The sequence below is a fragment of the Amycolatopsis sp. NPDC104863 genome (genome assembly GCF_055582965.1).
Window position 1 is genome coordinate 122,906 of the sequence record NZ_JBVJOW010000001.1, and the last position, 110,665, is coordinate 233,570.

The following is a 110,665-nucleotide window of genomic DNA, read 5'->3' on the forward strand; positions in this document are numbered from 1 at the left end:
GCCGCGACCTCGACGTCGTCCCGAAGGGCGAGTCCGGCTACGTCCGCAAGACCTGCTGATGGACCGGCGGAGCTTCCTCCGCGGGGTCGGCGGCCTCACCCTCGGCACGGCGGTGGCCGGGTGCGGCGCGGCCACGACGGGCGACGGCGGTCCGGTGACGGTCGAGGTCTGGCACGGCCAGACCGACACCGGCAAGAAGGTCCTCGACGCGCTCGTCGCGGACTTCCACCGGACGCACCCCGGCATCCGGATCGACCTGGGCGGCGGTGTCCTCGCCGACGCGATGCTCCAGAAGATCACCGCGGCGCTCGCGTCGGGGTCGTTCCCGGACATCGCCTACGTCTTCGGCTCGGACCTCGCCAGCGTGGCGCGCAGCCCGAGCGTCGTCGACGTCACCGGTCTCGTCGACGCGGGCCCCGGCTTCTGGGCGCCGGCCCGGGAAGCGGTCACGGTCAACGGCCGCGCCCGCGCGGTCCCGGCGCTGCTCGACTCGCTGGCCGTGGTGTGCAACAGGACGTTGTTCGACCAGGCCGGGATCCCGCTGCCCGCCGCGGGCTGGACGTGGGCCGACTTCGTCGCCGTGGCCGCGAAGCTCACCGACCCGGGCAGCGGCACCTTCGGCACCGCGTGGCCCGCCACCGGCGACGAGGACACCGTGTGGCGGCTGTGGCCGATGGTGTGGGACCTCGGCGGCGACGTCATCGGCGCCGGCGGGCGTGGCATCGGGTTCGAAGGCCAGGGCGTGCGCGCGCTCGAAGTCGTCCGCGACCTCGCCGCGGCGAAGTCCGTCTACCTCGACCCGAAGACCGGCAGCGAGCAGATGTACCAGGCCTTCGAAGCCGGCCACATCGGCATGGTCCCGACCGGGCCGTGGCAGCTGCCCGACATCACCGACGCCGGGATCGACTACGCGGTCGTGCCGCTGCCCAGCTTCAGCGGCCGCCCGGTGACCATCTCCGGCCCGGACACCTGGACGCTCTTCGACAACGGCGAAGCCCGGGTCGACGCGGCGCGGACTTTCCTGTCCTGGCTGGCGGACCCGGCCCAGGACGTCCGCTGGGACGACGGCGCGGGCAGCCTCCCGCTGAGCCGCCGGACGCAGCAACTGCCCGCGTGGCAGGCGAAAACCGCCGAAACACCGGGCCTGCCGGTGTTCGTCGACGCGCTGGACCACGCCCGCGTCCGCCCGGTGCACCCGGCCTATCCGCAGGTGTCGGCGGCGCTGGGCACCGCGATCGTCGCCGTGCTGCTCGGCCAGGCGTCCCCGGCCGACGCGCTGCGCGACTGCGCCGCGGCCGCGAACGCCGCCCTGATCATTCCGCGATAGGGAGCCGCCATGCCCGGACTGCCGAGGCCCATCACCGTCACCCCCATTCAACGCAGGCGGCGCGAAACCGCCGCCGCCTGGGCTTACGTCTCGCCCGCTGTCCTCATCATCCTGGGCCTCGGTGTGGTGCCCGTGGCCTGGTCGCTGCTGCTGTCGTTCCAGGTCGACGACCTCGTGACGCCCAGCCGGTGGGTCGGCGGGGACAACTACGCCGCGCTCGCCCAGGACCCGCACTTCGCCCAGGCGGTCTGGAACACCGTGCTGTACACGGTGCTCTACGTCCCGCTGAGCATCGTGTTCGGCTTCCTGCTGGCGCAGGCGCTGAACCGGCGCATCCGGCTGATCGGCGTCTACCGGACGCTCGTGTTCGTCCCGTTCGTGCTCTCGGCGACGGCGCAGGGGGTGCTGTTCTCGTTCATCCTCGACCCGCAGTTCGGCGCGGCCAACTCGCTGCTGCACCACCTCGGCGTTTCCCCGCAGGGTTTCCTGACCGATCCGGGGCAGGCGCTGCTGGTGCTGGTCGGCATCACGCTGTGGAGCGGTGCCGGATTCTGCGTCGTGGTCTACCTCGCCGCGCTGCAGGACGTCGAGCCGTCGCTGGTCGAGGCCGCGCGGCTGGACGGCGCGGGCACCTGGCGCGTGCTGCGGCACGTGACGCTGCCCGCGGTCACCCCGGTGACGGCGTTCCTCGTGCTGTGGCAGCTGATCACGTCGCTGCAGGTGTTCGACCTGGTCTACGTGACGACCAAGGGCGGCCCGCTCGGCTCCACCACGGTGATCGTCTACTTCGTCTGGGAGCAGGCGTTCAAGAACTTCACCGCCGGGTACGGCGCGGCGTCGGCCTACGTGCTCGCGCTCGCCCTGCTCGTCGTCGTGGTGGCCGTCCGCCTGCTGCGCCGCCGGCGGGAGGTGCTCCGATGACCACCCGGATCGGCAGTGTGCCCGCCCCGCGCGTCCTGCCCGTGCTGCGGCGGCCGCGGCTGCCCTTCAGCCCGTGGCACCTGCTGCTCGTGCCGCTGGCGCTCGTGTTCGCCGCGCCGCTGGTGTGGCTGCTGCTCAGCTCGGTGATGAGCAACGCCGAGATCAACCGCTTCCCGCCCGCGCTGTGGCCGTCCCGGGTGGACTTCTCGGGCTACCGCTACGTCCTCGACAACGCGCTCTTCGTGCGCTGGTTCACGAACTCGCTGATCGTCTCGGCCGTGACGGTCGCGTCCAACCTGCTGTTCGGCACGCTCGGCGGGTACGCGTTCGCGCGGATGCGCTTCGCCGGGTCGCGGGTGCTGCTCGGGCTGATGGTCGCGACGATGGCGATCCCGTTCCAGCTCACCATGATCCCGACGTTCCTGGTGATGAAGCAGCTCGGCCTGATCGACAGCCTGGGCGCGCTCATCGTGCCGTCCCTGGTCACGCCGTTCGCGGTGTTCCTGCTGCGCCAGTTCTTCCTGTCCCTGCCCAGGGAGCTCGAAGAAGCGGCCTGGATCGACGGCTGCTCGCGGCTGCGGGTGCTGGTCACGATCGTGCTGCCGCTCTCGCGGCCCGCGCTGAGCACGGTGGCCGTGCTGACGTTCCTGAGCACCTGGAACGACCTGACCTGGCCGCTCATCGCGCTCAACCACGACACGACGTACACACTGCAGCTGGGCCTCACCACCTTCCAGGGCCAGCACCACACGAACTGGGCCGCGGTGATGGCGGGCAACGTGATCACCGTGCTGCCGGTGCTGCTCGCCTTCCTCGGCGCGCAGAAGACGTTCATCCAGTCCATCACCACCAGCGGGCTCAAGGGCTGACCATGCACCGTTTCGACCTCCTGGTCGTCGGCGACGCCAACCCCGACGTCATCCTCGGTCCACTTCGGACGGACCTCGCCTTCGGCCAGCGCGAACAGCTCGCCCCCTTCGGCACGCTCACTCTCGGCGGCTCCGGCGCCATCACCGCCGCCGGCGCCGCCCGGCTGGGCCTGAAGGTCGCCCTCGCCGGCCGGGTCGGCGCCGACGAAGGCGGCCGGTTCGTCCGCGCCGCGCTCGAGGAACGCGGTGTCGACACCACGGCGTTGCGCACCGACCCGGACCTGCCGACCCCGCTGACCACCGTCCTCACCCGCGACGGCGACCGGGCGATCGTCACCGCGCCCGGCACCCTCGCCACGACGTCCGCGGCCGACGTCCCGCCGGAGCTGCTGGCCACCAGCAGGCACGTCCACGCGTCGTCGTACTTCCTGCTGCCGAAGCTCGCCGCCGATCTGCCCGCCCTGCTGCGCACCGCCCGGGAGCACGGCGCGACCACGTCCGTCGACACCAACGACGACCCGGCCGGGACCTGGGACGTCGGCGGCCTCCTGGCGGAGACGGACTTCCTGCTGCCCAACGCCGCGGAGGCCGTCCGGCTGGCGGGCGTGCCCGACGCGCGGCGGGCCGCCGCGATGCTGGCCGCCCGCGGCCCCGCCGTGGTGGTCAAGGACGGCGAGGCCGGGGCCTTCTGCTGCCAGGGCGGCGAATTCGCCTTCGCTCCCGGCGCTCCGGCGGCCGCCGTCGACACGGTCGGCGCCGGGGACAGCTTCGACGCCGGGTTCCTCGCCGGCGTCCTGGCCGGGCTGCCGCTCGCGACGGCGCTGCGCTGCGGCGTCGTCTGCGGCGGCTTCTCGGTCCGCGCCCGCGGCGGCACCGCGGGCCAGGCCACGTGGGACGACGTCCTCGTCCACCTCGAACGCACCGGATCGGACCCCGCATGACCCCCAAGATCACCTTCGTCGGCGCCGGCAGCGTCGTGTTCACCCAGGGCCTGCTCGCCGACCTCTTCGCCTACCCCGAGCTGGACGGTGTGCACGTCGCCCTGCACGACATCGACCCGGACCGGCTCGCGACCGCGCTCGCCGCGGCGCGGCGGATCGCCGCCGTCCGCGGGGTCAAGCCGCTGCTCACCGCGCACGCCGACCGCCGGGAAGCGTTGTCGGGCGCGGACTTCGTCGTGGACATGGTCCAGATCGGGATGGGGGCGGCGACCCGCGTCGACTTCGAGGTCCCGGCGCGCTACGGCCTGCGCCAGACCATCGGCGACACGCTCGGCATCGGCGGGATCTTCCGCGCGCTGCGCACGTTCCCGTTCCTGAAGGCGCTCGGCGCGGACATCGCCGACGTCTGCCCGGACGCCTGGCTGCTCAACTACACGAACCCGATGGCGATGAACGTCCAGTACCTGGCCGAGGCGACCGGGCTGACGCGGGTCGTCGGGCTGTGCCATTCGGTGTACTGGACCGTGCACGGGCTCGCACAGCTGGTCGGCGTGCCGTTCGAGGAGGTCACCTACGTCGCGGCCGGGGTCAACCACCAGGCCTGGGTGCTGCGCTTCGAGCACGGGGGCGCCGACCTCTACCCGCGGCTGGCCGAGCTGGCCGCGGCCGACGAGCAGCTGCGGCGGCGCGTCCGGTTCGACATGTTCCGGCGCCTCGGTTTCTACCCGACGGAGACCAGCGAGCACTCCGCCGAGTACGTGCCCTGGTACCTCAAGCACGACAGCGAAGTCGAGCGGCTGCGGCTGCCGATCGGCGCCTACCTCGACATCGTCGCGGAGAACGAGGCCGAGTACGAGCGGACGCGGCGGGCGGTCGCGGCCGACGAGCCGCTGCCCGTCGAAGGCACCGAGGAGTACGCGCCGCAGATCGTCCACAGTGTCCTCACCGGGACCCCGCGCACGGTGTACGGCAACGTGGTCAACCACGGCCTGATCGAGAACCTGCCGGCCGGCGGGGTGGTCGAGGTGCCGTGCCTGGTCGACGGCACCGGCGTCCGGCCGACCCGGATCGGCGCGCTGCCCCCGCAGCTCGCCGCGCTGAACCGGACGTACCTGAGTGTCAACGACCTCGTCGTGCGCGCGGCCGTCGAAGACGACCCGCGGCACATCCGCCACGCCGCGATGACCGATCCCGCGACCGCCGCCGCGCTGCCGGTCGAGCGGATCTTCCAGCTGTGCGACGACCTCGTCCGCGCGCACGGCGACCGCCTCCAGCCCGCCCTGCGTGCCGTCCTCGGCCACTGACCCCAGGAGAACCATGTCCCACACGCTCGACGAGATCACCAGCCAGCCGGAGTGCTGGGCGCGCGTGCTGCGCGAACTGCCGTCCCACGCGCCCGCGCTGCCCGCCGCGGGGGAGCGCGTCGCGGTGGTCGGCTGCGGCACCTCGCTGTTCATGGCCCAGTGTTACGCCCAGCTGCGCGAGGACGCCGGGCTCGGCCTGACCGACGTCTTCCCGGCGTCGGAGGCGAAGCTCGACCGGCCCTACGACCGGCTGCTGGTGATGACCCGCTCCGGCACGACGACGGAGATCCTCACCGCGATCGGCCGGGCCCGCCCGGGAACCCGCGTCACGACGATCACCGCGGTCGCCGGCTCCCCGGCCGCGGAGCTGTCCGACGACGTGGTCGCCCTGCCGTACGCGGACGAGCGGTCGGTGGTCCAGACGCGCTTCCCGACCACGCAGCTGCTGCTCCTGCGCGCGCACCTGGGGCTGCCGGTCGACCGCGCGCTGGCGGACGTCTCCCGGGCCCTGGCCGAGCCGCTCGAGCCGGAACTGCTCGCCGCGGCCCAGATTTCCTTCCTCGGCGCGGACTGGCACGGCGGGCTGGCGAACGAAGCCGCGCTGAAGGTCCGTGAGGCGGCGGCCTGGTGGACGGAGTCGTACTCGGCGATGGAGTACCGCCACGGCCCGATCGCGGTCGCGGCGCCGGGCCGGGCGGTGTGGAGCCTGGCGCCCCTGGACGCGGGCCTGGTGCGGCAGATCGAGGCGACCGGCGCCCACCTCCGTCAGGGCCGGCTGGACCCACTGGCGGAGCTGGTCGCCGTCCAGCGGCTGGCGGTCGAGCTGGCGCTGGCGGCCGGCCGGGACCCGGACCGCCCGGCGCACCTGACCCGGTCGGTGGTCCTGGCCGGCTGAGCGGTCACGCCGGGTCCGTGAGGTAGTGGCGGATGACCGGCGTGACCCAGGCTTCGAGCTCCGCGCGTCCCATGTCCGCCAGCGGTGGCACCTTCAGCACGTAGCGGGACAGGGCCAGGCCGAGGATCTGGGAGCCGAGGAGCGCGGCGCGCTGCGGGGCCCGGTCGGGCACGACCGCGGCCACCGCCGGGGTGACCTGGGCGGTGAACAGCTCCAGCATCTTCTCGGCCGCGGCCGCGCTCGTCGTGGCGGCGCGCAGCAGGGACAGGAAGCCGGCGTTGCCCTCCCAGACACCGAAGAAGCGCGGCATCAGGACCCGCGCGAGGTCGTCCGCCGACACCCCGGTGAGGTCGGGCAGGTCCAGGTCGAACTCGGCGGCCGCGGCGAAGAGCCCTTCCTTCGTGCCGAAGTAGCGGATCACCATCGCCGGGTCGACGCCGACGTCGGCGGCCACGTCGCGCAGCCGGACGCGGTCGAACCCGTGGGCGCCGAAGCGCGTCCGGGCGGCCTCGAGGATCGCGGCACGGGTGGCGGGGGCGGAGCGGCGGCGCGGTGCGGTCACGCCGCCAGCATAAGTCACCGACGGTTGACTTGACTTCGGGGCGCCCGCTACCGTCTAAGTCACCCGCTGTTGACTTAGGAGGTTCCGGTGGAGACCGTGGATGTCGTGGTGGTCGGGGCCGGCCCGGCGGGCTGCCTGCTCGCCGGGGAGCTGGCGCTGGCCGGCCGGTCGGTCGTGGTCGTCGAGAAGCACGTGGAGGCGTCGCCGCTCAGCCGGGCGTTCGGGACCCACGCCCGGACGCTGGAGGTCCTGGACAGCCGTGGCCTCGCCGACGCGCTCGTCGCGACGGGCGCCAAGGCGGGCAGCCTGAGCTTGTGGAAGAGCGCGGGGCTCGACCTCACGCGGTTGCCGTCCCGCTTCCCGTTCCTGCTGGTCACCCCGCAGCGCAACGTCGACAGCCTGCTGGAGGAGCGCGCCCGGGAGCTGGGCGCGCGGATCGTGCGCGGAGCCGAGCTCACGCGGCTGGACCAGCGGGACGACGGGGTTCTGGTGCACCTCGGCTCCGCCGGGAAACCGGCGCTGAAGGCGTCCTACGTCGTCGCGGCCGACGGCGCGCACAGCACCGTCCGGCGGCTGACCGGCACGGCGTTCCCCGGCAAGGTGCTGCTGGACTCGATCATGCTCGCCGACACGCGGCTCGCCGACCCGCCCGGCGACGTCGTCACGGTGGACGCCGTCAAGGACAGCTTCGCGTTTGTCGCGCCGTTCGGCGACGGGTGGTTCCGCGTGATCGCCTGGGACCGGCGCCACGAAGGCGACCCGGCGTTCCGCCCGGAGCCGGCCGTGGTGCGCGACATCCTGCGGCGGACCATGGGCACCGACTTCGGCATGGGGGAGACCCGCTGGATCTCCCGGTTCCGCAGCGACGAGCGTCAGGTGGGCGCCTACCGCGCGGGCCGGGTGTTCTTCGCGGGCGACGCCGCGCACGTCCATTCGCCCGCGGGCGGGCAGGGCATGAACACCGGCATCCAGGACGCGCTCAACCTCGGCTGGAAGCTGGCCGCCGTCCTCGGTGGCGCCGACCCCGCGATCCTCGACACCTATCAGGAGGAGCGGCACCCGGTCGGCAAGCTGGTGCTGCGCACGAGCGGCGCGACGATCCGCCTGATGACGGTGCGCTCGTGGCCGGCCCGGCTGCTGCGCAACCACGTCCTCGGCGTGCTGCTGCGCAACGGCCGGGTCTCCGGCAAGGCCGCGGGCATGTTCACCGGAACCGGCATCCGCTACCGGCGCCCGCCGTCCTCGCACCGGCTGGTCGGCCGGCCCGCGCGCGAGATCCCGTTGCGGTCCGGACGGCTGGCCGAAGCGTTGCGGCACGGCGGGTTCGTGCTCGTGGCGGAGCGGGACGCCGGGCCGGTGCGGGCGCTGGTCCCGGTGGTCCACCGCACCGACGACGGCCCGGGCCTGCTGGTCCGCCCGGACGGCTACATCGCCTGGGCCGGCAACGCCGAGTCCGGCGACTGGGCGGCGGTCCTCAGCCGGTGGACGGCGCCGGTGCGCGAACGGAGTGCCCGCTGATGCAGGTCGTCGTGATCCGGTTCACGGTGCGCGAAGAGTGGGCGGATCGCTGGCTCGGGCTGGTGGAGGAGTTCACCCGGGCCACGCGTTCGGAGGACACCAATCTCTGGTTCTGGTGGGCGCGCAGTGTGGACGAGCCCGGGGTGTTCTTTCTGCTGGAGGGGCATCGGGAAGAGGGGGTCGAGCGGCATTTGAAGTCGCCGCTGATCCCGAAGATCCAGCGTGAGTGGCCGGCCGCGTTGGCCGAGACGCCTCGGGTGCTGATGACGAGGATGCCGGGGGAGGAGTGGGCGGAGCTGGCGCTGCTGCCGGTTCCGGCGGACGACCTCGCTTGAACTCCACCCGACGCTCACCGGTTCAGACCAATTCCGCCCGAGCTGGATCGAGCAAGTCCCCCGCGCGCTACCGGATCCCGCGTCCTCGGGTGATCCTTCCGGGAGGGCCCGCTTCGCCGGGACCACGACCGAGCAAGGGATGTGGTCATGAAGCTCTCCCGATGCGTCGCCGCTCTCGTTCTGCTCCTCGCCGTGGCTCTCGGTGGCGCGCCGGCCGCCGTGGCGGGGCAGACCTCCTTGCGGGCCGCCGATCCGGGTGTGCTCCGGGTCGGGTCCACCTATGTCGCCGTGCAGTCCGCCGGGGGCGGGATCGTCGTGCGGCAGGCCGCTTCCACCGATGGGCTCGCCGGCGCGCCCGCGCGGCGGATCTGGAGTGACAGCCGGGGGCTCGGGGAGGTGTGGGCGCCGGAGATCGTCACCGACGGGGGCCGGTTCTACGTCTACTTCTCGGCCGGAACCGGGGCGGCGCACCGGATGTACGTGATCAGCTCCGCCACCGCCGACAGCGGCTACACCGGCGAGACCCAGCTGGCGCTGCCCGACGGGAAGTGGGCCATCGACGGCACGCAGTTCACCTTCAACGGGCAACGCTGGTTCGTCTGGTCGGGCTGGGCCGGGGACACCAACGTCGAACAGAACCTCTACATCGCCAGGATGAGCACCCCGACGACGCCGACCGGCGCGCGGTACATCATCTCGCAGCCGCGGGAGAGCTGGGAACGCGTCGTCGGCAACCCTTACATCAACGAAGCGCCCGTGCCGATCAAGGACCCCAACGGGCAGCTGCACATCGCCTACTCGGCCAACGGCAGCTGGAGCGACCAGTACTGCATCGCCGAGGTCCGCCTGCGCGCCGGCGGTGACCCGACCTACGTCTGGGACTGGTACAAGTCGAACGGCTGTCTCTTCGGCTCCCACCGCGAAACGATGATGGCCGGCTGGGACCCGACGCTGTACGTCGACGGGCCGGGCAGCCACAGCTTCGTCCTGCTCAACGGCGACATCGCGACCAGCCCGCCCGCCGGGCCGAAGTTCCCGCTGATGTTCCACGCCGTCGCCAAGGGGACGCCCTACTCGTGGGCGAACCGGTACTGGTACACCGGAACCTTCTGCTGGTGGGGCTCGACCACCTACCGCCGCGCCAACGTCCCGGGCGCGACCACCGACACCGGCTGGAGCCTCAAGTTCTTCGAGTGACCGGCCGGCGGGCCGCCCGGAGCAGACCCGCCGACCGGCGTCTCACACGAGCGACGCGGTCAGCCCGCCGTCGAGGACGTAGTGGCTGCCGGTCACCCAGCTCGCGCGGTCGGACGCCAGGAACGCCGCCACCTCCGCGATGTCCTGCGGGGTGCCGAGCCGGCCCTGCTTTGCCGCGACGAGGTCGCCGAACGGGACCTGGGTTGCCGCCTCGAAGTCGGGGACCAGCCGCTCGACCATGGCCGTGTCGGCGAAGCCCGGGCAGACCGCGTTGACGCGGATGCCGGCCGGGCGCATCTCCACCGCGGCGACGCGGGTCAGCTGGATGACCGCCGCCTTCGTCGCGCAGTAGGAGCCGAGCAGCGGGCTGCCGCCGACGCCGGCGATCGAGGAGATGTTGACGATGTTGCCCTTCGACTCGACCAGGTGCGGGGTCGCCGCCTTCATCGCGACGAACGTGCCGCGCACGTTGACCGCGAAGATCTTGTCGAAACTCTCCGTGGACTGCTGCAGCAGCGGCGACGACACCTCGATGCCGGCGTTGTTGACCAGGACGTCGAGGCCGCCGAGGATCTCGACCGCCTGCTGGATCGCGGTCTGGACCTGGGTTTCGTCGGTGACGTCGCAGTTGGCGACGCCGGCCGCGCCGATCTCCTCGGCCGCCTGCTTGGCCGAGAGGGCGTTGAGGTCGCTGACCACGACCTGGGCGCCGCGTTCGATGAACAGCTTCGCGATCGCCTTGCCGATGCCGGCGCCCGACCCGGTGACGAAGACGCGCTTTCCCTCGAGTTCGGACATGGTCTTTCCCTTCACATCGCTTCGATCTTGGGCAGGATTTCTTCCTTGAGGCGCTTCAGGTCGTCGAGCGTCTTGGCCACCGGCACGTCCTGGAACGGCGGCCACAGGAAGGGCATCGTGAGCCCGGCGTCCTGGTAGCGCTTGAGCTGGTCGGTGATCTGCGCCGCCGACCCCACGAGCAGGTTGGTGCCCTTGCCCCGGGGGGTCTGGTCCATGTCGCCGTCGGTGATGACGAACCAGATCATGCTGGAGATCTCGAGGTCGTCGACCGACCGCGGGGTGTCGAGCGCGTCGAGCTCGCGCTGGATCTCGGTGCGCCACCGCCGGATGTCCTCGGGCGAGTCCTGGATCCCGATCCAGCCGGAAAGGCCGTACTTGGCGATGCGGGCGGCCGAGCGCTTCGGGTCCTTGAGGCCGCTGAAGAAGATCGGCGGGTGCGGCTTCTGCACCGGCTTGGCCCCGAAGCCGGCCGACTCGAAGTCGGCGAACTCGCCGTGGTACTCGAAGACCTCGTTCGTCCAGATGCCCTGCATGATCTCCAGGGTTTCGCGGACGTGCTTGTGCCGCTTGGGGAAGATGTGCGCGGCGCTGGCGGCGGCGAACTCCTCGGGCATCCAGCCGGAGCCGACGGCGACGTTGAGCCGCCCGCCCGAGAGGTGGTCGATGGTGGCCAGCTCCGCGGCGAGCACACCGGGGGACCGGTACGGCGTGTCGATGATGCTCATGCCGATCCGGACCTTCGAGGTCTTCGCGGCGAGCCAGGGGAGCAGCGGCATGCCCTGCAGGAACTCGCCCCGCGAGCTCACCGGGAGCTGCTTGCCCATTTCGTCCAGCATCCCGAAGGGGTACTGCATCTCCCCGCGGTCCGAGGACTCCGGCACGATGATCCGGTCGAGCGTCCAGACGGAGTCGAAGTCGAGGTCTTCCGCGAGGGCGGTGAGGTCTTCGAGTTCCCGGACGGTCACCTTGTCCCGGAAGTTCGGCAGGTAGAGCGCGAGTTTCATGGTCGGACAGCCTCCTTGCTGTTCTGCGTGAAGGTGGAACGGATGTCGGCTTTGAGGACCTTGCCGACGGTGGAGCGCGGCAGCTCCGGCCAGATCTCGATCTGCTTCGGCGCCTTGACGCTGCCGATGCGGTCCTTGACGAACGCGATCAGCTCGCCCGTGTCCAGCTCGCGGCCGGGCTGGAGCTGGACGACGGCGGTGACACGTTCGCCCCACTTGTCGTCGGGCAGGCCGATCACGGCGCAGTCGCGGACGGCGTCGTGGGCCATCACCGCCTGCTCGACTTCGGCGGAGTAGACGTTGAAGCCGCCGGTGATGACCATGTCCTTGGCGCGGTCGACGATGTGGAGGAAGCCCTCGTCGTCGAGGAAACCGATGTCGCCGGTGTGGTGCCAGCCGTGGGTCGACGCCTCCGCCGTCGCCTCGGGGTTGCGGTAGTAGCCGGCCATCACCAGGGAGCCGCGCACGCAGATCTCGCCGCGTTCGCCGCGGGGCACGGGCCGGCCCTCGTCGTCGAGGATCGCCACGGTGACCAGCGGCGACGGCCGGCCGGCGGACGACAGCCGTCCCGTGTGGACGGTCCCGTCGGGACGGCGATGCTCGGCGGGGGACATCGTCGAGATCATCATCGGCGCCTCGGACTGGCCGAACAGCTGCGCCATCGGCCCGATGCGGTCGAGAGCCTCGGTCAGCCGGGCGGTCGACATCGGCGCCGCGCCGTACCAGAAGCACTGCAGCGACGAGAGGTCCGTCGTGGCGAGCGCCTCGTGGCCGAGCACCATGTAGATCAGCGTCGGCGGCAGGAACGTGTGCGTGACGCCGTGGCGCTCGATCAGCTCCAGGAACCGTCCGACGTCGGGCTTCGGCATGATCACGATCTCGCCGCCGCGGGCGAGGACCGGGAAGCAGAGCACACCCGCCGCGTGGGTCAGCGGTGCCAGGGCGAGGTACACCGGGCGCCCGTCGAAGGGGTAGCTCATCAGCGTGATCGCCGACATCACTTCGAGGTTGCGGTCGGTGAGCATGACGCCCTTGGGGCGCCCGGTGGTGCCGCCGGTCCCGACGAGGGCGACCACGCCGTCGGGCTGGTCCGCTTCGGCCGAGGGATCGTCTTTCGCGGCGCCGAGCCACGTGTCGAAGCCGGGGGCGAAGTCGTCGCCGTCACCGAGCCGGACGAGCGTGGTCAGCTTGGGGAGCTTCGGGGCGATCTGGCGGACGAGGTCCTCGAAGCCGGGCTGGAAGATCAGCGTGGCGCAGTCGAACAGGTCCAGCAGCTCGGCGTTCTCGCCGGCGGCGTTGCGCGGGTTGATCGGGCACCACACCGCGCCGGCCCGGGCGACGCCGAAGACGCACGTGAACGCCGTCGGGTCGTTGGCCGAGAGGATGCCGACCTTGTCCCCGGGCCGCACGCCGGACCGGCGCAGGGCGCGGGCGACGGCCTGGGCGAGTTCGACCACTTGGCCGTAGGTCCGGGACACCCCGTCGAGGGTCAGGCAGGGCGCGTCCGGGTCCAGGGAGGCGCCTTTTTCCAGGTAGAAGTACAGAGACATCGTCGTCCCTCCCGAGCTCCGTCGGTCGCTGGACACGACCTTGGCCGCCGTTTGGACGAATGTCAAGATTTTCTTGGACGATTGGTCAGAGAGTGGCTCGATGGTATCTTCGGGCCCGTGACCAGCGCAGCCGCCGTCAGGCACCGGAGCCGGGCCGACAAGTTCGAGGAGCGCCGCCGCGAGCTCGCCGACGCGGCGCTGCTGGCGTTGGCCGACCTCGGCTACGCCCGCACCAGCCTGCGCACCATCGCCGAGCACACGAAGTTCTCGCACGGGCTGCTGCACTACTACTTCGCCGACAAGGTCGAGCTGATCACCTACTGCGTGCGGCGGTACAAGGCGTCCTGCGTGACGCGCTACGAAGGCGGCGTCGCCGAAGCGGCCACGCCGGCCGGGCTCGCCGCCGCCTGCGCGGACGGGCTGGCCGCCACCCTCGGCGACGCGCCCCTGATGCACCGGCTCTGGTACGACCTGCGCACGCAGTCGCTGTTCGAGGCGGCCTTCCGCGACGACGTCGCCGAGATCGACGAGAGCCTGCGGGACATGATCTGGCGCAACGTCCGCGCGTACGCCGACCTCACCGGCGCCGAGCCGAACTGCGGCCCGGCCGAGGCGTACGCGTTGTTCGACGGCCTGTTCCAGCAGGCCCTGCAGCACCACCTCGCGGGCGCCGAAACGGCCCTCGGCGACCTGCGGCAGCGCGTGCGCGACCTGTTCCCGCGCCTGGTCGGCTGACGCCTACGCGGGCACGTCGTGGGTCGAGCAATGGATCCCGCCGCCCCCGGCGGCGATGGCGTCGATCCGCACCGGAACCACCTCGCGGCCCGGGAACTGCTCACCCAGGATGTCCTGGGCGCGCGCGTCGGCCGCCGCGTCCCCGAACTCCGGCAGGAACACGGCGCCGTTGGCGACGTAGAAGTTCGCGTAGGACGACACGAACGCGTCACCCTCGCCGGTGATCCGGTCGGGATCGGGCTGGGGCAGGTCGACGATCCGGAACGGCCGCCCGGCGGCGTCGGTGGCGCCGGCGAGGACGGCACGGGCCTGCTCGGCCGAGCGTGACCAGACGTCCGGCGGGGTGCCCGGGAAAGCCTTGTCCAGCAGCACAACGCCGGGCGCGGTGTAGCGGACCAGGCAGTCGACGTGGGCGTCGGTGATGTCCTGCCCCTTCACACCCGCGAGCCAGACGACCTTCGTGACGCCGAGGGTCTGCTTGAGCTCGTCTTCGATCTGCTGCCGGCTTTTGCCGGGGTTGCGGTTGTCGTTCACGATCGAGCTTTCGGTGACCAGCAGGGTGCCTTCGCCGTCGGTCTCCAGCGCGCCGCCTTCGGCGACCAGTGGCGCTGTGACGCGCGGGAGCCCGGCGGTCTCCAGCACCGCGCGGGCCACCCGGGCGTCCTGGGTGTGCCGCTGTTTCCCGCCCCAGCCGTTGAAGTTGAAGTCGACGCCGGTCAGTTTTCCGTTGTCCCGCACGAAAACCGGGGCCGTGTCGCGGGCCCACAGGTCGTCGGCGGGGATGTCGACCGTCTCGACGCCGGTGCCTGCGGCCTGCCGCGCGCGGTCCCGGTCGCCGGACCCGGCCAGCAGGACCACGTGCTCGAACCCGGCGATGGCCCGCGCCAGCCGCACGATGTCCGCCTGGACCGCGGGCAGGTCGGGGCCCCAGATCCCGTCGGAGGTCGGCCACGCCATCACTGTCCGGGCGTGCTTTTCCCACTCGGCGCCGAAGACCCGGCCGTCCGGGGCGGGGGCGCTGCTGCTCTCGGGCGCGGCGGCCGAGCCGGGGGAGCTGCACGCCGAGATCCCGAGCGCGGCGCCGAGGCCGAGCGCCGTGGTGAGGGCGCTGCGGCGGGAGAAGGGTGCGGAGGGCATGGGGTGGGTGCTCCTGTGCGGCCGGGGTCGGTCACCCCAGCCTGACACTGACTGAAAATTCAGTCAAATCGAGTCGCGCTTCGGGTGACTTGGATGACACGCAGACGTCAGGAGCCGAGCTCGGCCGCGACCGCGCCGAGCAGCAGGCCGCGGGCCCGGTCCACGGTGAGCGTCCCCGACAGCCACCGCTCCGACAGGCCTTCGACCAGCGCGGTCAGCCGCTCGGCGACGTCGTCCGGCTCGGCGGCAGGGCCCGCGGCGGCGACCAGCTCGGCGATCTCGGCCACCCAGATCCGGGTGGCCTCGTCGAGGCGCTCGCGCAGCTCGGTCTCGAACACGGCGCTGGCGCGCAGCTCACCCCAGGCGATGCTGTTCTCGCGGACCTCGTCGACGTCCTGCAGCTCCAGCAGGAGCCGCTGCTCCAGCAGCGCCCGCGCGTCCCCGCCGGCCGGCAGCGCCGCGGTGGTGTACCGCGCGGCGCGGTCGTTGACGTGGTCCAGGGTCGCGCTCAGCAGCCCGGCGCGGTCCTTGAAGTGGTAGTAGATGAGGCCCGTGGACGTCCCGGCTTCGGCCGCGACCTCCTCGACGCGCAGCCCGCGGACCCCGCTGCGGGCGACGAGGCCGGCCGCGGCCCGCAGGATCAGGTCGCGCTTGCCCGCCACACCGCCGCCCTCCGCCGCCCGAAAGTTCCCGGCCCACCGTATCCGGCTGGTTCGGGGGCAGCCGGACGAGGCCGAAGGTGACGTGGCCTGGTCGCCGGCAACCTCGACGGGTTTACAACCGGGCCGCGGGCAGTCCGAGCCGGGCGCAGGTGCCCGGGTCGCCCGGGAAGACCCCGACCGCTCCCGCCACCACGCCGGCCGCTTCCGGCGTCAGCACACAGGCGACGAGCGGTTCGCCGTCCGACGGCCGGCGGTCACCGCAGATCTGCATGATTTCGCCAGTGACGTCGACCCGGCCGGCGCGGCCGCCGACGCCGATCGCGACGTGCTGGTCCGGCGCCGTGCTGCCGATGTCCGCGGTGCGGTAGCAGTAGCCGATCTCCCGCTCGGTGGGGGCGACGAGGCTGCCCGGTGCGGCCTCCCGAGGCGCGGACACCAGCATCGCCGCGCCGGAGACGACGGCGACCCCGGCCACCACCGCGGCCGCGCCGAGCCGGCCGTGTGCGCGACGGCGGGCCCGGCCACGCGCCTCGAGCGCGTCGAAGTCGAGGCGCAGCGGCGGCTCGCCGTCGCCGAGGGCGCGGACCAGCAGGTCCTTGGCGTCCGTCATCAGCTGCTCCTCTCGGTCACCGCGGTGGTTTCGCCGAGCAGACGGCGGAGCGTGGTGAGGCCGCGGGCGGCCTGCGACCGCGCGGTGCCCTCGGAGATGCGCAGCACCTTCGCGACTTCGATGCTGGTGAGATCGCTGAAGTACCGCAGCACCAAGACGGCTCGCTGCCGTGGCGGCACACGCTGCAGCGCGGCCCGGACGTCGAGCGCGTCCGCCGGCTCCGCACCCGCGACGGGCGTGTCCGGGAGCTCGTGACGCAGCTCCGCGCGCCGGTACGGGCGGCGGGCCTCGTCGATCGCCAGCCGGGAGATCACGCGGCGGGCGTAGGCGTCGACGCCGGCCGGGTCGATGCGTTGCCAGCGGGTGTAGAGCCGCAGCAGGGCCGTCTGGACCAGATCCTCGGCCAAGGCCCAGTCCCCGCACATCAGGAACGCCTCACGCCGCCAGATCGCCGCGCGTTCCCGCGCGACCCGGCTGAATTCCCCTCGATCGGCCACGACCACCCCTCTCGCAGGGACATACGAGAGCGCACCGGCGGAGCGTTGCACGCCCGCCGTGAATTCGGTGGCCGGCTCAGAACAACGTCGCCTGCTGTGGCTCCGCCTCCGGCTGGTTCCGCCGCCCGTTCAGCGCGAACTTGTCCTCGATCGACTCGTCCGGGTCGGGGAGCCCGTACCGCGCGATGATCGCCCGGATCCGCTCGCTCACCTCGCGGCGGTACGGGCGCAGCGTCTCCGACCCCGACGAATACAGCGTCGTGTAGTCCGGCACCAGGTGCGGATGGTTGCGCCGCAGCCAGGAGAAGAACACGTCCTTCACCCCGGACGACAGGTACAGCGGGTGGAACAGCACCGTCGTCGCGCCCGCGGTGGCCACCGCCGACACCAGCTCCTCCAGCTGCTCCGGGGAGTCGGTGAGCCGGGGGAGGATCGGCGACAGGAACACCGTGCAGTCCAGGCCCGCGTCGCGGATCGCGCGGACCGTGGCCAGGCGCGCGGTCGTCGTCGCCGTGCCGAACTCCACCGACTGCTGCAGCTCTTCGTCCATGATCGAGATCGACAGCCCGAGGTGCACCGTCGTCGCGCGGCTCGCCTTGACCAGGCGGTCGAGGTCACGGCGGATCGTCGTGCCCTTCGTCAGGATCGAGAACGGCACCCGGTGGCCCGCCAGCGCGTCGATGATGCCCGGCATCAGCTCGTAGCGGCCCTCGGCCCGCTGGTACACGTCGGTGTTCGTGCCGAACGCCACCCGCGGCGGCAGCTTCCGCTTGCGCGCCAGCTCGTTGCGCAGCACTTCGACGATGTTCGTCTTGACGATGATCTCGTTGTCGAAGTCGCCGGCGGCGTTCAGCCCGAGCCGGGTGTGGGTGGGACGCGCGAAGCAGTACTGGCACGCGTGCGTGCAGCCGCGGTACGGGTTGATCGTGTACTCGCCGGGCAGCATCCGCGCGTCCGCGGGCACGTGGTTGAGCGCGCTCTTCGCCAGCACCTCGTGGAACGTCACCCCGCGGAAGTCCGGGGTCCGGACGCTGCGGACGAACCCGCTCATCCGCGCCAGCCCCGGCAGGGTGCCGTCGTCGACGCGGTCGGTGCGCTGGCCGCTCCACCGCATCGCGCTGTCTTCGCTGCTCGTCAAGGATCCCCCTTTGTCCGGCCCGAATTTACACCGCCTCACCCCAGTGCCCCGGCCCCGACAGATCGAGCGTCGCGGCCGGCGGCCGGCTCACGGCGTGGTACTCGCCGTGCACGAACACCAGGGCCGGCGTCCTTCGATCGTGTCCGGTGGCCAGGACGTTTCCGACGACCAGAGTGTGGTCGCCGAGGTCGAACCGCTCCTGGAGCACGCATTCGAGCCAGGACGCGCCGTCGAGCACCAGCGCGCCGGTGTGCGCGCCGGGCCGGGCGGCGAGTGTGGTGAGGTGCTCGGCCCGCCGTTCGCGGGGTCCGGCGAAGCGGCCGGCGAGCTCACGCGCGTCGGCGGGCAGGATCGACACCACCCACCGGCCGCCGGCCAGCAGGTCGGTGAGGAACGCCGAACCCTTGCGGAAGCACAGGGAGATCAACGGCGGGTCGAGGGAGATCGAACTGAGCGAGTTGACGGTCACGGCGTCGTGGTGGCGGCCGTCGGGGGTGTCGCGGTACGTGCTCGCGACGCACACCCCGGTGGCGAACGCGCGCATGGCACCGCGGAGGTCGGGCGGCATTCGGCTGCTCCTGGGTCGGGGGCCGGCCCGCGCGGGACGCGGGCCGGCCGGTGGGGTCACAGGGCTTGCGGGAAGCGGAAGAACCGGTCGGGGTCGTACGTGCGCTTGACCTCGGCGAGCCGGCCGGCGTTGGGCCCGTAGTAGGCCCGCGGCCAGTCCTCGAGGTCCGGATCGGTGAAGTTGACGTACGAGGCGTCGGGCGCGAACTCCCCGGCCTCGGCGTGCAGGGCGTGCAGCCAGTCCAGGTTCGCCCGGACGGTCGTGGCCGGGTCCTGCTCGGTCCACGACGTGTCGAGGCTGAGCAGGAACTTCGTGTCCCGGTGCGGGAACGCCGTTTCCGTGACGAGGACGCGGTTGATCGCCCCGCCCCACGCGAACAGCGCGGCCCCGGCGCCGTCGGGGTTGCCGCTGCCCGGCCACTTGTCGACGGCGCGCACGAGCGCCGCCAGCCCGGTGTCGCCGATCGCGTGCGGCGTGCACCGCGTGCGGGCGGCGAACGCCCCGCCTTCACTGCCGTGGTGCAGGTACCGCGCGGCTTCCCAGAAGTCCCGGTCCTCGATGTCGGCGCGGTCGGGGACCGCGACGGCGAAGACCGGCGCGAGCAGCTCACGCAGTTCCTCGGCCGGGCCGAGGTGGTGGCCCACCACGGAAACCACGCCGTCGTCGCCCGCCGAGCGGGCGATGCCGATCCGGGCGGAGAACCGGTCCGGCGCGGTCAGCATGATCTCCTGCATCGTGGCCAGCACCTCGACCGCGTGCGGCCACGACCAGAGCAGCAGGCACGTCGAGCCGGTGGGTGCCGGCCGCGCCTGGAACGTGAAGCTCGTGTTCACGCCGAAGTTGCCACCCCCGCCGCCGCGGCACGCCCAGAACAGGTCCGGGTGCTCGGTCGCCGACGCCGTCACGGTCCGGCCGTCAGCCAGCACGACCTCGGTCGACACCAGCGCGTCGCAGGTGAGGCCGAACGCGCGGGAGATCGTCGTGACCCCGCCGCCGAGGGTCAGGCCGCCGATGCCGACGGTGTCGGAGTTGCCGAGCGGGAAGGTCAGGTCCCACGGCCGCAACCCGGCGTAGAGCGCGGCCATCGGTGTCGCCCCGCCGACCGTGACACGCCCGGTGTCGCAGTCGATCCGGATGCCGGCCAGCCGCCGCAGGTCCAGCACCAGGCCGGTGCCGGTCGAGTGGCCGGCGTAGCTGTGCCCGCCACCGCGGACGACCAGCGGCACCGACTCGGTGCGCGCCCACTCGATCGCCTTCGCGACGTCGCCGGAGTGGGCCACCGAGAGGACCGCCGCCGGGCGGGTGGCGGCGAACCGCCGGTTCTCCGGCGCGGTGGCTTCGTCGAAGCCCGGCTCGCCGGGGAGCCGCAGGTCGCCGTCCACCCGGCCGGCCAGCGAAGACCACGCGGTCACGACGCCGCTCCGACCGGGACCGCGGCGGGAATCTCCTCGAGGAAGGAGACGCCGGTTTCGGCGTGCTCGCCGTAGCGTTCCCAGACCTCGCGCAGCACCAGGGTGCCGCCGTGCCGCTGCGGGCTGTTGGTGCTGTGCCCGGCGATCACCTCGCCGCTGTCGAGCACCATCGTGTAGGCCAGGCGCAGCACGCCGGCCGCGTCGCAGGTGCCGGTGATCGTGCCGCGGCGGACGCGGCCGCCTTCGAACACGGCCCAGACGAGGTCGCCACGCTGGTGGTACTCCGCGCAGGTGCCGTCCCCGCCGCCGAGCTTGCGGAACCGGCGGCCGTCGTAGTCGATGGTCATTCGTCCACGTCCAGGAGTCCGGCCGGCATCTCCAGCGTGGTGCCGGCGGGCGGCGGCTCGATCTCTTCGGTGTCGATCTCGACGAGCGACGCCGCGTGCGCCAGCCGCCGCGAGACCTCGTCCGGGCCGGAGCCCTCGCAGACGACCAGGGAGTGCCGGGCGATGTAGCCGCCCGGCGGCAGCCGCAGCGTGGTGCCCGGCTCGGCCATCGGCGACGCGAGCACCAGTCCGGGCGCCTCCTCGGGGACCTTGACCGAGTGCAGGATGCAGTCGTGTCCGGGGTAGCCGAAGCGGATGCCGGCGGTGCCGCCGCGGGTGTGCGCGACGTCGGGACGCTGCCCGGTGGCGACGTCGAACAGCACCCCGCCGGGGTCGATGCCGGTCGCCGTCTTGCCGAGGAACGGGATCAGGTCCCCGCCGAGGCGGCCGTTGACCTCGATGATGACCGGGCCCTTCGCGGTCAGCCGGACCTCGGTGTGGGTGATGCCGTTCTCGATGCCCAGCACGTGGTGGGCGCGGGTCAGCACGTCCAGCAGGGCCTCGTCGCGCAGCAGCGGGTCGGCGGAGTCGACGACGTGGCCGGTCTCCTCGAAGAACGGCGGCATGCCGGTGCTCTTGCGGGCCAGGAACATCGGCAGGTACTCACCCTTGTAGACGGCGCCGTCGATGCTGATCTCGGGACCGTCGGCGAACCCCTCGATGAGCGCGCCACCGCGGTACGGCTCGTCGCCGACCAGGCTGGCCTCGTGGGCGACGCGGTAGGCGGAGACGAGCTCTTCTTCGTCGGCGGCCAGGGAGACACCCATGCTGGCGCCCAGCGCGCGCGGCTTGACGATCACCGGATAGCCGATGCGCGCGGCGGCCGCCTTCGCCCCTTCGAGGTCCGGGACCAGCTCGAAGCCCGGCTGCGGCAGGCCGGCCGCGGTGAGCCGGGTGCGGCAGCTGTGCTTGTCGCGGCAGCCGTGCACGCCGGGGATGCTCAGGCCGGGGACGCCGAACTCGGCGGCCAGCTCGGCCGCGGGCATCACGAGCGGCTCGTCCCAGCACAGCACGCCGGTGACGGCGTAGCGGCCGGCCAGCTCGCGGGCGGTCTCGGCGAGCAGCGTGTGGTCGAAGACGTTGACGACGGTGATGTCGTCGAAGTACTCGTGCTGCCAGGTGGGCTTGAGGTTGTTGACCAGCACCAGTTTCAGGCCGGCCTCGCGGGCGCGGGCGGAGACGGTGCGGACGATGTACTCGCGGTAGAGCTTCAGGCCGCTGCCGATGACGAGCAGCGCCCCCGGGGCGTTCGTGGTCATGAAGGTCGTCCTCCGGTCGGATGGGTGGTTCGCGGTCAGGCCGCGGCTCGGACGGTGTGGCGGGCCAGTTCGGCGACAACGGCGTCGGCCGCCAGGGGAGCGGTGCGGAAGCCGTCGCCGCCACTGGCCGCGCGGGCCCAGACGGCGGGCCCGACGCGGACGAAGCCGGTTTCGCCGCCGTCGGTGGTGGTGTAGTGGCAGTGTTTGACGCGGTCGACGGCGTAGGTGTCCACTTCGGACACGATGCCGGCTGCGAGCACACGCCCGGCCCAGTTCGTGCCGTCGTCCGATGTGGACAGACCGGCGACCTCGCGGCGCGCCGCGTCGGTGCTGATCTTGAGCAGGGTGCCCGCCACCGACGGCAGCAGCCAGGCCCGGCCGTCGGCGCCGATGCCGCCCGCCGTCGGCGTCGCCGCCCACGCGCGGGCGAGCTCGGCCGGCGGGCGCAGGTACACCATCGTCTGGCGGTGCACGGTGACCGGCCGGTCGACCAGCGCCGACGACCACGGCCCGGCGGCGACGAGCACGACGTCGCCGTGCTCGGTGGTGCCGTCGGCCAGGTGGACCCGCCCGCTGCCGGCGTCGACGTCCACCGCCTCCCGGCCGGGCCGCAGCTCGGCCAGGGGGTGGTGGCGCAGCCAGCGGGCGGCCGCGTGCAGCACGCGGTCGGCCAGCAGGGTGCCGGCGTGCGGCTCGAGCACCGCGCCGGATCCCGCCGGGAACCCGATCAGCGGCAGGCTCGCCGGGTCGGCGACCCGGACCGGCACCCCGGCGGCTTCGGCCGTCGCGACGGCTCCGGCCACCTCGCCGGCGGGCAACGCGGTCAGCACGCCGACGCGGCGGTAGAGGCAGGCACCCGGCAGGTGGTCGCACAGCAGCGCGTCCAGCGCCCGCCACCGGCGGTGCAGGTCCGCGCTCCGGCGGGTGGCCTCCGGGTCGCCGGCGACCAGCGCGCGCAACGCCCGGTGCTGGTCGAACGACGTCGCGCCCGGGTGCGGGACCGGGCCCCGCTCCAGCAGCACGACGCGGTGCCCGGCCCGCACGCAGCCGATCGCGGTGAGCAGCCCGGTGATGCCGCCGCCGACCACCACGACCCGCAGGCCGTCCTGCCGGGTGCCCGCGCTCATCGCGCGGCCCGCGCCGGGCTCAGGCGGGGCAGGGCCACCGGCGTGACCGACCCGGTGGCGGCCGGCGCCGGACCCGCGTCGGGCCCGAAGACCTGCGCCGCCAGGTCGATCAGCACCGGCGCCGCCGCGCGCAGCAGCCGGTCGATCTCGAAGCAGAAGTCCCCGGCGTCGGCGCCGGTCACCTCGTGCCCGTCCAGCCGCGCCAGCTGCTCGGTGATGGCCTCCGCCGCCCGGTTCAGGCTGAACCCGGCCAGCTCGTAGGAGGCCGCGAACCGCTCGCCCATCCGGGCCGCGGCCCGGACGGCGCGGTCCGACACCGGCAGCGGGCCGAGCCCGACCCAGCGGTTCACCTTGTCCGCCACCCGGTTCCAGGGGCCGACCAGCCGGGTCTCGGTGACCTGCGTGAGCGCGTCCCGGCTGAAGCTGGTCCGCTGGTGCTCGGGGCTGGTCGCGGCCAGGTGGAACCGGATCAGGTCGCGCGGCACCTCCTCGGCCAGCTCCCGGCTCCAGATCACGTGCCCGCGGCTGGTCGAGAACTTCCGGTAGTCCAGCTCGTAGAACTCGTTGGTCAGGTACCGGGTCGGGAGCTGGTACACCCCGCCGAGCGCGAGCAGCATCGCCGGCCCGGCGATCGCGAACGGGTAGATGTTGTCGAACCCGAGGAAGTACACGATCTCCGAACCCGCGCCGGCGAGCCAGAGCGCGTCCTCGGTGCCTTCCGCGACCCCGCGGGCCTCCGCCGCCAGCGCCGAAGCGTGCATGCTCCACGCCATCGGCTCGGCGTTGGGGTTGACGACCTGCCCGGAGACCTCGGGGAAGGGCACGCCGATGCCCCACGAGATCGGGTAGGTGACCGGGAAGTCCGGCAGCGGCCGCGCCAGCATCGCGGCCAGCGCCTGGGCCATGTGCGGCCGGATCCCGTCGGCGTGCGCCGCGAAGTGCGCCCGCAGCTGCTCCCGGTAACGCTCGACCGGGAGCACGAGCACGTCGGCCTCCCGCAGCTCCACGACGTCGTCGGGGTCCAAAGTGGACCGGACGTCGATGAGCTCGCCCGCCGCCACCAGCTGCCCGCAGCTCTCGCAGAGCCCCGCGCAGCCTTCGGACAGGCACTCCGGACAGTTGCCGGAGGCGAACCCGTCGACGAGGAACTGCCCGGTCCGCGTCGAGAACGGGAACTTCATCGTGCGCAGCTCGAGCTTGCCCGCCGAGTACAGCCGGCCGATGAAGTCGACGACCCACTTGGTGAACCGGTCGTCGTCGCCGGTGTAGCCGTCGACGCCGATGCCCAGCGCGGCCAGGCTGGCCTCGATCTGCGCCGCCGAGTTCGCCACCAGCTCCGCCGGAGTCACGCCGCGGCGGTGCGCGGTGGTGACGACGAACGTCGAGGTGTCCTGGAACCCGGTGCCCAGCAGCACTTCCCGGCCCTGGGCCCGCGCGTAGCGGGTGTGCACGTCCGCGGCCAGGAACGGCCCGGCGATGTGCCCGAGGTGCAGGTCCCCGTTCGCGGTCGGCGCCGGGGAGATGATCACGGTCCGGGTGCTCATGGCGCGCTCGCTTCGTGCCGGGCCACGAACCGGGCCGACATCTCGGGATCCCACCAGACGCCGAAGTACTCGAAGTCCGCGTCCCCGGCGTTGACGACGCGGTGCGTCGAACCCGGCGGCAGCCGGACGACGTCGCCGGCGGCGAAGGAGCGCCGCTCGTCGTCGACGACCAGCTCGGCCGAACCGCTGATCGCGATGAAGATCTCGTACTCGTGGTGGGCGTGCGGGTCGGACTCGGTGCCGGCGCGCAGGACGCACCAGGCTCCTTCGAAGGGGGCGTTGAGCTCGGGCCAGGGCAGCAGCCGCTGCCCGTCGAGGCCGTAGGCGCGTTCCAGCCGCGCGCGGTCCAGCGGACGGACGTCGATCATGCCGCCACCACCACGGACTGGTCGTTCGAGCCCGGCGCGGCCGCGGGCCGGGCGCCCCGCCGGTCGAAGATGTCGCCGGAGATGTCGCCCGAACGCTGGGCCAGCACGCTGATCAGCGAGTCGGAGATGCCGTGCGTCGCCTCGTTGACCCCCTGCAGGTACAGCGCGCCGCGGGCGTCGTCGCCGAGGTCCGCGCGGTACTGCCGGTTGACCGTCACCTCGGGCAGGCCGATCGCGTCGGCCAGGTCGCGGACCATCGCCGGCATCCGCGGGTCGAAGCCGGTGCCGAGGAACACCGCGTCGCAGTGGAACTGCTCCTTTCCGCCGGTCTTGAGGTCGTGGACCTCCAGCACGACCTCCTCGCCGCCGCCGGGGCGGTGCTCGGTCCACGCGCCGGTGACCTCGGTCAGGCCGCGGATGGTCGAGACGGGCTCGCCGAGCATCTTCTGGCGGTAGATCATCGTGTACAGCTCCTCGAGGAACGGGGCGGCCAGGCCGGCGTAGTTCGTCAGGTGCATCTCCTCGAGCACCTTCGCCCGGACCCCGTCCGACATCCGGTAGAACTCGTCCACGAAGGACGGGTAGAACAGCTCGTTGACGAACTTGCTGGTCTGGTAGTCCTTCAGCGCGATCGAGCGCAGCAGCATGGTGGGCGACGAGCCCGGCGCGTGCTGGTGCAGCGCCATGAACATCTCGGCCGCGCTCTGCGCGCCGCCGACGACGACCGGGCGCAGCGGCTTGCCCTCCCGGGCCAGCCCGACGGTGGTTTCGACGCGGCTGCTGTACTGCGTGCTGTGCACGACCCGCTCGGCGGGCAGGTGCTTGAAGACGTCCGGCACGTGGGCGTCGCGGCCGCCGCCGACCACGAGGTCGCGGCAGAGCACGGTGTCGCCGTCGGACAGCGGGACGGTGAAGCCGAGCACCGAGCCGTCCTCGGAGTGGATCGGCAGGATCCGCTCGGCACGGGCGTTGTAGCGGATCCGGACGTGCTCGAGGGAGTCGGCCACCCACTGCTGGTAGGCCGAGACCTGCCAACGGAACGGGTTGAAGGTGCCGAGGTTGACGAACTCGTCGAGCTCACCGCGCTCGTGCATGAAGTTCAGGAACGAGAAGCGGCTGCGCGGGTTCCGCAGGGTCACCAGGTCCTTCACATAGGACACCTGGCTGCGGGCCCAGGGCAGCAGCAGGTTGCGCTGCCACACGACGTCTTCGTACTGCTCCAGGATCATCGAGCCGCGGGCCAGCTCGGTGTTCCCGCTCTCCTCGAGCGCCACGGCCAGGGCGAGGTTCGCCGGCCCCGCGCCGATCATCAGGACATCCACCTCGTGGACGGTCACGTCGGTACCTCTTTCGGTTCGGGGTGCGGCGCGCCGGGGTTCCAGCGCGCCGCACAGGTGTTACTTGCTGACGGTGACGCTGAACAGGTCGAGCTCGCGGAACTGGGTCGGCTGGACGTTGTGCAGGCGGGACGCCCAGGCCGCGGTGCCGGACTGCCACCAGATCGGGATGGTCGGCATGTCCTGCAGCACCAGCTTTTCCGCCTGCTGGTACAGGGCCTGGCCCTGCTTCTGCGACGGGGCGGCGTCGGCCTGCTTGAGCAGGTCGTCGACCTTCGGGTTGGAGTACTGGCCGACGTTGGAAGCCGCGCCGGTGCGGAACAGCGGGTTGAGGAAGTTCTCGATCGACGGGTAGTCCGCGACCCACGCCGAGCGGTAGATGCCGGTGACGCTGCGGTCGTTGAGCTTCTTGCGGAAGTCGCCGAGCGTGGTCTGCGGGGTGAACTTGCAGGTGCGGCCCAGCGAAGCCTGGATCTGCTTGCAGATGACCTCCATCCACTCCTGGTTGCCGGAGTCGATGTTGGACGTCAGCTCGATGTCACCCTGGAAGCCCGAGGCGTCGAACAGCTGCTTGGCCTTCTGCGGCTCGTAGGTGCACAGCTCGCCGCACTGGTTGTCCAGGTGGCCCTGCACGTTCGGGGCGACCAGGCCGTCGGCCGGCGTGCGGCCGCCGTTGAACACCTGCTGGATCAGGGCCTTCCGGTCGATCGCCATGGAGATCGCCTGGCGGAACTGCGGGCTGTCGTAGCGCTTGTCGAACAGCGGGAACGCGATCGCCTGGTAACCGAGGTAGGTGTAGGTCTTGCGCCGGTCCTCGGGCAGGTCCTTCTTGATCTTGCCGCCCTGGGTCGACGTCCACGGCGTGAACGACAGGAAGTCGAGCTTGTTCGCGATGACGTCGGCGTAGGCCTTGTCCAGGTCGGTGTAGAAGCGGAAGTCGATGCCGCCGATGTTCGGCTTCTGCGAGCCCGAGAAGCCGTCGAACCGCTTGACGACGAGGTCCTTGCCCGGGGTGTAGGAGTCGAACTTGAACGGGCCGTTGCCGACCGGGTGCGCCTCGAAGGCCTTGCGGTCGGCGAAGAAGCTCGCCGGCATCGGGAAGAACGCGGCGTAGCCGAGCTGGACGCCGAACTCCGAGAACGGCGCGTCGAGCGTCACGGAGAAGGTGCTGTCGTCGACCAGCTTCAGGCCGGACAGCTCCTTGGCCGCGGGCAGGTTCGCCGGCTGCTTGCCGTCGGCGGTCGCGTTGTTGACGTCCGCGAAGCCCACGACGTGCGAGAAATAGCTCGCCCCGGCCATCAGGTTGGGGGAGTAGGCGGTGTAGTTCCACGCGTCGACGAAGCTCTTCGCAGTCACCGGCGTCCCGTCGTGGAACTTCCAGCCCGGCTTGAGCTTGATGGTCCAGACCTTCGAGTCGGTCGTGGTGATCGAGTCCGCGACGGCGTTGCGCGGCTCGGCGGTCTTGGCGTCGTACTCGATCAGGCCGCGGAAGAGCGTGCCCAGCACGCTGATCCCGCCGACCTCGGTGGTGTTGCCGGGCACGAGCGGGTTCGCCGGCTCGGTCTCGCTGTAGCTGATGACGGCGTCGCGGTCGATGTTCGCGTCGGTGGCGGCGGCCGGGGCCGCGGCCCCGACGTCCTTGGGCGGTGCGGTGGTGTCGCCGGTCGGGGTGCTGCACGCGCTGAGCGTCACGGCCAGCGCGGCGGCCGCGCACAGGGCGGCCCGGAACTTTCGCATCGGTCTCTTCCTTCGGTGGGGGCGGATGTGCTTCAGCGCTGCGCCGAGGTGATGCCGAGCGCCAGCGGGAACGCGGGGCGGCCACCGAGCAGGTGGGCGCCGGCGGTCTGCAGGATGCGGTCCTGCGCCACGATGTGCTGGCACATCGTCGTGGTGTCGCGCAGCCAGCGGTCCAGCGGCGAAGGCCGGTAGATCGCCGACGTCTGCAACAGGTCGTACAGGCGGGTCACGATGGAGCGCGCGGTGCGGAACGCGTGCCGCCGCGACAGCGGCAGGGCGGCCCGTTCCGCCGGCGTCAGGTCGTCGAGGGAGCCGCCGGCGGACAGGACTTCGTGCTGGCGCCGCAAAGCCCCGTAGACGCCGTGGCGCGTGGCGGCGAAGTCGGCTTCGCAGTCGGCCAGGGTGATCTGCGTGCGGTAGTCGTCGGCCCGGCCGGCGGTGACGGCGGCGTCCCGGGCGTGGTCGAGCGCCGCCCGGGCGACCCCGAGCGCGACCCCCGGCATGTTCCGCATGTGCACCTCGGGCTGGGCCAGCGGACCCGTGCCGCCCCGCACTTCGGCGAACGTGAGCGCGCGTTCGGCCGGCACGAAGACGTCGGTGATCGTGTAGTCGCAGCTGCCGCTGCCGGCCAGGCCGGTGGTGTGCCAGGTGTCGACCACCTCGACGTCGGATTTCGGGACCATCAACAGGATCGAGTCGTGCGCCGAACCGTCGGCGCCGGGCTCGGGCCGGCCGTCGCGGTAGAGGAACGCGCCGGAGATCACCCAGTCCGCGTGCGTCACACCGCTGCCGAACTGCCAGCGGCCGGTGAGCCGGTAGCCGCCGGGCACGATCTCCGCGCGGCCGTTGGGAAAGAGCAGCCCGGCGGTCACCATGTCGAGGTCGGGGAACATCTCGTCGGCGACGGCCCGGTCCAGGAACGAGGCGTACAACCCGGTGTCCGACCCGATCATCGCGCACCAGCCGGCGCCGGTGTCACCGTAGGCGAGGGCTTCGACCACTTCGGTCTGCTCGATCGACGTGAGCTCGGGACCACCGCGGTCCCGCGAGAACCCCATCCGGAACACCCCGGTGGCGCGCAGCAGCTCCACGACGTCGGCGGGCAGCCGGCGGGCCTGTTCGATCTCGTCGGCCCGCTCGCGCAGCACCGGGGCGAGCGCCTTGGCCCTGGCCAGGATCTCGGCGGCGGTCGAAGGCGCGGCCAGGTCGTCGCCACCGGGGCGGGCGGGCAGCGGCTCAACGACGGTCATCACATCACTTCCTCACGGGGGTCGAGTTGCTGGTCGCGGACTCGGTCCGTACCGCGTGGAAGTCATTCAAGCCACCGGGTGGATTGGCAGAAACCCTTGTCCACCCTGGAAAATCAATAGCGCATGAATCAGGTTGACAGCGGGACCCGCACACAAAAAAGAGCCGCGACGGGACCGGGAGGTCTCGTCGCGGCTCTTGCGACCCGCTGGGGGAAGGTCAGCGGGTGACGGCGCTGTTGACCGCGCCGAAGTCCAGGCCGCCCTCGAGCGCGCCGTAGGTGCCCTTCTCGAGCAGCTCCGCCGCCGCGCGCTCGGCGACCGCGTACGCGGCCTGGGCGATCGCCGTGCCGACGCTGATGCGCCGGACGCCCACCGCCTCCAGCTCGGCCACCGTGGGCGCGCCGGGCCACACCATCACGTTGACCGGCAGCGGGCTCTGCTCGACCAGCGTGCGCAGGACCTCGAGGTCGATCAGCCCGGGGACGAACAGGCTGTCGGCGCCCGCCCCCGCGTACGCGCCGGCGCGGGAGAGCACCTCGTCGAGCCGGCCTTCGGGCTCGCCGATCCCGAAGAGGTAGACGTCGGTGCGGATGTTGATCCACAGCTCGGGCAGCCCGGCCTCGGTCGCCGCGGTGCGGGCGGCGCGGACCCGCTCGACCTGGGCGCCGACGTCGAACAGCGGGCCGCCCGGGGCGGTCGAGTCCTCCAGGTTGACCCCGACCGCGCCCGCCTCGACGACCGCGCGGACGGTCGCGGCGACGTCTTCGGCGGACGGCCCGTAGCCGCCCTCGATGTCCGCCGTCACCGGGACGTCGACCACCCGCACGATCCGGGCGACCAGCTCGGCCATCTCCTCGCGGGTGAGGCCGTGGCCGTCGGGGCGGCCCGCCGACCACGCCAACCCGCCGCTCGTGGTGGCGATCGCCGGGGCGCCCGCCCGCGCGACGATCGCCGCGCTGGCCGCGTCCCAGGCGTTCGGCAGCACCAGGGTGCGGTGGTCGTGCAGGGAGCGCAGGGTCTCGGCGAGGCCGCGCTGGGTGCTGTGCATGGATCTCTCCTCAGTGTTCTTCGTCGGTGCCGAAGTCAGGCGACCGGGACGGGCACGCCCGCCGCGATCAGGTGGGACGCGGCGAACGCGCGCCACGGCTGCCAGCGGGCGGCCAGCTCGACGCTGTCGTCGAGGATGCCGTTGTCCAGCAGCGCGGTGCAGAGCGTCCGGTCGGCGCCGGGGAACGCGTCGGGGTAACCGCGCCGCAGCGCGATCTGGTGGGCCGTGCTCTCGCCGAGCCCCGGCACGCCGGTGAGCGCGGTGACGAAGTCCGCGAGCGGCGGCCCGGCGTCGAGCAGGGTCTCGTCCGCGGCCACGGCTTCGGCGAACGCGCGCAGCGTCCGGGCGGTCGTCGCCGGCAGCCCGGCGGCGGCCAGGTCCGCGGCGGCGAGCACCCCCGCGGACGGGAAGAGGTGGGTCAGGCCGTCGTCGAGCCCGGACACCGGCTTGCCCGCCACGGTCACCAGCGCGGCCAGCTGCCGCCGGACCCGCGGCCGGGCGCTGTACTGGCTCAGCACCGCTTCGACGGCGACCTCGAACATGCCCCACGCGCCCGGCACCCGCAGCCCGGGCCGCGCTTCGACCAGCGGCGCGATCACCGCGTCCCCGGTGAAGGCCGCCTTCGCGGGCCGGGTGTCGGTGTCGACGCCGAACATCGCCCCGACCCGGTCGACGACGTGGATCAGGCCCTCCCAGAACGGCAGGTGCGCCCGCAGCAGCAGGTGGTCGTCACCGCCCCGCTCGACCTCGATGACGCCGGCCTCGCCGTCGAGGCTGATCGTGCGCCGGTAGACCCCGTCGCGCACCGACTCGACGCCGGGCACTGCGTGCTCGTCGAGGTAACAGGCGAGGGTGTCCCAGTCGAGCGGCGGGGAGAACGGGAGGCGCATGGCCAGGCCGCCGTCGGCCGCGAGCCGGTCGGCCCGGCGGCGCCGGTTGCGCAGCTCGACCGGGGAGGCACGGAAGACGAGCTTCATGTCGCGGTTGAACTGGCGCAGGCTGCCGAACCCGGACGCGAAGGCGACGTCGGCGACCGTGAGGTCCGAGTCGTCGAGCAGACGCCGCGCGAAGTGGGCCCGGCGGGAGCGGGCGAGCTGGTCGGGCGTCACGCCGAGGTGGTCGTTGAACAACCGGCGCAGGTGCCGGGGCGACACGGCGAGCCGCTCGCCCAGCCCGGCTTCGGTGCCGGTGTCGAGGGCGCCGGCGATGATCATCTGCACCGCGCGGCAGACGAGCTCCGGCGCGTCGGCGCCGACCGGGCCGGCCACCCGGTAGGGCCGGCAGCGCAGGCAGGCGCGGAACCCCGCCGCTTCGGCCTCGGCCGCCAGCTCGAACGTCCGCACGTTCTCGGCCAGCGGCTTCGCGCCGCACCCCGGCCGGCAGTAGATGCCGGTCGTGACGACGGCCGAAAAAGTTGTCATGCCCCAGATCTAGGGGATCCGGGGCCGCGGCGCTAGCCACATCCGGACATGACAGCAAGCAACTCGATGACCGGCTTTCCGGTGACCAACTCCCGGCGGCATCGTGTCCGGATCTGGCGAGACCGTTCCGGCGGATCTCGGCCAGAGTTCCCTCGAGCCGCGACGCGCTCCGGCGTCGCACTACAGAGAGGTTTCCCCATGCTGGCGAAGGTGTTCCCCATCCCCCTCAAGCCGGGCAAGCAGGCCGAGGCCGAGAAGCTCGTGGAGGAGTTCGCGCCGCTGGGGCCCGGTCAGGAAGAGGGCACCGTCTCCTTCCGCGTGTACCGCGACCCCGCCAAGACCGACTACCTGCTGTTCGTCGAGCACTTCGTGGACCAGGCCGCCTACGACGCCCACACCGGCTCTTCGGCCTACCAGAAGCTGATCGCCGGCCAGTTCGCCGACCTGATCGTCGAGTTCGTCGAGATCGACCACGAGCTCGTCGTCGCCCTCTGACCCGGGCCTCCCGCGCGACCCACGGCCGGATGCAGCAACCGCTGCGTCCGGCCGGTCGCATGCACGGCGGATTCCGCGGTATTACCTACACGTTTCGGGTGAACTCGCAACTCGGAGCGGGCTGAGTTTGATTTTCCGGTACAGACAAGTCTCCCGGTCAACTCCCGCGGCGGCTGGAATGGGCACGTCCGCACTCCGGTGAAGCCGAATCGGTGCGGCACAACCCATCCGCTAGCCCTGGAGGCACGGCCGTGACCGAGACCATCAACAAACCCGCCGGTGTGCTGGCGGTCCTCCGCCGCACCCCCACGCCGGTCCGCTACCTCCTCGCCGGGGTGCTGGTCAACCAGCTCGGCGCGTTCGTGCAGACCTTCATGGTGCTGTACCTGACCGTCCGCGGCTTCTCCGCGGGCCAGGCCGGGGTGGTCATCGCCGCCTACAGCGTCGGCTCGATCCTCGGCGGGCTCGTCGGCGGCGAGCTGGTCCACCGCGTCGGCCCCCGCGCCACCATCACGACGGCCATGGTCGGGTCGGCCGTCGTCCTCGCGCTGGTGCCGCTGTTCAGCCGCCCGGCGCTGTTAGGCCTGCTGATCGCCGGCCTGCTGCTGGCCGGCCTCGCGACCCAGAGCTATCGCCCCGCCGCGGCCATCCTGCTCAGTGAGATGATGCCCGCCGACGACCGCGTGATGGCATTCTCCATGATGCGGATCGCGCTCAACCTGGGGGCGGCGCTCAGTCCGCTGGTCGCCGCGGCGCTCATCCTCGTCGACTGGAACCTGCTGCTGTGGTTCGACGCGGCCACCGCCGTCGTCTACGGGCTGATGGCGGTCCGGTTGCTGCCCTCGGTCAAGATCGAGCGGGAGGTCGTGGAGCCGGGTGAACGCCGGTCGAGCGGAACGCGCCGCGCGTACGCCACCTTGTTGCGGGACGGGCGGTTCGGGTTCTTCCTGGCCTCGGTCCTGCTCGGGTCGATCATCTACGTCCAGTACACCGTCGCCCTGCCGTTGAAGATCAGCGCCGAGGGGCACTCGACCGGGCTGTACAGCGCGGTGCTCGTCACCGCGTCGGTGGTGCTGATCCTGTGCGAGCTGAAGATCACCGCCTACGTCACGCGCTGGCCGGGCTACGTCGCCGCGACCGCGGGCACCGCGCTGATGGGCCTCGGGGTCGCCGGCTTCGGGATCAGCGGCGGCTCGGCCGTGGCGCTGGTGGCGTGCACGATCGTCTTCGTCTTCGGGATCATGGTCAACGGCCCGACGATGTTCGCTTACCCGTCGTCCTTTCCCGCCGCGGTGAAAGCGCGGTACATCAGTGCCCACCAGGCCACTTTTGGATTGGGAATGGCGCTGGGTCCGCTGTTCGGGGTCACCGCGTGGGTTGCGCTGGGTAACGGCGTGTGGTGGTTGTGCGGAGCGCTCGGGATCGTCGCCGCCCTCTGCGCGTTCCTCGGCATGACAGCGTCGCGTACGCGGGTTGTCACGGCCTGAGCAAGGCCCGGTTCCCTGATGGAGTAACCGGGTCATCGGCCGTTCGGGCTCACCCGGCGGCCGGTGACCCGGATGGTCTCCGTTCACCGCAACCATTCGGACGTAAATTCGGCCGCCCCAAGAGGCAATTGTTGCGCTTTAAAGAAGCATGAAACTGGCAACGTCTTAACTCTGCGTGCAAGTCGTTCACACGAAAAGCCTAACGTGACCCCCGAACGGCGGTAGAGACCGGACATCGATTCGGAGACGCTAAGTGAGTTAGGGGAAGGAAACGTCATGGGCAGACCCGAAAAGCCGGTCAACGCAGCAGGTGGTGTCGCAAGCCAATTCGCACAGGAACTGAGGGCCTTGCGCGCACAAGCGGGAAATCCGACATATCGTGAAATGGCACGATCCGCGATGTTCTCATCGTCTGTTCTCTCGAGCGCGGCGAGCGGCAACCGCATGCCGTCGCTGCAGGTCGCGCTGGCGTTCGTCGCGGCGTGCGGCGGAGACGAGCAGACCTGGCGGCAACACTGGTACGCCGCGACGGGAAGCTATCCGGAGCCCTCCTCGAGAGGGCGGAAGGAAAGACAGCCGTGGCTGCGCTGGCGCGGGGGCGACCTGCCCCACCCGGCGCAGCTGCCCCAGCGGCCGCGGGGGTTCACCGGCCGGGCGGCGGAGCTGGCCTGGCTGAGGACTCCGGGGGACACCCCCGTGGTCATCAGCGGGCCGGCCGGGGTGGGGAAGAGCGACCTGGCCCTGCACTACGCCCACGCGGCCGCCGCCGAACGGGCCGACGGGCAGCTCTACGCCGACCTGGGCGGCCCCCGGCACGGGGGAGCGGCGCCGCCGGCGCCGGCACTGGCCGACGTCCTCGACGGACTGCTCCGGGCACTGGGGGTACCCGACGAACAGCTGGGAGGGAGCTTCGACCACCGCGCCGGTCTGTATCGCACACTGCTGGCGGAACGGCGGTTGCTCGTCCTCCTCGACAACGTCAAGGACGAGTGCCAGGTGCGGCCGCTGCTCGCGGAGACCGCGACCAGCACGACCCTGCTGGTCAGCCGCAACCGGCTCCTGGGCCTGAGGGACGTCCGGCGCCTGCAGCTCGCCCCGCTCTCCCGCGGTGACTCGATCGCCATGATCACCGCCGCGGTGCCGCACTTCGCCCTCGCCGGCGGCGCGGAGCGCGACCGGCTCGCCGAGTTCTGCGGCGACCTGCCGCTGGCGCTGGACATCGCGCTGCGCAAGATGGCCTCCCGCCCGCACCTGACCCTGCGGGGCGTGGTCGAGCAGTGGTGCGACCACGGGCAGGCGCTGGACTGGCTGAGCATCGGCGACCTGTCGGTGCTCGAGACGCTGCGGTCGGCGTACCGCACGCTGAGCCCGGCCGCCCGCGTGATGCTGTGCCGGCTCGCCCGGTCGCCGGCGGGGGACCGGATCGCCGTCGCGACCGAACGCGACGAGCAGCTGGTGGAGGAGATAGCCGACGCCGGCCTGCTCGCCCACTGGCACCACGGGGCCGACGAACGGCTGCTCTCACCACTGGTGCGGGCGTTCGTGCTGGGACCGGCCGAAACCGTGGACCACGAGCTCACCGTCGCCGGCTCCGCGCCGGCGGCCTGACCACAAGGGGGCGGGGGCGGCCGGGCAAAGGTGCCTGCCGCCCATCCTTCCGTTCCCCCTTTTGCCGCCGCAAGAATCGCGTTAATTGTCCTCCGTGGCCAAGGGTCGCCACCAAGGCCCGCGATGACCTGTAATACCGGAAGAAAGAACGGCGCCGCGCGATCCGTTCGCCGAACCCCCCTGCGGTTCTCTTCCGGAAGGACATGGCCATGCTCGAGGACCGGATTCCGGTACGTGTCACCGAACCCGAACGGCTCGTCGCGGCCGGCCCGCCGGTACGCGGAAGCCTGGCCTGGCAACGGATCCGGAACTGCTCGACCTATCTGGTGGCGGCCGCCGCGACCGCGTTGCTCGCCGTGGCGATCTGGCTCTCGGCCCACGTGGACCCCGGTCCCCGCTGGCACGAAATCGCGTTGTTCGCCCATCTCGCGTCCCTCGTCCTCGGGCTCGGCGCGGTTCTGGTGGCGGACTACTTCTTCGCTCTCTGGCTGTTCCGCCGCGTGACGTTCGCCGAGGCGGTGCGCAGCACTTCGCAGCTGCACCTGCTCGTGTGGTCCGGGCTGACCGGGCTCGTCGCGAGCGGTGTCCTGCTCCAGCCGGACCTGCGTTCCCCGGCCACTTTGCTGAAGCTCGGGCTGGTGCTCGGGCTCACCGTCAACGGCGTGCACACGGCCGTGCTGGGCCGTCGGATGGCCGGCGTCACCGGCACCCCGGGAACCCGGCTGCTCGTCCGCGGCGCCGTCACCACGGCGGTTTCGCAGATCTGCTGGTGGGGTGCCGTGGTCATCGGTTTCCTGAACGCGACCCGCTGAATTCGCCCGCCCTTCGTTTCCGTGTTCCGGAAACGCCACACCTCCACAGGATCGAACACGTGTTGTCAGCCATTGTTTCCGCCGCGCCCGCCGAGCTGTCCGGATCTGGCCAGACGAGCGGGGCCCGCGAACGCCACTCTGAGAACACCCGGCCCCCCGAGCGGAATGCGGCCGGGAAGTCCACGAAAGGAAGGAACCATGATCACCAAGGTCTCGCGCGTCCTGGGTCAGGCCCGGCGGGCCGCCGGCGCGCTCAACCGGTCGAGCAGCATCGGCCAGCGGCTCGACGAAGCCCGCTCCACCACGGACTACCTGCTGACCATCGAACTGTTCCGGCTCCGCGGCCTGGGCTGACCGGCGTCGCGTTCGCCGGGGCCGCCCGGTCGGCTCCGGACGCCCAGTGCCGTGCGCCCGGACTCGGTGCGGCGGTGGAGCCCGGGACCGGCCGGGCCCCGCCGGCGGGGCCCGCCCTCCGTCCCGCCCGCCCGACGAAAGAGCCACGATGACCAGCACCGTTCCCGCCGTCACCGCACCGGCCGCCGCCACCCGGGAAAAACAGTCCCACCGCAGGCTGCTGATGTGTTCGGCGCAGCACTTCCGCATCGACTACGAGATCAACCCCTACATGCACGCCGACGTCCAGCCGGACCCGGCGGCCGCGGCGGCCGAGCACGACGGCATCGTCGCCGCGCACCTCGCCGCGGGCCGCACGGTCGAGTTCGTCGAGGCCGACCCGGCCTGCCCCGACATGACGTACACGGCGAACGCGGCCGCCGTGCGCGGTGACCGGGCCGTGCTCGCCACCCTCCCGCCGGAACGCGCCGCGGAGACCCCGCACCACCGCGTCTGGTTGGAGGCCAACGGGTTCGACGTCGCCGACACGCCGTACGCGTTCAGCGGCCAGGGTGACGCCCTGGCGTGCGGGGACCTGCTCCTGGCCGCGCACGGCCAGCGCACCGACGTCCGGGCCCACCGCGTCCTGGCCCGGCACCTCGGGTACGAGGTCGTCGCGCTGCGCACCACGAGCGCCCGGTGGTACGACCTCGACCTGGCGGTCGCGGTGATCCACCCGGGCCGCACCCTGGCCTACAACCCCGAAGCCCTGGACCGGCCCAGCCTGCGGACGCTGCGTGGGCTCGGCCTGGAGCTGATCGAGGTCCGCCCGGCGGAAGCGGCGCGGTTCGCGCTCAACCTCATCAGCGACGGCCGCACGGTCACGATGACCACGGGCGCGCCGCACCTGGCGGCGGACCTGCGCGCGCTGGGCCTGACGGTGGTGGAGCTCGACACGACCGAGCTGCGCAAGGGCGGCGGTGGCATCCGCTGCACGGCGTTGACGCTCGACAACCCGGCCTGACCGGCCCGGCCCGCGGACTGGCTCGTCCCTCCCGGCGCGTCCACAGTGGACGAGTCAGTCCCCGGGCACCTCGACCGGCGACCAGAGGCTCGGCAGGTTGACCACGATGCCCTCCTGGCTGCTGCGCGCGATGATCACGACGGCTTCCTCGTCCGTCGGGTTCTCCTCGCGGTGCGGCACGTACGGCGGCACGAAGATGTAGTCGCCGGGGCCGGTCTCGATGCGGACCTCTTCGTCACCGTCGGCGAAGACGAACACCGGGTGCCCGGACTTGACGTAGATCGCGGTCTCGGCCTCGCCGTGGTGGTGGTCGCCCGAGTTGGTCACCGGCGCGACGTGCGTCTCGCCCATCCAGACCTTCGACGACCCGACGGTCTTGCCGGAGATCGCCTCGAGCCGGGTCATCCCGGTCGTCTGGTTCGTCTCGCCGGTCAGGTCCGCCCCGCGGACGTGGCGCAGCGGCTGGTGCCAGAGGTCGCTCATCGGGGAATCGTAAGCGCTGCGGCCCGAAACCGCGTCCGGCGTAGCCTGGCGGCCTGACCGCCGGGAGGAGTTCGTGTGGACGAGAGTGCGACCGCCCTGCTCGCCGGGTTCCCGCCGGGCCTGGCCGCCGGGCCGGTCTACCTCGACTACAACGCCACGACGCCGGTCGACCCCCGGGTCGGCCAGGCGGCTTCGCCGTACTGGGCGGGCTTCTTCGGCAATCCCTCCAGCGACCACCCGTTCGCCGTCGAGCCGCGGCGCGCGCTGGCCGCCGCCCGGGCGCAGGTCGCCGCGCTGATCGGGGCGCGGCCGGGGGAGATCGTGTTCACCGCGTCCGGGTCGGAGGCGAACCTGCTGGCGCTGCGGGGCGCGGTGCTCGCCGCCGGTGACCCCCGCGCGCACCTGGTCGTCCAGGCGACCGAACACCCGGCCGTGCTGGAGACCGCCCGCGCGCTCGAACGGCTGCACGGCGTCCGGGTCACCGTGCTTCCCGTCGACCACGACGGGCTGGTCGCCCCCGAGGCGCTGGAAGCGGCGCTGCGGGACGGCGAGCCCGCGGTCGTGTCGATCATGGCCGCCAACAACGAGACCGGCGTGCTCCAGCCGATCCCCGAGCTGGCCGCGCTCGCCCACCGGCACGGCGCGGTTGTGCACTGCGACGCCGCCCAGGCGTGCGGGAAGATCCCCGTCGACGTCGGCCGGTGGGCGGTCGACCTGCTCACCGTCGTCGGGCACAAGATGTACGCGCCGCGCGGGGCGGCCGCCCTGTACGTGCGGGAAGGCGTGGCGCTCGAGCCGGTCGTCTACGGCGGCGGGCAGGAGCGCGGGCTGCGGGCGGGCACCGAGAACGTCGCGCTGGCCGTGGCGCTCGGGACCGCCGCCCGGCTGGCCGCCGACGACCTCGCGGCCGGCGGCGCCCGGCGCATCGCGGGCCTGCGGGACGACCTGCACCGGCGGCTGGCCGCGGCCCTGCCGGGCCGGGTCCACCTCAACGGCTCCGCCGAGCGGAGGCTGCCGAACACGCTCAACGTCAGCATCGACGGGACCCGGGGCCACCGCGTGCTCGAGAACGCACCGGCGCTGGCCGCCTCCACCGGCTCGGCGTGCCACAGCGGCGTCCACCGCCCGTCGCCGGTGCTCACCGCGATGGGCCTCGACGCCGACCGGGCGCTGAGCGCGGTCCGGCTGTCCCTCGGCCGCTGGAGCACCTTGTCCGATGTGGACACGGCCGTCGAAGCGCTGAGCGCGGGTCAGGAACCGGGCTGAGCCTGTCCCTTGTGGACGATCCCGGCCACCCGTCCGTCCACGAGGACCCAGGCGTGCTCGTGCCGCTCCGCCGTGTGCTGCTCGCCGACGCCCACCGCGGGCAGCGGGCCCGTGACGTACCCGGAGATCGGCTCGTCCGGCTTCGCCACGCCGTCGGCCACCAGCTGCCGTAGCGCCGGGACGTCGAGCGCGCCGGTCACCTCGGCGTACGACGGCGGTCCCGAGGCCCCGGGGCGAGCCGGGCCGACGGGCCAGAACGAGGCCTCGGGGTGGTGGTCGGCCAGGGCGAGCGCCTCACCGACCGACGCCGTCCCGGCCAGGCCGGGCACGGCGGCCGGCACGGGCTCCTCGCCCACCTCGACGCCGGTCGGGAAGCCGAGGTGCCCGAGCCATTCGTCGTCGAAGTACTTGGACAGGTACGACCGGCCGGAGTCGGGCACCACCACGACGACCAGGTCGTCCGGCCCGAGGTCACGCGCGACACGCAGCGCGGCGGCGACCGCGGTGCCCGCCGACGCCCCGAGCAGCAGCCCTTCTTCGCGCGCGAGGCGTCGGGTGACGAGCACGGACTCGCGGTCGCTGACGGCTTCGACCCGGTCGAGGACACCGGGGTCGTAGGAGCGGGGCCAGACGTCCTCGGCGGTGTCGGGGTGCCGGTAGTGGCCGATGGCCTCGACCACGTACGGGCTACCGTCCCCGCCGGAGTACACCGAATGGTCGGGGTCGGCGCCGATCACCCGCACCCGGCCGTCGCTGACCCGCTTGAGGTGCGCGCCGGCGCCGGTGATCGTGCCGCCGGTGCCGATCCCGGCGACGAAGTGGGTGAGCCGCCCGCGGGTCTGCCGCCAGATCTCCGGCCCGGTGGTCGTCTCGTGGGCGGCGGGGTTGGCCGGGTTGTCGTACTGGTCGGCGAGCCAGCCGTCGTTCTCCTCGGCGAGGCGCCGGGCCGTCCGCCGGACGTGGGCCGGGTCTTCGAGCGCCACGGCGCCCTCGGTGACGACGACCTCGGCGCCGTAGGCCCGCAGGATGGCCGTCTTCTCCCGGCTGGTCTTGTCCGGCACGACGACGGTCAGCCGGTACCCGCGCTGCGCGGCCACGATCGCGAGCCCGATCCCGGTGTTGCCCGACGTGCCCTCGACGATGAGCCCGCCGGGCCGCAGCGCGCCGGACCGTTCGGCGTCGAGCACCATGGAGAGCGCGGCCCGGTCCTTGACGCTCCCGCCCGGGTTGAGGAACTCGGCTTTGACGTAGATCCGCGGCCCGTCCACCGGCGCGACTCGCGCGAGCCGGATCAACGGCGTCTCGCCGATCGCGTCGAGCACGGAGTCGAAGGCTTCGACGTCGTCGGATGCCATGCGGGGGTCCCCTCGTCGGCCGGGTGGCGGGCACCTCCAGTGTGGCCCGCGACCCGCCCGAGCCGCAGGTCATCTCAGCGGTAGACCTCGAACCGGGCGATCTGACCCGCCGGCCACCCGGTGTTGCCGGTGCAGGTCAGCCGCAGAAAACGCGCACTGCCAGCCGGAACACTGAGAGTGACGCTGTTCCCGCGAGCCGGGTCGAACACGTACCCCGCCGACGGAACCAGCGTCGTGAACGAGCCGCCGTCGGTGGAGCCGGAGAGGGTCAGCGTCTGCGTCCGAGCACCCCACGCGCTCGACGGCGGCACCGCCACCACCACTCGCGTCACCGAAGCCGCCGCGCCGAGGTCGACCTGGAGCCACTGCGGGAACGCGTTGTTCGCGCTTTCCCAGTAGCTGTCCGGGTTTCCGTCGACGGCGTTGCCCGATCCGTAGTTCTGGGTGTGGCTGCTCTCGGCCGTCGCGTGGCCGCGGGCCAGGTCGGTCGAGCCGCCCGTGGTCAGCGTCGGTGACGTCGGGCGGGTCGCCGTCAGCGGGAGCTGGCCCTTGAGCATGCGGCCGCCGTCCGCGGTCAGCCGCAGGTAGTAGTCCGACGAGCACGCCGTTCCGTCCTCGTCGAGGGCGAGCAGCCCGGCTCCGACGGGGGACATGGACGCGTTTTCGGCGGTCTTCGCGATCTGGTTGCCCTCGCCGTATTCGTCGAACATCGAGATGTAGATGCCCTGCACCCCGGCGCGCACCATGTTGTAGAACTGGCGCCACATGAAGTCACCGTGGGCGCGTTGCCGCCCGGAGACGTCGCCTGGCAGCACGCACGGCTGGTAGTCGATGCCGTGGGCGGTGCAGTCGGCCTGGTCCGGCACGGTGAGGTTCTGGTACATCCAGTCGGCGCCCGCGACGTCGCTCACCGCGCCCACCATCCACGGCGAGATCATGTTGAAGGAGCGGTAGACGTCGCCGAAGCCGGGCCGCGAACCGCCGTCGCTGGTCCGCCATTCGCGGGGCACGCCGCCGATGACGTAACACCCCTGGCCCTTGAACCAGTTCACGACGTCGAGGCAGGTGCCCGCGTCCCACGGGTGGTTGCCGTCGTTGTACCCGAACCCCCAGATGCAGACGACCGGCTTGCCGTTCTGGCGCGCGTAGGCCGGCGACGCCGTGTGCGCGGCCATCTTCGCCGTCCAGTCCGCCTTCATCTCCGGCTGCATGTTCGCCCAGCCGGTCGCGTCGTACATGATGTAGAACTTCCGCCCGTGCGCCTCGGCGGCGCTGCGGACCTTGGCGGCCATCGCGTCGCGGGTCGGGCCTTCGCTGCTGTTGGGGTTGAAGCGCTGCAGCGCGGCGGTGTCGCAGCCGTTCTGCTGCATCCACAGGAAGTGCGTGTCCACGGTCTGCTGGTCGTAGGAGGAGAACAGCGTCGCCGGCTGGCCGTTGCCGAGGTTGGCGTACGCGGTCTGGTACGTGCGGGTGTACTCGCGCATGTCCGGCCAGGCCTTGATGACGTTGTTGGACGGCGACGGCGTCCGCCCCCAGTCCTGGCCCCAGTGCCACCAGCCGTTGATCGGCGCGCCGTCGCCGGCGCAGGCGAACCAGCCCTGGTACCCGACGGTGATCTTGCCGACGACGTCGCCCGGCGGGCTCGCCGCGGCGGCGGTGCGGGCCCCGGCGAGGGAAAGCGCTCCCCAGGCCGAAGCGGCGGCGGCTGAACCGAGCAACGTCCTGCGCGAGATCGCCATGCCGGAACTGTAGGCTCTGAGACAAAGAGTGGCAATAGTCATACATTTTTCAGAAATTTTCGTACATATGCCTGCAAAGACAGTAGGGCCCCGACGTCGCTATCGTGGCGTCCATGGGGGAGGTTCAGCACGATCTCGTGCGGCCGTTGCCGGTTCTGCTCGCAGGACGGCGTGACGACCGGCCGGCGTTTTCCGACGGCACGCGTGCGGTGACGCACGGGGAGCTGGCCGAAACGAGCGGACGGCTCGCCGCCGCGCTCGGCGTGGCCCGCGGGGACCGGGTGCTGCTGCACGTCGGCGGCCGGGTCGAGTTCGTCGAGTTCCTGCTGGCCACCGTGCGCGCGGCCGCCGTCGGGGTCCCGGTGAGCGTCCGGGCCACCGAGGCGGAGCTCGCCGCCGTCGCCGACGACTCGGGTGCGGTCCTGCTGGTCACCGAGGCGCGGCACGCGGACCTGGCGCGCCGGCTCGTCGCGAGCCGGCCGCACTTGCGGGTGCTGTTCGTCGAAGACCCGCCCTCGGCGTCCGGGGCGCCGCGCGACGACCTCGGGCTCGACGAGCCGGCGTGGCTGCTCTACACCTCCGGCACCACCGGCCGCCCGAAAGGCGTGCTGACCACCCAACGGTCGATGCTGTGGTCCACCGCCGCGGCCTACGTCCCGATGTTCGGCCTGAGCCGGGACGACACCGTGCTGTGGCCGCTCCCGGTGCACCACGCCTACGCGCTGTCGCTGGCGGTGCTCGGGACGATCGCCACCGGCGCGCACACCCGCTTCGCCGGCCGGTGTTCGGCCGAGCTGCTGGCCGAGCACCCCGGCTGTGTGCTCGCCGGCGTTCCCGCCACGTACGCGGGGCTGCGGCAGGAGATCCGCGGCGCGGTGGTCCCGCCGCGCCTGTGCCTGACCTCGGGCGCGCCGTGTGGCCCGGCCGCGCGGGCCGCCGTGCGCGACCTGTTCGGCGTGCCGCTGCTGAACGGCTACGGCGCCACCGAGACCGGCGGCAAGATCGCCGTCGAGGTGCCCGGAGAGGCCGGGCTGGTCCCGTTGCCGGGCAACGAGATCCGTGTCGAAAGCGGAGAGATCCTCTTTCGTGGCCCGGGTTTGATGCTGGGTTACCACGGGCAGGCCGGCTCACCGTTCGAAGACGGCTGGTACCGCACCGGCGACGCGGGCCGCCTCGAGGACGGCAGGGTCGTGCTCCAGGGCCGGGTCGACGACGTGATCGTCTGCGGCGGCCAGAACGTGCACCCGGCCGAGGTGGAGGCCGTGCTGGCCGAGTCGCCGTCCGTGCGGGACGTGCTCGTCGGCAGCCGGCCGGACGAGGTGGTCGGCGAGGTCCCGATCGCGTTTGTCGTGCCGGCCGGCGACACCGTCGATCCGGCGCAGCTGCGGCGGCTGTGCCTGGAACGCCTGTCGCTGTACAAGGTCCCGGTGGCGTTCCACCGGGTCGACACGATTCCGCGGACGGCGTCGGGTAAACCGCGACGCGGGATCCTGGCAGCTCCGGAAACCCTTTCGCCGCAAGGAGATCTCGCGGACGTCGTGCGCGCGGAAGTCGTGGCGCTGTGCGGGCACGACGGCGGGGACGGCTGGCGCGACCGGCCGTTCACCGACCTCGGGCTCTCGTCGCTGGCCGGGGTGCAGCTGCGGCACCGGCTCACCGAGTTCGCGGGTGTGTCGCTGCCGGCGTCGCTGATCTACGACTTCCCGACGCCGGGCGAGGTGATCGCGGAGCTCACGCGGCTGACGTCGGGCGCGCGGTCCGCGGCCCCGGTGACCGCGGTGACCCCGGCGGCGGAACCGATCGCCGTCGTCTCGATGGCGTGCCGGTTCCCCGGCGGGGTGCGGTCCCCGGAGGACCTCTGGCGGCTGGTCCGCGACGGCGTCGACGCGACCGGGGAGTTCCCCGCCGACCGCGGCTGGGACGTCGAGGCGCTGCACGACCCGGACCCCGACCGGCTCGGCACCTCGGTCACCCGCCGCGGCGGGTTCCTCTACGACGCCGGGGACTTCGACGCCGGGCTGTTCGGCATCTCCCCGCGGGAGGCCCTGGCCACGGACCCGCAGCAGCGGCTGCTGCTCGAAACCACGTGGGAGCTGTTCGAACGCGCCGGCCTCGACCGCGCGGCGCTCCGGGGCAGCAACACGGGTGTGTACGTCGGGGTCATGAACGAGGACTACGCGAGCCGGTTCGACTCGCACGAGCTCGAAGCCTGGCTGGGCATCGGCTCGTCGCACGCGGTCGCGTCCGGCCGGATCGCCTACACCTTCGGGCTGACCGGGCCGACGCTCACCGTCGACACGGCGTGCTCGTCGTCGCTGGTGGCCCTGCACCTGGCGGCCCAGGCCCTGCGCGCGGGGGAGTGCTCGCTCGCCGTCGCCGGTGGCGCGACGGTGATGGCGACCCCGCGGACGTTCCTCGCGTTCAGCCGCCAGCGCGGGCTGTCCCCGGACGGCCGCTGCCGGCCCTACGCCGCCGACGCCGACGGCACCGCGTGGGCCGAAGGCGCCGGAGTCGTGCTGCTGGAACGGCTTTCGGACGCACGCCGGCTCGGGCACCCCGTCCTGGCGGTGCTGCGGGGATCGGCCGTCAACTCCGACGGCGCGTCGAACGGGCTGACCGCGCCGAGCGGGCGGGCGCAGCGCGCGGTGGTCGCCTCGGCGCTCGCCGACGCGGGACTGGCGCCCGCGGACGTCGACGCCGTCGAAGGCCACGGGACGGCGACCCCGCTGGGTGACCCGATCGAGGCGGAAGCCTTGATCGCGGCGTACGGCCGGGACCGCGACCGGCCGCTGTGGCTCGGTTCGGTGAAGTCCAACCTCGGCCACACCCAGGCCGCCGCCGGTGTCGCCGGGGTGCTGAAGATGGTGCTGGCCCTGCAGCACGAACAGCTGCCGCCGTCGCGGTACGCGGACAACCCGAGCCCGCGGATCGACTGGTCGGCCGGGAGCGTCGCCCTGCTCGACCGGGCGCGGCCGTGGCCCGCCGGCGACCGGCCGCGGCGGGCCGGGGTGTCGGCGTTCGGGATCGGCGGCACCAACGCCCACGTCCTGCTGGAGGAACCGCCACCCGAAAAGCCGTTGGCGCGCAACGGCTTTCCGGCAGCGCCGTGGCTGCTGGCCGCGGCCGACGAGGCCTCGCTGCGCGCCGTCGCCGCCGGGCTCGCGGACGTCCCGGACAGCCTCGACGTCGCCTACACCCTGGCCACCCGTCTGGCGCCCGGGCACCGCGTGCTCGTGCCCGCCGGTGACCGTGAGGCGCTGCGAGCGGTCGCCGAGGGACGGGTCCGCGGCCGCACGGTCCGGAGCGCGCCGCGGCTGGCGTTCCTGTTCTCCGGCCAGGGCGCCCAGCGGGCGGGCATGGGACGTGAGCTCGCCCGGTCTTTCCCAGTGTTCGCCGACGCCTTCGACGCGGCCTGGGCCGCGCTCGGCGCGGAGCCGGCCGACGCCGATCCGGACCGCACGGACCACGCCCAGGCCGCGCTGTTCGCGTTCGAGGTCGCGCAGTTCCGGCTGCTCGAGTCGTGGGGTGTCCGCCCGGATGTCGTCGTGGGGCACTCGGTCGGCGAGATCGCCGCGGCCCACGTCGCCGGGATCCTGTCGCTGCGCGACGCGGCCACCCTCGTGAGCGCGCGCGGGCAGCTCATGGCGGCGTTGCCGGGCGGCGGTGTCATGATCGCCGTCGCCGCGAGCGAGGACGAAGTCACGCCGTTGCTCACCGGGTCCGTCGCGATCGCCGCCGTCAACGGCCCGCGTTCGGTTGTCCTCTCCGGCGGAGAGGCCGCGACGACGGCGGTGGCCGAGCGGCTGGGTGGCGGGTCCCGCCTGCGGGTCAGCCACGCGTTCCACTCACCGCTGATGGACCCGATGCTCGGCGAGTTCGCCGCCGTCGTCGCGTCGGTGCGCCACGAACGCGCCGAGATCCCGTTCGTGTCGAGCCTGACCGGCGCCCGGGCCGACGTCCTCGAGCCCGGGCACTGGGTGCGGCACGTGCGCGAGACCGTGCGGTTCGCCGACGCGCTCGCCACCGCCGCGCCCGACACCGGCCTCGAGCTCGGCCCGGCGGCCGTGCTCAGCCGGCTCGCGGATTTTCCCGCCGTGACCACAACTCTGTCGGGCGAAGGGGTGCTCGCCGCGCTGGGCGCGGTGCACACTTCCGGCGTCCCGATCGACTGGCGGACGGTGTTCCGCGGCAGCGGCGCCCGGACCGTGCCGGTGCCCACCTACCCGTTCCAGCGGACGCGGTACTGGCTGGAGCCCTCGGCGCCGGTCGTCACCGGGCCGGGACACGCGCTGCTCGGCCCGGCGCTGGAAGCCCCGGACTCACCGCGGGTCGTGCACGGTGGTTCCCTCGACCCGCGCGTGCACCCCTGGCTGGCCGACCACACGGTCGGCGGCACCCCGCTGGTCCCCGGCGCGCTGCTCGTCGAGCTGGCGTTGCACGCGGGGGAGGCCGTCGAGGAGCTCGCCCTGGAGGCGCCGCTGCCGTTCGACGCGACCGAGGACACCCACCTGCAGGTGGTCGTCGACGGGCCGCGGCTGGACGTCTACGCCCGGCGGCGGAGCGAAAAGGACTGGCGGCGCCACGCGACGGGCCGGATCCGGCCCCGCGGCCCGTTGCCCGGCACGTGGACAGGGGAGTGGCCACCGGCGGGCGCGACGGAGGCCGACGTCACCGAGGCGTACGGGTTCCACACCTACGGGCCCGCGTTCCGGGCGGTGAAACGGCTTTGGCGGCGCGAAGGCGAGGTGTTCGCCGACGTCGAGCTCCCGCCGGGCGCCGCCGGCCGGTTCGGGCTGCACCCGATCCTGCTGGACGCCGCCGTGCACGCCGTGGCGCTCACCGGTGACGCGGCCGTCGAGCCGCGGCTGCCGTTCCTGTGGGGTGGCGTCGAGCTGTACACCCCCGGCGCCCGCCGGGCCCGGGTGCACGGCGTGCTCGACTCCGGCGCGCTGCGCGTCGAGCTGTTCGACACGGATGGTGAGCCGATCGCGCGGGTGGCGTCGCTGCTCACCCGGCCGGTGCACCCGCGTGACACGATGCTCTACCGTCCGAAGTGGACACCGGTGTCGCCGGTCGCCGCCCGGGAGCCGCTCGCCGTCGTCGAAGCCACGACGGGTGATGTGCGTGAAGCGACCACGGCCGCCCTCCGGCTCCTCCAGGAGCGGCTGCCCGAGCGGCTGGCCCTGGTCACGCGCAACGCCACCGGCCCGGAGCCGGACCCGGCCGCGGCGGCCGTCTGGGGCCTCGGCTGTTCCGCGGCCGCCGAGTACCCGGGCCGGCTGACCATGGTCGACGTCGAGCCCGGCTTCCCGCTCGAGCGGGTCCCGGACTTCGCCGGGGACGGCCGGGAGCCGCAGATCGCGATCCGCGACGGGGTGCCGCACGTGTTCCGGGTCGCGCGCGCGACGCCGTCCGGCACGCGGCAGATCGACCCCGCCGGGACGGTGCTGGTCACCGGCGGCACCGGCGCTCTCGGGGGACTGCTGGCCCGCCATCTCGTCCGCGGCCACGACGTCCGGCACCTGCTGCTGGTGAGCCGTCGCGGCCCGGCCGCGCCTGGCGCCGAAGAGCTGCGCGCCGAACTGGCCGCGCTCGGCGCCGACGTCCGGATCGTCGCCGCGGACGTCGCGGACCGGGCCGTGGTGTCCCGGCTCGTGGACACCTGCGACCCGCCGCTGACCGCCGTCGTGCATTCCGCGGCCGTGGTCGACGACGGTGTCCTCACCGCCCAGACGCCAGAGCGCTTTGCCACGGTGCTCGGCCCGAAGGCGGACGCCGCCGTGGTGCTGGACGAGGTGACCCGGCACCGGCCGCTGACGGCGTTCGTGCTGTTCTCCTCCATCGCCGGGACGTTCGGCAAGGCCGGCCAGGCCAACTACGCGGCCGCCAACCGGTTCCTGGACGCGCTGGCCGTCCGGCGGCGGGCGGCGGGCCTGCCGGCGTTGTCCCTGGCGTGGGGCCTGTGGGACGTCGGCACCGGGCTCGGCGACCGCATCTCCGCGACCGCCCGGCAGCGGATCCACGCTTCCGGCGTCGCGGGGCTCACCGCCGAGCAGGGCCTCGAGCTGTTCGACGCGGCGCTCGGGTCGGCCGAGCCGGTCCTGATCCCGGTCCGCTTCACCCCGGTGGCCGTGGAAACCCCGCCGGCGGCCCGCGGAGTCGTGCCGTCGGCGACCGGGGAGCGCAGCTGGCCGGCCCAGCCGTCGGAGGCCGAGCTGCGGGAGCTGCTGCGCGTCGAGGTGGCCGCGGTGCTCGGCCACCCGGACCCGCGGGCGGTCACCGACGACCGGCCGTTCCCCGAGCTGGGGTTCGACTCGTTGACCACGCTGGAGGTCCGCGCCCGCCTGACGACGCTGGCCGGCCGCGACATCCCGGCGGTGGCCCTGTTCGACCACCCGACGGTCGCCGAGCTGGCGGCGTACCTCCACGGTGCCCGGCCCCGCTCGTCGTGAGTGGTAATTAGGGTTCTAACCCTAAAAACCACTCACGACCAGCCGCGGCAGACCGGCGTGCCCGGCCTCGAATCCGGCTCAGGGCACGACCAGCACCGGCCAGTGGCCCGCCCGGATGAGCTTGGTCGCGACCGAACCCGCGAAGCGGTGCCCCGCCTTCTGCGACGCGCCGACCACCACCGTGTCGACCTGGCAGCGGTCGGCGGTGTCGCGCAGCGCCGTGTACGGGTCGCCGAACATCTTGAGCAGCGTGACCGGCACCTCGAGCTCCTCGGCGCCGGTGCGGATCTGCTCGCGCAGCTCGGTGTAGAGCTGCAGGGTCGTGTCGTGTTCGGCCGCGGCCGCGATCGGCGGCCCGAGCGTGGTCAGGGCCGAGCGGCCGGCGATGAAGGCGACGATCAGCCGGCCGCCCTGGCGGCGGGTCAGGCCGAAGGCGTAGGCCGCCGCGCGCATCGCAGTGTCGGAGCCGTCGACGCCGGCGAGGATGGCCCGCGCCGCGGTCTCCCGGCGCGGGCCGAAACGCTCCACTGTGGACTCGAAGGCGTTGAGCCCGGCCGCGCTGCCGCTCACCCCACCCACCTCCTACCGGGCGACGGGTTCGGTCGTCGCCGGCTCGCCGGCCGGCTGCTCCAGGTCGATCGTCGTGCGCAGGGTGATCGGCTTGAGCAGCAGCGCCGCGATCACCCCGACCACCGCCACCGCCGCGGAGATCAGGAAGATGTGCGCGGTCGCGTCGCCGTACACGGTGTGCACGACCGTCTGCACCTGGGGCGGCAGCGCCTTGAGGTTGAGCGCGCTGACGCTGCCCGTCGACGCCTGGCCCGCCGGCGCGTGCAGGGCGGCCGAGAGGTCGGCGGTGACCCGGTTGGCGAGCACGGCGCCCAGCACCGAGACGCCGATGGTGCCGCCGAGCGAGCGGAAGAAGGTCACCGTCGCGCTCGCCGCGCCGAGGTCGCGCAGGGGGACGTCGTTCTGCACGGCCAGCACGAGGTTCTGCATGGTCATGCCGACACCGACGCCCACGACGGCCATCGCGACCCCGACGATCCACAGCGGTGAGGCGTGGTCGACCAGGCCGAGCCCGAGGAAGCCGAGCACCAGGATGATCGTGCCGGCCACGATGTAGGGCTTGATCTTCCCGGTGCGGCTGATCAGCCGCCCGGAGACGGTCGAGGAGACGAGCACCCCCGCCATCAGCGGCATGGTCAGCAGGCCGGCTTCGGTGGGGGTGTACCCGCGGCCGATCTGGAAGTACTGGCCGAGGAACACCGCGCCGCCGAACATGGCCATGCCGACCGCGAGGCTCGCGATGATCGCCAGCGCCGGGGTGCGCTGGACGACGATCTTCAGCGGCACGACGGGTTCGCGCACCTTCGTCTCCACCAGGACGGCGAGCGCGAGCAGCACCACGCCGCCCGCCACCATGACGCCGGTCTGCCACGAAAGCCAGCCGAACGAGTTGCCGACGAAGGACACCCAGATCAGCAGGACGCTCACGCCGGCGGCGATCAGGCCGGAGCCGAGGTAGTCGACCTGAACGTCGTCGCGCCGCACGGTCTGCAGCTTGAGGGTGCGCTGCAGCACGACGAACGCGATCACCGCGATCGGCACGCCGACGAAGAAGCACCAGCGCCAGCCGAGCCACGGCACGTCCACGATGAGCCCGCCGAGCAGCGGGCCGCCGACGGTGGCGACCGCCATGACGGCGCCGAGGTAGCCGTTGTACCGGCCGCGTTCGCGCGGCGGGATGATCGCGGCGATCACGACCTGGACCAGCGCCTGCAGGCCGCCGACGCCGATGCCCTGGAACGCGCGGGCGGCGATGAGCTGCCCGGTGTCCTGGCTGAACCCGCTGATCATCGACCCGGCCACGAAGATCACGATCGCGACCTGGACCAGCGTCTTCTTGTTGAACAGGTCGGCGAGCTTGCCCCAGATCGGCGTGGTGGCCGTCGCCGCCAGCAGGGTGGCCGTGACCACCCACGTGTACTGCGTCTGGCTGCCGTTCAGCGAGCCGATGATCAGCGGCAGCGACGTCGACACGACCGTCGAGCTGATCATGGCCACGAACAGCGCGAGCAGCAGCCCGGACAGCGACTCCAGCACCTCGCGGTGCCGCATCGCCGCGTCCGCCGTGTTTCTCTCGGTTTTCACAGCACCCCTTCACGTCCGGGTAAATTATTGCCCACTGAGCAAACTTGCGCAATGGGCAGTGTATTCCCGTCGCTAGGCTGGCGGCATGGACACCGTCGACACGCTGCGCACCCGCAAGAAGGCGGCGACCCGGCAGTCGCTGCACGAGGCGGCGCTGCGGCTGGCGATGGAGCGCGGGCTCGACGCCGTGACGGTCGAGGACATCGCCGACGAGGTGGGGGTGTCCCGCCGGACGTTCTCGAACTACTTCGCGAACAAGGAAGACGCGATCCTGCACGGCGACCGCGAGCGCACCCGGGTGCTGGTGGCGCTGGCCGCCGGCCGCCCGCCCGCCGAGCAGCCGTGGACGGCCCTGCGCGCGGCGAGCCGGGAGCTGTACCAGGACCGGACCGTCCCCGACCCGGAGTGGGTGGCCCAGCTGCGGCTGCTGCGCCGCCACCCGTCCCTGCTCGCGCAGCAGGCCAGCGACCAGATCGCCCTGGAGCGCGACCTGGCCGGCGTCCTCACCGCCCGCGGCGTCGACGACGAGCTGGCCCGCCTCATGACAGCGACGTTCCTGGCGGCCACCCGCACCGGCATCCTGCGCTGGCTGGAGGGCTCGGGCGAGCAGCCGCTGCCCGCGGTGGTGGACCGGCTGCTGGGCCGCGTCTCCTTCAGCTAGTGCTCCCACTCGCGGGGCGATAGCTCGGCGTAGGCAAGCGGTAGCGCTGTGAAGATCACAAACTGATCCGTTTGGATTCCATTGTCATTACCGGACATTGCAGGTGGCAAAACTGCTCGGCACGCTGATACGAAGAACATTGGGAGGTGTTCATGGCGCCGAGACCGCGGTGGTGGCATACCTTGACGGAGGCTCGCCGCCAAGCTTGCGTCGCGATCGACTTCTACAACAGGTCGGGCGACAAGCGGAGCTACTTGGACTTCGTTGTTCACATGCACTTGGCCTGGCAGAACCTTCTGCACGCCGACTTCGAGCGCAGAAGTGTCAACTTCTTCCACCGCGACAGCCGTGGTCGATACGTCAAGGGCAAAGATGGCCAGCGACGATCGTGGGAACTGCAGCACTGCTTGAAGGTCGAGTTCTCCGACGGTGATCCGGTGCGCGCGAACGTCGAGTTCTTCATTGGGTTGCGCAACAAGATCGAACATCGGTTCGAGGCTGCCTTGATGGTCGCTACCGCTGCGCACGCCCACGCGTTGGTGATCAACTTCGAGGCGGAGTTGGTAGGCCGATTCGGTCCCGAGCACAGTCTTGCCGACGAGTTGCGCTTCCCGATCTTTGTTCAGTCGTTCACTCCTGCCGGCATGGAGGAGCAGCGGAAGCTGCGTCGTGGCGTCCCTGCTGCAGCAAGGACTTACATCACCAGTTTCGAGGGCGCACTCGACCAGTCGGTCCGAGACGATGAGCGGTTCGTCTACCGGATCCGGTTGACTCCGGTGAAGGGGCCGACGTCCGAGGCCGACTTGGCGGTCACGTTCGTGCGAGCCGGTGACTTGTCGGAGATGGATCTTGAGCGAATCCAAGACCAGGCGAAGGCTGGTACCGTCGTGGTCGCGGAGAAGCTGCGAGATGTGGGGCTGAAGGACGAATTACTCCCGGCGCAGGCGATGCACGCGATCGCGGATCAGTTGCCGTTCAAGTTCAACCAGGTCCACTTCACCACGATGCGCAAGAAGCACAACGTTCGCCCGCTGGAGGGCGAGCCGCCTGAGAAGACCGACGCCAGGTACTGCATTTACAGCGCACCGCATCGGAACTACCTGTACACGCCCGCCTACGTCAAGAAATGCGTCGCGGAGATCAACACTCCGGAGAAATTCCGCGCGATGTTCGGCAAGGATCCCGAGCTTCGTGATGCCGACGCGTCATTGTCGGTGGCGTCATGAGGTCGCTCCTGTGTGCTGACAGTGCTCGCGAATCGTCCTGCCAGCTCGTTCGCTGGCTGCTGTGAACAAACCCGCCGACCAAGGTCAGCGCCCACGCCGTATCCTCGTCCGGCACCTGGGCTCGCCCGCCTCGGGAGCCGAGGCAGGCGAGCCGCGTGAGCGCGACCTCGATCGGAGGTCTGCGATGCTGACGGCCCCGGTCAGGGCCTCACTTTCCGTGGGGATCCGTCTGGTTCAACGCCGCGACCACCTGGGCGTAGTCACCACGCGCCTCGCCGTACCGCAGGAACTTGACCCGCTCGACCTGGATCTCGGTCGCGTCCGGCTGGGTTTCCAGCAGTGTCACCACTTCGGTGATGAACTCGGCCAGCGGCATGGCGTGCTCGTTGTCGGCCTGGCCGGGCATGAGGTCCGTCTGGACCGACGGCGGCACGAGCTCGAGCACCTTCACCGACGTGTCGGCCAGCTGCAGCCGCAGCGACTCGCTGAGCATGTGGATCGCCGCCTTGGACGCGTTGTAGCTCGGGGTGACCTTCAGCGGGGTGAAGGCCAGTCCGGATGAGACGGTGACGATGGTGGCGTCCGGCCGGCTCTGCAGGTGCTCGACGAACGCCGCGATCAGGCGGATCGGGCCGAGGACGTTGGTCGTCACGATGTTCTCGGCCGACTCCAGGAACGTCTCGGGCCGGTGCCAGTCCTCCGCCCGCATCACGCCGGCCATGGTGACCAGCACGTTCAGCTCCGGGTAGCGGGCGAGCACGTCCTTCGCGGCGGCCTCGACGCTCGCCGCGTCCGCGGTGTCGATCGCCGCGGTGCCGAGGCCGGGGTGCTCGGCGGCGATCGTCTCCAGCCGGTCGGTGCGCCGGCCGCCGACGACCACGGTGTTGCCGCGCTCCCGGAGGGCGAGTGCGAGCGCCAGGCCGATGCCGCTGGTGGCGCCGGGGATGAAGATGGTGTTTCCGGTGATGTCCATGTCCTGAGCTTCGGCCACCGGCGACGGCGCCGCCAGAGAGCGGCTATCGGGGGACCGGCGATCCCTGGCTGGCCGCCGGGAAGGCGGGATACTGGGGAGCATGGATCGAGCGGAGCTGGCGGCCTTCCTGCGTCGCCGCCGTGAGCAGCTGCGGCCCGAAGACGTCGGCCTCCCGCCGGGGGCGCGCCGCCGGACGGCCGGGCTGCGGCGGGAAGAGGTCGCGTCGCTGGCCGCGATGTCGACCGACTACTACACCCGCCTGGAACAGCAACGCGGGCCGCAGCCGAGCGAGCAGACGCTGGCCGCGCTGGCCCGCGCGCTGCGGCTGCGCGACGACGAACGGGACTACCTGTTCGTGGTAGCCGGCCGCAACGCTCCTTCGCCCGCGGTGACGGCCACGCACGTCGCGCCGGCGTTGCTGCGGGTGCTCGACCGGCTGTCGGACACCCCCGCGCTGATCCTGTCCAACCTCGGTGAGGTCCTGGTGCGGAACCGCCTCGCCGAAGCGCTTTACGGCGGCCGGACCGACCACAAAGGACTGGCGCGCAGCGAGATCTACCGCTGGTTCACCGAGCCGGCGGAACGGCTGATCTACCCCGAGCACGACCGCGACCGGCAGAGCCGCGCGCTGGTGGCGAACCTGCGCGCCGCGCACGGCTCGATGGGCCCGAGCTCACGGGCGGGGGAGCTGGTCCGGGCGCTCAAGCGGGAGAGCGCGGAGTTCGCGGCGCTGTGGGAGCGGCACGAGGTCGCGAAGCGCTTCGAGGACCACAAGGTGCTCGTGCATCCCCAGGTCGGCGAGATCGAAGTGGACTGCCAGGCGCTGTTCACCGAAGACCAGTCGCAGGCGTTGCTGGTGCTGACCGCGGCTCCGCGCACGGAGGCGTTCGAGAAGCTGCAGCTGCTGGGCGTGCTGGGCAACCAGCGGTTCGAAGACGCTCGTTAGCGCGCGGCGAGGCGGTCGCCGGCCAGCAGGGTGCCGGACTGCTTGAGCTGCCGGAGCACGGGGGAGATCTCCATGCTCTGCAACCCCGGCAGCGACCCGACCCGGTCGGTGGTGAACTCGAACAGCTCGTCGAGATCGTGGCAGTGCGCGACAGCGTGGATGTTGTGCGGACCGGAAATGGCGGCGGCAAAAGCGATTTCCGGTTCCCGCGCGAGCGTCCGCCCGACGCTCTTGACCGCCGACGGGTGCACCCGCAGCCAGAGCAGCGCCCCGGCGCGATAGCCCAGCGCCGCGGCGGCGAGCTCGACGTCGATGTGGACCACGCCGGTCCGGAGCAGGGTTTCGAGGCGGCGGGACACCCGCCCGGGCGTGAGACCGGCCGCGTCGGCCAGGTCGACGAGGCTGGCGCGGCCGTCCTCGGCGAGGACGTCGAGCAGCTTCTCGTCCTCGGGCGTGAGGTCCAGCGGCTCGCGGCTGACGACCGGGACCTCCGGAAACGGGCTGCCTTCGGTGCCCAGCGCGGCTTCCTGGGCGGGCGTGAGGATGCCGCGCAGCGCGGCCCAGTAGTGCCCGCGCCCGCCGACGAACTGGCGCAGCATCGCGGCCGCGTGGATGTCGAGGACCGCCGCCGTGCGCGGGAGCCGGTGCCCGAGCAGGTCTTCACGCTGCTCCGGCGTGCGGGAGCGCACCGCGCAGGTGATCTCGGAACCCGCGGCGCCGAGGGTCACCCAGCTGACGTCTTCGCGTTTCGTGAGCGCGTCGGCGATCGCCGTGACGCTGCCCGGGCGGCAGCGCAGCCGCACCAGCCACCGGCTCTGCCCCAGCGCTCCCGGGTTGAGGATGCCGGCGACCCGCACGACACCGTCGGCGCGCAGCCGCCGATATCGACGGCTGACGGCACCCTCGGTTGCCCCGAGCACGGCCGCGATCGCCGCGAACGAGGCACGCGGGGCGACCTGCAGCGCACGAATGATTCGCACATCTTCGGGAGCTACTTCGCCGGATTCGCTCGTCTGTGACGCTGTCATCGAGGTGATCCTACGAACCGGCGTCTCGGACGAGCAAGCCGGCGAACACCGGAGGCAGACTGCGAGCATGAACGAACTCCCACAGACCGCCCTGATCGTCGGGGCCTCACGCGGCCTCGGCTGTGCGCTGGTGGCGGAGCTGCTCGACCGGGGCTGGGACGTCATCGGCACGGTCCGCGACCCCGCCGCCCGGACGCCCCTGCACGAGCTCGCGGACCGCTCCGGCGGCCGCCTCACGATCGAGCACCTCGACGTCACCGACCCGGCCCAGCTCCCGCCGCTGCACGAACGCCTGTCGCCGCGGAAGCTCGACCTGCTCTTCGTCAACGCGGGAACCACGAACAACGTCGAGACGCCGATCGGCGAGGTGCCGACCGACGACTTCGTGGCGGTGATGGTGACCAACGCGCTCAGCCCGTTGCGCGTCATCGAAGCGCTCGAAGACCTCGTGACGCCGGCCGGGCTGATCGGCGCGATGTCGTCGGGGCAGGGCAGCATCACCAACAACACCACCGGGCTGCGCGAGCTCTACCGCGGCAGCAAGGCGGCGCTGAACATGTTCATGCGCGGCTTCGCGGCCCGGCAGGCCGGGACGGAACGCGCGATCGTCCTGATGGCGCCCGGCTGGATCCGCACCGACCTGGGCGGGCCGGACGCGCCGTTCACGCTCGAGGAAACCGTCCCGCTCGTGGTGGACGTCCTGGTGTCCCGGCTGGGCAAGCCCGGGCTCGAGTTCCTGGACCGGTGGGGCGAAACCGTGCCGTGGTGAGGCGCTCTTAGCTCGGCCCGCCCCGGTTGACGCAGGCTAGAAGAGGCACTTGACGAGCGAGCTCGTCGTGTTCCGGTCCGGGGTGTCGAGGTTCGTGCCGTTGCCGTAGGGGTAGATGGTGGCGGAGCCGTTGTAACCGGCGTCGGGGAAGAGGCACCAGACCTCGCCGGAGCGCCGGTTCCAGACGCTTTCGATGGTGTTGTTCATCCCCTGCGGGCCGGAGGAGTCGGCCAGGTTGCCGTCCCCGCTGGTGAAGTAGGCGATCACGCCGCCGCCGTTGACGCCGGAGAAGACGCAGAACTTGGCCGCGGGGCACCGCGCGTACCCGGTGGCTTCGGTGGCCGCGGCCGCGGTCCCGGTCACCGTGACCGCGGCGGTGATCGTGGCCAGCGAAACCGCGGCGAACCGGGTGCGCAGCGCTGAGGCGAGCTTCATGGGTGCGACTCCTCGACGAGTGGTCAGGCAGCTGGCGGCTGCTGCCGCCGTCTGCCTCACTCCTCACCCCGGCGCCGGTTGATCGCCGGCGCTGGCTTTCACCCGGATGGCCGCCGGGCCCGGCCGCCGCCATCGAATCGAAGAGAGCCGGCCGCAGTGATAACTTCGCGGCGTGAGCGATCCGGCCGGCCCCTCCCCGTCCCGGCGCGCGTACGAGTCGCCGCTGCGTGAGGAGCGGGCCGTCGCGACGCGGGCCCGGATCGTCGACGCCGCGCGGGAGCTGTTCGCGCAGCAGGGGTTCGCCGGGACGACCGTCGCCATGATCGCCAAGCACGCCAAGGTCGCGACGCCCACGGTCTACGCGACCTTCGGGTCGAAGGCGGCGATCGTCGGCGAGCTGATCGCCCGCCTGGAGGCGGAGGCGGACCGCGAGGAGTGGGGCGCGCGCATCCAGGCCGAGCCCGATCCGCACCGCAAGCTCGGGCTGTACGCGTCGTTCCTCCGCAAGCTGTACTCGAACGGCCGGGACATGTGGGCCGCGGCGGTCAACGCGTCGAGTGATCCCGCCGTGGTCGAGCTGAAGAACCACGGTGAGCGCGAAGCGCGGGAGTGGCTCGTGCCGATCATCGCGTCGCTGGACGAAGCCGGCGTGCTGCCCGCGAACGTCACCCGCGAAGAAGCCGTCGAGCACGCGTGGATGCTCAGCGCGCTGGAGCTCTACTTCCGCGGCACCACCGGGCTCGGCTGGACCGACGACCGGTACGAAAGCTGGCTGACCGAGATCCTCGGCCGGCAGCTGACCCGCTGATCTTCGAGAACCCTCGTGACGGGGGTCACTGTCGCCTCAATTGAGTAGATCTGACTATATTGATTATAGTGAAGTCTGACCAACCAGTACTCAGTGAGGAACAGTCATGCGAGTCATCATCATCGGCGCGGGCATCGGCGGCCTGACCCTCGCCCAGGCCCTGCGCACCCACGGGATCGACGTCGCGGTGCACGACCGCGACCCCCGCGCCGAGGCGACCGGCGGTTACCGGCTTCACATCGACGACGCCGCGTGCCGGGTCCTGCGCAGAGTCCTCCCGGCTGCGGCGTACCAAGCGTTGCTGGCCAGTTCGCCGAACCGGGCGGCCCACCGCGGGATCACGTTCGCCGACCACCGGCTGCGCCCGCTCGCCAAGGCGACGATCCCGCTCGAGGAGGAGATGCTCTTCGTCGAACGCCTACCGCTGCGCGTGCTACTCACCCACGGCCTCGATGACGCGATCCACTGGAAGAGCGAGTTCGTCCGTCACGAAACCCACCCCGACGGCACGGTGACCGCGCACTTCGCCGACGGCTCGACCGAGCACGGCGACCTGCTCGTCGGCGCGGACGGCGCCACCTCGCGGGTGGCCACGGCGCTGGCGGGCAAACCCACGTCGACGCCCGTCGGCATCGGCGGTGTCGCCGGCCGCAGCCCGCTCACCCCGGAGATCCGCGAGCAGTTGCCGAAGCGGCTGCGCATCGGCTCGATCCTCGCCCTCGGCCCCGGTTCGACGAGCGCGTTCATCACGGTGCAGGACACCGAAGCCGGCCCCATGCTCGACCCGGAGCTGTGTGTCGACGTGCCGGCGTTCCCGGAGTCGCCGGTCGTCTACTGGGGGATCAACGTCCCGCTCGACCGGTTGCCGAACGTCCGCAAGATCGGCGCCGAGGCCGCCGTGCGCGCCGCGGCCGGCCTGGTGCACGCGTGGTCACCGGTGCTGCGGGAGATCGTCGCCGGCGCCGAGTTGAGCACGGTGGGTACTTTTCCTTACCACACAAGCGATCCGCGTGCGCACCTCACGCCGTGGGCCTCGGGCACGGTCACCGCGCTCGGCGACGCCGTGCACGCCATGCCCCCGACCGGCGGCCGCGCGGCCGCCACCGCCGTCCGCGACGCCGACCTGCTGGCCACCCACCTGGCCGACGCGGTGAAGGGCCGCACGACGATCCCGCTCGCCGTGCACGAGTACGAGCGCGGCCTCAACGCCTACGCCGCCGAAGCGGTGCGGGTGTCGCTGAAGCCGATCGTGTGGCAGCGACGCCTCGCCAACCCGGCCTTCGGGCTGCTTTCCCGCGTCGCCACCACCCTCGCGGCCCCGGTGACCGCCGCGCTCCGCTGAAGCGTCAGAGGGTCAGGCAGATCGCCGCGTCCGGTTCGGTGACCCGGAAGCTGAAGCTCTCCTCCAGGTACAGCGTCACGTTCTCGGCGTCGTGGTGGCTGTAGCCCACCGCGAGGTCCTGGCCCAGCTCGAGGACGAAGTCACCGCCGTCGAGGCTGACGACCAGGGCGCCGTCCAGGCCGGGGGAGCGGACCACCTTGCCGCCGCCGAGGACCCGGCGGATGTGGTCGAACACCAGCTGCCCGCCGTGCTCGGTGCTCTCCACGATCCGCGTGTACCCCGCCGGGCCGATGGCCAGGCCGTACGGGCCCTTGATGCCGGCCTGCCGGAGCTTGTCGACGGCGCGGGCGACCCCGCCGGGGTAGGCCTCGGGCTCGTCGCCCAGCGGCGCCGCCGGGTACGGGCACGTCTCGGCGATGCCGGTGATCCCGGCGGCGGACCAGCCGTGGAAGACCGCGCGGTTCTCGATCATCGCGATCTGCTTCGCCGCGCGGTCGAGGTCGTCGAACTCCAGGTCGTCGGCGCCGCGCTCGGCGTCGTCCAGCTCGGCGCGCGACACCGTGAACGGCACCCGGACCTCGGCGAGCGGCAGGACCCGCCGCTGCCGCACCACGACGCCGTCGTCGACGTCGGTCAGCGACGCCGACGCGAGCGTGGTGGTCCGGCCCAGGTCGGTGGCCGAGTGACCCCAGCCGTGCGGTCCGGCGACGTCGACCAGGCGCCGGGCCGCCAGGTGGGTCTGCAGCCGCTCCTTGGCCTCGGCGTCGACCTCCTTCCAGCCCGCGTCGGAGATCGGGGCGAGGGCGCGCATCAGGTGGTTCATGTCAGTCCTGCTCCTTGAGGCTGCCGATGCCGAGGGAGTCGCCGGCCGGGCGGTCGCCGCGCTCTTCCTCGACGTACTCCTGCGGGTCGATGTCGCTGACGTCGAGGTCGCGAGCGCCTTCGTGCTGCTTCTTGAAGGCGGTGAACTTGCGGCCGAGCTCTTCGCGCAGACCGGGGTCGGCGTGGCGGCGGAAGTCGGCCAGCCCTTCGTCCTCTTCTTCGGCCATGTGCTCGCTGTTGGCCAGCCGGGCCTTGCGCACGGCGGCGAACCACGCCGTGCTGCCGACGGGGTGCAGCGCGGCTTCGTGCACGCCGTCGCGGATGTCGTTGTGGTCGCCGATCGCGTCGAGCGTCTCCGCTTCGGCGTCGTCGCCGCGGCGCAGCAGGTGGGGGTAGAAGATCTCCTCCTCCGCGCGGGCGTGCACGTCGAGCAGGTCGGCGAGGGGCTGCCAGACCTCGGCCAGGTCGGCGGCGTCGGTGAGGTCGTCGAGCCGGGCGAACTGGCGACGGAACCAGTCGTGGTCGTCCAGGATCAGGCTCGTGATGTCGGCCATCGGCGCTCAGCCCGGGAGGAGGGCCGGCTCGTGGCCCGCTGTGGTGGAAGGTGCCATGCCGCTTTTTACCCCAACCCGGGGCGGGGAAAACACGCCTGCCGCGGGGTGATTCACCGAAAGAGGTGAGGAGAGTTCAGCGCAGCCGCGGCAGCAGCGAGAGCCAGGTCTCGGCGTCGGCGCGGTCGGGGTGGATCGGCAGCACGCGGTCGAGCCGCAGGAGCCGGATCGGGCGCACCACACTGCGGTGGGTGGCGATGATCGCGCACGGCAGCCCGCGGGCGTGGGCGGTGGTGACGGTGTCGAGCAGGACGGCGAGGCCGCCGGAGGAGCAGAAGGTGACGCCGGTGAGGTCGATGACCAGCGCGGCGGGGTCGAACCGCAGCTCGTCCCGGAGTCTGTCCTGGACCCGCTCGGTGCTGGACAGGTCGATCTCGCCGGTGACGGCGACCGTGGTGTGCTCGTAGGTCGTGGTCACCGTGACGGTCGTCGGGCCGGGATGCGCCGGGGCCAAGTGGCGGGGGCTGGGGCTGGTGGCGGTGTCGAGCATGCGACGGCCTCCTCGTAGACGCGGGAAGCCTGCGCGGTCACGGCCGCCCGCGGTGCCGGCCGCCCTGGGCGGGCGAGGCCGTGCGGTTGCGGGGGCGGCTGCTGGTCTCAACCGCGGTACACGATCGGGTTACTGCCCAGCCCGCGGCGAGTTCAACCGTCCCGGGCTTCCGGGTGACGCCGCAGGCCGCGGATCGCCAGCGCAGCGAAGCGTCGTGAAGCCGCGACTCGGGTGGCCGGTGACGACGCGTGGATGCCGCTGTTGGCCGTGAGCACCAGAATGACGTCGTCCGGGACGACGTCGGGGTGCAGGTAGCCGGCTTCCTTCGCGCGGTGGGTCAGCTCCGCGAGGGACTTCGCCCCCTGCGCGCGGTCCGAGGCGAAGTCCATCGCGTGCGGGAACGCCGCCACGAAGGCCGACGTGAAGCCGCGGTCGCGGGCGTGGAGCTCGAAGAGCCGCTCGATCACCTCGCGGAAGCCGCGCCCGGGGTCCGGGTCGGCCAGGCCGTCGTCGACGATGGCGTAACAGGCGCGCATCTGCTCGGCGAAAGCCTCGGTGACCAGGTCCTCCTTGGTCGGGAAGCGCCGGTAGAGCGTGGCGGGCCCGACCCCGGCGCGCCGGGCGATCTCGCGCATCGGCACGTCCAGGCCGTCGACGGCGAACACCTCGCGCGCCGCCTCGAGGAGGCGCGCGCGGTTGTCCCGGGCGTCGGAACGCAGGATGTGAGGCAACCGGTCGGGCACCCTCTCACTTTAGCCAACCGGACGCCCCCGTCCGTTACGGTCCGCCGCGTGAAAGCGATTGCGGTACAGGAGTTCGGCGGCCCGGACGGCCTCGCGGTGGTCACCCTCCCGGACCCGCGCCCGGGCGGCGGGCAGGTGCTCGTCACCATCGAGGCGATCGGCGTCGGCGGGGTCGACGTCCTGGTCAGGAGCGGCGCACTCGCCGCGTACGGCTTCACCGAGGGCCACGTCCTCGGCGGCGAGGTGGCGGGCACGGTGACGGCCGTCGGCGACGGTGTTGACCCGTCCTGGGTGGGCCGGCGCGTGTGGGCGTTCGCCGGGGTGGGCGGCGGGTACGCGGAGCAGGCGGTCGCCCCGGCGGCGACGTTGGTGCCCCTGCCGGAAACCCTGTCCGCTGTCGACGCGGTGACGCTCGGCAGCTCCGGGATGGTGGCCCACTTCGGCCTGCGCCACGCGCGCTTCGCACCCGGCGAGTCCGTGCTCGTCCGCGGCGCGGCCGGTGGCATCGGGATCATGACGGTCCAGCTCGCCGCCCGCGCCGGAGCGGGCGCGATCGCGGTCACGACGTCGTCCGCCGAGCGCGGCGCCCGCCTGCGCGAGCTCGGCGCCACCGAGGTGCTGGGCCGCGACGGCGAAGGCTCGGGCTACGACATCGTGATCGACGTCGTCGCGGGCGCGGACCTGCCGTCGTACTTCGCGAAGCTGAACCCCAACGGCCGCCTGGTGGCGGTCGGCGCAGTGGCGGGCGACCCGCCGGCGGACTTCGGCACCGCGATGTTCGCGGCGTTCCAGAAGTCCTTGTCGTTCGCGACGTTCAGCACGAACACGGTCCCGGAAGCCGACCGGCGCGCGGTGACGGCGGAGCTGTTCGGCTCGGCCGTCCGGGGTGAGCTGAAGGCAGTGGTGCACGAGGTGCTGCCGCTGGCGGAAGCCGTGCTGGCCCACCGGAAGCTGGCCGGCGGCGAGGTCTTCGGACGTCTTGTGCTCGTGCCCTAGCCGGTCAGTCCTCGTCCGCGCCCGCGTGGTTGCGCTGGTGCACGGTGATGTCGGTGAACATCCGCTTGAACCGCGCGTAGTCCTCGGCCCCGACCCGCTCGGCGTGCCGCCGCTGGATGGCGGCCATGATCGTGTCCGCGGCCCGCATCTGGGCCAGGCCGCGGACCGTCGGGCAGATCAGCTTCGCGCGGCGGTCGCTCGGGTCGGGGCGCCGCTCGACGTACCCGAGGGACTCGAGCTCGTCGATCAGCGTCCCGACGTTCTGCTTGTGCTGGCCGGAAAGCCGGGACAGGTCGGTCGCCCGCACGCCGTCCGGGTCGAGGTAGGCGAGCACCGCGCCGTGGCGGGGTTTCAGGTCGGCGAACCCCTCCTCGGCCAGCGTCGAGAACAGCTCACGCTGCACCGCGAACAACAGCCGGCCCGCCAGGACACCCAGGTCGGGGTCCGTCGCGTTCCGCTCCGCCCGCGTGACCATCGCCGCTCCTTCCGCTCAGCTGCCGCCCCACCCTAACGACCGGCCCCTCAGCGCCGGACGAGCTCTCGCCCGAGGTCGTCGCGCAGGTGGACCTCGACGAACACCCGCAGGTACCGGTCGTTCGCGAGCGCGTCGAACGCGTCCACCAAGGACTGCTCCGGCATTTCGGTCAGGTGCACGATCCGCCAGAGGTTGAGCGGGTCGTCCTCCGGACCGCCGACCGAGTGCTCCACGTGGAAGATCGGCTGCCCTTCACCGGCGGTGAAGACACGGCCGTCCGGCGCCTCGAAGCGTTCGGCGCCGAGGAAGAACGCCCGCCGGTTCTCGTGGTCGAGGCGCACGTGCTCGATGATCGTCGCGAACCGGTCCGGGTCGGCCCACAGCCGCTGGTCGGACACGCGGGTGAAGTCCTCGAACCGGCCGCGGCGCACGCTCGGGAACTTCTCGGCGCTGCCCGCCTTCACGACCGTCGGGATGTACTTGTCGGGCGCCGCGGCCTTGCGCACCTCCATGTCCCACAGCTGCACGCCGGTGTAGGCGAACGGCGGCCGGACGTCGTAGCGCTCGCGCAGCACGGTGTTGACCCGGACCGGCGGAAGGTCGACCTTCGTGGCGCCCGGCGCGGCCCAGGCCTGTTCGAAGACCGCTTCGTGGTCGAGTGTCATGCCCGCTCCTCGTGGCTGGTCACGGTTTCCTGCAGCCAGCCGGTGACGACCGGCCAGACGGGGTGGTCCGGGTGCACGACGTCGAAGTGGGTGCCGCCCTCGACCTCGACGTACCGCGCGGTGCCGCCTTCGGCGTTGATCTTCTCGGTGTAGCGACGGCTCCACTCGGCGGGAACCGCTTCGTCGGCCGTGCCGTGCACGGCGAGCACCGGGACACCGGCGCCGGCCAGTTCGAGCGGGGACGTCCAGGCGTAGTGCTCGGGCCGGTCGGCGAAGTGCCCGCCCAGCAGGAGTTTCACGATCCCGCCGCCGACGGCTTCGGCGACCGCGGGCCACGCTTCGGGCCGCGCCGGCTCGGGCGCGTCCTTCGGCGGCTCGGCCGCCGGGTCGGCGAGGACGGCGCCGAACCCGGTGCTGTCGGCGGTCTTCAGGTCGAGCGCGCCGGCCAGCTCGACCACGCCGACCGGGGTGATCTTCGGGTTCGCGCCGGGGGCTTCCGGCGGCAGCACACCGCGGTGCGCGGCCCAGGTGGCCAGGGTGCCGCCGGCGGAGTGCCCGAGGAGCACCACGCGACCGGTGTCGAGCGCCGGGTCCATGCCTTCGAGGGCGTCGACCGCGGCGGCGACGTCGAGGAAGGTGCCGGGCCAGCCGCCGCCCGGCTCGCCGATCCGCCGGTACTCGGCGTTCCACACCGCGTACCCGCGCGCGACGAGGTCGTCGACGACGTCGGTGATCTGGCGGCGGTCCCACATCGCGGCCCAGTAACCGCCGTGGAGAACGGTCACGACCGGGAACGGGCCGTCGCCTTCGGGCAGGTACAGCTCGCCGACCTGCGACGGCTCGGGTCCGTAGGCGACCGTGCGGACGGCGCGTCGGCCGTCCTCCGCGTCGTCGTAGCGCGCGCCCCGCTCGGCGCCGACCAGCGCTTCGATCGTGGCGAAGAACGCCCCGATCGCCGGCAGGTTCGCGCCCTTGGCCTTCGACTCGTCCCACGCGGCGTCGTCGGTCCACTCGACGAAGTCGAGCCAGGTCTGCTCGTCGAGGCGGACGAGGCGCGCGGACCGGAACCCGCGCCGGTCGGCCCGGAACGCCGCCACCATGCCCGGACGCGCGTCCAGCATCGCCTGCGTCTTCTCCGGCGCCACGGTGAACGTGGTCAGCTCGATGACCGACATCCTCAGCTCCTCACTTGGTCCAGATTCATGATAGTCATAATACATGACTAACTTGACGGGTGCACCGAGGTTCGGGGTCTCCCTGACGCCGGCCATGGACCTGGGGCGGATCCGCGCCTGCGCCGTGGCGGCCGAAGAAGGCGGGCTCGACATGGCCGGCGTCCAGGACCATCCGTACGTGCCGACGTACCTGGACACCTTCGTGGTGCTGGGCCAGCTGCTGGCGGCCACGCGCACGCTCCGCGTCTTCCCGAACGTCGCCAACCTGCCCCTGCGGCCGCCCGCGGTGCTGGCGAAGACGGCGGCCGCGCTCGACGTCGTGTCCGGCGGGCGGTTCGAGCTGGCCCTCGGCGCGGGCGGGTACTGGGACGCCATCAGCCGGCTGGGCGTGCCGCGGCGCAGTCCGGGGGAGGCGAACGCCGCGTTGCGGGAGGCGATCGCGGTGCTGCGCGGGCTCTGGGCGGCGGGCTCGGCGCCGGTCGAGCTGGCGGGGGAGTACTACCGCGTCGACGGCGTGCCGCCCGGGCCGGCGCCCGCGCACCCGATCGAGATCTGGACCGGCGCCCAGGGGCCGAAGGCGCTGGCCCTCACCGGCGAGCTCGCCGACGGCTGGGCGGCGCCGATCGCCGCGTACCTGCCCTACGAGAAGTGGGCCGAAGCCCACCGCCTGATCGACGACGCGGCCGTGGCCACGGGACGCGACCCGGCGTCGGTCCGCCGGATCGCGCAGGTGGTCGGCACGATCACCGGGACAACCGGCCGGTTGTCGACCGAAACCGGCGCCGCGCCCGTCCGCGGAACCGCCGATCAGTGGGCCGAACTGCTGGTGCGGCTGGGCACCGAACAGCCCTTCACGTCGTTCGTCTTCTGGCCGGAGGAGGAGTCGGTGGAGCAGATCACGGCGTTCGCCCACGACGTCGTCCCCGAGGTGCGGAAGCGGCTGGCGTGAGCCGATCCCGCCGGAAATCGAGCCGTTCGGGCCTGTCCGCGGCGCACCGCGCGGTGGAGCATCGGCACGTCCTGTCGGCACCCGGAAGGGAGAACTGAGATGCCGGTGCTCACCACCGACGACGGTGTGGAGATCTTCTACAAGGACTGGGGTTCGGGGCAGCCGATCGTCTTCAGCCACGGCTGGCCGCTGTCCGCGGACGACTGGGACGGCCAGATGCTGTTCTTCGCCCGGCACGGCTACCGCGTCATCGCCCACGACCGCCGGGGCCACGGCCGCTCGGCGCAGGTCGGCGACGGCCACGACATGGACCACTACGCCGACGACCTGGCCGCGGTGACCGCGCACCTCGACCTGCACGACGCCGTCCACATCGGACACTCGACCGGCGGCGGCGAAGTCGTCCGCTACCTCGCGCGCCACGGCGAGTCGCGGGTGGCCAAGGCCGCCCTCATCAGCGCGGTCCCGCCGCTGATGCTGCAGACCGACGCCAACCCCGGCGGCCTGCCCCTGAGCGTCTTCGACGACCTGCAGGCGCAGCTCGCGGCGAACCGCTCGGTGTTCTACCTTTCGCTGGCGGCGGGCCCGTTCTACGGCTACAACCGGCCCGGCGCCGAAAAGTCCGAGGCGATCGTCCGGAACTGGTGGCGCCAGGGCATGGAAGGCGGCGCGAAGGCCCACTACGACGGCATCGTCGCGTTCTCGCAGACGGACTTCACCGGGGACCTCGGGAAGATCACCGTGCCGACGCTGGTCATGCACGGCGACGACGACCAGATCGTCCCCTACGCCGATTCGGCGCCGCTCACCGCCGGGCTCCTCGCGAACAGCACGCTCAAGACCTACCCGGGCTTCCCCCACGGCATGCCGACCACCGAGGCCGAGACGATCAACGCCGACCTGCTGGAGTTCATCCGGTCCTGACCCCCGGGCGCCGGACACGCATCGGACAGAAACAGCCAGACATCGGATGTCTGGGTTGACCCGCTCGGCTCGCTCGGCCAGGGTGCTGGTGTCAGCGTGGCACGGCCGAAGGGCGGGACGGCATGGCGGAGCAGCCGGGTTCTCTTTCCAGGCGCGGGTTTCTGGCCGGTGCGGGCGGGGTGCTCGCCGCGACCGCCGGGCCGGGGACGGCGGCCGCGGCGCTCGCCGGAACCGGAGGCCGTCCCGCCTCGGTCAGCGAGATCGATCCGATGATCGGGGCGGTCACCACGGCGGCCGACACGGCGTGCGGGAAGACGTTCCCGGGCGCGGTCGCGCCGTTCGGCCTGGTGCAGCTGAGCCCGGACACCGTGTCCGGCGGGGACAACGGCAGCGGCTACTCCGCCGAGATGACCACCATCGAGGGGTTCAGCTTCCTCCACATGTCCGGCGTCGGCTGTTACGGCGACCTCGGCAACCTCCAGGTCCTGCCGCAGACCGGCCCGCTGGTGACCGGCCGCGACGAGGCGAAGAGCCCGTACCGCAAGGAAACCGAGGTCGCGCGCGCCGGGTACTACGCCGTCGAGCTGGACCGCTACCGCGTCCGCGCCGAGCTGACCGCCACCGAGCGCGCCGGGCTCCTGCGGTTCACCTTCCACGACGCCGGGACCGGCCGGGTCAAGGTCGACCTCACCCGCCGCATCGGGCCCGACGGCTCGCATTCGATCGCGCAGCACGTCCGGCAGACCGACCCGACGACCGTCGAAGGGTGGCTGCGCTGCGACCACACCGGCGGCGGCTGGGGCTGCGGCGCCCAAAGCCCGGCCTACACGGTGTACTTCGTACTGAAGTTCGCGCAGCCGGTCGCCGTCTTCGGCACCTGGGACGGCGCCGACGTCCGCACGGACCTGACCGAGCGCGACGGGACCGCACTGGGCTTCTTCGCCGAGTTCCCCGTCCACGCCGGCCAGCAGGTGCCGGTCAAGGCCGGCGTCTCGTTCGTCGACCTCGACGGCGCTCGGCGGAACCTCCAGCACGACCTGCCGGGCTGGGGCTTCGACGCCGCCGCGGCCGGCGCGCGGCGCACGTGGGCGCAGGCGCTGGACAAGGTCGTCGTCGAAGGCGGCACGGCGCAGCAGCGGCAGATCTTCGAAACCGCGCTCTACCACTCGATGATCGACCCGCGGCTGTTCGGCGACGTCGACGGCCGCCACCGCGTCGGCGACACCGCGCCGGTGCGCGACGGCGTCACGCATCGCACGTTGTTCAGCGGCTGGGACGTCTTCCGCGCGCAGTTCCCGTTGCTCACCATCGTCAACCCGGCCGTGGTCGAGGAGACGATCGCGTCGCTGGTCTCGCTCACCGACGCCGGGCACGTGCGCGGCCTGGCGCGCTGGGAGCTGCTCGGCAAGGACACCGACACCATGCTCGGCGACGCCGCGGTGAACGTGATCGCCGAGGCGTACCTCAAGGGGCTGCGCGGTTTCGACGTCGAGAAGGCTTACCGGTTCTGCCGCGAGGTGGCGCTCGGCCCCGCGGCGCGCTCCAACCGCACGGACTTCGGGAACTGGTCCACGCTCGGCTACTGCGTCACCTACAGCCTCTCGGCGACGCTCGAAAACGCGTACACGGACTACGCGCTCGCGCGGTTCGCGGAAGCGCTCGGCAAGCACGACGACGCTGCCCGGCTGTATGCGACGTCGCAGAACTACCGGCGCCTCTTCAAGCCGGAGGCCGGCTGGTTCCGCGGCCGCAACGCCGACGGCACCTGGATGGGCGACACCGACGGCTGCATCGAGAGCAACCCCGAGCAGCAGGGCTGGTTCGTGCCGCACGACGTCGGCGGGCTCATCGGCCTGGCCGGCGGGCGCGCGGCGTTCGTCGAGCGGCTGAACGGCATCTTCGAGCGGACGCCGCCCGAGCAGATGATGAAGTGGAACGAGAACTACAACCACAGCAACGAACCCGTGCAGCAGATGCCGTTCATGTTCACTCACGCGGGCGCGCCGTGGCTGACGCAGAAGTGGTCCCGGTACGTCTGCGAAAACGCTTACCGCACGGGCCCGACGGGGCTGGCCGGCAATGACGACGCCGGGCAGATGTCGGCCTGGTACGTCCTCGCGGCGGCGGGCTTCTACCCGGTTTCCCCGGCGAGCGGGGTGTACGTCCTGGGCAGCCCGGTCTTCGACCGCGTCCGCCTGGCGACCGGGCGGGGGCGGACCTTCACGGTGCGCGCGATCGGGAACGCGCCGGACCGCGTGTACGTCTCGGCGGCGACGTTGAACGGCAAGCCGTTGCACCGTGCGTGGCTCACGCACGACGAGGTGGTCCGCGGTGGTGAGCTGGTTCTCCGGATGAGCGCGACGCCGGACCGGGCGTGGGGCGCGGCGACCCCGCCGCCGTCGCTGACCGCCGGCTGAGGTCGATCACCAGGCGCAACTCGCCCTTGACAACTCCGCGGGCGCCGTTCAATCTCTCTAATTAACCGTACGGTTCATACCGGACTGGTTAGTTACCTGGACTGCGACGGCGCACCCACGGAGGAGACTGACGTGACCGATCGTCCGAACGGCACCGCCCCGCCCGTGGGCCGGCCGGCCAAGGCGGCACTGGCCGCCTGGATCGGCAGCGCGCTCGAGTACTACGACTTCTTCATCTACGGCACGGCGGCCGCGCTGGTCTTCAACAAGATCTTCTTCCCGGCCTCGTCCCCGGCGACCGGCACGCTCCTGGCGTTGTCGACCTTCGGAGTCGGGTACGTGTCCCGCCCGCTCGGCGCGCTGCTGCTGGGGCACCTCGGTGACAAGTTCGGCCGCAAGCGGGTCCTGCTGGCCACGCTCCTGCTGATGGGGCTGTCCACGGTGCTCGTCGGCTGCCTGCCCGGATACGGCACCGTCGGGGTCGCCGCGCCGATCCTGCTGGTCCTGCTGCGGTTGCTGCAGGGCCTGTCCGCCGGGGGTGAGCAGGCCAGCGCCAACTCGATGAGCCTCGAGCACTCCCCGGAACACCGGCGCGCGTACTACACGAGCTTCACCCTCAGCGGCACGCAGGCCGGGCAGATCATCGCGACGGCGGTGTTCCTGCCGGTCGCCGCGCTGCCGCAGGAAGCGCTGCTGTCCTGGGGCTGGCGGGTGCCGTTCTGGCTCAGCGCCGTCGTGGTGCTGGTCGGGTACTACATCCGCCGTTCGCTGGAGGAAACCCCGGTGTTCCAGCAGGAGGTCGCGAGCGGCGAGGTCGCCAAGATGCCGCTGGCCGTGCTGCTGCGCGACCACTGGGCCGACGTCCTGCGCGTCGTCGTGGCGGCGCTGATCGCCTCGGTCAGCACGATCTTCACCGTCTACGCGCTCAGCTACGCCGTGAACACCGTGGGCCTGAGCCGGACGCCGATGCTGTGGGTCGGCGTGCTGGCCAACGTCGCCGCCGTGGTCACGATCCCGTTGTGGGCCAAGTTCTCCGACCGCGTCGGGCGCAAGCGGATCTTCGCCGCCGGGTCGCTGGGCTGCGCGATCCTGATCTTCCCGTACCTCGGCGCGATCGCGGCCGGCAGCTACCTGTGGATCTTCGTGGTCGGCATCGGGATGTTCGGCATCGTCTACACCGCGACGAGCGCCGTGTGGCCGTCGTTCTACGGCGAGATGTTCCCGGCGCGGGTGCGCCTGTCGGGCACCGCGATCGGCACCCAGATCGGGTTCGCGATCAGCGGTTTCCTGCCGACGATCGCCGTCGGCGTGGCGGGGACCGGCCGGGGCGCGTGGCTGGGTGTCGCCGTCTTCACCGCGGCGCTGTGCCTGGTGAACGTGATCGCCGTGGCCACCGGACGGGAGACCTACCGAGTGCCGACCGCGCAGCTGGGACTCAAGGACCCGGTCCGGAACGAGGTCAGCGTCCCACAGTGAGCGAGTTCGAGGTCTACGCGCTCTGCTACGGCAGGCGGAACGGGTTCCGCGGAGAGCACTTCCTGGGCTACGACGGGAGTTCCGCGGAACCCCACCCGACCGCCTACTACGTCTGGCTGGCGGTGTCGCCGGAGCACACGGTGCTCGTCGACGCGGGCATCCGGGCGGCGCGGGCGCGGGAAGTCCCCGGGCTGGACTACGTCGAGCCCGGCCGGCTGCTCGCCGGGCTCGGGGCGGCCCCGGACACCGTCGTCCTCACGCACTTGCACTACGACCACTGCGGCACGGTCGCCGACTTCCCGGATGCGCGGTGCGTGGTCCAGCAGTCCGAAGTGGACTACTGGACCGGCCCGTGGGCGAAGCGGATCGCGCGGGAGCGGTGGTTGCTCGACGAAGTGGCGCTCGAGGACCTGCGCGCCGACCCGGTCGACGGCGACGCCGAAGTGGTGCCGGGATTGAGCGTCCACCTCGTCGGCGGGCACACGGCCGGGATGCAGGTCGTCCGGGTCGAGACGGCGGGCGGCCCGGTCGTGCTGGCTTCGGACGCCGCCCACTTCCACGAGAACCTCGAAGACGACCGCCCGGCGCCGCTGCTGCATTCGATGCCCGGCATGTACGCCGCCTTCGACCGCGTCCGCGAACTGGCCGGCGCCGGCATCGTCGTGCCGGGCCACGACCCCGGGGTGCTGAGCCGGTACCCGCCGGTGGCGGACCGGGTCGTGCGGCTCAGCGCGTCGTCAGGTAGCTGACGAGCAGGTCGGCGACCATGCGCCGGTGGTGGTCGCGGTGCGCCGGGTCCAGCATGTCGCGCCCGAAGATGGCGTTGAAGGTGTAGCGGTTCGCGGTGCGGAACACGCAGAACGCGCTGATGGCCATGTGGACGTCGAGCGCGTCGACGTCTTCGCGGAACTGCCCGGCTTCGCGGCCGCGGGCGAGGATGCGGGTGAGCACGTCGAGCGCCGGGTTGGCGAGGTTGGACAGCGCGGTCGAGCGGGCGATGTGCTCGGCGCGGTGGATGTTCTCGATGCTGACCAGCCGCACGAAGTCGGGGTGGGACTCGTGGTGGTCGAAGGTGAGCCCGGCGAGCTGCCGGATCGCCTCGGCGGGGTCGAGGTGGTCGACGTCGAGGTGCTGCTCGAGCGACCGGATGACGGTGTAGGCGCGTTCGAGCACCTCGACGAAGAGCTGGTCCTTGTTGGTGAAGTAGTAGTAGATCATCCGCTTGGTGGTGCGGGTCTTCGCGGCGATCTCGTCCACCCGCGCGCCGTCGAAGCCCTTTTCGGCGAACTCGCGGGCGGCGGTGTCGAGGATCTCGGCGCGGGTGCGGTCCGCGTCGCGGGTGCGCTTCGCCACCTCTTCCGACGATGGTGCTGCCACGGGCGTCCTTCCTCGCTTCGGCTGGTCGTGCCCACTCTAGGACGTCCGAGCTCTTCACGGCGGGAGCCGCGTGAGGTAACGTACTGGTTCGTACATTAAGGGAGGGCCGGTGTCTTTGTCTTCGGCGATCGAGGCGATCCACGCCCAAGCGGCCCGCGCAACGCCGGCCACGGTGCTCACGGGCCTGATCGGCACGGGCATCGGGCCGTCGCTGAGCCCACCGCTGCACGAAACGGAGGCCCGCCGCCTGGGGCTGGATCTGGTGTACCCGAGGTTCGACCTCGACGAGCATGGCGTCCCGGCCACGGCGGTGGGTTCATTGGTGGCCGCGGCGCGCGACGCGGGGTACCGCGGGCTCAACATCACGCATCCGTGCAAGCAGGTGGTGCTGGAGTCGTTGGACGAGCTGTCCCCGGACGCGGCCGCCCTGGCAGCGGTGAACACGGTCGTCTTCCGCGACGGCCGGGCGATCGGCCACAACACGGACTGGTCGGGTTTCGCTCGTGGGCTCCGGGTGGGGTTGCCGGGGGTGGCGTTGGAGTCGGTGGTGGTGCTCGGCGCGGGTGGCGCCGGCGCGGCGGTGGCGTACGGCCTGTTGACGGCTGGAGCTGGGCATGTACGAGTGTTCGACCTGGACGGTGCGCGGGCTGCGGAACTGGCGGTTGCGCTCGCCGGTCGGTTCGGGGTGGATCGGGCGTCCGCGGGGGCGGGGCTGGCGACCGGCGGTGGTGGGGGAACGGGTTCTGCGGCAGCGGATCTCGCGCCCGCAGGCCGCTTCGGCCCGGACCGGGTGTCCGCGGGAGCGGGGCTGGCGGCAGCGGATCCCGCGGCCGGCGGTGGCGAGAGGGCGGCGACCGGCGGTGGCCGCGGCGGAATGGGTTCTGCGGCAGCGGATCTCGCAGCCGGCGGTGCCGAGACCGCGGTGAACGGTGCTGGGCGCGGTGACATCGGTCCTGCCGCAGCGGATCCCGCGCTCGCGGGCCGCTTCATCCCGGACCCGGTGTCCGCGGTGGCGGGGCGGGCGGCAGCGGCGCCCGCAGGCCGCTTCGGCCCGGACCGGGTGTCCGCGGGAGCGGGCGCGATCTCGACCATGGACTTCGCGACCGCGGCCACCGCCGCCGACGGGCTGGTGCACGCCACCCCCACCGGCATGGCCGCCCACCCCGGCCTCCCCTTCCCCTCCACGCTTCTCCGCCCCGACCTCTGGATCGCCGAGGTCGTCTACCGACCCCTCGAAACCGAGCTCGTCCGCACCGCCCGCGCCCTCGGAGCCAGGGTGCTCGACGGGGGCCGGATGGCCGTCTTCCAGGCCGCCGAGGCCTTCACCCTCTTCACCGGCGCCGAACCCGATGCCGCGCGGATGCTGCGTCACCTCGGCGCCCTCACCGGAACTCCCGAAAGGCAGCCCGCCGATGTCCTCGACTGAGCCGCGCCGTTCGATCGCCACCGTCTGCCTGTCCGGCACCCTCGAAGACAAGCTGACCGCGGCCGCCCGCGCCGGGTTCGATGGTGTCGAGATCTTCGAAAACGACCTCGTCGCTTCGTCGTGGTCGGCCAAGGAGATCCGGGACCACTGCGCCGAGCTGGGTCTCTCGATCGACCTCTACCAGCCCTTCCGCGACTTCGAAGCCGTCCCGCCCGCCGTGCTGCGCCAGAACCTCCGGCGCGCCGAGCTGAAGTTCGACGTCATGGCCGAGCTCGGCGCCGACACGATGCTGGTGTGCTCGTCGGTGTCGCCGGACGCGGTCGACGACGACGATCTCGCCGCCGAGCAGCTCCACCTGCTCGCCGAGCACGCCGCCGCCCGCGGGATCCGGATCGCCTACGAGGCCCTCGCCTGGGGCCGGTTCGTCAACACCTACGAACACTCGTGGCGCATCGTGCGCCGCGCCGCGCACCCCGCGCTCGGGCTGTGCCTGGACAGCTTCCACATCCTCTCGCGCGGCAGCGACCCGGCCGCGATCCGCACGATCCCCGGCGAAAAGCTCTTCTTCCTGCAGCTGGCCGACGCGCCGCGGCTGCAGATGGACGTCCTGCAGTGGAGCCGGCACCACCGGCTCTTCCCCGGCCAGGGCGCGTTCGACCTGACCGCCTTCACCGGGCACGTGCTCGCGGCCGGTTACTCCGGGCCGCTGTCACTCGAGGTGTTCAACGACGTCTTCCGCCAGGCCGACCCGGCGCCGGCGGCCGTCGACGCCATGCGATCCCTGCTGGCGCTGCAGGAAACCCTCGGTGTCACCGTCCTGCCGCCCGCCCCGGCGCTCGCCGGGCACGCCTTCGTCGAGCTGGCCGTCGACGACACCACCGAGCCCGAACTCGCGAAAGCGTTGCAGGGAATGGGTTTCACCGAGACGGGCGCGCACCGGTCCAAGCCCGTCCGGCTGTGGCAGCAGGGTGACGCGCGGATCCTGCTCAACGGCTCCGGGGCCGCGGGTGCGTCGGTCGGCGCGGTCGCCGTCGAGAGCGCGGACCCGGTCGCCTCGGCCCGCCGGGCCCAGCGGCTGCTCGCCCCGATCCTGCCGCGCAGCCACCGCGCGGACGAGGCGGACCTGGCGGCGATCGCCGCCCCGGACGGGACGTCGCTCTTCTTCTGCCGCACCAGCAGCAAAACCGGCTGGCTGGGCGACTTCACTGTGACCGAGACGCCGGGCCCGGGCGCCGGAGTGACCGGGATCGACCACCTCGCCCTGACCCAGCCCTTCGACCACTTCGACGAGGCCGCGCTCTTCTACCGCGCCGTCCTCGGACTTGCACCCGAGTCCGTGACGGAGTTCGCCGCGCCGTTCGGGCTGGTGCGCAGCCGCACCGTGACCGACACCTCCGGCCGCGTCCGCATCGCGCTCGAATCGGCCCTGCTCCGCCGCGGCGACTGGGCGCCCGGCGTGCGCGAGCCGCAGCGCGTCGCGGTGACCACCGGTGACGCGCTGGCGAGCGCGCGCCGGATGCGCGAGCTCGGGGCGCCGCTGCTGGACATCCCCGGAAACTACTACGACGACCTCGACGCCCGCCTGGCCCCCGATCCCGAGCTGCTCGCCGCGCTACGGCAGCAGTCCGTGCTCTACGACCGTGACGAACACGGCGAGCTGCTGCACTTCTTCACGGTCGTCCTCGGCGGCCGCGTCTTCTTCGAGGTCGTGCAGCGGATCGGCGGGTACGCCGGTGACGGCGCCGTGAACTCGCCGGTCCGGATGGCGGCGCACCGGCGGCAGCGCAAGGCGGCCGCGTAACCCTCAGTCCAGCATGGAGTTCTTCGTCTCCGGCGCCCACTTCACCGACACGACCAGACCCACGACCAGCACGAGCGTCAGGATCAGCATCGTCGGGGAGAACCCGATCCCGTCCAGGGCCAGCGGGAGCAGGAACGTGCCGATGGCCGAGCCGATGCGGCTCAAGCCGTTCAGCAGCCCCACGCCCGAACTGCGCAGGTCCGTCGGGAACAGCTCCGGCGGGTACACCTGGTCGAGGTTGACCGCCGCCGACATGGTGAAGGTGAACACCAGGAACAGCGGGAACAGCAGCGCCGTCGGGGCGTCCGGCCAGACCGCCATCGGGGCCATCGACACGATGAGCACCACGAACGACCAGATGGTCAGGCCGCGGCGGCTCATCTTCGCCACCAGCCACAGCCCGCCGAGGCTGCCCAGCAGCAGGAACAGGTTGAGCAGGCCGTCGCTGGTCGTGTCCTCCTCGCCGATGCCGATCTTGAGCAGCACCAGCGGCAGGAACGTGTAGATCGCGAAGTACGGGATCACCTGGGCGTTGTAGAAGATCGCGCCGAACGCCGTGGCGCGCCGGTACTTCGGGCCGAACAGCTCGCGGTACTTCGCGCGCCGCTCCGGGCGGTGCGTGGCCACGAGCTGGTCGAACGCCGCTTCGTCGCCACGCAGCCGGCGCACGACGGCGCGGGCCTGTTCGAGGCGGCCCTGCGTGAGCAGCCACCGCGGCGACTCCGGGACGCCGATGCGCAGCAGCACCACGGCGATCGCGGGCACACAGCTCGTCGCCAGCAGCCACCGCCACGAGTCGTCGCTCAGCGAAACCAGGTAGTTGCCCAGGAAGAACGCCGCGACGTACCCGACGGTCCACAACACCGTCAGCGAAGCCAAGAGCCCGCCGCGGTACTTGCGCGGCACGAACTCGGCGACGAGCGTCGGCCCGAGCGCGTAGTCCGCGCCGATGCCTATCCCGATCAAGAGCCGCAAGATGAACAGCTGCACCGGGTCCTGGACGAAGAACTCCGCGGCCGAGGCGACGGCGATCAGCAGGAAGTCCAAAGTGTACAGCCGCTGCCGGCCGATCTTGTCCGCCGCCCAGCCCACGAGCACACTGCCGAGGAAGATCCCGATCAGCGCCGACGCGCCGAGCAGGCCCTCCCACACCGTGCCGAAACCGAGCCGCGAGGCGATCACGGGCAGGGCGATGCTGATGATGCCCAGCTCGTAGCCGTCGGAGTAGTTGGCGCAGAACGTCAACGCCGTGATGCGCAGGTGGAACCGGTTGAGGGGGACGTCGTCGAACGCCGTGACCTCACTCTGGGACGAAGAGGTCGTGCTCTGCGGCATAGTCTTCGAAGCCTTCCAGTCGTTGCCGGGCCGTGGCGCCGGCCGCGTCGGCCATCGCCTCGACCAGCGCCACGGTCAGCGAGACGACCGCGGCGTGGGAGTCGAACACGAACTCCGACGCGACACCCGCGCTCAGCACGTCGTCGGCGTGCGGGGTGAGCGCCGTGACGGGCCGGTCCGTGATCAGGAGGGTGCGCAGGCCCAGCGTGCGGGCGTCGTCGAGCGCGGCCAGGCTCTCCCGCGGGTAGCGGGGGAGTGCGACCAGAACGAGGGACCGCGCGCCGCACCGGTGGGCGTGGCGCAGGGAGTCGCCGAACACGCTGCCGGAGTCGGTCAGCAGCCGGACGTCCGGGTGGATCTTCCGGGCCAGGTAGGCGAAGGACGCCGCCTGCGCCGAGGAGACGCGATAGCCCGCCACGACGAGCGGGTCCGAGTCCATCAGCCCCGCCGCGATGGCGCGCAGCCGCGTGTCGTCGGCCAGCTGCGCCCGCAACGCCGCGAGGGTGCGCAGGTCGGCGTCGATGGCCTCCTGGAACTTGTTGCCGCCCGGCTCGGGCGCGGGCTCGGCCGAGGCCTCCCGCAGGTAGCGGCGGAACCCGGCGTACCCGTCGAACCCGAGGAGCGCGACGAACCGGGTGACCGACGGCTGGCTGACCTGCGCGTACTCGGCGAGCTCGGCGCTGGTGAGCGCCACGGCCTCGGCCGCGTGGTCGGCCAGGTAGCTGGCGATGCGCCGCTGCGCCGGGGTCAGCCGGTGGGCGGTGAGCAGCTCGTGCAGCGACCGGGACACCCGGGTCTCCTTGTGTGAATGAGTAGTTTCATGTCACCTTAAGAATGAATGAAAACTTGTCAAGAGAGGTGGCGATGACCGACACCAACCGCATCGAGATCACCGGCGCCGGCCTCCGGTGCGCCGACGTCGTGCGCGTGGCCCGGCGCAGCGCGTCGACCGAGCTCGGCGCCGACGCGGTGCAGCAGGCGGAGTCGAGCTACCAGCTGGCCGTGGAGCTGGGCGCGAAGCGCGCGGTGTACGGCCGCACGACCGGCGTCGGCGCCAACCGGCACACCGTCGTCGACCCGGAGTCCGCCGACCACCACGGCCTGCGCCTGCTGCGCAGCCACGCGGGCGGCACCGGTGAGCCGCTGCCCGACGACGCCGTGCGCGCGGTGATGGCGATCCGCCTCAACCAGCTCGCCGCCGGCGGCAGCGGCGTGCACCCCCGGCTGCTGGAGGTGCTGCAGACGGCGTTGCGCGTCGGCGCGCTCCCGCACGTCCACTCCCGCGGCGCCATCGGGACCGGCGACCTCGCCCAGCTCGCCGAGATCGCCCTGACGCTGGCGGGGGAGCTTCCGTGGGCGGCGGGTGACCTGGACCCGGTCGCGATCAGCCCGGGCGACGCGCTCGCGTTCATCTCCAGCAACGCCGCCACGCTCGGCGAGGCGGTGCTCGCCTGGCACGACCTGAGCCGGCTGCTGGCGGCGAGCCACGTCGTCACGGCGTTGACGTTCTGGGCCCTCGGCGGTTCGGCCGAGGCGTACTCGGAGCGCGTGCACGCCGCGCGCCCGCACCCCGGCGCCGTCCGGTGCGCGGCGGAGTTGCGCCGCCTGCTGACGGGCGTCGCGGAGGGACGGCGGCTGCAGGACCCGTTCGGGCTGCGTGCGTTCCCGCAGGTGCAGGGTCCGGCGCTGGACGCCGCGGCCGCGGTCGAGCGGGTGCTGGCCATCGACATCAACGCCGCCGCGGAGAACCCGCTGATCGACGTCGAGACCGAGCAGGCCTACCACCACGGCCAGTTTTCGACGGCCCACGTGGCGCTGGCCTTCGACCAGCTCCGGGCGGCGCTGCACCACGTCGCGGAGCTGTCCACCGCCCGGCTCGGCGACCTGGTGGAGCCGGACCTGAGCGGCCTGCCGCCGTTCCTCGCGGAGGGTCCGGCGGGCAGCTCGGGGATCATGATCCTCGAGTACGTCGCGCACGACGCGCTGGGAACGCTGCGCCACGCGGCCTCCCCGGTCACCCTCGGCACGGCGGTGATCTCCCGTGGGCTGGAGGACCACGCGAGCTTCTCGACGCACGCGGTCCGCAGCACGGTCGCCGCCACGGCGGCGTACCGGACGGTGCTGGCGTGCGAGCTTCTCGGCGCGGTGCGGGCGTTGCGCCTGGCGGGGACATCGTTGCCCGACACGCCGTTGCGGGAGGCGTTCCGCCTTGCCGATGGGGGCCTTCCGCACATCCCGGAGGACCACCCGCTCAGCGCGGAGGTCAAGCAGGCAGAGCGCCTTTTGGACCGGCTCGCGGTGCTGTGAGCAGCGTCCGGGAGGCCGAGCGACGTCATGGGCGCGCGGCGCCGTAGTCGTGTGGATCAGACGACCACGTCTCGTCCTCGCTCCGGCGCACCGACTCGAGGCCGGCGCAGAACCCGTAGCGGAGCAAGTCCCCACTCGGGCGCGGAACGTAGAGGTACACCAAACCCGCGTACTCCTTGATCCGGACCTGGGCCGGCACGAGGCTCGACGGCGGCAGTTGTGCGTAACCGGTGGTCACGACGTCGTCGAAGACCCGCTCGGAGAGGGCGACCGACAAGAAGGTCCGTTCGGGGTCGGAGTGGTCGAGGAGGCGGCGCACCGCGGGTGTGTCGAGGATCCGATGAGCTGTGACGACGGCGCTTCCGATGGCCGCGGCAGAACCGCGTTGCGGGTTGTCGGCCAGAACCGGGCCGACGTGGAGCCCGGCACGTATTCGTAGTCGTGCGTGACGACCCTCGGAACGTCGCCGGCTCTCCCGGTCGGCCAGCACGTCTTGGAGCGCGTCGAAGAACCGCGTGACGACGGCCGGCAGGTGGCGGGGCTCGAAACCGATGCCGACACCGTCGCCGGTCGTGTGCGGGAACAGAGCGGTTCGCCACACGTGGCCGAGCCCGGCCCGGGCGAAGGCCGCGGTGAGCGCGTCGAGGATGTCGGTGGACAACAGTGCCTGACCGACGTCGGAATTGCTCCCGAAGTTCTGCGTGTCGACGGCGAGGACGGCGCGGTACGCCGGCAGTTCGCTGATGCTTCTGTCCATTGAATTCTGGCCTCCTCATTGGTGTACTAGTGCACGGTAGAGCGGTTTGACCAGGTGATTCGTGGCAGGAGCTGATCTTTTGTGGTCTGGGAGATTCTTTCGTTGTCGCGAGTCGGCCTGGGGTGTCGGGCATTTCTTGATCTTGTCGTCGATTGTTGATCAATGCCGGTGGTTGCCGAGGTGGAGGATTGTCTGTGAGCATCGAGATGAGTCGGCTCGAAGTGGGGGCTTCATCGTCGCCCGCCGTGGTCGAAGCGGCGTTGCGCTGGCTGGCCACCCGTCGGGACGGTTGCCCGCTGAGGTACCTGCGCTACGCGTTGGAAGACCCGTCGAGCGAATCCGCGTGCGTGCTCGGTGCTCTGCTCGAGCCGACGTCCTCGGTGCCGGCGGCGAACCCGGAGATTCGCGCGCTCGCAGCCTGGGGTCTGATCGCCGACGAGATTCGCCAGGTCGGGTCGGCCGGGGAATCGCGACGCCGGACCGCCTTGGTGGCGGCCTTCCGGCTGCCACCCGGTCCGGGGGTCGAAGGGCCGTGGCGGGCGACGCTCGATGATCGGTTCAAACAGCTGAAGGACTGTGCTGCCTTTCGCAATCCGACGCCCAGCACGACAACCCCGATGCACAAATCCTGGAAACGTGCGCTCTCGGAAAAGCTCGTGCCGTGCTTGCTCCAGCGCTTCGAGCTGCTCAATGGCGACGGGGAGGCTTGGCGCCGCTACGTCGAGATCGGCCGGGCGGCCGACGATTCGGTCTCTCGAGTCCGGGCGCCGGGATTCAGAGTGCCGTCGAAGGGTGCCCAACCGGTGTTTCTGGAGCGCATGGTCGTCACGGTGGAGATGCACCGGCGGTCGATCTGCCGTCGGATCACCGAACGCAAGGTGACCGCCTGTGAGGATGGTGTGGACGGTTACGTCGTTCACGCCTTGAACGGCTGGAGTGATCGGCTCGCGCCGGTTCCGGTAAAAGCGTTGTGGCAGTGCCGCGTCGAGACGCTGCCGAGAGAACACCCAGGTGATCCGGTGCTGGCGAAATTGTCTTTTGGCAGGCCACTGGCCCGGGGGCAGCGGCTGACCTTCAGTTCGGAGGCCATCGAGGAGCGGACGGAGATGGAGCATCGTTGGGTCAACGTCGACGTTGACCACCATGGCATTGCTCCCGGAGGGCTCGACGTCGACGGTGAGCCGGCGGTGGGGCTGACCATTCGCATCAACTTCGACGAGCGGCCCGAGTCGTGTTGGTGGTACGCGGAGCAGACCGACCACGAGCGGCTGCGGAGGCCGCCGGATGGTGACCAGCACCTGTTGCGGGTGGAAAGGGGGTTCGTCCACCACACCTTTCGAGGGATATGTCAGCCGCGCGAAGCATATGGATTGGGTTTTCGCTGGGAATCGCCCCGATGACGATCCTTGCCTTATCCTTCGGTGGCCATGTGCTATGCTTCGTCGGATGGGAGCCAATGGAGTACGAATCGACTGACTCCCATCCGCTGACTAGGCGTGATGGTGGCCTAGTCAGTTGTTGCCGGTGGATCCTCCGTCGCCGTCTCCGCCGGCGGCCCGAGTGGACACAGGTGAATCTCCTTTCTGTTTCAAGGGGAGGACGAAAGAATTAATTCGTCCAGGTGAAAACAAGCTGGCCCCGTCCGTACGGGGCCAGCTTGCTTGCCGAAAAACCTACCGCATCACTCGAACGGGGAACGAACTTGGGGTTCTCTTCCGACGGTTTTGAGCTTGTTGCCAACCGGCGGAGCTGGTCGCTCGGCAGGGGAGCGGGAGTCTCGCCGGGCGCGATGGTGGCCTTGCCGGGTGCGCTGGAGCTGGTCGACCGCGATGGCAGTGGAGCGGGTGACGGTGGGACCGGTGAAGTGACGACGCCCGTGCGCGCTGGGCGTCGCGCACGCTTGTCTCGGGTGCTGTCGACAACTGCGTCGAGCGGGTGCTTTTGCCGTGCGTGCCGAGTGTCTGCTTCCTCGGCGGGCGGAGCAATGTTGAAACGTAACAACCATGGATTGACCAGGCCATAGATCCTCGGATACCTGGCATGTCCTCGTCATTGACTTCGACTTCAGCTGCATAGTAGCGTCGCCGCATCAGGATTGTGAAACCTTTCAATCACGAGGAGGTGCCGTGAAGGTCGCCGTGCTGGTCACGTGCGTCAACGACGCCCTCTTCCCGGACACCGGCAAGGCGGTGTTCCGGCTGCTGCGCCGGCTCGGGGTTGACGCCGACTTCCCCGCCGCGCAGACCTGTTGTGCCCAGCCGATGGTCAACACCGGCTACCTCGACGAAGCCGTGCCGGTGGTGCGGACCTTCGTCGACGCCTTCGAGGGGTACGACACGATCGTCACGCCGTCCGGCTCGTGCGCCGGTTCGGTGCGGCACCAGCATTCGATCGTCGCGCGCCGCGCCGGTGATGAGCGGCTGGCCTCGGCCGGGCCGCGGGTCTACGAGCTGAGTGAGTTCCTCGTCGACGTCCTCGGGGTCACCGACGTCGACGCCTACTTCCCGCACCGCGTCACCTACCACCCGACCTGCCACTCGCTGCGGATGCTCGGCGTCGGCGACAAACCCCTGCGGCTGCTGCGGAAGGTGCGCGGCCTGGACCTCGTCGAGCTGCCCGCAGCCGACGAGTGCTGCGGTTTCGGCGGCACGTTCGCGGTGAAGAACGCCGAGACGTCGACGGCGATGGGCGCGGACAAGGCCCGTCACGTCCGCGCCACCGGAGCCGAAGTGCTGGTGGCGGGGGACAACTCGTGCCTGCTGCACATCGGCGGCCTGCTCTCGCGCGAACGCGGCGGCGTCCGGGTGATGCACCTGGCCGACGTGCTCGCCTCGACCGAGGAGGACGCGTGAGCGCCACGTTCGTCGGCATGCCCGCCTTTCCCGAAGCGGCGCGGAAAGCGCTTGCCGACACCCAGCTGCGCCGCAACCTCGCCCACGCCACCGGCACGATCCGCGCCAAGCGCGCGGCGGTCGTCGGTGAGGTCGGGGAGTGGGAGGAGCTGCGCCTGGCCGGCGCGGCGATCAAGGACAACACGCTGCGCCGCCTCGACGAGCACCTGCTGAAGCTGGAGGAGTCCCTGCAGGCCCGCGGCGCGACGGTGCACTGGGCGCGCGACGCGGCGGAGGCGTGCGAGATCGTCGCGAAGATCGCGCACACCCACGGCGTCGACGAGGTCGTGAAGGTCAAGTCGATGGCCACCCAGGAGATCGGCCTCAACGAGGCGCTCGCCGAGCGAGGCGTGACGGCGTGGGAGACCGACCTGGCGGAGCTGATCGTCCAGCTCGGCGACGACCTCCCGAGCCACATCCTGGTCCCGGCGATCCACCGCAACCGAGCGGAGATCCGCGAAATCTTCCGCCGCGGCATGGCCGGCGCGGGCCGCCCCGCGCCGGCTGATTTGTCGGACGACCCAGCAGACCTGGCCGCGGCGGCGAGGCTGCACCTGAGGGAGAAGTTCCTCCGGGCCCGCATGGCGGTGTCCGGCGCGAACTTCGCGGTGGCCGAGACCGGAACGCTCGTGGTCGTCGAGTCCGAGGGCAACGGCCGCATGTGCCTGACGCTGCCGGAGGTGCTGGTCTCGGTGGTCGGCATCGAGAAGCTGGTGCCGACGTGGGCCGACCTCGACGTGTTCCTCCAGCTGCTCCCGAGGTCGAGCACGGGCGAGCGGATGAACCCGTACACATCGACGTGGTCAGGAATAACACCGGACGACGGCCCGCAGGAGATGCACGTGGTGCTGCTCGACAACGGCCGCACCCGAGCCCTGGCCGACGAGGTGGGCCACCAGGCCCTGCGCTGCATCCGCTGTTCGGCGTGCTTGAACGTCTGCCCGGTGTACGAACGCACGGGCGGCCACGCGTACGGATCGGTCTACCCGGGACCGATCGGAGCGATCCTCAACCCGCTGCTCAAAGGCGTCGGCGTCGACGACCAGACGGATTCCCTCCCGTACGCGTCAAGCCTGTGCGGCGCGTGCTTCGAGGCGTGCCCGGTCCGCATCGACATCCCCGAGGTCCTGGTCCACCTGCGCGCAAAGGTGGTCGACGCTCACCGCGAAGGCGTCCCGAAACCCGAAGCGGTGGTGATGAAGTCGGCGGCATGGCTGCTGTCGGACGCCCGACGTCTGACCCGCGCCGAACGCGGCCTGGGCATCGCACACTCGTTCCTGACCCGCCTCGGACGGCGAGTGCTCCCGGGCGGCCGCCGAGCCGTAGGCCGCCTGCCGTGGCCGGGCTCCCTGTGGACCAATGCCCGCGATCTGCCCGCACCACCCAAGGAGTCGTTCCGCTCATGGTGGCGAAGGGGAGGCCGATCGTGAACGCACGCGAGGAAATCCTGGCCGCGGTCCGCGGAGCACTACGAGAAGCGGACCGCACGGAAACCCCGGTCCCGCGCGCCTACCGATCGACCACGACGCCGGACATGGTGAACTTGTTCGCCGAGCGGGTGGCGGACTACCGCGCAACGGTGACCCGTTGCACAACGCCCGAACTCTCAGAGGCAATCCGCACGGCACTGGGCCCGGCAAGCAAGGTGTTACTACCCGAGGGTTTCCCGATCAAGGTAGAGGGCACCACGGACCTGGACACGTTCGACGCGGTCGTAACCACGGCAACGTTGGGCATAGCAACAACAGGAACGTTGGTGCTGGACCACGGCCCCGGCCAGGGCAGACGAGCATTGACCCTGCTCCCAGACGTGCACGTGTGCGTACTGGAGGAGGACCGAATAGTGCCAGGAGTTCCGCAGGCGATAGCGGCACTGGACCCAGGACGCCCCCAGACCTGGATCAGCGGCCCAAGCGCAACGAGCGACATAGAGCTGACGAGGGTGGAAGGCGTCCATGGCCCAAGAACCCTCCACGTGATCATCGTCCAAAAGTAAGAGAAGACGCGAGGAACCAACAAAACCCGGGAAGCACCCACCCCCACCCCAGCACCCCGATCCGAAGCCAGAACACGGCAGGCAAGGGCGTGTCAAGGCACGCTTTCCCGCCTTGACACGCCCTTGCCTGCCGTAGTCACAATCCAGCTTCGGGGTGCAGCCACCACAACAAGGAATCACTGACAGAACCGGACAGATTCCCGACAACACCTAGAACCCCATGGTGCAATGATCTCCGGCCCCGGAAGCCTCCCGGAGCCGGGAGAGGCCCCCGGCATGAGTCGACGAATAGCGCTCGTCCTCCTAGCCTTGTCCACGACGGTAATCGCCGCGGCGCCGGCGAAAGCGGAGCCCACCACACCGTCCCTGGAGTTCACGAACCCCAACAGTCAAACGCTGTTCGCCACGGCATACAACACCGCCCTGAACAACCTCCTGACCACGAACACGATGGCCTACGACGCCACGTACAACAGATCCGGCCTACTGGACCCCACAGCCGGCATCATCCGAGCAGGCGGCGGATACAACCAGCCGTGGACCCGAGACGCATCGATCAACAGCTGGAACGCAACAAGCCTCCTGTCCCCACGGACGGCCCAGAACACCCTCTGGGCGGTAGTGGACAAGGACACCACCGGCTCCCTCCAGGTCCAACAAGACGACCAACAGTGGGACCAGGTCATCTGGGTAACGGCAGCCTGGAACCACTACCTGGTCACCGGCAACCGCGAGTTCCTCGACAACGCCTACCGCACCGCAGGCAACACCCTGGCCATCCGCGAACACGCCACCACAGCGGGGTTCAACCCGAAGTACGGCCTGTTCACCGGAGCATCGTTCTTCAACGACGGAATCGCGGGCTACCCCGCACCGCCCGCGGACGCGACCGAGTCGGTGAGCACCGGCAGCATGCCCTGGCCAGGAGTAGCAACCGGCATGTACCTGAGCACGAACGAGGTCTACTACGCGGCATACGTGAACGCGGCGAACATGGCCGACCAGCTGGGACAGCGGAGCGAAGCCTCGGCCTACCGGACCAAGGCGGCAGCACTGAAGACCGCCATCAACCGCAACTTCTGGAACCGCACCACCGGCCTGTACGACTACCAGCTGCTGGCGGACGGCACCCGAGGCGCCTACCAGGAGGGCACCGGACTGTCCTTCGCGATCCTCTTCGGCGTAGCAGACCCCACCCAGACGCGGTCGATCCTCACGCACACCCGGGAAATGCCCTGGGGCATCCCCGACACATACCCGAACTGGGACCGCTACTCCGACACGCAACCCGGCCGGCACAACGCGATCGTCTGGCCACTGGTCCAAGGCCTATGGGCAAAAGCACTGGCCAAACAAGGCGACCAGAGCTCCTTCGCATCGGAAACAGCACGCCTGGCGAAACTCGCGAACAACAACAGCGGCTTCTGGGAGATCTACAACGGCACCACGGGGGTAGTGGACGGCGGCTGGCAGCGCCTCGGCGACACGGTGAAGTTCCACTGGGGCTCCCAACCCGACCAGACCTGGTCGGCGACGGCGTTCCTCGACATGATCCACAGCGGGCTGTTCGGCCTGACGTTCACCGACCACGGCCTGACGCTCGCACCGGACCTGCCCGCGGGCTGGGGCGACGTCACGCTGCGGAACCTGCGTTACCGCGACGCCGACCTGACGATCACCCTGCGCGGCGCGGGCACCAGGATCCGCTCGGTGACCCTCGACGGCCGGCCGTCCCACGCTGAGATCCCGGCAACGCTCAAGGGCGCGCACACCGTCGAGATCACCCTCACCGGCGCGGCCGGCGGTGACCGCGACGGCGACCAGGTGCCCGACGCGAGCGACCGCTGCGCCGACACCGCGGGCACCGTCGCCGGCTGCCCCGCACCGGCCCACCTCGAAGCCGAAGACGCCCGCAACACCGGCGGGGTGAAGACGAACGACAACCACACGGGCTACTCCGGGCGGGCGTTCGTCGACGGGCTCTGGGCCGAGGGCGCGGCGTCGTCGTTCACGCTGCACCGCGCGTCGGCCGGTCCGGAGTCCGGCGCGCTGACCCTGCGGTACGCGAACGCCAACGGCGACGCACGCACGATGACGCTGTCGGTCGACGGGCGGCCCGTGCGGCAGGTGAGCTTCCCGAAGGTGTCCGACAGCTGGGACACCTGGGGCACGGTGACCGTCGGCGACCTGCCCCTGAGCGGCCGGGACCCGGTGGTCACGCTCTCGTACGCGCCAGGGGACACGGGCCGGATCAACCTCGACTGGCTCGAGTACCGTCACCCGGTCCGGTGAATGCGGGCACCCGGCCGTCATTCCGGCGGCGGGGAGCCCTCATGTCGGGTGTTGCGGTGGCCGGGCGGCACGCCCCCCGACCGGCCGGCCACCGCGCACGCATACTGGAGGGGTGAGCGAACCGATCCCGCTGTTCCCGGTCACCCGGGTCGACCCGGAGCGGTTCGCGGCCGCGCAGCACCGCCTGTTCACCGGCATGCGCCTGCACATCGGCCGGTCGGGCATCGCCCACCGGGTCGCGTGGGTGCCCTGGCTGGACGAGCTGACCCTGCCGGCGCCCGCGTGTCACCAGGGCTGGTCGGGAGTCGGCGCGGCGGGGGAGATCACCCCGACCCACGACCCGGTCAGCTGCCGCAAGTGCCTGCGCCTCGGCGGTGAGCCCGACGATCCCGGCCAGCACACCCTCTTCGCGCTGCCGGAGTCTCAGCGCGCCGGGGAGCCGGTAAGCACCGCCCAGCCGGCCAAGCCGAAGTAGGCCAAGCCCTCGAACCGCGGTTGCGCGGCGCCGATCCGGGGCCGACGGCGCAGCCACCCGCCGATCGCGCCCGACGCGCACGCGAACGCCAGGTCCCAGGCCGCTCCGAGGACCCAGAACACCGTGCCCAGGACCAGGATCTGGCCCGCCGCCGAACCGCGGTCCGGGTGGATGAACTGCGGCAGGAACGCCAGGAAGAAGACCAGCATCTTGGGGTTCGCCAGCCCGACGACCAGCCCTCGGCCGATCGACCCGGCGACCGCCGTGCCGGACGCGGTGGGCGGGCCCGCACGCCAGGCCTGGACACCGAGCACCACCAGGTAAGCGGCGCCGGCCCAGCGGACGACGTCGAACGCCACCGTGGACGTCGCCACCAGCGCGGACAGGCCGGTCGCGGCCAGCAGGACCCGGACGAGCGACGCCGTTTCGATCCCCGCGGCGGCGGCCAGCGCGGCCCGGCGGCCGTGCCCGACGCCCTGCGCGAGCAGGAAGAAGTTCGACGGGCCCGGCACGAGCACGATGCCCGCCGAGACGAGCGCGAACGCGATCAGCGTCTGCTGCGTGGGCATTCCCGGAAGCTCCGTTCGTCACGTCGGCGAGCGCCCTGCTCGCCGACGCCCACGGTCGCGCGCCGGTCAGTGCAGCACAAGCGAATGTTCCTACCGGATCGTTAAGTGACGCTGTACGCTCCCCGCATGCTGGACATGCGGCACCTGCGGGCCCTGCACGCCGTGGTGGCCACGGGGTCGGTCCGCGGCGCGGCCGCGCGGCTCGGCTACACGCCGTCGGCGATCAGCCAGCACATCACCGCACTGGAACGCCAGACCGGCACAGCGTTGCTCGAGCCCGCGGGCCGGGGCGTGCGGCCCACCGCGGCCGGGGAGCTGCTCGCGCGGCACGCCGGCGGCCTCCTGGACCAGCTCGCCGAGGCCGAAGCGGCGCTCGCCGCGTTGACCGCGGGGGAGCTGGGTGTGCTGCGGCTCGCGTCGTTCGCCACCGCCGGGGCGGAGCTCGTGCCGCCCGCGCTCGCGCGGATCCGGGCCGAGCTACCCGGTCTGGAGATCAGCCTGCGCAGCGCCGAAACCGAGCACGCGCTCGGGCTCCTGCGCCAGGGTGAGCTGGACCTGGCCGTGATCGAAGCCCACGACTTCCCCGAGCCGGACGGCGGGCTGACCTACCACCGGCTGTGCGCCGACCCGTTCCGGATCGTGCTGCCCCGCGGCCACCGCCTCGCCGCCAAGCGCACCGTCAGGCTCGCCGACACCGCCGCCGAACCGTGGATCGACATCAGGTGTGAGATCGGCTGTTGCCGCGAGGCCACCACGGCGGCCTTCGAGACGGCCGGCTTCGAGCCGCACCGGGCGATCGAGGCCGACGAATACTGGCCCGCGCAAGGGTTTGTGGCCGCCGGGCTTGGGCTGGCCCTGGTCCCCGCGCTGGCGCTCGGCGTGCTCCACACCGGCGTTGTCGTGCGGCGGCTGGCGCACCCGGCCGAGCCCGTCCGGCACGTGCTGGCCGCCACCCGCCCCGCGGTCGACGGCACGACGCCGGTGCGCACGATGGTCGCCGCTCTCCGCGCCGAAGCCGGGGCGCCTACCGCGCAGGCTGGACCAGTTCGATGAGGTTGCCTTCCGGGTCCTTGACGTAGCCGAACCGCGCGCCCGGCTGGACGGCGTCGGCCGGCGGCCACACCGCTTGCGCGCCCGCGCCGGTCAGGCGGCCGTACGTCGCTTCGAGGTCGTCGACTTCGAGGGCCCAGTGGCCGTAACCCTGGGCGCGCAGGGCGTCCATCGGGTCGGTGAACGTCTGCGCGCGCCCGGAACCCGAACGGGCGATCAGCTCGATCCGGAGGCCGCCGGCGGCCTGCAGGACGGCGGTCCGGACACCCGCCTCGGGCACCTCGAACTGCTCGACGACCTCGGTGAAGCCGAGCGCGCCGGCATACCAGCGCTGCTGCGCGTCGAGGTCGGCGACGGAAAGGCTGACGTGGTGAAAACGGAAGGTCATGGCTCCGAATGTAGGCAGTGACCACAATGTTGTCAACGCCTACATTGTGGCCGGTGACTACACTGCGGCCATGGTCGACACGGCGCCGTACCACCACGGCAACCTGCGCTCCGAGCTGCTGGACCTGGCGGAACGCGCGCTGGAGGACGGCGGCGCCGAGGGGTTGTCACTACGCGGCCTGGCCCGGGAGCTGGGGGTCAGCCACAGCGCGCCCCGACAGCACTTCGCCGACAAGCGGGCCCTGCTGGACGCGCTCGCGTTGCGCGGGCTGGAGCGGCTCGGCACCGAGCTGGACGACGGACTGGCCCGGGCGCAGGGCGGCTTCGAAGAGCGGCTGACGGCGTTCGCCCGCAGCTACGTCGGGTTCGCATCCCGGCGTCCGGCGTTGCTGGCGCTGGTGTTCGCGCACAAGGACAACCCGGCCCGCCCCGAACTGCGGGCGGCGAACGAGCGGACGTTCGCCGCCCCGGTCGCCCTGATCGACGGCGCGCGGGAACGCGGCGAGATCGTCGCCGACCACCCCGACCGGGTCGCGATGGCCGTACTGGCCGTCCTGCAGGGCCTCGCGTCGGTCGTCACCGGCGGCCTGATCGGCGACCGTTCGCCGGACGCCGTGGTGGCCGGGACGGTGCACACCCTGGTGTCCGGCCTGCGGCCCCGGGACTGACGCTCAGAGGTCGAGGAGCACGTCCCGGGTCAGCTCGAGCTGGCCGTGGTGCTGGGCCAGCTCCTCGTACACGTGCTGCAACGCGCCGCCCTGGGAACGGCCCGCCGGGGTGTCGCGGTACTTGACCGGCACCGTGCCGCGAAGCGGTTCGTCGGGCGAAGCGGCGGCCACGTCCAGCGGGAGCTGCGCCTTCGCGGCGGCGACCCGGTCGAGCAGCCCGGCGACCGGGCCCGACGCCGTGAACTCGGCCTCGCGGTCGCGTTCCACCGAGCGTCCCGCGACCAGCGCGCCGGCCCAGAAGTCCAGTACTCCCAGGCAATGCGTGACGATCGCGTACGGCGTGTTGGCTCCCGGCAGCGGTGGCCGCCGGTTGGCGAGTTCGTCGCCGAGCTCGGTGAGGATCGCGGCCAGCCCGTCGAGGGCGCGCCCGCAGAACCAGAGGTAGTCCTCGTCGGTGATCCGCATCGGGCGCTCAGCTCGCGGAACCGACGCGGGTGACCAGGTCCCGCACCGTGGTGAGGACCTCGTCGGGGTGGTCGAGGTGGACGCTGTGCGTGGAGCCCGGCCAGTTCACCAGGTCCCCGCCGAACGCGGCGGCGAGCCGTTCGTGGGCGCGGCGGACGGCGTGGTCCGGCTTGCGGTCGGCGGTCACCACCACGGCCGGAAGGCGCGGGAGGTCGGCTTCCCTCACCCCGCGGGAGAGTTCGGTGATGCCGCGGACCGCGCGGGCCAGCGTCGGGATGTCGAGCTCGGCGGTGCGGGCGAGCGCTTCCGCGCAGTCGGGTCGCAGGTCACGTCCGCGCGCGGTCCGCAGAGCGGCGGAGCGGACGGCCGCGCTCAGCACCCGGCGCAGCCCGGGCACGGCCGCGAGCGCTCCGAGCACGCGCGTCATGCGTTCCAGGCCCGCGCAGGTGCGGGCGTCGTTGATCGGCGTCGGGTCGAGCAGGACGAGCCCGGCGACCTGGTCCGGGTGGTCGCGGGCGAGCAGCACCGCGACGGCGCCGCCGAGGCTTTGCCCGACCAAGACGGCCGGGCCGTGGCCGAGGCGGTCGACGAGCGAGCTGAGGTGAGCCGCGGCACCGGCCAGTGATCCGTCCACAGTGGACGTTTCGGTGCCCGGGCGGTCGTGCACGACCACCCGCGTGGAGAGTCCTTCGACCAGGCCCGGGAAGAAGCCGTCACAGGCCTCGGCGCCGCCGGGCAGGAGGATGACCGGCGGGCCGGACTCGCCGTGCACCCGGACTCCGTCGATCTCCATGCGCGCCCCTCACCGTCGGTCCGTCCCGCAGAGCGTACACGAAGATTGTGACACAATCTGCCGGTGTACTGTGACGCGATCAGCGAGACGAGGGGGAGCCATGGTGGTGCCCGCCGCTCCGGAGCGGATCGCCGCGGCGGTGCGTGACGAGCTGCTCGACGGGGCGCACCCGGTCGGCACCCGCTTCCGCGAGGAGGACCTGGCGGAGCGCTTCGACGTCGGCAGGCACACGGTTCGCTCGGCGCTGCGGCTGCTCGTCGAGCGTGGCCTGGTGGCCCACGAACGCCACCGCGGCGCGGTGGTCGCTCCGCTGACGAAGGCCCGCATCGACGAGGTCTTCGACTACCGCAAGGTCCTCGAGCTCGGCGCGTTGCGCCTGGCGCTGGCCGCGGGCGCGGACCTGACCCCGGTGGTCACCGAGGTCGAGCGGCTCGAAGCGCTGGCCGAGCGCACGCCGCGGCCGTCGTGGCGGGAGCTGACCGGCGTGCACAGCGCGATCCACCGGGCGATCGTCGCGGCCGCGGGCAACCAGCACGTCCTGGACGGCTACCGCCGCTGCGAGGACGAAGTGCGGCTGCTGCTCACGTTCGTCCGGCCGGACTTCGACGCCGCGAGCCTGGCGGCGGTGCACCGGGGCCTGGTCGACAAGCTCCGCCTGGGCGGCGAAGCCGCGACGGACGCGCTGACCGAGGACATCGACCACACCGGCCGGGCCGCGCTGCTGACGGCGTTGCGCCGCGCCGAGGAGAGCGCGCGCCTGCTGGGGCACTGACGGGCCCCGGCCGCTTCACCCGGACGGCGCAAAAATTTCGTAAATTCCCGCTCGACGCCCGCTCTGCCGCGCCCGACCTGCCCTGTCCGGCCACAGTGGACCGGTAGGGTCCGCCGCGGGCCGGCCTGCCGGTCGCCCGGGTGGAAGGGGGAGCGGTGCGCGCGGAAACCAAGCCGGTGCGGGACACGGTGCGGCCGGCGCTGGTGATCGGCGCGCTCGGGGTCGTCTTCGGCGACATCGGCACGAGCCCGATCTACACCCTGCAGACCGTCTTCAACCCGGCCGACCCGCACCCGGTGCCGGTGACCACGCAGAACGTCTTCGGGGTGGTGTCGCTGATCTTCTGGTCGGTCATGATCATCGTGACCGTCACCTACGTGCTGCTGGCGATGCGCGCCGACAACAACGGCGAGGGCGGCATCATGGCCCTCATCACCCTGCTGCGGCGCTGGGGCGCGCAACGTGGCAAGCGCGCCGCTGTCGTCCTGGCCGGTGTCGGCATCTTCGGCGCCGCGCTGTTCTTCGGCGACAGCATGATCACCCCCGCGATCTCCGTGCTCTCCGCAGTCGAAGGGCTGAAAGTCGTTTCGGACGGGCTCGACGCCTGGATCGTGCCGATCACCGCCGTCATCATCATCGGGCTGTTCCTCGTGCAGCGGCGCGGCACCGCCGCGGTCGGCCGGGTGTTCGGGCCGGTGATGATCGCCTGGTTCGTCGTGATCGGCGCCGGCGGCGTCGCCGGGATCGCCGGGAACCCGGCGATCCTCAAGGCGCTCTCGCCGACCTACGCGCTCGAGTTCCTGGTGGGCCACTTCGACATCGCGTTCTTCGCCCTCGCCGCCATCGTGCTCGCGGTCACCGGCGCCGAAGCGCTGTACGCCGACATGGGCCACTTCGGCCGGCGGGCGATCACGCGCGGCTGGCTCTTCCTGGTGCTCCCCGCCTGCGCGCTCAGCTACCTCGGCCAAGGCGCGCTGATCCTCGAGGACCAGGCGAACATCAGCAGCCCGTTCTTCCTGCTCGTGCCGGAGTGGGGCCGGCTGCCGATGGTCGTGCTGGCGACCGCCGCGACCGTGATCGCCTCCCAGGCGGTGATCACCGGGGCGTACTCGGTCGCGTCACAGGCCGCCCAGCTCGGGTACCTGCCGCGGCTGCGGATCGCGCACACGTCGGAGACCGAACGCGGCCAGATCTACGTCCCGTGGATCAACTGGCTCCTGCTGGTTTCGGTGCTGACGCTCGTGTTCGCCTTCCGCAGCTCGACGGCGCTGGCGTTCGCCTTCGGCATGGCGGTCACCGGCACGATCACCATCACCACCCTGCTGTTCTTCTACCTCGCCGGGTCGAAGTGGGGGACCCCGCGCTGGCTGATCGGCATCGGCGCGACCCTGCTGCTGACCGTCGACCTGCTCTTCGTCGGCGCGAACCTGACCAAGCTCGTGCACGGCGCGTGGCTGCCGCTGCTGATCGGGCTCACCGCGTTCACGATCATGACCACCTGGCAGCGCGGCCGGCAGATCGTCACCGCCGAACGCGAACGGGACGAAGGCTCGCTGACGGAGTTCGTCGAGGAGCTGCGCGACCGCGACCTGCCGATCCAGCACGTGCCCGGCACGGCCGTGTTCCTCAACCGGGGCAACCGGACGGCGCCGCTGGCCCTGCGCGCCAACGCCGAGCACAACCACGTGCGCCACGAGCACGTCGTGATCCTCTCGCTCGAAACCGAGCCGATCCCGCGTGTGCCGCCCGAAGAGCGCGTGACGGTGGCGGATCTCGGGCACAAGGACGACGGGATCATCTTCGTCACCGCCCGCTACGGCTACATGGAGACCCCGGACGTCCCGGGCGCACTGGCGCGCCTCGACCCGGCGGTCACCGAAGGCCGGCTGCAGCTGGACGAGGCGTCGTACTTCCTGTCGAAGATCGAGCTGCAACGCGGCAAGCAGCCGACGATGGCGGGCTGGCGCAAGCGTTTGTTCATCGCGACGTCGTACATCACCGCGGACGCCGCGGAGTACTTCGGCCTGCCTCGCGACCGCACGGTCATCATGGGGTCGCACATCGAGGTCTAGTCCGTCATCACCGCGCGCCGGACCGTCTCGCGCAACCACGCGCGGCGCCCGTCGTGGTGGTCGGCCGGCTCGTCCGCCGTCGCGGCGTAGACGTTGCTGACCGGCGACCACGCCATCGACATCGCGATGACCATCGCCATCACGTCGAACGGGTCGCCGGGCCGCACCAGACCGGCGGCCTGGGCCTCGGCGATCGCGCGCAGCTTGTGGTCGTCGACCCGGTCGGCGTCCGCGACCAGGTGGCCGGCCGGGCGCCGTTCCAGGCGGGCCCAGGTGGCCAGCCGGATCAGGTCGGGGCGGCGCAGGTACTCGTCGTAGAGGCGCACCGCCCAGTCCGCGAGGTCGGTGGCGTCGATCGGGACGACGTTCATGATCCGCTCGAGCGAGGCGAAGAAGATGGCGTCGAACAGCCCGTCTTTGCTGCCGAAGTAGGCGTAGAGCTGCGCCTTGTTGGTGCGCGCGGTGCTCACGATCCGCTCGACTCGCGCTCCGGCGATGCCGTGGTCCGCGAACTCGCGGGTCGCCACCTCGAGGATGCGGTCACGGGTGGCGGTGCCGCGAGACGTCAGGGGCCGGTCGACCATGGCGGCAGCTTACCAAACAGAACAGTCGGTTTGCTTTTCGGGTCGGGCGTGGCTACCGTGGAATAGACCGAACAGTCTGTTTGAAGGAGCGGCATGAGGACGACCACGGCCTGGGGAGTGGACGGCGACGCGGACACGCTGCGACAAGTGCGTCTCGACCGGCGCGACCTGCGCGGCGACGACATCGCGGTTCGCGTGGACTACTGCGGCGTCTGCCATACCGATCTTCACTCCGTCGGCGCCCACACCGGCGGCCTGCTCGTGCCGGGCCACGAGTTCACCGGCGTCGTGACGGAGGTCGGGCCGGCGGTCACGACGTTCGCGGCCGGCGACCCGGTCGCCGTCGGCAACATCGTCGACTCGTGCGGGGTGTGCGTGATGTGCGAAGCCGGGCAGGAGAACTTCTGCCGCGACTTCCCGACCCTGACCTACGGCGGCACCGACCGTGTCGACGGCTCGACGACGGCGGGCGCGTACTCGCGTGAGTACGTCGTCCGTGACCGCTTCGCCTACCGCCTCCCGGCGGGTCTCGACCCGGCGGGCGCGGCGCCGCTGCTCTGCGCCGGCATCACCGTCTGGGAACCGTTGCGCAGCCTCGGGGTCGGGCCGGGCACGCGGGTCGCGGTCGCCGGGCTGGGCGGGCTCGGGCACCTCGCGGTCAAGTTCGCCGTCGCACTCGGCGCCGAGACGGCGGTCATCAGCCGCTCGGCGGACAAGACGGCCGACGCCCGCCGGCTGGGGGCCGGGGACGTGGTCGTCTCCACGGACGAGGATGAGATGGCCGCCGCGCGCGACCGCTTCGACGTCGTCATCGACACGATTTCGGCGCCGCACGACCTAGGTCCTTACCTGGGACTCGTCGCGATGGACGGCACGCTCAGCCAGGTCGGCCACCTCGGCCCGGTCACCGTCCGGACGATGGACCTGTTGGTGGGACGCAAGAAGCTCACCTCCGCCGGTAGCGGCGGCCGCCCTTCGACGGCGGCGATGCTGGCGTTCTGCGCCGAGCATGGAGTGACCGCCGACGTCGAGGTGCTGCCGTCGGCTCGGGTGAACGAGGCGTTCGACCGGTTGCGGCGTAACGATGTCCGCTACCGATTCGTGCTCGACCTGGCCGATTTGTCGTGAGGGCGCGGAGTCAGCTCGGTCCGCGCCGAAGGCCGGCGCGCGTTCCTCGGCGGCCCGCATGATCGCCGAGCCGTAGCCGCGGCCGCGCGCCGGGGGGTCGATCTGCACGCTCTTCGGCCGACCGCTCCCGCGCCCCGTCGGCCACCCAGCCTCCGGAGCCGACGTGGGCTTCGGCGTAGGTCTCGACGGCGTCGCGCAGGAATGCCATGAACTCTTCGCCGGTGCTCCTCCCTGGCGAGGCGCGCCCGAAGTCGATCTTGGTCCCGAACGCTCGTCACGTCCCCAAACTGAACCGCTGCGCCGCCGTCGCGTTGCAGTCGTGGATCCGCAGCCGGTCACCCGCGCGGCCCGCGTTGTCCGGATCGTCGAGGCAGCGGCCCGAACTCACGTTGCGCAACGACCCGTCCGTCCCCGAAACCCACTGCTGCGCCGCGGTTCCGTTGCAGTCCCACAACTGCACGGGCGTGTTGTTCGCGGTCGCGCCGTTGACGACGTCGAGGCACTTTCCTAGCGTCCGCAAGGAAGTGTCACCCGGTGCGGACCAGCGCTGCGCGTCGGTGCCGTTGCAGCCGTAGAGCTGCACCGCCGAACCCGACGCGGGATAGCCGTCGACGACGTCGGCGCACAGCCCGGCCGGGCCGGTGACCGGCGCCGGGGGGAAGCGCCACGTCTGGTCCGCGGTCCCGGCGCAGTCGGCCAGGCGCAGCCCGTCCCCGGCCGCGAGGCAGCGGCCGGAGTTGACCAGTGTGCCCGCGGTGGTCAGGCGCCACGCCTGCGCGGCCGTGCCGTTGCACGTGTAGAGCTGGACCGGCGTGCCCGCGGCCGTCGAGCCGCCCGCGACGTCGAGGCACTTGCCGAGGACGTGCACCGCACCCGCGGTCGGCGGGGTGAACTGCTGGCCCGCCGAGTGGTCACACGCGGCCAGCTCCAGCGGCGTGCCGTCGGCCGTCTGTCCGTTGTGGACGGCCAAGCAGAGCCCGTCGCGGCCGTTCACCTGACCCGCCAACGGATTGTCGGCGGCACTGCCGGTCAGCGTGACCGTGTGCCGGGCGTTCGATGGCAGGCTCGCCGTGGTCACCGTGACCGTGCGGGAATGGGCGTTGTACGCCCACGCCGTCTCGGGCAGCCGCTGGCCGTCGACCGACACCGCGGTGGGCGCGGCGGAGTTGGCCAGCCGGAGCGTGTAGGCGCGGGCCGGGCCGGACGACGGGTCGACGGTCAGGGTCTTCGCCGCGTCCTGCCAGCCGAACCGGGTGGTCGTCGACGCCCCGGAGCCTTCACCGGCGTCTTCGTAGAGCGAGAAGCTGCCGTCGGCGCCCGCCGTCACGGTCAGCGTGAGCTGGTCGAGCGGCGCGGTGGTGTTGTCGACGTAGTTGGTGCGCAGCGGGACGATGCCGCCGGCCTTGACGAGCACCGGCATCTCCGACAGCGGCTTGGTGATCGTCGCGGTCGACGGTCCCGTGTAGACGGTGCCGGTGAAGTAGTCCGTCCAGGTCCCCGGCGGGATCCACGCCGACACCGAGCCGCCGGCCGCGGTGATCGGCGCGACCAGGACGTTGTCACCGTAGAGGTACTCCTGCGGGTGCGTGTAGGCCGCGTCCTGGTCCGGGTAGTTCAGGTAGAGCGGCCGGGTGATCGGCACGCCGGTCTGGTTCGCCTGCTTGGCCAGCGTGTAGGTGTAGGGCACCAGCGATTCGCGCAGCCGCAGGAACTTCTCCGCGCTGTCGCCCGCCGCGCCGGGGTAGTCCCACGGCAGCCGGTCGCCGTGGTCGGAGTGCAGCCGGTCGACCGGCTGGAACGTCCCGAGCTGCAACCACCGCGCGTAGAGCTCGTCGGGCAGGTGGCCGCCGTGGAAGCTGCCGATGTCGTGGCTGACGTTGCTGAGCCCGGCGGCGGCCTCGTCCGGCGTGAAGCGGGCTTCGTAGGCGAGCATGTCCCAGCTCAGCGGCGTGTCACCGGTGAACTGGAGCGTGTTGCGCCGCTCCGACCACGGGCCGAGCGGATAACTGCTGTGGATGCCGCCCTGCTCCGCGCCGCCGATGCGGCCGAAGGAGAACCCGCGCAGGCCCTGCGCCGCCGCGTGGTCGGCGTAGGCCTGGTTGATGAAGTTGTCCGGCGCGATCCCCGAGTCGGACGCCGTCGAGCGGCCACAGCCGGAGCAGTAGTCCAGCCACCACGTCCGGACACCCTGGGCGTCGAACGGCTTGTGCAGGTCGAAGTACGACCGCAGGTGCGCCGGGTTCGACCAGTCCCAGACGTAGTTCCCGCCGTCGGGAACCAGCCCGCCCGCCGTGGTGTTCGCCGCCGCGAACCGCGGGTCGTTGCCCGCGATCGAGGTGTGGATGTTCAACGACACGGCCAGGTTCTGCTGCTTGGTCCAGTTCAGGAATCCCTGCGGGTCGGGGAAGAGCCCGGTGTTCCAGTTCCAGCCGTTCCACTGCGAGGGCGACTTCCAGTCGGTGTCGACGACCAGCCAGTCGATCGGGGTGAACGTCGAGCGGAACTTCGGCAGCAGCGACGTGCGGTAGTCGTTGTCCGAATAGGCGAAGTAGCGGGAGAACCAGACGCCGTAGGCGGACCGGGGGAGCAGCGCCGTCCCGCCGGTCAGCGAGTTGAGGTCGGCCAGGCCTTGTTTGAAGTCCTTGCCGTAGCCGAAGAAGTAACCGTCCTGATAGGGCTGCGCGCCGTGCGAGGGCCGGTCGGTGACCGTGCGGTCGGCGTTGAGCAGCGCCGCGCGGGTGTCGTCGAGCAGGTACCAGCCGTCGCGGTCGAGCAGGCCGGGGTGCTGCGGTGTCGGGACGGCCTCGGGGTTGTCCAGCGAACGGTCCCAGCCGCCGAGCACGGACTTCGGGCCGGCGCCGTAGGCCGTGGTCAGCAGCGAGGTGTCGGCGGCGGGAAAGCCCGCCGTGGCCGTGGTGACGGCGACGCTGTCGACGTTGACATTGCCCGAGTCGCCGGACTTCCGCTCGACGCGGACGGAGTTCGTCCCGGCGTTGAGGGGGATCGTCACCGAAGCGGTCGCCCAGGTGTCCCAGGATCCGGTCGCCGGCAGGGTGAACCGCGGCCCGGGCGCGCCGTTGACGGTGGTCGACAGGGTGCGCGTGGTGTTCTGGCCGTCGCCGCCCTGTGCGTTCGCGTACCGGACGGTGAGCTGGTACTGCCCGGCCGCCGGCACCGCGGAGACGTCCTGGGCGAGGGCCGACCCGGTCGCGCCGAACCCGGCGAGGAAACCCGAACCGGTGTACCCGCCGTGGTCGTAGGCGGTCGACGTCGACCCGATCGGCACGCCGTTCTCGGCCTCGCAGGCGGTGCCGAAGGCGCAGTACGACGGGAACAGCGGAGCCGCGGTGACGTTCGTCGTCGTGAGCTGCACGGACGTGTTGTCCCGGGTGAACGGGCCGCTGTTCTGCCGGTACCGCAGGGTGAGGTTCGCGGTCCGGATCTCGCGGACGCCGCCGGTCACGGTGGTCGTGTAGGCCGGCGCCGGCTGCGACCGGTTGACGGCGGTGAAGGTGGTCTGGTCCTGGAAGCGGTCGTCACCGGCGTACTCGAGCCGGATCAGCGTCGGGGTCAGGACCTCGAACCGCGCGTGGCCGTCCTGGACGACGGCCTGGTCCGCGCGCGGGGCCGGCGGGGCCTTCGCGGCGGCGGTTCCGGTGATCGTGACCAGGCCCGTCAAGAGGGCCACCAGCGTCTTCGACGACTTTGATCGGAACACGCGCACTCCTCGTCCACGCCCGAGCCGGAACCACCACTGTCAACGTTGTCCACAAGACATGTCAGCCGCCGAATGCAGCAGCATTTACCTCCGGGGGAATTGGTTCGCCGCCGCGGCCGCCGCAGACTCGTCGGCATGACCCAGTACCCGATCCACACTGTCGACACCGCGCCCGAAGCCGTGAAGGAGCCGCTCTCGGTCCTTCAGGAGGCGTTCGGTTTTGTCCCGCAGGGGGCCGGCCTGATGGCGAACTCCCCGGCGTTGCTGAACACGTTCTTCGCCGCGTTCGGGCACTTCCGGGGCGGTGGCACCTTCACCCCCGAGGAACGCCAGGTCCTGCTGCTGTCCAACGCCGTCGCGAACGGCTGCGAGTGGGCGGTCGCGTTCCACACGCTCGAGGCGCTCGCCGACGGCGTCGAGCCGGCCGTCGTCGAGGCCATTCGTCACGGTGAGCGGCCGGACGACCCGCGGATGGCGGCCCTCTCGGCGCTGACCCGCGCGTTCATCGAGCACCGCGGGCACCTCGACGAGGCGGCCGTGACGGCGTTCACGGCGGCGGGCTTCACGACGCAGCAGCTGTTCGAGGTGGTCACCGGCGTGGCGATCTCGGTGATGACGAACTACGCGGCGAACGTCGCCCGGCCGCCGTTGGAGGCGGCGGTGCGGCCGCACGCGTGGCGCGCGGGATACTTGAGCGGTGTCTGACGTCGGCTCGTTGCTCAAGCATTGGCGGAGCGCTCGGCGGCTGAGCCAGCTGGCTCTGGCCGCCGAGGCCGCCGTCTCGATCCGCCACCTGTGTTTCCTCGAAACCGGGCGCGCGAACCCCAGCCGGGCAATGGTGCTGAAGCTCGCGGAGGTGCTCGACGTGCCGTTGCGCGAACGGAACACCCTGCTGCTCAAGGCCGGGTTCGCGCCAGAGTACCCGGAGTCCGCATTGGACGAACCCTCGCTGGCCGCCGTCCGCGACGCGCTCGACACGATCCTCGCGCAGCAGGAACCGTTTCCCGCGCTGGTGATGGACCGGAGCTGGGACATCCGGCACACCAACACCGCCGCCCGCCGGTTCTTCGCCTACCTCCAGGACGGGCAGGCGGCGGCCGCGCCCGGCCCGGCGAACGTGCTGCGCCGGATGTTCCACCCGGACGGCGTCCGCCGGCACGTGACGAACTGGCCGGAGGTCACCGAGGCCCTGGTCCGGCGCGTGCGCCGGGAGGCGCTCGGCGGTGTCACCGACGAACGCGCCCAGCGCGTCCTCGACGAGGTGCTGGACTACCCGGGCGTGCCGTCGTCACTGCGCTCGCTCGACGCGGCGGTCCCGGTGCTGCCGATCGTGCCGATCCGTTACGCGTTCGGCGACCGGCGGTTCGACTACTTCTCAACCGTGACGACGCTCGGCACCCCGCAGGACGTGACCCTGCAGGAGCTGCGCATCGAGTGCTTCTTCCCGATGAACGACGAGACGCGGGAACACGCGCGTCAGCTGGCGGAGGCCGGTCAGCCGAGCTCCTGAACCGCGGCCCGGACCCGGTTCCGCAGCCACCGGTGCGCTTTGTCGTTTTCGTACCGCTGGTGCCAGCGGACCACGAGCGGCGCCGGCGGCGCGGGCAGCGGCAGCGGCACGGTCACCAGGCCCAGCGCCTCGACCATGCCGCCGCACATCCGCTCGGGCACCACGGTGACGAACTCGCCGAGCCGGACGACCCCGAGCGCCGCCGTGGTCGTCGGCGTCGTCGCGACCATCCGGCGTTCGAGCCCGTGCTCGGCCAGGACATCGTCCAGCGGATCGCGGAGCTGCCCGTGCCGGGTGACCCGCACGTGGGTCGCCTCGGCGTAGCGGCGCATGCTCGGCTTCCGCCGGGCGAAGGGATGATCCGCGGCGACGGCGAGCACCAGCCGGTCCTCGAAGAACGTCTCCGAGTGGATCTCGGGGGACTCCGGCGCCGCGCTGCCGAGCTCGAGGTCGACCTGGCCGCGGCGCAGCTCGTGGGTCTCCGCTCGGCCCTCCGCGAGCAGCCGCACCCGCGCGTTCGGCGCTTCGCGGTGGACCGCCGTGATCAGGCCGGGGCCGAGCGCGGTGCTGATCGCGTCGTGGCAGATCAGGGTGAAGACGCGGTCGAGCGCGGCGAGGTCCAGCTCGCGCGCCGGCGCTAGCACGCTTTCCGCCTGCTGCACCAGATCCCGGACCTGGGCGCGGATTTCGAGCGCGTACGGCGTCGGGGTCATCGTCCGGCCGGTCCGGACCAGGATCTGGTCGCCGGTGACTTTGCGGATCCGCCCGAGCGTCCGGCTCATCGCGGGCGACGACAGGTGCAGGCGGTCCGCGGCCGCGGCCACGCTGGTCTCCTCCAGCAGCGCATCCAGTGCTGTCAGGAGGTTCAGGTCCAGGTGCATGCCGGGATCCTACCTTCAAGTGCGTCTGGGTAAATCATCAAGTGCAAAAGATGCATTTGAAGTCAATGGCATTTCTGCCTACCGTCGAAGACATCAGCTTTCCTTAGACGAACGGGGCACACCATGACCGCCACCACTCCTTTCCCGCAGACCGGAACCGACGACGCCGCCGTGCTCGCGGGTGCGGTCGAAGCGGTGCGGGCCGCCGGCCGCCGGCTGCGCGCCCGCTACTCCACCGACGCGCGTCCGGCCGACTGGGCCGGGCTGGTCGCCGCGGGCGAGGCGAACGAAAAGGCCTCGGGTGAGGACCTGCAGCCCGCCCTCGCGCGGGCCCGGCCCGAAGCGAATTGGGTGACCGACGAGCTGGAGACCACCGAGCTGCCGCCGGGGGAGTGGTGGTCGGTGGACGCGGTCGAGGGCAACGTCAACCACGTGCACGGGCTGCCGGAGTGGTGCGTCAGCGCGACCCTGCTCCGCGACGGCGTCCCGGTGCTGGCGGCCGTGTACCAGCCGGTCGGCGACGTGCTGCACACCGCGGTCCGCGGCGGCGGGGCGTTCGTGAACGGGCGGCGCCTGAGCGTCTCCGCCAAGACCGACCTCAGTGTCGCCGTCGCCACCACCGGGCAGGCCGAAGCCGGCCAGAGCGAGACCTACCGCCGGATCGGCGAGTCGATCACGGCGATGCTGGGCAACACCCTCCTGGTCCGCGCGACCGTGCCGTCGACCTTCCCGATGCTGCTCGTCGCGGCCGGGCACGCCGACGTCTTCTGGCAGTACGAGCCGACGCTGCCCGGGGTCGCCGCCGGCGCCCTGCTCATCACCGAGGCCGGCGGGACCGTGACCGACCTCGCCGGCGCGCCGTGGCACCCCGGCAGCACCGGCATCCTCGCCGCCCCGCCCGCGCTGCACACCGCCGCGCTCGGCGTTCTGTCCACAGTGAACTGACCGGGGAAGACCATGGAAATCACGATTCTCGGCGCCAGTGGTGCCACCGGAGCCGAACTGACGCGCCAGGCGCTGGAACGCGGGCACAGCGTCACGGCCGTCGCCCGCAACCCGGACCGGATCACGCTGCCGGTGACCCGGGTGGCCGGCGACGTCCTCGACCCGGACTCGATCGGCCGGGCGCTCAAAGGCGCACGGGTTGTCCTTTCCGGACTCGGGATCAGCGGCAAGGACGCGCCCGGCGCGCTGACCGCGGGAGCCCGGGCGGCCGTCGAAGCCGACCCCGAGTTCATCGTCTGGCTTGCCGCCTTCGGCACCGGCGAGTCGGCATCACAGGCCGGCGCCTTCACCCGCGGGCTGCTGAAGACGTTCATGAAGAAGGAGATGGACGACCGCGCCACGGCGGACACGATCGTGCGCGCCGCCGGCGGCACGGTCTTCCACGCCGGGCCGTTGTCCACCGGCGACCTCAGCCCGGCCCGGCGCACGGTGCCGCTGGCTTCCGCGCCGCGGCGGTTCTTCCCGGCGCGGGTAAGCCGGGCCACGGTGGCGGCGGCGATGCTTGACGAGGCCGAGCAGCGGCGTTACGGCGGTGGCATTGCGGTCCCGCTCGAGCGGTAGTGCGGGTGTTCAGCCCGGCGAGGCGCACGGGTGCCGCACGGCGGGGGTATCGCGGTCCCGCTTGAGCGGTAGCGGGTCCTCAGCCCGGCGTGATCGCCTGGGTGCCCAGCACGGACAGCAGCGCGAGGCGCTCGGCGTCGTCGGTGCCCGGCTCGGCGGTGTAGACCATGATCCGCTGGTCGCTGCCCGCGACGGTGAGCATGTCGCAGTCCAGCAGGAGCGCCCCCACCTCGGGGTGGTCGACGGTCTTGCGCGCGCTCTCGTAGTGCTCGACCGCGCCCGAGTCCCAGAGCTCGCCGAACCGGTCGCTGTGCGCGCGCAGCTCGGCGACCAGCCGCCGCAGCTGCCGGTCGGCGGGGTACCGGCCCGCGGCGGACCGCAGGTCGGCGACCAGGCTGTGTTCCATCGCCCGCCGCGACTCCGGCGTGTGCCGGACCCGGGTGCCCGGGCCGACCAGGTTGCGCCACACGGCGTTGCGTTCGTGCGCGCGCCACCCGGTCGGGTCGCCCATCAGGGCCGCGTACGGCGGGTTGGCGACCAGCAGCGTCCAGCACGCGTCGAACACCGCGACGGGGGTGCCGGTCAGCCGGTCGAGCAGGCGCTGGACGCTCGGGGTGAGGTAGGCGGGCACCGTGTCCGGCCCGGGCGGGGCCAGCTCGGCCAGGTGGAACAGGTGCTCACGCTCGATGCGGGACAGCCGCAGGGCCCGGGCGAGGGTCTCGACGATCTGGACCGACGGGTGCGACGCCCGGCCCTGCTCGAGCCGCGTGACGTAGTCGACCGAGATCCCGGCCAGCAGGGCCAGCTCCTCCCGCCGCAGCCCGGCCGCGCGCCGCTGCCCGCCGGCCGGCAGGCCCACGGCGTCCGGCGAAACCCGGTCCCGCCAGCGCCGCACCGCCTGCCCGAACTCGGTGTCCACCATGCCGTCCAGTGTGCCCCGCACGGACGGGCGCTGCCTGGTACCGCCGGTCCCAGGAAGGCGGGACGGCTGGCAGTCGCCGTCGCCCGGCGCGAACGTGGGTCGGGCAAGCGGAAACCGACACCGAGGAGTCCTCATGACACTCACCGCCGCCCCCGTCTGGTTCATCACCGGGTGTTCCACCGGCCTCGGCCGCGCCCTCGCGACGCACGTCCTGGACCGCGGCTGGCGCGCCGCCGTCACCGCCCGCGACCCGGAGACGGTCGCCGACCTCGTCGCCCGCCACGGCGACCGGGCGGTGGCGCTGCCCCTCGACGTCACGGATCCCGCGCAGGTCGCCGAAGCGGTCAAGCGGGCCGAAGCGGCGTTCGGCCGGATCGACGTCCTGGTCAACAACGCCGGGTACGGCTACCTGGCCGCCGTCGAGGAAGGGGACGACGCCGAGGTGCGCGCGCTGTTCGACACCAACGTCTTCGGGCTCGCCGAGGTGACCAAGGCCGTGCTGCCGGGCATGCGCGCCCGGCGGTCCGGGCACGTGGTCAACATCTCTTCGCTCGGCGGCCTGGCCGGGTTCGGCGCGACCGGTTACTACCACGCGACGAAGTTCGCCGTGGAAGGCTTGTCCGAGTCCCTGGCCGCCGAAGTCGCGCCGCTGGGCATCGGAGTGACCATTGTGGAGCCCGGCGCCTTCCGCACGAACTGGTCCGGACCGTCGATGAAGCAGTCGCCGAACCACATCGACGACTACGCCGAGACGGCCGGCCAACGCCGTGCGGCGACGCTGGCCACCTACGGCAGTCAGCCCGGTGACCCGGCCCGCGCCGCCGAAGCGATCGTCACGGTGCTGGAAGCCGACGAGCCGCCGTTGCGCCTGCTCCTCGGCACGGCCGCGCTGAAGGTGGCCCGCGGCAAGCTGGACGCCCTCCAGCGCGACTTCACCCGTTGGGAAGACCTGAGCAAGAGCACGGAACTGGGCTAGTCCGGGTGCCGGTGGAAGGATGCGGTCCATGACCGACGCCAGACCGCCGGGTGCCGACGAGGCCACGTTCATCGCGGCCGCTCGTTCCGGCGACACGGCGGGCTTCGCGCTGGTCACCGAGCGCCACCGGCGTGAGCTGCAGGTGCACTGCTACCGGATGCTCGCCAACTACGACGACGCCCAGGACGTCACACAGGAGACGTTCCTGCGGGCGTGGCACAAGCGGGAGTCGTTCAAGGGTGACGCCGCGCTGCGGACCTGGCTGTACCGGATCGCGACGAACGCCTGCCTCGACTTCCTGGAGAAGCGCGACGACCGGACCCCGGTGCCGGCCGGGCTGTCGGAACCCGGCTCCGAGCTGCTGTACCTGCAGCCGTACCCCGACCGGATGCTCCCCGAGGACCCGCAGGAGTCGGTGGTGGCGCGGGAGACGATCGAGCTCGCGTTCATCGTCGCCGTCCAGCACCTGCCGCCGCGGCAGCGGGCGGTGCTCGTGCTGCGTGACGTCCTCGGCTGGCCGGCGCCGAAGGCGGCCGACGCGCTCGAGCTGACCGTCGCGTCGGTGACCAGCGCGCTGCAGCGGGCACGGGTGACGATGCGCGAGCAGCTGCCGGGCCGCCGCCTCGACTGGCGGAGCCCGGCGACGCACGAGCTGTCGGACGACGAGCGCGGCGTGGTGAAGTCCTACATCGACGCCCACGAGCGCAACGACCTCGACGCGTTGATGTCCCTGCTGCGCGCCGACCTGCGCTTCGCGATGCTGCCCGATCCGGGCACCGTGGTCAGAGGGGCCAAGGACGCGGCGGACGGCTGGGTCTCGGGCGGGCTCTTCCAGCCCGGCCACGACGACTGGCGCGGGGTCATCACGACGGTCAACCGCATGCCGGCGGCCGGGCTGTACGTCCGCACCGCCGGCGACGCGGAGTACCGCCTGCTGAACATCGCGGTCCTGCACATCGCCGACGGGCAGATCGCCGAGCTCACCGGGTTCGACGCCACGGACAAGCCGTGGCTGGGCCTGCCCCCGACCTTGTGATTGGGGGCAGGGCGCTCATCGCCTCGTCTCGTACCGGGTCAGCACCGCGCCGCCGGGAAAGGCCCGCGTTTCGACGAGGTTCAGGTTCACCCAGCTGTCCAGCGCGGTGAAGAACGGCGTGCCGCCGCCGACCAGGACCGGATGGGTGACGATCGTGTACTCGTCGACGAGCCCGGCGCGCAGGGCAGCCCCGGCGAGCGTCGCACCGCCGACGCTCATCGGGCCGCCGTCCTCGGCCTTGAGCCGGGTGATCTCGGCGACCGCGTCACCGGTGACCAGGCGGGTGTTCCAGTCGACCTTGTCGACGGTCGAGGAGAACACGACCTTCGGCGTGTCCCGCCAGTTGCGCGCGAACGCGATCTCCGCCGGGGTGGCGCCGGGCTGCTGGTCGCCGGTCGGCCAGTAGGAGCTCATCGCCTCCCACAGCTTGCGCCCGTAGAGGGAGACGTCGATCGCCAGTTCCTGCTCGAGCCAGAACCGGAAGAGCTCCTCGCTCGGCTGCCCGCTCCACCCAATGTCGTCTCCGGGCGCGGCGATGTAGCCGTCGACGGTCACGTTCATCCCGAAGATCAGTTTCCGCATGTTGCCAGCCTCTCGTGAGTGGGTCTCGTAGGTACAGACGAGCGCGGCGCGGAAACCTAATCGGTCCTCGGTGGGGCTGCCGGTGCCAGGTTCGAGCCTGCCGCGGTGCGAGTCAGCCGACCGCGGCGAGGTAGTCCGTCACCGCCGAGGCATCACCGGCGTCCGAGATCAGCCCGACGTAACCGTCGGGCCGGATCAGCACAAGACTTCGCTCCGTCGCACCGTACGCAGCCGCCAGCTGCCCCTCGGTGTCGGTGACTTCACCAGGCCCGGAAGGCGTGCCGACGACACGCACGGTCTTCACCTCGACCGCCGCCGCGGAGCCGAAGTCCACCAGGGTGAAGTGCCCGCCGCGGGTCAGCTCGAACAGCCGCCGGTCGCCCTCCGCCGTCCGCAAGCCTGTCGCGTCCGGAGCGCGGTCCCCGGCGCGGAGTGAGGCCGTCTCCTCACGGTCGTCGCGAGCCAACGCCGAGCCCCGGTAACCGAGGGAAAGCTGCATGGTCTCCGCGTCGCGGCGGAGCGGGATTCCCTTCTCCTCGATGGCCTGCGCCAGCCGCGCGTTCGACAGCGCGAGCACACCCTCCGCGATCGGCCGGCGCTCGGCGCCGTAACTGTCGAGCAGGGCGGGTGTGCCCCTCGCGAGCTTCCAGGCGAGGTTGTGCGCGTCCTGGATGCCGGTGTTCATCCCCTGGCCGCCGGCGGGGGAGTGGATGTGCGCCGCGTCGCCCGCGAGGAACACCCGGCCTTCGCGGTAACGGTCGGCCAGGCGGATGTTGGCCCGCCACAACGACTTCCACTCCGGGCTGTGCAGCCGGAGGTCGGTGCGGCCGGTGCGGCGCTCGAGGATCGCCTGCAGGTTCGCGAGGCCGAGCTCCGGATCCTGGCCCGGCGCGAGGACGGCCTGGTACTGGAAGACGCCGGTCGAGGGCAACGGACACAGGCCGACCATGCCTTCCTCGTGCTGCCACAGGTGCCACACGTCGCGGTCGAGGCCGTCGACCGCGAGGTCGGCGACGATCATCCGCACCTCCTCGCGGGTCTCACCCTCGAAACCGATCCCGGCCTGTTTGCGGACGACGCTGTGGCCGCCGTCGCAGCCGACCAGCCAGCGTGCGGTGATGGTTCCCGTCGAGACCGTCGCCGTCACGGAGTCGTCCGACTGCTCGAAGCCGATGAGCTCGGTGCCGAACTCGACCTTCCCGCCGAGCTCCTCCAGCCGCAGCCGGAGTGCCTCTTCGACCCGCCATTCGGGCGTGATCAGGCTGGCCCGGTAAGGGACGCCGGGCCGCGACGGCTCGGCGCCGGTCAGCGTCACCCGGCCGTCGGGCGCGGTCGACCGCATCGGCATCGCCGGCCGGCCGTTCGCGAGCACGCGGTCGACGACCCCCAGGTCCTCGAACACCTCCAGCGTCCGCGGCTGGACACCCTTGCCGCGCGAGCCGGGCTGCGGGCCGGGCGCGGCCTCGACCAGCCGGAACGGGACACCGAGCCGGGCGAGCTCGCACGCCAGCGTCAGCCCGGTGGGCCCGGCGCCGGCGATCAGGACCTCGGTCATCATGCACTCCCGTCAAGAAAGGAATCACTTTCTAACGACGGTAGCCGCGGTTGCGGAGAAAGGCAAACCTTTCTATCGTGCCGAGGATGGTCACCGAACCCGCCCGCCGCCGCCGGCACGGCAAGCAGCTCGAGGCGGAGCTGCTGGCCGCCGGCTGGGAAGAGCTGGTCGAGGCCGGGTACGCCCGCCTGACGATGGAGTCGGTGGCCGTGCGCGCCCGCACCAGCGAGCCGGTCCTCTACCGCCGCTGGGCCAACAAGGACGAAGTGGTGCTCGCCTCGATCGAGCACCACCGGAGCACGCACCCGGTCGAGGTCGCCGACACCGGCTCACTGCGCGGCGACCTGCTCACCCAGCTGACGGCGTTGAGTGACGCCTTGGCCGGCTTCTTCGCCGTCGCCGCGGCCGCCGCCTTCTCCGGACTGCTGGCCGACACCGGTCTCACGCCCGCCCAGGCCCGCGACAAAGTCCTGGCCCAGGACCGGCTTCCCCCGCTGCGCGCCCTCTACCGGCGGGCCCACGACCGCGGCGAGCTCGACCTCGGCCGTGTTCCGGCGGCGGTCCTCGCCATGCCGTTCGACCTCGTGCGCCACGACCTGCTGATGAACCTCGAACCGCTGAAGCCCGCGCGGATCCGCTCGATCGTCGACGAGCTCTTCCTGCCCCTGGTGCGGGACGCTCAGCCGCCTTCGTAAGGGCCGGGCTTCGGCCGCGGCCGCCCGCCCGGGAACGCCAGCCGCAGGATCGTGCGGTGCACCGTGCCGAGCTGCCGGGACAGCGGCCCGGTGTTGTACGGGAGGCCGTAGCGGCGGCAGATGTCCCGCACCTGCGGCGCGATCTCGGCGTAGCGGCTGCTGGGCATGTCCGGGAACAGGTGGTGTTCGACCTGGTAGCCGAGGTTTCCGCTCAGCAGGTGGAACAACGGCGACCCGGTGATGTTCGCCGCGCCGACGAGCTGCCGGACGTACCAGCCGCCGCGGGTTTCGTCGCGCACCTCGTCCTGGCTGAACGTGTAGGTCTGGTCGGGGAAGTGGCCGCAGAAGATGATCGAGTGCGCCCAGAGGTTGCGGATGATGTTCGCGGTGAAGTTCGCCCGGAACGTCGCGGCGAACGTGCCGCCGCCTTCCGTGCGGGCGGCGTCGAGCTCGCCCCGCGGCGCGCCCTTCCGGAGCCGGCCCACGGCGAGCGCGGCGAGCGCGCTGACGAGCGGCCAGCCGACGTAGTCCTTGAGGACCTGGTCGCGGGCCTTGCCGGAGATGCCCTTGAGGTCGTGCCAGACGTCCTTCATCGGCTTCTCGCCGGCGCGGATGGCTTCGACGTCCAGGTCGTGCACCGCGACGCCCCACTCGAAGAACGCCATCAGCAGCAGGTTGTACAGCGGCTGCGCCAGGTACGCCGGGTGCCACTTCTGGTGCGGGTCGATGCGCATGATCTCGTAGCCGAGATCCTTGTCCTTGCCGCGGATGTTCGTGTACGTGTGGTGGATGTAGTTGTGCGAATGCTTCCACGCCGTCGCGGTCGAAGCCGTGTCCCAGTCCCAAGTGGACGAATGGATGTCCGGGTCGTTCATCCAGTCCCACTGGCCGTGCAGCACGTTGTGCCCGATCTCCATGTTCTCCAGGATCTTCGCGACGGCCAGGCAGCCGGTGCCCGCCGTCCAGGCCGCCTTGGACCGGGAGCCGAGCAGCAGCGCCCGGCCGGCCACCGCGATCTGCCGGTGCAGCCGGATGACGCCCTTGATGTACCGGCGGTCGCGGTCACCGAGGTCGGCGCGCACCCGGTCGTGGATGGCGTCGAACTCGCGGGCGAGCTCGGCCAGCTGGTCCGCGCTCAGGTGGGCGAACGGGTGTGCGCTCTTCGGGGGCGGCGTTGTCGTCGTCGAGGACATGGGTTCCCTTCTCCGCTCAGAGTTCGACCGTGACCCGGCCTTCGGCGCCGTGCACGCAGGTGCGCACGATCTCGTTGTGCTTCTCGCTGACGGCGTTGGTGCGCAGGTCGCGGATCCGGCCCTCCCGGATCGGCAGCACGCAGGTGTGGCAGACCCCGACCCGGCAGCCGAACGGCATCTCGACTCCCGCGTTCTCGCCCGCGACGAGGATCGGGGTGCCGGGCGGGCAGTCCGCGTCGAGGTTCCGGTGCGCGAACCGCACGGTGCCGCCCGTCCCGTCGGCGGTTTCG

Annotated in this window: 104 protein-coding genes and 1 pseudogene (2 of these 105 cut by a window edge); 52 read left to right on the top strand and 53 right to left on the bottom strand. The window is 71.8% G+C overall.

Going from position 1 to position 110,665, the window contains the following annotated elements; genetic code table 11:
* The 7 genes in view from ACZ63J_RS00565 to ACZ63J_RS00595 are tightly spaced (at most 13 nt apart) and all read left to right on the top strand, a layout consistent with a single transcriptional unit that may run on beyond the window.
* Positions 1 to 59: the end of an endo alpha-1,4 polygalactosaminidase gene (locus tag ACZ63J_RS00565; RefSeq protein WP_465400599.1), read on the top strand. Its footprint begins 769 nt before the window's first position; the window shows 59 of its 828 coding nt (coding positions 770–828); its start codon lies beyond the left edge, outside the window; it ends in the stop codon at positions 57 to 59.
* Positions 59 to 1,327: an ABC transporter substrate-binding protein gene (locus ACZ63J_RS00570; protein ID WP_465400598.1), complete on the top strand. Its 1,269-nt coding sequence runs from the start codon at positions 59 to 61 to the stop codon at positions 1,325 to 1,327. Before ACZ63J_RS00565 ends, ACZ63J_RS00570 begins: the two co-directional genes overlap by 1 nt.
* Before the next feature lie 9 nt (positions 1,328 to 1,336).
* A complete protein-coding gene (locus ACZ63J_RS00575; RefSeq protein ID WP_465400597.1) occupies positions 1,337 to 2,248 on the top strand; it encodes a carbohydrate ABC transporter permease in 912 nt (303 codons plus the stop codon).
* The gene (locus tag ACZ63J_RS00580; protein ID WP_465400596.1) at positions 2,245 to 3,117 is read left to right on the top strand and encodes a carbohydrate ABC transporter permease; all 873 of its coding nucleotides are present in this window, start codon (positions 2,245 to 2,247) and stop codon (positions 3,115 to 3,117) included. Before ACZ63J_RS00575 ends, ACZ63J_RS00580 begins: the two co-directional genes overlap by 4 nt.
* A 2-nt stretch (positions 3,118 to 3,119) precedes the next feature.
* Positions 3,120 to 4,058: a carbohydrate kinase family protein gene (locus ACZ63J_RS00585; protein ID WP_465400595.1), complete on the top strand. Its 939-nt coding sequence runs from the start codon at positions 3,120 to 3,122 to the stop codon at positions 4,056 to 4,058.
* Positions 4,055 to 5,362: an alpha-galactosidase gene (melA, locus tag ACZ63J_RS00590; protein WP_465400594.1), complete on the top strand. Its 1,308-nt coding sequence runs from the start codon at positions 4,055 to 4,057 to the stop codon at positions 5,360 to 5,362. The genes ACZ63J_RS00585 and melA overlap by 4 nt, the downstream gene beginning before the upstream one ends.
* A gap of 13 nt (positions 5,363 to 5,375) precedes the next feature.
* Positions 5,376 to 6,257, top strand: coding sequence for an SIS domain-containing protein (locus ACZ63J_RS00595; protein WP_465340067.1), 882 nt, complete (start codon positions 5,376 to 5,378; stop codon positions 6,255 to 6,257).
* A 4-nt stretch (positions 6,258 to 6,261) separates the two neighbouring features.
* Here ACZ63J_RS00595 and ACZ63J_RS00600 read toward each other — a convergent pair whose 3' ends face one another.
* Positions 6,262 to 6,819: a TetR/AcrR family transcriptional regulator gene (locus ACZ63J_RS00600; protein ID WP_465400593.1), complete on the bottom strand. Its 558-nt coding sequence runs from the start codon at positions 6,817 to 6,819 to the stop codon at positions 6,262 to 6,264.
* An 87-nt stretch (positions 6,820 to 6,906) separates the two neighbouring features.
* Here ACZ63J_RS00600 and ACZ63J_RS00605 point away from each other — a divergent pair, with 87 nt between their 5' ends.
* From ACZ63J_RS00605 to ACZ63J_RS00615, 3 genes are all read left to right on the top strand, one after another.
* The gene (locus ACZ63J_RS00605) at positions 6,907 to 8,337 is read left to right on the top strand and encodes an FAD-dependent monooxygenase (protein WP_465400592.1); all 1,431 of its coding nucleotides are present in this window, start codon (positions 6,907 to 6,909) and stop codon (positions 8,335 to 8,337) included.
* Positions 8,337 to 8,672 carry a putative quinol monooxygenase gene (locus ACZ63J_RS00610; protein ID WP_465340070.1) on the top strand — a complete coding sequence of 112 codons (336 nt, stop codon included), beginning with the start codon at positions 8,337 to 8,339 and terminating at the stop codon, positions 8,670 to 8,672. Before ACZ63J_RS00605 ends, ACZ63J_RS00610 begins: the two co-directional genes overlap by 1 nt.
* 147 nt (positions 8,673 to 8,819) lie before the next feature.
* Positions 8,820 to 9,869, top strand: a complete 1,050-nt coding sequence (locus ACZ63J_RS00615) for a glycoside hydrolase family 43 protein (RefSeq protein ID WP_465400591.1) — start codon at positions 8,820 to 8,822, stop codon at positions 9,867 to 9,869.
* Positions 9,870 to 9,911: 42 nt separating this feature from the next.
* On the opposite strand, the gene ACZ63J_RS00620 is transcribed toward ACZ63J_RS00615, so the two are convergent.
* The 3 genes from ACZ63J_RS00620 to ACZ63J_RS00630 are packed head-to-tail and all read right to left on the bottom strand — an operon-like array spanning position 9,912 to position 13,221.
* Positions 9,912 to 10,667 carry an SDR family NAD(P)-dependent oxidoreductase gene (locus ACZ63J_RS00620; protein WP_465400590.1) on the bottom strand — a complete coding sequence of 252 codons (756 nt, stop codon included), beginning with the start codon at positions 10,665 to 10,667 and terminating at the stop codon, positions 9,912 to 9,914.
* A gap of 11 nt (positions 10,668 to 10,678) precedes the next feature.
* Positions 10,679 to 11,671 carry an LLM class flavin-dependent oxidoreductase gene (locus tag ACZ63J_RS00625; protein WP_465400589.1) on the bottom strand — a complete coding sequence of 331 codons (993 nt, stop codon included), beginning with the start codon at positions 11,669 to 11,671 and terminating at the stop codon, positions 10,679 to 10,681.
* Positions 11,668 to 13,221 (bottom strand): acyl-CoA synthetase, encoded by a 1,554-nt coding sequence (locus ACZ63J_RS00630; RefSeq protein WP_465400588.1) that lies wholly within the window; start codon positions 13,219 to 13,221, stop codon positions 11,668 to 11,670. Before ACZ63J_RS00630 ends, ACZ63J_RS00625 begins: the two co-directional genes overlap by 4 nt.
* Before the next feature lie 117 nt (positions 13,222 to 13,338).
* Between ACZ63J_RS00630 and ACZ63J_RS00635 the strand changes: the two genes are divergently transcribed.
* On the top strand, positions 13,339 to 13,956 hold the full coding sequence (locus tag ACZ63J_RS00635) for a TetR family transcriptional regulator (protein ID WP_465313432.1): 618 nt from the start codon (positions 13,339 to 13,341) through the stop codon (positions 13,954 to 13,956).
* Positions 13,957 to 13,959: 3 nt separating this feature from the next.
* On the opposite strand, the gene ACZ63J_RS00640 is transcribed toward ACZ63J_RS00635, so the two are convergent.
* From ACZ63J_RS00640 to ACZ63J_RS00720, 17 genes are all read right to left on the bottom strand, one after another.
* A complete protein-coding gene (locus ACZ63J_RS00640; protein WP_465400587.1) occupies positions 13,960 to 15,093 on the bottom strand; it encodes an agmatine deiminase family protein in 1,134 nt (377 codons plus the stop codon).
* A gap of 107 nt (positions 15,094 to 15,200) precedes the next feature.
* On the bottom strand, positions 15,201 to 15,755 hold the full coding sequence (locus ACZ63J_RS00645) for a TetR/AcrR family transcriptional regulator (RefSeq protein ID WP_465400586.1): 555 nt from the start codon (positions 15,753 to 15,755) through the stop codon (positions 15,201 to 15,203).
* 112 nt (positions 15,756 to 15,867) lie between these two features.
* The gene (locus ACZ63J_RS00650) at positions 15,868 to 16,365 is read right to left on the bottom strand and encodes a hypothetical protein (RefSeq protein ID WP_465400585.1); all 498 of its coding nucleotides are present in this window, start codon (positions 16,363 to 16,365) and stop codon (positions 15,868 to 15,870) included.
* Positions 16,365 to 16,862: a sigma-70 family RNA polymerase sigma factor gene (locus tag ACZ63J_RS00655; protein WP_465400584.1), complete on the bottom strand. Its 498-nt coding sequence runs from the start codon at positions 16,860 to 16,862 to the stop codon at positions 16,365 to 16,367. Before ACZ63J_RS00655 ends, ACZ63J_RS00650 begins: the two co-directional genes overlap by 1 nt.
* A 76-nt stretch (positions 16,863 to 16,938) precedes the next feature.
* Entirely contained in the window at positions 16,939 to 18,000 is a 1,062-nt protein-coding gene (locus tag ACZ63J_RS00660; RefSeq protein WP_465400583.1) for a radical SAM protein, read from the bottom strand.
* Positions 18,001 to 18,025: 25 nt separating this feature from the next.
* Positions 18,026 to 18,568, bottom strand: coding sequence for a flavin reductase family protein (locus tag ACZ63J_RS00665; protein WP_465400582.1), 543 nt, complete (start codon positions 18,566 to 18,568; stop codon positions 18,026 to 18,028).
* 56 nt (positions 18,569 to 18,624) lie between these two features.
* Positions 18,625 to 19,980, bottom strand: a complete 1,356-nt coding sequence (locus tag ACZ63J_RS00670; protein WP_465400581.1) for an FAD-binding oxidoreductase — start codon at positions 19,978 to 19,980, stop codon at positions 18,625 to 18,627.
* Positions 19,977 to 20,327: an avidin-fold protein gene (locus ACZ63J_RS00675; RefSeq protein WP_465400580.1), complete on the bottom strand. Its 351-nt coding sequence runs from the start codon at positions 20,325 to 20,327 to the stop codon at positions 19,977 to 19,979. Before ACZ63J_RS00675 ends, ACZ63J_RS00670 begins: the two co-directional genes overlap by 4 nt.
* Complete coding sequence (locus ACZ63J_RS00680) at positions 20,324 to 21,625, bottom strand: ATP-grasp domain-containing protein (protein WP_465400579.1); 1,302 nt, start codon at positions 21,623 to 21,625, stop codon at positions 20,324 to 20,326. Before ACZ63J_RS00680 ends, ACZ63J_RS00675 begins: the two co-directional genes overlap by 4 nt.
* Before the next feature lie 35 nt (positions 21,626 to 21,660).
* Positions 21,661 to 22,752, bottom strand: a complete 1,092-nt coding sequence (locus tag ACZ63J_RS00685) for an NAD(P)/FAD-dependent oxidoreductase (RefSeq protein WP_465400578.1) — start codon at positions 22,750 to 22,752, stop codon at positions 21,661 to 21,663.
* A complete protein-coding gene (locus ACZ63J_RS00690) occupies positions 22,749 to 24,296 on the bottom strand; it encodes a class I tRNA ligase family protein (protein ID WP_465400577.1) in 1,548 nt (515 codons plus the stop codon). Before ACZ63J_RS00690 ends, ACZ63J_RS00685 begins: the two co-directional genes overlap by 4 nt.
* The gene (locus ACZ63J_RS00695) at positions 24,293 to 24,664 is read right to left on the bottom strand and encodes a cupin domain-containing protein (protein ID WP_465340088.1); all 372 of its coding nucleotides are present in this window, start codon (positions 24,662 to 24,664) and stop codon (positions 24,293 to 24,295) included. Before ACZ63J_RS00695 ends, ACZ63J_RS00690 begins: the two co-directional genes overlap by 4 nt.
* A complete protein-coding gene (locus ACZ63J_RS00700; RefSeq protein WP_465400576.1) occupies positions 24,661 to 26,001 on the bottom strand; it encodes a SidA/IucD/PvdA family monooxygenase in 1,341 nt (446 codons plus the stop codon). Before ACZ63J_RS00700 ends, ACZ63J_RS00695 begins: the two co-directional genes overlap by 4 nt.
* A 60-nt stretch (positions 26,002 to 26,061) precedes the next feature.
* Entirely contained in the window at positions 26,062 to 27,738 is a 1,677-nt protein-coding gene (locus tag ACZ63J_RS00705) for a peptide ABC transporter substrate-binding protein (protein WP_465340090.1), read from the bottom strand.
* A 32-nt stretch (positions 27,739 to 27,770) separates the two neighbouring features.
* Positions 27,771 to 28,988: an acyl-CoA dehydrogenase family protein gene (locus ACZ63J_RS00710; RefSeq protein ID WP_465313417.1), complete on the bottom strand. Its 1,218-nt coding sequence runs from the start codon at positions 28,986 to 28,988 to the stop codon at positions 27,771 to 27,773.
* A 217-nt stretch (positions 28,989 to 29,205) separates the two neighbouring features.
* Complete coding sequence (locus tag ACZ63J_RS00715; RefSeq protein ID WP_465400575.1) at positions 29,206 to 30,036, bottom strand: isocitrate lyase/PEP mutase family protein; 831 nt, start codon at positions 30,034 to 30,036, stop codon at positions 29,206 to 29,208.
* A 35-nt stretch (positions 30,037 to 30,071) separates the two neighbouring features.
* A complete protein-coding gene (locus ACZ63J_RS00720; RefSeq protein ID WP_465400574.1) occupies positions 30,072 to 31,457 on the bottom strand; it encodes an AlkA N-terminal domain-containing protein in 1,386 nt (461 codons plus the stop codon).
* A gap of 198 nt (positions 31,458 to 31,655) precedes the next feature.
* Here ACZ63J_RS00720 and ACZ63J_RS00725 point away from each other — a divergent pair, with 198 nt between their 5' ends.
* From ACZ63J_RS00725 to ACZ63J_RS00750, 6 genes are all read left to right on the top strand, one after another.
* Positions 31,656 to 31,952 (top strand): putative quinol monooxygenase, encoded by a 297-nt coding sequence (locus ACZ63J_RS00725; protein ID WP_465400573.1) that lies wholly within the window; start codon positions 31,656 to 31,658, stop codon positions 31,950 to 31,952.
* 251 nt (positions 31,953 to 32,203) lie between these two features.
* Positions 32,204 to 33,439, top strand: a complete 1,236-nt coding sequence (locus ACZ63J_RS00730; RefSeq protein ID WP_465400572.1) for an MFS transporter — start codon at positions 32,204 to 32,206, stop codon at positions 33,437 to 33,439.
* A gap of 276 nt (positions 33,440 to 33,715) precedes the next feature.
* On the top strand, positions 33,716 to 35,047 hold the full coding sequence (locus ACZ63J_RS00735; protein WP_465340094.1) for a helix-turn-helix domain-containing protein: 1,332 nt from the start codon (positions 33,716 to 33,718) through the stop codon (positions 35,045 to 35,047).
* A 209-nt stretch (positions 35,048 to 35,256) separates the two neighbouring features.
* Positions 35,257 to 35,859 carry a hypothetical protein gene (locus ACZ63J_RS00740; RefSeq protein WP_465313411.1) on the top strand — a complete coding sequence of 201 codons (603 nt, stop codon included), beginning with the start codon at positions 35,257 to 35,259 and terminating at the stop codon, positions 35,857 to 35,859.
* 198 nt (positions 35,860 to 36,057) lie between these two features.
* Positions 36,058 to 36,213, top strand: coding sequence for a hypothetical protein (locus ACZ63J_RS00745; protein ID WP_465313410.1), 156 nt, complete (start codon positions 36,058 to 36,060; stop codon positions 36,211 to 36,213).
* Between the two features lie 148 nt (positions 36,214 to 36,361).
* Positions 36,362 to 37,216, top strand: a complete 855-nt coding sequence (locus tag ACZ63J_RS00750; RefSeq protein WP_465334605.1) for a dimethylarginine dimethylaminohydrolase family protein — start codon at positions 36,362 to 36,364, stop codon at positions 37,214 to 37,216.
* Between the two features lie 54 nt (positions 37,217 to 37,270).
* Here the strand turns inward: ACZ63J_RS00750 and ACZ63J_RS00755 are convergent, their stop codons facing one another.
* A complete protein-coding gene (locus ACZ63J_RS00755; RefSeq protein WP_465313408.1) occupies positions 37,271 to 37,699 on the bottom strand; it encodes a cupin domain-containing protein in 429 nt (142 codons plus the stop codon).
* 75 nt (positions 37,700 to 37,774) lie between these two features.
* Between ACZ63J_RS00755 and ACZ63J_RS00760 the strand changes: the two genes are divergently transcribed.
* On the top strand, positions 37,775 to 38,965 hold the full coding sequence (locus tag ACZ63J_RS00760; protein ID WP_465400571.1) for a cysteine desulfurase family protein: 1,191 nt from the start codon (positions 37,775 to 37,777) through the stop codon (positions 38,963 to 38,965).
* Here the strand turns inward: ACZ63J_RS00760 and ACZ63J_RS00765 are convergent.
* Both ACZ63J_RS00765 and ACZ63J_RS00770 read right to left on the bottom strand, forming a co-directional pair.
* Positions 38,950 to 40,320 (bottom strand): PLP-dependent cysteine synthase family protein, encoded by a 1,371-nt coding sequence (locus ACZ63J_RS00765; protein WP_465400570.1) that lies wholly within the window; start codon positions 40,318 to 40,320, stop codon positions 38,950 to 38,952. The genes ACZ63J_RS00760 and ACZ63J_RS00765 overlap by 16 nt on opposite strands.
* 74 nt (positions 40,321 to 40,394) lie before the next feature.
* Positions 40,395 to 42,059, bottom strand: coding sequence for a glycoside hydrolase family 99 protein (locus ACZ63J_RS00770; protein ID WP_465400569.1), 1,665 nt, complete (start codon positions 42,057 to 42,059; stop codon positions 40,395 to 40,397).
* Positions 42,060 to 42,172: 113 nt separating this feature from the next.
* On the opposite strand from ACZ63J_RS00770, the gene ACZ63J_RS00775 reads away from it, so the two are divergent.
* A complete protein-coding gene (locus tag ACZ63J_RS00775; RefSeq protein WP_465400568.1) occupies positions 42,173 to 48,511 on the top strand; it encodes an SDR family NAD(P)-dependent oxidoreductase in 6,339 nt (2,112 codons plus the stop codon).
* A 78-nt stretch (positions 48,512 to 48,589) separates the two neighbouring features.
* On the opposite strand, the gene ACZ63J_RS00780 is transcribed toward ACZ63J_RS00775, so the two are convergent.
* On the bottom strand, positions 48,590 to 49,081 hold the full coding sequence (locus tag ACZ63J_RS00780; protein ID WP_465400567.1) for a universal stress protein: 492 nt from the start codon (positions 49,079 to 49,081) through the stop codon (positions 48,590 to 48,592).
* Positions 49,082 to 49,093: 12 nt separating this feature from the next.
* Complete coding sequence (locus ACZ63J_RS00785; RefSeq protein ID WP_465400698.1) at positions 49,094 to 50,632, bottom strand: MFS transporter; 1,539 nt, start codon at positions 50,630 to 50,632, stop codon at positions 49,094 to 49,096.
* Positions 50,633 to 50,750: 118 nt separating this feature from the next.
* On the opposite strand from ACZ63J_RS00785, the gene ACZ63J_RS00790 reads away from it, so the two are divergent.
* On the top strand, positions 50,751 to 51,326 hold the full coding sequence (locus tag ACZ63J_RS00790; RefSeq protein WP_465400566.1) for a TetR/AcrR family transcriptional regulator: 576 nt from the start codon (positions 50,751 to 50,753) through the stop codon (positions 51,324 to 51,326).
* A 182-nt stretch (positions 51,327 to 51,508) separates the two neighbouring features.
* Positions 51,509 to 52,552, top strand: a complete 1,044-nt coding sequence (locus ACZ63J_RS00795) for a DUF3644 domain-containing protein (RefSeq protein ID WP_465400565.1) — start codon at positions 51,509 to 51,511, stop codon at positions 52,550 to 52,552.
* 208 nt (positions 52,553 to 52,760) lie between these two features.
* Here ACZ63J_RS00795 and ACZ63J_RS00800 read toward each other — a convergent pair whose 3' ends face one another.
* Positions 52,761 to 53,525, bottom strand: coding sequence for an SDR family oxidoreductase (locus ACZ63J_RS00800; RefSeq protein ID WP_465400564.1), 765 nt, complete (start codon positions 53,523 to 53,525; stop codon positions 52,761 to 52,763).
* A 100-nt stretch (positions 53,526 to 53,625) separates the two neighbouring features.
* Here ACZ63J_RS00800 and ACZ63J_RS00805 point away from each other — a divergent pair, with 100 nt between their 5' ends.
* Entirely contained in the window at positions 53,626 to 54,471 is an 846-nt protein-coding gene (locus ACZ63J_RS00805; protein WP_465313401.1) for a helix-turn-helix transcriptional regulator, read from the top strand.
* On the opposite strand, the gene ACZ63J_RS00810 is transcribed toward ACZ63J_RS00805, so the two are convergent.
* A complete protein-coding gene (locus ACZ63J_RS00810; protein WP_465400563.1) occupies positions 54,468 to 55,451 on the bottom strand; it encodes an Lrp/AsnC family transcriptional regulator in 984 nt (327 codons plus the stop codon). The two genes, ACZ63J_RS00805 and ACZ63J_RS00810, sit on opposite strands and share 4 nt — an antisense overlap.
* Positions 55,452 to 55,566: 115 nt before the next feature.
* Between ACZ63J_RS00810 and ACZ63J_RS00815 the strand changes: the two genes are divergently transcribed.
* On the top strand, positions 55,567 to 56,268 hold the full coding sequence (locus tag ACZ63J_RS00815; protein WP_465400562.1) for an SDR family NAD(P)-dependent oxidoreductase: 702 nt from the start codon (positions 55,567 to 55,569) through the stop codon (positions 56,266 to 56,268).
* Positions 56,269 to 56,304: 36 nt separating this feature from the next.
* On the opposite strand, the gene ACZ63J_RS00820 is transcribed toward ACZ63J_RS00815, so the two are convergent.
* A complete protein-coding gene (locus ACZ63J_RS00820) occupies positions 56,305 to 56,703 on the bottom strand; it encodes a peptidase inhibitor family I36 protein (RefSeq protein ID WP_465400561.1) in 399 nt (132 codons plus the stop codon).
* Positions 56,704 to 56,875: 172 nt separating this feature from the next.
* Between ACZ63J_RS00820 and ACZ63J_RS00825 the strand changes: the two genes are divergently transcribed.
* A complete protein-coding gene (locus tag ACZ63J_RS00825) occupies positions 56,876 to 57,511 on the top strand; it encodes a TetR/AcrR family transcriptional regulator (protein ID WP_465400560.1) in 636 nt (211 codons plus the stop codon).
* Between the two features lie 106 nt (positions 57,512 to 57,617).
* Positions 57,618 to 58,853, top strand: a complete 1,236-nt coding sequence (locus tag ACZ63J_RS00830; protein ID WP_465400559.1) for an FAD-dependent oxidoreductase — start codon at positions 57,618 to 57,620, stop codon at positions 58,851 to 58,853.
* A 4-nt stretch (positions 58,854 to 58,857) separates the two neighbouring features.
* Here the strand turns inward: ACZ63J_RS00830 and ACZ63J_RS00835 are convergent, their stop codons facing one another.
* The 4 genes from ACZ63J_RS00835 to ACZ63J_RS00850 form a co-directional block, all read right to left on the bottom strand.
* A complete protein-coding gene (locus tag ACZ63J_RS00835) occupies positions 58,858 to 59,676 on the bottom strand; it encodes a family 1 encapsulin nanocompartment shell protein (protein ID WP_465400558.1) in 819 nt (272 codons plus the stop codon).
* Position 59,677: 1 nt separating this feature from the next.
* On the bottom strand, positions 59,678 to 60,229 hold the full coding sequence (locus tag ACZ63J_RS00840) for a hemerythrin domain-containing protein (protein WP_465313393.1): 552 nt from the start codon (positions 60,227 to 60,229) through the stop codon (positions 59,678 to 59,680).
* Between the two features lie 133 nt (positions 60,230 to 60,362).
* A complete protein-coding gene (locus ACZ63J_RS00845; RefSeq protein WP_465334579.1) occupies positions 60,363 to 60,776 on the bottom strand; it encodes an STAS domain-containing protein in 414 nt (137 codons plus the stop codon).
* Positions 60,777 to 60,928: 152 nt separating this feature from the next.
* Positions 60,929 to 61,519: a TetR/AcrR family transcriptional regulator gene (locus ACZ63J_RS00850; protein WP_465334577.1), complete on the bottom strand. Its 591-nt coding sequence runs from the start codon at positions 61,517 to 61,519 to the stop codon at positions 60,929 to 60,931.
* Positions 61,520 to 61,567: 48 nt separating this feature from the next.
* Between ACZ63J_RS00850 and ACZ63J_RS00855 the strand changes: the two genes are divergently transcribed.
* Positions 61,568 to 62,515, top strand: a complete 948-nt coding sequence (locus ACZ63J_RS00855) for a zinc-binding dehydrogenase (protein ID WP_465400557.1) — start codon at positions 61,568 to 61,570, stop codon at positions 62,513 to 62,515.
* Positions 62,516 to 62,519: 4 nt separating this feature from the next.
* Here the strand turns inward: ACZ63J_RS00855 and ACZ63J_RS00860 are convergent, their stop codons facing one another.
* The 3 genes from ACZ63J_RS00860 to ACZ63J_RS00870 are packed head-to-tail and all read right to left on the bottom strand — an operon-like array spanning position 62,520 to position 64,830.
* A complete protein-coding gene (locus ACZ63J_RS00860) occupies positions 62,520 to 62,990 on the bottom strand; it encodes a MarR family winged helix-turn-helix transcriptional regulator (protein WP_465334575.1) in 471 nt (156 codons plus the stop codon).
* 47 nt (positions 62,991 to 63,037) lie between these two features.
* Positions 63,038 to 63,655 (bottom strand): hypothetical protein, encoded by a 618-nt coding sequence (locus tag ACZ63J_RS00865; RefSeq protein ID WP_465400556.1) that lies wholly within the window; start codon positions 63,653 to 63,655, stop codon positions 63,038 to 63,040.
* Positions 63,652 to 64,830 carry an alpha/beta hydrolase fold domain-containing protein gene (locus ACZ63J_RS00870; RefSeq protein ID WP_465400555.1) on the bottom strand — a complete coding sequence of 393 codons (1,179 nt, stop codon included), beginning with the start codon at positions 64,828 to 64,830 and terminating at the stop codon, positions 63,652 to 63,654. The genes ACZ63J_RS00865 and ACZ63J_RS00870 overlap by 4 nt, the downstream gene beginning before the upstream one ends.
* A 43-nt stretch (positions 64,831 to 64,873) precedes the next feature.
* On the opposite strand from ACZ63J_RS00870, the gene ACZ63J_RS00875 reads away from it, so the two are divergent.
* From ACZ63J_RS00875 to ACZ63J_RS00895, 5 genes are all read left to right on the top strand, one after another.
* A complete protein-coding gene (locus tag ACZ63J_RS00875; RefSeq protein WP_465439266.1) occupies positions 64,874 to 65,779 on the top strand; it encodes an LLM class flavin-dependent oxidoreductase in 906 nt (301 codons plus the stop codon).
* A gap of 99 nt (positions 65,780 to 65,878) precedes the next feature.
* Positions 65,879 to 66,703, top strand: coding sequence for an alpha/beta fold hydrolase (locus ACZ63J_RS00880; RefSeq protein ID WP_465400553.1), 825 nt, complete (start codon positions 65,879 to 65,881; stop codon positions 66,701 to 66,703).
* Between the two features lie 122 nt (positions 66,704 to 66,825).
* Positions 66,826 to 69,120, top strand: coding sequence for a GH92 family glycosyl hydrolase (locus tag ACZ63J_RS00885; protein WP_465400552.1), 2,295 nt, complete (start codon positions 66,826 to 66,828; stop codon positions 69,118 to 69,120).
* A 132-nt stretch (positions 69,121 to 69,252) separates the two neighbouring features.
* Positions 69,253 to 70,596 carry an MFS transporter gene (locus ACZ63J_RS00890; protein ID WP_465400551.1) on the top strand — a complete coding sequence of 448 codons (1,344 nt, stop codon included), beginning with the start codon at positions 69,253 to 69,255 and terminating at the stop codon, positions 70,594 to 70,596.
* Complete coding sequence (locus ACZ63J_RS00895; RefSeq protein WP_465400550.1) at positions 70,593 to 71,345, top strand: N-acyl homoserine lactonase family protein; 753 nt, start codon at positions 70,593 to 70,595, stop codon at positions 71,343 to 71,345. The genes ACZ63J_RS00890 and ACZ63J_RS00895 overlap by 4 nt, the downstream gene beginning before the upstream one ends.
* On the opposite strand, the gene ACZ63J_RS00900 is transcribed toward ACZ63J_RS00895, so the two are convergent.
* Positions 71,323 to 71,973 carry a TetR/AcrR family transcriptional regulator gene (locus ACZ63J_RS00900; RefSeq protein WP_465313383.1) on the bottom strand — a complete coding sequence of 217 codons (651 nt, stop codon included), beginning with the start codon at positions 71,971 to 71,973 and terminating at the stop codon, positions 71,323 to 71,325. The genes ACZ63J_RS00895 and ACZ63J_RS00900 overlap by 23 nt on opposite strands.
* A gap of 109 nt (positions 71,974 to 72,082) precedes the next feature.
* On the opposite strand from ACZ63J_RS00900, the gene ACZ63J_RS00905 reads away from it, so the two are divergent.
* Together ACZ63J_RS00905 and ACZ63J_RS00910 are read left to right on the top strand one after the other, a co-directional pair.
* Positions 72,083 to 73,399, top strand: a complete 1,317-nt coding sequence (locus ACZ63J_RS00905; RefSeq protein WP_465400549.1) for a shikimate dehydrogenase — start codon at positions 72,083 to 72,085, stop codon at positions 73,397 to 73,399.
* A complete protein-coding gene (locus ACZ63J_RS00910) occupies positions 73,386 to 75,200 on the top strand; it encodes a bifunctional sugar phosphate isomerase/epimerase/4-hydroxyphenylpyruvate dioxygenase family protein (protein WP_465400548.1) in 1,815 nt (604 codons plus the stop codon). The genes ACZ63J_RS00905 and ACZ63J_RS00910 overlap by 14 nt, the downstream gene beginning before the upstream one ends.
* A gap of 3 nt (positions 75,201 to 75,203) precedes the next feature.
* On the opposite strand, the gene ACZ63J_RS00915 is transcribed toward ACZ63J_RS00910, so the two are convergent.
* Both ACZ63J_RS00915 and ACZ63J_RS00920 read right to left on the bottom strand, forming a co-directional pair.
* A complete protein-coding gene (locus ACZ63J_RS00915; protein WP_465400547.1) occupies positions 75,204 to 76,535 on the bottom strand; it encodes an MFS transporter in 1,332 nt (443 codons plus the stop codon).
* Positions 76,501 to 77,325 carry a MurR/RpiR family transcriptional regulator gene (locus ACZ63J_RS00920; RefSeq protein WP_465400546.1) on the bottom strand — a complete coding sequence of 275 codons (825 nt, stop codon included), beginning with the start codon at positions 77,323 to 77,325 and terminating at the stop codon, positions 76,501 to 76,503. The genes ACZ63J_RS00915 and ACZ63J_RS00920 overlap by 35 nt, the downstream gene beginning before the upstream one ends.
* A 74-nt stretch (positions 77,326 to 77,399) precedes the next feature.
* On the opposite strand from ACZ63J_RS00920, the gene ACZ63J_RS00925 reads away from it, so the two are divergent.
* The gene (locus ACZ63J_RS00925) at positions 77,400 to 78,842 is read left to right on the top strand and encodes an aromatic amino acid ammonia-lyase (RefSeq protein ID WP_465400545.1); all 1,443 of its coding nucleotides are present in this window, start codon (positions 77,400 to 77,402) and stop codon (positions 78,840 to 78,842) included.
* 25 nt (positions 78,843 to 78,867) lie between these two features.
* Here ACZ63J_RS00925 and ACZ63J_RS00930 read toward each other — a convergent pair whose 3' ends face one another.
* Complete coding sequence (locus tag ACZ63J_RS00930) at positions 78,868 to 79,599, bottom strand: nucleotidyl cyclase domain-containing protein (protein WP_465400544.1); 732 nt, start codon at positions 79,597 to 79,599, stop codon at positions 78,868 to 78,870.
* Positions 79,600 to 79,793: 194 nt separating this feature from the next.
* Here ACZ63J_RS00930 and ACZ63J_RS00935 point away from each other — a divergent pair, with 194 nt between their 5' ends.
* From ACZ63J_RS00935 to ACZ63J_RS00960, 6 genes are all read left to right on the top strand, one after another.
* Positions 79,794 to 80,999, top strand: a complete 1,206-nt coding sequence (locus tag ACZ63J_RS00935) for a hypothetical protein (protein WP_465400543.1) — start codon at positions 79,794 to 79,796, stop codon at positions 80,997 to 80,999.
* Positions 81,000 to 81,725: 726 nt separating this feature from the next.
* Positions 81,726 to 82,451, top strand: coding sequence for a (Fe-S)-binding protein (locus tag ACZ63J_RS00940; RefSeq protein ID WP_465400542.1), 726 nt, complete (start codon positions 81,726 to 81,728; stop codon positions 82,449 to 82,451).
* A 17-nt stretch (positions 82,452 to 82,468) separates the two neighbouring features.
* Positions 82,469 to 83,920 carry a lactate utilization protein B gene (locus tag ACZ63J_RS00945; protein WP_465439377.1) on the top strand — a complete coding sequence of 484 codons (1,452 nt, stop codon included), beginning with the start codon at positions 82,469 to 82,471 and terminating at the stop codon, positions 83,918 to 83,920.
* Complete coding sequence (locus tag ACZ63J_RS00950) at positions 83,893 to 84,486, top strand: LutC/YkgG family protein (protein ID WP_465439268.1); 594 nt, start codon at positions 83,893 to 83,895, stop codon at positions 84,484 to 84,486. Before ACZ63J_RS00945 ends, ACZ63J_RS00950 begins: the two co-directional genes overlap by 28 nt.
* A gap of 309 nt (positions 84,487 to 84,795) precedes the next feature.
* Entirely contained in the window at positions 84,796 to 86,778 is a 1,983-nt protein-coding gene (locus ACZ63J_RS00955; RefSeq protein WP_465439270.1) for an MGH1-like glycoside hydrolase domain-containing protein, read from the top strand.
* Between the two features lie 112 nt (positions 86,779 to 86,890).
* Complete coding sequence (locus ACZ63J_RS00960; protein ID WP_465400539.1) at positions 86,891 to 87,253, top strand: hypothetical protein; 363 nt, start codon at positions 86,891 to 86,893, stop codon at positions 87,251 to 87,253.
* Here ACZ63J_RS00960 and ACZ63J_RS00965 read toward each other — a convergent pair.
* Positions 87,202 to 87,822 (bottom strand): LysE family translocator, encoded by a 621-nt coding sequence (locus tag ACZ63J_RS00965; protein ID WP_465400538.1) that lies wholly within the window; start codon positions 87,820 to 87,822, stop codon positions 87,202 to 87,204. The two genes, ACZ63J_RS00960 and ACZ63J_RS00965, sit on opposite strands and share 52 nt — an antisense overlap.
* 126 nt (positions 87,823 to 87,948) lie before the next feature.
* On the opposite strand from ACZ63J_RS00965, the gene ACZ63J_RS00970 reads away from it, so the two are divergent.
* The gene (locus ACZ63J_RS00970) at positions 87,949 to 88,875 is read left to right on the top strand and encodes a LysR family transcriptional regulator (RefSeq protein WP_465400537.1); all 927 of its coding nucleotides are present in this window, start codon (positions 87,949 to 87,951) and stop codon (positions 88,873 to 88,875) included.
* Here ACZ63J_RS00970 and ACZ63J_RS00975 read toward each other — a convergent pair.
* Complete coding sequence (locus ACZ63J_RS00975) at positions 88,847 to 89,260, bottom strand: VOC family protein (RefSeq protein WP_465400536.1); 414 nt, start codon at positions 89,258 to 89,260, stop codon at positions 88,847 to 88,849. The genes ACZ63J_RS00970 and ACZ63J_RS00975 overlap by 29 nt on opposite strands.
* 70 nt (positions 89,261 to 89,330) lie before the next feature.
* Here ACZ63J_RS00975 and ACZ63J_RS00980 point away from each other — a divergent pair, with 70 nt between their 5' ends.
* The gene (locus ACZ63J_RS00980) at positions 89,331 to 89,927 is read left to right on the top strand and encodes a TetR/AcrR family transcriptional regulator (RefSeq protein WP_465400535.1); all 597 of its coding nucleotides are present in this window, start codon (positions 89,331 to 89,333) and stop codon (positions 89,925 to 89,927) included.
* A gap of 3 nt (positions 89,928 to 89,930) precedes the next feature.
* On the opposite strand, the gene ACZ63J_RS00985 is transcribed toward ACZ63J_RS00980, so the two are convergent.
* Together ACZ63J_RS00985 and ACZ63J_RS00990 are read right to left on the bottom strand one after the other, a co-directional pair.
* Complete coding sequence (locus ACZ63J_RS00985; RefSeq protein WP_465400534.1) at positions 89,931 to 90,392, bottom strand: mycothiol transferase; 462 nt, start codon at positions 90,390 to 90,392, stop codon at positions 89,931 to 89,933.
* 7 nt (positions 90,393 to 90,399) lie between these two features.
* Complete coding sequence (locus tag ACZ63J_RS00990; protein WP_465400533.1) at positions 90,400 to 91,185, bottom strand: alpha/beta fold hydrolase; 786 nt, start codon at positions 91,183 to 91,185, stop codon at positions 90,400 to 90,402.
* A gap of 100 nt (positions 91,186 to 91,285) precedes the next feature.
* On the opposite strand from ACZ63J_RS00990, the gene ACZ63J_RS00995 reads away from it, so the two are divergent.
* Positions 91,286 to 91,957: a GntR family transcriptional regulator gene (locus tag ACZ63J_RS00995; protein WP_465334539.1), complete on the top strand. Its 672-nt coding sequence runs from the start codon at positions 91,286 to 91,288 to the stop codon at positions 91,955 to 91,957.
* A 155-nt stretch (positions 91,958 to 92,112) separates the two neighbouring features.
* Positions 92,113 to 94,029: a potassium transporter Kup gene (locus tag ACZ63J_RS01000; protein ID WP_465400532.1), complete on the top strand. Its 1,917-nt coding sequence runs from the start codon at positions 92,113 to 92,115 to the stop codon at positions 94,027 to 94,029.
* On the opposite strand, the gene ACZ63J_RS01005 is transcribed toward ACZ63J_RS01000, so the two are convergent.
* A complete protein-coding gene (locus tag ACZ63J_RS01005; protein ID WP_465334535.1) occupies positions 94,026 to 94,613 on the bottom strand; it encodes a TetR/AcrR family transcriptional regulator in 588 nt (195 codons plus the stop codon). The two genes, ACZ63J_RS01000 and ACZ63J_RS01005, sit on opposite strands and share 4 nt — an antisense overlap.
* 93 nt (positions 94,614 to 94,706) lie before the next feature.
* Between ACZ63J_RS01005 and ACZ63J_RS01010 the strand changes: the two genes are divergently transcribed.
* Complete coding sequence (locus ACZ63J_RS01010; RefSeq protein WP_465400531.1) at positions 94,707 to 95,741, top strand: NAD(P)-dependent alcohol dehydrogenase; 1,035 nt, start codon at positions 94,707 to 94,709, stop codon at positions 95,739 to 95,741.
* A 27-nt stretch (positions 95,742 to 95,768) separates the two neighbouring features.
* Here ACZ63J_RS01010 and ACZ63J_RS01015 read toward each other — a convergent pair.
* A pseudogene (locus ACZ63J_RS01015) lies at positions 95,769 to 96,080 on the bottom strand (hypothetical protein); the annotation flags it as partial.
* Positions 96,016 to 99,459 (bottom strand): ricin-type beta-trefoil lectin domain protein, encoded by a 3,444-nt coding sequence (locus tag ACZ63J_RS01020; protein ID WP_465400530.1) that lies wholly within the window; start codon positions 99,457 to 99,459, stop codon positions 96,016 to 96,018. The gene ACZ63J_RS01020 and the pseudogene ACZ63J_RS01015, both read right to left, overlap by 65 nt.
* A 135-nt stretch (positions 99,460 to 99,594) precedes the next feature.
* Here ACZ63J_RS01020 and ACZ63J_RS01025 point away from each other — a divergent pair, with 135 nt between their 5' ends.
* Positions 99,595 to 100,164: a carboxymuconolactone decarboxylase family protein gene (locus ACZ63J_RS01025; protein ID WP_465400529.1), complete on the top strand. Its 570-nt coding sequence runs from the start codon at positions 99,595 to 99,597 to the stop codon at positions 100,162 to 100,164.
* The gene (locus ACZ63J_RS01030; protein ID WP_465400528.1) at positions 100,157 to 100,969 is read left to right on the top strand and encodes a helix-turn-helix domain-containing protein; all 813 of its coding nucleotides are present in this window, start codon (positions 100,157 to 100,159) and stop codon (positions 100,967 to 100,969) included. The genes ACZ63J_RS01025 and ACZ63J_RS01030 overlap by 8 nt, the downstream gene beginning before the upstream one ends.
* Here ACZ63J_RS01030 and ACZ63J_RS01035 read toward each other — a convergent pair.
* Positions 100,954 to 101,850, bottom strand: a complete 897-nt coding sequence (locus ACZ63J_RS01035) for a LysR family transcriptional regulator (RefSeq protein ID WP_465334528.1) — start codon at positions 101,848 to 101,850, stop codon at positions 100,954 to 100,956. The genes ACZ63J_RS01030 and ACZ63J_RS01035 overlap by 16 nt on opposite strands.
* A gap of 123 nt (positions 101,851 to 101,973) precedes the next feature.
* On the opposite strand from ACZ63J_RS01035, the gene ACZ63J_RS01040 reads away from it, so the two are divergent.
* The gene (locus ACZ63J_RS01040) at positions 101,974 to 102,795 is read left to right on the top strand and encodes an inositol monophosphatase family protein (RefSeq protein ID WP_465400527.1); all 822 of its coding nucleotides are present in this window, start codon (positions 101,974 to 101,976) and stop codon (positions 102,793 to 102,795) included.
* Positions 102,796 to 102,807: 12 nt separating this feature from the next.
* A complete protein-coding gene (locus ACZ63J_RS01045; RefSeq protein WP_465400526.1) occupies positions 102,808 to 103,416 on the top strand; it encodes an NAD(P)-dependent oxidoreductase in 609 nt (202 codons plus the stop codon).
* Between the two features lie 79 nt (positions 103,417 to 103,495).
* Here ACZ63J_RS01045 and ACZ63J_RS01050 read toward each other — a convergent pair whose 3' ends face one another.
* Positions 103,496 to 104,338: a helix-turn-helix transcriptional regulator gene (locus tag ACZ63J_RS01050; RefSeq protein ID WP_465400525.1), complete on the bottom strand. Its 843-nt coding sequence runs from the start codon at positions 104,336 to 104,338 to the stop codon at positions 103,496 to 103,498.
* 133 nt (positions 104,339 to 104,471) lie between these two features.
* On the opposite strand from ACZ63J_RS01050, the gene ACZ63J_RS01055 reads away from it, so the two are divergent.
* On the top strand, positions 104,472 to 105,314 hold the full coding sequence (locus ACZ63J_RS01055; RefSeq protein WP_465400524.1) for an oxidoreductase: 843 nt from the start codon (positions 104,472 to 104,474) through the stop codon (positions 105,312 to 105,314).
* 28 nt (positions 105,315 to 105,342) lie between these two features.
* On the top strand, positions 105,343 to 106,350 hold the full coding sequence (locus ACZ63J_RS01060) for an RNA polymerase subunit sigma-70 (RefSeq protein WP_465400523.1): 1,008 nt from the start codon (positions 105,343 to 105,345) through the stop codon (positions 106,348 to 106,350).
* A 15-nt stretch (positions 106,351 to 106,365) separates the two neighbouring features.
* Here the strand turns inward: ACZ63J_RS01060 and ACZ63J_RS01065 are convergent, their stop codons facing one another.
* Together ACZ63J_RS01065 and ACZ63J_RS01070 are read right to left on the bottom strand one after the other, a co-directional pair.
* A complete protein-coding gene (locus ACZ63J_RS01065) occupies positions 106,366 to 106,932 on the bottom strand; it encodes a dihydrofolate reductase family protein (protein WP_465439273.1) in 567 nt (188 codons plus the stop codon).
* Between the two features lie 112 nt (positions 106,933 to 107,044).
* On the bottom strand, positions 107,045 to 108,487 hold the full coding sequence (locus ACZ63J_RS01070; protein WP_465439275.1) for an FAD-dependent oxidoreductase: 1,443 nt from the start codon (positions 108,485 to 108,487) through the stop codon (positions 107,045 to 107,047).
* Positions 108,488 to 108,573: 86 nt separating this feature from the next.
* Between ACZ63J_RS01070 and ACZ63J_RS01075 the strand changes: the two genes are divergently transcribed.
* Positions 108,574 to 109,182, top strand: coding sequence for a TetR/AcrR family transcriptional regulator (locus ACZ63J_RS01075; RefSeq protein WP_465439277.1), 609 nt, complete (start codon positions 108,574 to 108,576; stop codon positions 109,180 to 109,182).
* On the opposite strand, the gene ACZ63J_RS01080 is transcribed toward ACZ63J_RS01075, so the two are convergent.
* Together ACZ63J_RS01080 and ACZ63J_RS01085 are read right to left on the bottom strand one after the other, a co-directional pair.
* Positions 109,167 to 110,375: a fatty acid desaturase family protein gene (locus tag ACZ63J_RS01080; RefSeq protein ID WP_465439279.1), complete on the bottom strand. Its 1,209-nt coding sequence runs from the start codon at positions 110,373 to 110,375 to the stop codon at positions 109,167 to 109,169. The two genes, ACZ63J_RS01075 and ACZ63J_RS01080, sit on opposite strands and share 16 nt — an antisense overlap.
* A gap of 16 nt (positions 110,376 to 110,391) precedes the next feature.
* Positions 110,392 to 110,665 carry the 3' portion of a ferredoxin reductase gene (locus tag ACZ63J_RS01085; RefSeq protein ID WP_465439281.1) on the bottom strand. The gene runs 824 nt beyond the window's last position, so 274 of the gene's 1,098 nt are visible here — the last part of the coding sequence; its start codon lies beyond the right edge, outside the window — the gene reads right to left on this strand; its stop codon occupies positions 110,392 to 110,394.

What these genes read in the sequence shown, in the direction of transcription:
- ACZ63J_RS00675 (WP_465400580.1), bottom strand. Translation starts at nt 20,327, where the DNA reads ATGACCATCGACTACGACGGCCGCCGGTTCCGCAAGCTCGGCGGCGGG.
- ACZ63J_RS00595 (WP_465340067.1), top strand. Translation starts at nt 5,376, where the DNA reads ATGTCCCACACGCTCGACGAGATCACCAGCCAGCCGGAGTGCTGGGCG.
- ACZ63J_RS00870 (WP_465400555.1), bottom strand. Translation starts at nt 64,830, where the DNA reads ATGTCGGTCATCGAGCTGACCACGTTCACCGTGGCGCCGGAGAAGACG.
- ACZ63J_RS00750 (WP_465334605.1), top strand. Translation starts at nt 36,362, where the DNA reads ATGACCAGCACCGTTCCCGCCGTCACCGCACCGGCCGCCGCCACCCGG.
- ACZ63J_RS00840 (WP_465313393.1), bottom strand. Translation starts at nt 60,229, where the DNA reads ATGGCCGACATCACGAGCCTGATCCTGGACGACCACGACTGGTTCCGT.
- ACZ63J_RS00580 (WP_465400596.1), top strand. Translation starts at nt 2,245, where the DNA reads ATGACCACCCGGATCGGCAGTGTGCCCGCCCCGCGCGTCCTGCCCGTG.
- ACZ63J_RS00570 (WP_465400598.1), top strand. Translation starts at nt 59, where the DNA reads ATGGACCGGCGGAGCTTCCTCCGCGGGGTCGGCGGCCTCACCCTCGGC.
- ACZ63J_RS00970 (WP_465400537.1), top strand. Translation starts at nt 87,949, where the DNA reads ATGCTGGACATGCGGCACCTGCGGGCCCTGCACGCCGTGGTGGCCACG.
- ACZ63J_RS01065 (WP_465439273.1), bottom strand. Translation starts at nt 106,932, where the DNA reads ATGCGGAAACTGATCTTCGGGATGAACGTGACCGTCGACGGCTACATC.
- ACZ63J_RS00740 (WP_465313411.1), top strand. Translation starts at nt 35,257, where the DNA reads ATGCTCGAGGACCGGATTCCGGTACGTGTCACCGAACCCGAACGGCTC.
- ACZ63J_RS00990 (WP_465400533.1), bottom strand. Translation starts at nt 91,185, where the DNA reads ATGGAGATCGACGGAGTCCGGGTGCACGGCGAGTCCGGCCCGCCGGTC.
- ACZ63J_RS00575 (WP_465400597.1), top strand. Translation starts at nt 1,337, where the DNA reads ATGCCCGGACTGCCGAGGCCCATCACCGTCACCCCCATTCAACGCAGG.
- ACZ63J_RS00705 (WP_465340090.1), bottom strand. Translation starts at nt 27,738, where the DNA reads ATGCGAAAGTTCCGGGCCGCCCTGTGCGCGGCCGCCGCGCTGGCCGTG.
- ACZ63J_RS00770 (WP_465400569.1), bottom strand. Translation starts at nt 42,059, where the DNA reads ATGGCGATCTCGCGCAGGACGTTGCTCGGTTCAGCCGCCGCCGCTTCG.
- ACZ63J_RS00820 (WP_465400561.1), bottom strand. Translation starts at nt 56,703, where the DNA reads ATGAAGCTCGCCTCAGCGCTGCGCACCCGGTTCGCCGCGGTTTCGCTG.
- ACZ63J_RS00775 (WP_465400568.1), top strand. Translation starts at nt 42,173, where the DNA reads ATGGGGGAGGTTCAGCACGATCTCGTGCGGCCGTTGCCGGTTCTGCTC.
- ACZ63J_RS00765 (WP_465400570.1), bottom strand. Translation starts at nt 40,320, where the DNA reads ATGGCATCCGACGACGTCGAAGCCTTCGACTCCGTGCTCGACGCGATC.
- ACZ63J_RS00720 (WP_465400574.1), bottom strand. Translation starts at nt 31,457, where the DNA reads ATGACAACTTTTTCGGCCGTCGTCACGACCGGCATCTACTGCCGGCCG.
- ACZ63J_RS00620 (WP_465400590.1), bottom strand. Translation starts at nt 10,667, where the DNA reads ATGTCCGAACTCGAGGGAAAGCGCGTCTTCGTCACCGGGTCGGGCGCC.
- ACZ63J_RS00945 (WP_465439377.1), top strand. Translation starts at nt 82,469, where the DNA reads ATGCCCGCCTTTCCCGAAGCGGCGCGGAAAGCGCTTGCCGACACCCAG.
- ACZ63J_RS00835 (WP_465400558.1), bottom strand. Translation starts at nt 59,676, where the DNA reads ATGAACCACCTGATGCGCGCCCTCGCCCCGATCTCCGACGCGGGCTGG.
- ACZ63J_RS01035 (WP_465334528.1), bottom strand. Translation starts at nt 101,850, where the DNA reads ATGCACCTGGACCTGAACCTCCTGACAGCACTGGATGCGCTGCTGGAG.
- ACZ63J_RS00965 (WP_465400538.1), bottom strand. Translation starts at nt 87,822, where the DNA reads ATGCCCACGCAGCAGACGCTGATCGCGTTCGCGCTCGTCTCGGCGGGC.
- ACZ63J_RS01080 (WP_465439279.1), bottom strand. Translation starts at nt 110,375, where the DNA reads ATGTCCTCGACGACGACAACGCCGCCCCCGAAGAGCGCACACCCGTTC.
- ACZ63J_RS00995 (WP_465334539.1), top strand. Translation starts at nt 91,286, where the DNA reads ATGGTGGTGCCCGCCGCTCCGGAGCGGATCGCCGCGGCGGTGCGTGAC.
- ACZ63J_RS00710 (WP_465313417.1), bottom strand. Translation starts at nt 28,988, where the DNA reads ATGACCGTCGTTGAGCCGCTGCCCGCCCGCCCCGGTGGCGACGACCTG.
- ACZ63J_RS00865 (WP_465400556.1), bottom strand. Translation starts at nt 63,655, where the DNA reads ATGACACTCGACCACGAAGCGGTCTTCGAACAGGCCTGGGCCGCGCCG.
- ACZ63J_RS00625 (WP_465400589.1), bottom strand. Translation starts at nt 11,671, where the DNA reads ATGAAACTCGCGCTCTACCTGCCGAACTTCCGGGACAAGGTGACCGTC.
- ACZ63J_RS00745 (WP_465313410.1), top strand. Translation starts at nt 36,058, where the DNA reads ATGATCACCAAGGTCTCGCGCGTCCTGGGTCAGGCCCGGCGGGCCGCC.
- ACZ63J_RS00880 (WP_465400553.1), top strand. Translation starts at nt 65,879, where the DNA reads ATGCCGGTGCTCACCACCGACGACGGTGTGGAGATCTTCTACAAGGAC.
- ACZ63J_RS01025 (WP_465400529.1), top strand. Translation starts at nt 99,595, where the DNA reads ATGACCCAGTACCCGATCCACACTGTCGACACCGCGCCCGAAGCCGTG.
- ACZ63J_RS00615 (WP_465400591.1), top strand. Translation starts at nt 8,820, where the DNA reads ATGAAGCTCTCCCGATGCGTCGCCGCTCTCGTTCTGCTCCTCGCCGTG.
- ACZ63J_RS00695 (WP_465340088.1), bottom strand. Translation starts at nt 24,664, where the DNA reads ATGATCGACGTCCGTCCGCTGGACCGCGCGCGGCTGGAACGCGCCTAC.
- ACZ63J_RS00800 (WP_465400564.1), bottom strand. Translation starts at nt 53,525, where the DNA reads ATGGACATCACCGGAAACACCATCTTCATCCCCGGCGCCACCAGCGGC.
- ACZ63J_RS00735 (WP_465340094.1), top strand. Translation starts at nt 33,716, where the DNA reads ATGGGCAGACCCGAAAAGCCGGTCAACGCAGCAGGTGGTGTCGCAAGC.
- ACZ63J_RS00725 (WP_465400573.1), top strand. Translation starts at nt 31,656, where the DNA reads ATGCTGGCGAAGGTGTTCCCCATCCCCCTCAAGCCGGGCAAGCAGGCC.
- ACZ63J_RS00785 (WP_465400698.1), bottom strand. Translation starts at nt 50,632, where the DNA reads ATGCGGCACCGCGAGGTGCTGGAGTCGCTGTCCGGGCTGCTGCTCGCG.
- ACZ63J_RS00585 (WP_465400595.1), top strand. Translation starts at nt 3,120, where the DNA reads ATGCACCGTTTCGACCTCCTGGTCGTCGGCGACGCCAACCCCGACGTC.
- ACZ63J_RS00665 (WP_465400582.1), bottom strand. Translation starts at nt 18,568, where the DNA reads ATGCCGCCCGACCTCCGCGGTGCCATGCGCGCGTTCGCCACCGGGGTG.
- ACZ63J_RS00640 (WP_465400587.1), bottom strand. Translation starts at nt 15,093, where the DNA reads ATGCCCTCCGCACCCTTCTCCCGCCGCAGCGCCCTCACCACGGCGCTC.
- ACZ63J_RS00875 (WP_465439266.1), top strand. Translation starts at nt 64,874, where the DNA reads ATGACTAACTTGACGGGTGCACCGAGGTTCGGGGTCTCCCTGACGCCG.
- ACZ63J_RS01050 (WP_465400525.1), bottom strand. Translation starts at nt 104,338, where the DNA reads ATGGTGGACACCGAGTTCGGGCAGGCGGTGCGGCGCTGGCGGGACCGG.
- ACZ63J_RS00790 (WP_465400566.1), top strand. Translation starts at nt 50,751, where the DNA reads ATGGACACCGTCGACACGCTGCGCACCCGCAAGAAGGCGGCGACCCGG.
- ACZ63J_RS00930 (WP_465400544.1), bottom strand. Translation starts at nt 79,599, where the DNA reads ATGGACAGAAGCATCAGCGAACTGCCGGCGTACCGCGCCGTCCTCGCC.
- ACZ63J_RS01070 (WP_465439275.1), bottom strand. Translation starts at nt 108,487, where the DNA reads ATGACCGAGGTCCTGATCGCCGGCGCCGGGCCCACCGGGCTGACGCTG.
- ACZ63J_RS00915 (WP_465400547.1), bottom strand. Translation starts at nt 76,535, where the DNA reads ATGCCGCAGAGCACGACCTCTTCGTCCCAGAGTGAGGTCACGGCGTTC.
- ACZ63J_RS00755 (WP_465313408.1), bottom strand. Translation starts at nt 37,699, where the DNA reads ATGAGCGACCTCTGGCACCAGCCGCTGCGCCACGTCCGCGGGGCGGAC.
- ACZ63J_RS01040 (WP_465400527.1), top strand. Translation starts at nt 101,974, where the DNA reads ATGACCGCCACCACTCCTTTCCCGCAGACCGGAACCGACGACGCCGCC.
- ACZ63J_RS01045 (WP_465400526.1), top strand. Translation starts at nt 102,808, where the DNA reads ATGGAAATCACGATTCTCGGCGCCAGTGGTGCCACCGGAGCCGAACTG.
- ACZ63J_RS01005 (WP_465334535.1), bottom strand. Translation starts at nt 94,613, where the DNA reads ATGGTCGACCGGCCCCTGACGTCTCGCGGCACCGCCACCCGTGACCGC.
- ACZ63J_RS00805 (WP_465313401.1), top strand. Translation starts at nt 53,626, where the DNA reads ATGGATCGAGCGGAGCTGGCGGCCTTCCTGCGTCGCCGCCGTGAGCAG.
- ACZ63J_RS00860 (WP_465334575.1), bottom strand. Translation starts at nt 62,990, where the DNA reads ATGGTCACGCGGGCGGAGCGGAACGCGACGGACCCCGACCTGGGTGTC.
- ACZ63J_RS00830 (WP_465400559.1), top strand. Translation starts at nt 57,618, where the DNA reads ATGCGAGTCATCATCATCGGCGCGGGCATCGGCGGCCTGACCCTCGCC.
- ACZ63J_RS01060 (WP_465400523.1), top strand. Translation starts at nt 105,343, where the DNA reads ATGACCGACGCCAGACCGCCGGGTGCCGACGAGGCCACGTTCATCGCG.
- ACZ63J_RS00910 (WP_465400548.1), top strand. Translation starts at nt 73,386, where the DNA reads ATGTCCTCGACTGAGCCGCGCCGTTCGATCGCCACCGTCTGCCTGTCC.
- ACZ63J_RS00650 (WP_465400585.1), bottom strand. Translation starts at nt 16,365, where the DNA reads ATGACGGACGCCAAGGACCTGCTGGTCCGCGCCCTCGGCGACGGCGAG.
- ACZ63J_RS00980 (WP_465400535.1), top strand. Translation starts at nt 89,331, where the DNA reads ATGGTCGACACGGCGCCGTACCACCACGGCAACCTGCGCTCCGAGCTG.
- ACZ63J_RS00630 (WP_465400588.1), bottom strand. Translation starts at nt 13,221, where the DNA reads ATGTCTCTGTACTTCTACCTGGAAAAAGGCGCCTCCCTGGACCCGGAC.
- ACZ63J_RS00925 (WP_465400545.1), top strand. Translation starts at nt 77,400, where the DNA reads ATGACCGACACCAACCGCATCGAGATCACCGGCGCCGGCCTCCGGTGC.
- ACZ63J_RS00985 (WP_465400534.1), bottom strand. Translation starts at nt 90,392, where the DNA reads ATGCGGATCACCGACGAGGACTACCTCTGGTTCTGCGGGCGCGCCCTC.
- ACZ63J_RS00680 (WP_465400579.1), bottom strand. Translation starts at nt 21,625, where the DNA reads ATGACCACGAACGCCCCGGGGGCGCTGCTCGTCATCGGCAGCGGCCTG.
- ACZ63J_RS01055 (WP_465400524.1), top strand. Translation starts at nt 104,472, where the DNA reads ATGACACTCACCGCCGCCCCCGTCTGGTTCATCACCGGGTGTTCCACC.
- ACZ63J_RS00975 (WP_465400536.1), bottom strand. Translation starts at nt 89,260, where the DNA reads ATGACCTTCCGTTTTCACCACGTCAGCCTTTCCGTCGCCGACCTCGAC.
- ACZ63J_RS00685 (WP_465400578.1), bottom strand. Translation starts at nt 22,752, where the DNA reads ATGAGCGCGGGCACCCGGCAGGACGGCCTGCGGGTCGTGGTGGTCGGC.
- ACZ63J_RS00610 (WP_465340070.1), top strand. Translation starts at nt 8,337, where the DNA reads ATGCAGGTCGTCGTGATCCGGTTCACGGTGCGCGAAGAGTGGGCGGAT.
- melA (WP_465400594.1), top strand. Translation starts at nt 4,055, where the DNA reads ATGACCCCCAAGATCACCTTCGTCGGCGCCGGCAGCGTCGTGTTCACC.
- ACZ63J_RS00715 (WP_465400575.1), bottom strand. Translation starts at nt 30,036, where the DNA reads ATGCACAGCACCCAGCGCGGCCTCGCCGAGACCCTGCGCTCCCTGCAC.
- ACZ63J_RS01010 (WP_465400531.1), top strand. Translation starts at nt 94,707, where the DNA reads ATGAGGACGACCACGGCCTGGGGAGTGGACGGCGACGCGGACACGCTG.
- ACZ63J_RS00845 (WP_465334579.1), bottom strand. Translation starts at nt 60,776, where the DNA reads ATGCTCGACACCGCCACCAGCCCCAGCCCCCGCCACTTGGCCCCGGCG.
- ACZ63J_RS00690 (WP_465400577.1), bottom strand. Translation starts at nt 24,296, where the DNA reads ATGAGCACCCGGACCGTGATCATCTCCCCGGCGCCGACCGCGAACGGG.
- ACZ63J_RS00815 (WP_465400562.1), top strand. Translation starts at nt 55,567, where the DNA reads ATGAACGAACTCCCACAGACCGCCCTGATCGTCGGGGCCTCACGCGGC.
- ACZ63J_RS01075 (WP_465439277.1), top strand. Translation starts at nt 108,574, where the DNA reads ATGGTCACCGAACCCGCCCGCCGCCGCCGGCACGGCAAGCAGCTCGAG.
- ACZ63J_RS00885 (WP_465400552.1), top strand. Translation starts at nt 66,826, where the DNA reads ATGGCGGAGCAGCCGGGTTCTCTTTCCAGGCGCGGGTTTCTGGCCGGT.
- ACZ63J_RS00950 (WP_465439268.1), top strand. Translation starts at nt 83,893, where the DNA reads ATGGTGGCGAAGGGGAGGCCGATCGTGAACGCACGCGAGGAAATCCTG.